The 96,607-nt window shown below is 38.4% G+C and carries 80 protein-coding genes, 3 tRNA genes and 1 riboswitch (1 of these 84 cut by a window edge); of the genes, 55 read left to right on the top strand and 28 right to left on the bottom strand.

Annotation, left to right across the window (positions count from 1 at the left end; all coding sequences use genetic code 11):
* From H5092_RS02660 to H5092_RS02550, 23 genes are all read left to right on the top strand, one after another.
* Positions 1 to 1,968 (top strand): FG-GAP-like repeat-containing protein (locus H5092_RS02660; protein ID WP_404936170.1); only part of this gene is annotated, 1,968 nt, incomplete at its 5' end.
* Positions 1,969 to 2,205: 237 nt separating this feature from the next.
* On the top strand, positions 2,206 to 9,132 hold the full coding sequence (locus tag H5092_RS02655; RefSeq protein ID WP_182732854.1) for a thrombospondin type 3 repeat-containing protein: 6,927 nt from the start codon (positions 2,206 to 2,208) through the stop codon (positions 9,130 to 9,132).
* A 103-nt stretch (positions 9,133 to 9,235) separates the two neighbouring features.
* Entirely contained in the window at positions 9,236 to 11,116 is a 1,881-nt protein-coding gene (locus H5092_RS02650; protein WP_182732853.1) for a hypothetical protein, read from the top strand.
* A gap of 42 nt (positions 11,117 to 11,158) precedes the next feature.
* Positions 11,159 to 12,139 carry a DUF563 domain-containing protein gene (locus H5092_RS02645; protein ID WP_182732852.1) on the top strand — a complete coding sequence of 327 codons (981 nt, stop codon included), beginning with the start codon at positions 11,159 to 11,161 and terminating at the stop codon, positions 12,137 to 12,139.
* A gap of 78 nt (positions 12,140 to 12,217) precedes the next feature.
* Positions 12,218 to 13,966 (top strand): glycosyltransferase, encoded by a 1,749-nt coding sequence (locus tag H5092_RS20800; protein ID WP_182732851.1) that lies wholly within the window; start codon positions 12,218 to 12,220, stop codon positions 13,964 to 13,966.
* A complete protein-coding gene (locus H5092_RS02635) occupies positions 13,959 to 15,185 on the top strand; it encodes a glycosyltransferase (protein ID WP_182732850.1) in 1,227 nt (408 codons plus the stop codon). Before H5092_RS20800 ends, H5092_RS02635 begins: the two co-directional genes overlap by 8 nt.
* A 3-nt stretch (positions 15,186 to 15,188) precedes the next feature.
* Complete coding sequence (locus tag H5092_RS02630; RefSeq protein WP_182732849.1) at positions 15,189 to 16,367, top strand: sulfotransferase; 1,179 nt, start codon at positions 15,189 to 15,191, stop codon at positions 16,365 to 16,367.
* The gene (locus H5092_RS02625) at positions 16,360 to 17,373 is read left to right on the top strand and encodes a hypothetical protein (protein WP_182732848.1); all 1,014 of its coding nucleotides are present in this window, start codon (positions 16,360 to 16,362) and stop codon (positions 17,371 to 17,373) included. Before H5092_RS02630 ends, H5092_RS02625 begins: the two co-directional genes overlap by 8 nt.
* A 151-nt stretch (positions 17,374 to 17,524) precedes the next feature.
* Positions 17,525 to 18,592 carry an HAD family hydrolase gene (locus tag H5092_RS02620; RefSeq protein ID WP_259398354.1) on the top strand — a complete coding sequence of 356 codons (1,068 nt, stop codon included), beginning with the start codon at positions 17,525 to 17,527 and terminating at the stop codon, positions 18,590 to 18,592.
* Complete coding sequence (locus tag H5092_RS02615; protein ID WP_182732847.1) at positions 18,592 to 20,610, top strand: rhamnan synthesis F family protein; 2,019 nt, start codon at positions 18,592 to 18,594, stop codon at positions 20,608 to 20,610. The genes H5092_RS02620 and H5092_RS02615 overlap by 1 nt, the downstream gene beginning before the upstream one ends.
* Before the next feature lie 3 nt (positions 20,611 to 20,613).
* The gene (locus H5092_RS02610) at positions 20,614 to 21,600 is read left to right on the top strand and encodes a hypothetical protein (protein ID WP_182732846.1); all 987 of its coding nucleotides are present in this window, start codon (positions 20,614 to 20,616) and stop codon (positions 21,598 to 21,600) included.
* Position 21,601: 1 nt separating this feature from the next.
* Positions 21,602 to 22,807, top strand: a complete 1,206-nt coding sequence (locus H5092_RS02605; protein WP_182732845.1) for a glycosyltransferase family 2 protein — start codon at positions 21,602 to 21,604, stop codon at positions 22,805 to 22,807.
* Positions 22,808 to 22,821: 14 nt separating this feature from the next.
* A complete protein-coding gene (locus H5092_RS02600) occupies positions 22,822 to 23,817 on the top strand; it encodes a hypothetical protein (protein WP_182732844.1) in 996 nt (331 codons plus the stop codon).
* Positions 23,818 to 23,860: 43 nt separating this feature from the next.
* Entirely contained in the window at positions 23,861 to 25,225 is a 1,365-nt protein-coding gene (locus tag H5092_RS02595; protein WP_182732843.1) for a hypothetical protein, read from the top strand.
* Entirely contained in the window at positions 25,222 to 26,994 is a 1,773-nt protein-coding gene (locus H5092_RS02590) for a glycosyltransferase (protein ID WP_182732842.1), read from the top strand. The genes H5092_RS02595 and H5092_RS02590 overlap by 4 nt, the downstream gene beginning before the upstream one ends.
* A 130-nt stretch (positions 26,995 to 27,124) precedes the next feature.
* Positions 27,125 to 28,030, top strand: coding sequence for a glycosyltransferase (locus H5092_RS02585; protein WP_182732841.1), 906 nt, complete (start codon positions 27,125 to 27,127; stop codon positions 28,028 to 28,030).
* A gap of 2 nt (positions 28,031 to 28,032) precedes the next feature.
* Entirely contained in the window at positions 28,033 to 28,902 is an 870-nt protein-coding gene (locus H5092_RS02580; protein ID WP_182732840.1) for a glycosyltransferase family 2 protein, read from the top strand.
* Positions 28,903 to 30,259: 1,357 nt separating this feature from the next.
* Positions 30,260 to 31,168: a sulfate adenylyltransferase subunit CysD gene (gene cysD / locus H5092_RS02575; protein ID WP_182732839.1), complete on the top strand. Its 909-nt coding sequence runs from the start codon at positions 30,260 to 30,262 to the stop codon at positions 31,166 to 31,168.
* 93 nt (positions 31,169 to 31,261) lie between these two features.
* On the top strand, positions 31,262 to 32,668 hold the full coding sequence (gene cysN / locus H5092_RS02570; RefSeq protein ID WP_182732838.1) for a sulfate adenylyltransferase subunit CysN: 1,407 nt from the start codon (positions 31,262 to 31,264) through the stop codon (positions 32,666 to 32,668).
* A 75-nt stretch (positions 32,669 to 32,743) separates the two neighbouring features.
* On the top strand, positions 32,744 to 34,474 hold the full coding sequence (locus H5092_RS02565) for an SLC13 family permease (protein ID WP_182732837.1): 1,731 nt from the start codon (positions 32,744 to 32,746) through the stop codon (positions 34,472 to 34,474).
* A gap of 93 nt (positions 34,475 to 34,567) precedes the next feature.
* A complete protein-coding gene (cysC, locus tag H5092_RS02560) occupies positions 34,568 to 35,173 on the top strand; it encodes an adenylyl-sulfate kinase (protein WP_024596724.1) in 606 nt (201 codons plus the stop codon).
* A gap of 84 nt (positions 35,174 to 35,257) precedes the next feature.
* Positions 35,258 to 36,214 (top strand): DHH family phosphoesterase, encoded by a 957-nt coding sequence (locus tag H5092_RS02555; RefSeq protein WP_182732836.1) that lies wholly within the window; start codon positions 35,258 to 35,260, stop codon positions 36,212 to 36,214.
* A gap of 990 nt (positions 36,215 to 37,204) precedes the next feature.
* Positions 37,205 to 38,371, top strand: a complete 1,167-nt coding sequence (locus H5092_RS02550; RefSeq protein WP_182719919.1) for a nucleotide sugar dehydrogenase — start codon at positions 37,205 to 37,207, stop codon at positions 38,369 to 38,371.
* A 311-nt stretch (positions 38,372 to 38,682) separates the two neighbouring features.
* Here the strand turns inward: H5092_RS02550 and H5092_RS02545 are convergent, their stop codons facing one another.
* The 8 genes from H5092_RS02545 to lptD form a co-directional block, all read right to left on the bottom strand.
* Positions 38,683 to 40,125 carry a capsule assembly Wzi family protein gene (locus H5092_RS02545; RefSeq protein WP_182732835.1) on the bottom strand — a complete coding sequence of 481 codons (1,443 nt, stop codon included), beginning with the start codon at positions 40,123 to 40,125 and terminating at the stop codon, positions 38,683 to 38,685.
* A gap of 681 nt (positions 40,126 to 40,806) precedes the next feature.
* On the bottom strand, positions 40,807 to 42,822 hold the full coding sequence (locus H5092_RS02540) for a methyl-accepting chemotaxis protein (RefSeq protein WP_182732834.1): 2,016 nt from the start codon (positions 42,820 to 42,822) through the stop codon (positions 40,807 to 40,809).
* A gap of 137 nt (positions 42,823 to 42,959) precedes the next feature.
* Positions 42,960 to 43,778, bottom strand: coding sequence for a symmetrical bis(5'-nucleosyl)-tetraphosphatase (locus tag H5092_RS02535; RefSeq protein WP_182732833.1), 819 nt, complete (start codon positions 43,776 to 43,778; stop codon positions 42,960 to 42,962).
* 8 nt (positions 43,779 to 43,786) lie between these two features.
* Complete coding sequence (apaG, locus tag H5092_RS02530; protein ID WP_002960839.1) at positions 43,787 to 44,176, bottom strand: Co2+/Mg2+ efflux protein ApaG; 390 nt, start codon at positions 44,174 to 44,176, stop codon at positions 43,787 to 43,789.
* Positions 44,160 to 44,966, bottom strand: coding sequence for a 16S rRNA (adenine(1518)-N(6)/adenine(1519)-N(6))-dimethyltransferase RsmA (rsmA, locus tag H5092_RS02525; protein WP_002960838.1), 807 nt, complete (start codon positions 44,964 to 44,966; stop codon positions 44,160 to 44,162). The genes apaG and rsmA overlap by 17 nt, the downstream gene beginning before the upstream one ends.
* A complete protein-coding gene (pdxA, locus tag H5092_RS02520; protein ID WP_024589800.1) occupies positions 44,963 to 45,955 on the bottom strand; it encodes a 4-hydroxythreonine-4-phosphate dehydrogenase PdxA in 993 nt (330 codons plus the stop codon). Before pdxA ends, rsmA begins: the two co-directional genes overlap by 4 nt.
* Before the next feature lie 2 nt (positions 45,956 to 45,957).
* On the bottom strand, positions 45,958 to 47,253 hold the full coding sequence (gene surA / locus H5092_RS02515; RefSeq protein WP_002960833.1) for a peptidylprolyl isomerase SurA: 1,296 nt from the start codon (positions 47,251 to 47,253) through the stop codon (positions 45,958 to 45,960).
* A gap of 30 nt (positions 47,254 to 47,283) precedes the next feature.
* A complete protein-coding gene (lptD, locus tag H5092_RS02510; RefSeq protein WP_039485527.1) occupies positions 47,284 to 49,536 on the bottom strand; it encodes an LPS assembly protein LptD in 2,253 nt (750 codons plus the stop codon).
* Positions 49,537 to 49,636: 100 nt separating this feature from the next.
* Between lptD and H5092_RS02505 the strand changes: the two genes are divergently transcribed.
* The 3 genes from H5092_RS02505 to djlA are packed head-to-tail and all read left to right on the top strand — an operon-like array spanning position 49,637 to position 52,189.
* Positions 49,637 to 50,638: an aminoglycoside phosphotransferase family protein gene (locus H5092_RS02505; RefSeq protein ID WP_182732832.1), complete on the top strand. Its 1,002-nt coding sequence runs from the start codon at positions 49,637 to 49,639 to the stop codon at positions 50,636 to 50,638.
* Entirely contained in the window at positions 50,635 to 51,291 is a 657-nt protein-coding gene (gene murU / locus H5092_RS02500) for an N-acetylmuramate alpha-1-phosphate uridylyltransferase MurU (RefSeq protein WP_039485522.1), read from the top strand. The genes H5092_RS02505 and murU overlap by 4 nt, the downstream gene beginning before the upstream one ends.
* A 31-nt stretch (positions 51,292 to 51,322) precedes the next feature.
* The gene (gene djlA / locus H5092_RS02495) at positions 51,323 to 52,189 is read left to right on the top strand and encodes a co-chaperone DjlA (protein ID WP_002960826.1); all 867 of its coding nucleotides are present in this window, start codon (positions 51,323 to 51,325) and stop codon (positions 52,187 to 52,189) included.
* Here djlA and H5092_RS02490 read toward each other — a convergent pair.
* The 3 genes from H5092_RS02490 to rsuA all read right to left on the bottom strand — a co-directional run bounded on the left by H5092_RS02490 (position 52,172) and on the right by rsuA (position 54,942).
* A complete protein-coding gene (locus tag H5092_RS02490) occupies positions 52,172 to 53,122 on the bottom strand; it encodes a DUF3530 family protein (RefSeq protein ID WP_182732831.1) in 951 nt (316 codons plus the stop codon). The two genes, djlA and H5092_RS02490, sit on opposite strands and share 18 nt — an antisense overlap.
* 81 nt (positions 53,123 to 53,203) lie before the next feature.
* The gene (rluA, locus tag H5092_RS02485) at positions 53,204 to 53,857 is read right to left on the bottom strand and encodes a bifunctional tRNA pseudouridine(32) synthase/23S rRNA pseudouridine(746) synthase RluA (protein WP_182732830.1); all 654 of its coding nucleotides are present in this window, start codon (positions 53,855 to 53,857) and stop codon (positions 53,204 to 53,206) included.
* Positions 53,858 to 54,243: 386 nt separating this feature from the next.
* Positions 54,244 to 54,942 carry a 16S rRNA pseudouridine(516) synthase RsuA gene (gene rsuA, locus H5092_RS02480; protein ID WP_182732829.1) on the bottom strand — a complete coding sequence of 233 codons (699 nt, stop codon included), beginning with the start codon at positions 54,940 to 54,942 and terminating at the stop codon, positions 54,244 to 54,246.
* 59 nt (positions 54,943 to 55,001) lie between these two features.
* Between rsuA and zapE the strand changes: the two genes are divergently transcribed.
* Complete coding sequence (zapE, locus tag H5092_RS02475) at positions 55,002 to 56,111, top strand: cell division protein ZapE (RefSeq protein ID WP_182732828.1); 1,110 nt, start codon at positions 55,002 to 55,004, stop codon at positions 56,109 to 56,111.
* Between the two features lie 450 nt (positions 56,112 to 56,561).
* On the opposite strand, the gene H5092_RS02470 is transcribed toward zapE, so the two are convergent.
* From H5092_RS02470 to H5092_RS02445, 6 genes are read right to left on the bottom strand one after another with little or no spacing between them, the layout of a single operon-like run.
* Entirely contained in the window at positions 56,562 to 57,989 is a 1,428-nt protein-coding gene (locus tag H5092_RS02470) for a lipopolysaccharide assembly protein LapB (RefSeq protein WP_182732827.1), read from the bottom strand.
* A gap of 19 nt (positions 57,990 to 58,008) precedes the next feature.
* On the bottom strand, positions 58,009 to 58,665 hold the full coding sequence (locus tag H5092_RS02465; RefSeq protein ID WP_154904278.1) for an energy transducer TonB: 657 nt from the start codon (positions 58,663 to 58,665) through the stop codon (positions 58,009 to 58,011).
* 1 nt (position 58,666) lies between these two features.
* The gene (locus tag H5092_RS02460; RefSeq protein WP_182732826.1) at positions 58,667 to 59,071 is read right to left on the bottom strand and encodes a biopolymer transporter ExbD; all 405 of its coding nucleotides are present in this window, start codon (positions 59,069 to 59,071) and stop codon (positions 58,667 to 58,669) included.
* 4 nt (positions 59,072 to 59,075) lie between these two features.
* Complete coding sequence (locus H5092_RS02455) at positions 59,076 to 59,456, bottom strand: MotA/TolQ/ExbB proton channel family protein (RefSeq protein ID WP_002960812.1); 381 nt, start codon at positions 59,454 to 59,456, stop codon at positions 59,076 to 59,078.
* Entirely contained in the window at positions 59,449 to 60,774 is a 1,326-nt protein-coding gene (locus H5092_RS02450) for a MotA/TolQ/ExbB proton channel family protein (RefSeq protein WP_154904277.1), read from the bottom strand. Before H5092_RS02450 ends, H5092_RS02455 begins: the two co-directional genes overlap by 8 nt.
* Entirely contained in the window at positions 60,774 to 61,547 is a 774-nt protein-coding gene (locus H5092_RS02445; RefSeq protein WP_154904276.1) for a DUF3450 family protein, read from the bottom strand. The genes H5092_RS02450 and H5092_RS02445 overlap by 1 nt, the downstream gene beginning before the upstream one ends.
* A gap of 217 nt (positions 61,548 to 61,764) precedes the next feature.
* Here H5092_RS02445 and H5092_RS02440 point away from each other — a divergent pair, with 217 nt between their 5' ends.
* Together H5092_RS02440 and H5092_RS02435 are read left to right on the top strand one after the other, a co-directional pair.
* The gene (locus H5092_RS02440) at positions 61,765 to 63,945 is read left to right on the top strand and encodes a TonB-dependent siderophore receptor (protein ID WP_182732825.1); all 2,181 of its coding nucleotides are present in this window, start codon (positions 61,765 to 61,767) and stop codon (positions 63,943 to 63,945) included.
* 89 nt (positions 63,946 to 64,034) lie between these two features.
* Positions 64,035 to 64,715: a Fe2+-dependent dioxygenase gene (locus H5092_RS02435; RefSeq protein WP_002960803.1), complete on the top strand. Its 681-nt coding sequence runs from the start codon at positions 64,035 to 64,037 to the stop codon at positions 64,713 to 64,715.
* A gap of 692 nt (positions 64,716 to 65,407) precedes the next feature.
* Here the strand turns inward: H5092_RS02435 and galE are convergent.
* A complete protein-coding gene (gene galE, locus H5092_RS02430; protein ID WP_182694742.1) occupies positions 65,408 to 66,424 on the bottom strand; it encodes a UDP-glucose 4-epimerase GalE in 1,017 nt (338 codons plus the stop codon).
* Positions 66,425 to 66,700: 276 nt separating this feature from the next.
* Between galE and H5092_RS02425 the strand changes: the two genes are divergently transcribed.
* Positions 66,701 to 67,192 carry a DUF3016 domain-containing protein gene (locus H5092_RS02425; protein WP_024606381.1) on the top strand — a complete coding sequence of 164 codons (492 nt, stop codon included), beginning with the start codon at positions 66,701 to 66,703 and terminating at the stop codon, positions 67,190 to 67,192.
* A 49-nt stretch (positions 67,193 to 67,241) separates the two neighbouring features.
* Here the strand turns inward: H5092_RS02425 and H5092_RS02420 are convergent, their stop codons facing one another.
* Positions 67,242 to 67,532, bottom strand: a complete 291-nt coding sequence (locus H5092_RS02420; RefSeq protein WP_002960798.1) for a hypothetical protein — start codon at positions 67,530 to 67,532, stop codon at positions 67,242 to 67,244.
* Between the two features lie 71 nt (positions 67,533 to 67,603).
* On the opposite strand from H5092_RS02420, the gene H5092_RS02415 reads away from it, so the two are divergent.
* A complete protein-coding gene (locus H5092_RS02415; RefSeq protein WP_002960797.1) occupies positions 67,604 to 67,813 on the top strand; it encodes a hypothetical protein in 210 nt (69 codons plus the stop codon).
* Positions 67,814 to 67,821: 8 nt separating this feature from the next.
* Here H5092_RS02415 and epmB read toward each other — a convergent pair whose 3' ends face one another.
* The gene (gene epmB / locus H5092_RS02410; protein WP_182694026.1) at positions 67,822 to 68,835 is read right to left on the bottom strand and encodes an EF-P beta-lysylation protein EpmB; all 1,014 of its coding nucleotides are present in this window, start codon (positions 68,833 to 68,835) and stop codon (positions 67,822 to 67,824) included.
* Between the two features lie 41 nt (positions 68,836 to 68,876).
* Between epmB and efp the strand changes: the two genes are divergently transcribed.
* Both efp and epmA read left to right on the top strand, forming a co-directional pair.
* Positions 68,877 to 69,443: an elongation factor P gene (gene efp / locus H5092_RS02405; protein ID WP_024596699.1), complete on the top strand. Its 567-nt coding sequence runs from the start codon at positions 68,877 to 68,879 to the stop codon at positions 69,441 to 69,443.
* Positions 69,444 to 69,499: 56 nt separating this feature from the next.
* The gene (gene epmA, locus H5092_RS02400) at positions 69,500 to 70,474 is read left to right on the top strand and encodes an elongation factor P--(R)-beta-lysine ligase (protein WP_182732824.1); all 975 of its coding nucleotides are present in this window, start codon (positions 69,500 to 69,502) and stop codon (positions 70,472 to 70,474) included.
* Between the two features lie 291 nt (positions 70,475 to 70,765).
* Here the strand turns inward: epmA and H5092_RS02395 are convergent, their stop codons facing one another.
* Positions 70,766 to 72,904, bottom strand: coding sequence for a TonB-dependent receptor (locus tag H5092_RS02395; RefSeq protein ID WP_182732823.1), 2,139 nt, complete (start codon positions 72,902 to 72,904; stop codon positions 70,766 to 70,768).
* A gap of 84 nt (positions 72,905 to 72,988) precedes the next feature.
* Here H5092_RS02395 and H5092_RS02390 point away from each other — a divergent pair, with 84 nt between their 5' ends.
* From H5092_RS02390 to H5092_RS02355, 8 genes are all read left to right on the top strand, one after another.
* Positions 72,989 to 73,387 carry a thioesterase family protein gene (locus H5092_RS02390; protein ID WP_024592343.1) on the top strand — a complete coding sequence of 133 codons (399 nt, stop codon included), beginning with the start codon at positions 72,989 to 72,991 and terminating at the stop codon, positions 73,385 to 73,387.
* 126 nt (positions 73,388 to 73,513) lie between these two features.
* The gene (locus H5092_RS02385; RefSeq protein ID WP_010555269.1) at positions 73,514 to 73,912 is read left to right on the top strand and encodes an META domain-containing protein; all 399 of its coding nucleotides are present in this window, start codon (positions 73,514 to 73,516) and stop codon (positions 73,910 to 73,912) included.
* 107 nt (positions 73,913 to 74,019) lie between these two features.
* Positions 74,020 to 74,134, top strand: a riboswitch (TPP riboswitch).
* A 140-nt stretch (positions 74,135 to 74,274) separates the two neighbouring features.
* Positions 74,275 to 76,227 (top strand): phosphomethylpyrimidine synthase ThiC, encoded by a 1,953-nt coding sequence (thiC, locus tag H5092_RS02380; RefSeq protein WP_220492429.1) that lies wholly within the window; start codon positions 74,275 to 74,277, stop codon positions 76,225 to 76,227.
* A 105-nt stretch (positions 76,228 to 76,332) separates the two neighbouring features.
* Positions 76,333 to 77,343, top strand: a complete 1,011-nt coding sequence (locus H5092_RS02375) for an FAD-dependent oxidoreductase (RefSeq protein ID WP_154904267.1) — start codon at positions 76,333 to 76,335, stop codon at positions 77,341 to 77,343.
* Positions 77,344 to 77,362: 19 nt separating this feature from the next.
* Positions 77,363 to 77,557: a sulfur carrier protein ThiS gene (gene thiS, locus H5092_RS02370; RefSeq protein WP_154904268.1), complete on the top strand. Its 195-nt coding sequence runs from the start codon at positions 77,363 to 77,365 to the stop codon at positions 77,555 to 77,557.
* Positions 77,558 to 77,562: 5 nt separating this feature from the next.
* Positions 77,563 to 78,354: a thiazole synthase gene (locus H5092_RS02365; RefSeq protein ID WP_154904269.1), complete on the top strand. Its 792-nt coding sequence runs from the start codon at positions 77,563 to 77,565 to the stop codon at positions 78,352 to 78,354.
* A 10-nt stretch (positions 78,355 to 78,364) separates the two neighbouring features.
* Positions 78,365 to 79,900, top strand: a complete 1,536-nt coding sequence (thiE, locus tag H5092_RS02360) for a thiamine phosphate synthase (protein WP_182732822.1) — start codon at positions 78,365 to 78,367, stop codon at positions 79,898 to 79,900.
* A gap of 35 nt (positions 79,901 to 79,935) precedes the next feature.
* Positions 79,936 to 80,685, top strand: coding sequence for a HesA/MoeB/ThiF family protein (locus tag H5092_RS02355; protein WP_154904271.1), 750 nt, complete (start codon positions 79,936 to 79,938; stop codon positions 80,683 to 80,685).
* Between the two features lie 827 nt (positions 80,686 to 81,512).
* On the opposite strand, the gene asd is transcribed toward H5092_RS02355, so the two are convergent.
* A complete protein-coding gene (gene asd / locus H5092_RS02350) occupies positions 81,513 to 82,379 on the bottom strand; it encodes an archaetidylserine decarboxylase (RefSeq protein ID WP_182732821.1) in 867 nt (288 codons plus the stop codon).
* A gap of 15 nt (positions 82,380 to 82,394) precedes the next feature.
* A complete protein-coding gene (rsgA, locus tag H5092_RS02345; protein WP_004336055.1) occupies positions 82,395 to 83,453 on the bottom strand; it encodes a small ribosomal subunit biogenesis GTPase RsgA in 1,059 nt (352 codons plus the stop codon).
* Positions 83,454 to 83,574: 121 nt separating this feature from the next.
* Here rsgA and orn point away from each other — a divergent pair, with 121 nt between their 5' ends.
* From orn to H5092_RS02325, 4 genes are all read left to right on the top strand, one after another.
* Complete coding sequence (orn, locus tag H5092_RS02340) at positions 83,575 to 84,120, top strand: oligoribonuclease (RefSeq protein ID WP_004336052.1); 546 nt, start codon at positions 83,575 to 83,577, stop codon at positions 84,118 to 84,120.
* 183 nt (positions 84,121 to 84,303) lie between these two features.
* Positions 84,304 to 84,379, top strand: a tRNA-Gly gene (locus tag H5092_RS02335).
* Between the two features lie 43 nt (positions 84,380 to 84,422).
* Positions 84,423 to 84,498 (top strand) — tRNA-Gly (locus tag H5092_RS02330).
* A 43-nt stretch (positions 84,499 to 84,541) separates the two neighbouring features.
* Positions 84,542 to 84,617: transfer RNA gene (locus tag H5092_RS02325), tRNA-Gly, on the top strand.
* Positions 84,618 to 84,851: 234 nt separating this feature from the next.
* Here the strand turns inward: H5092_RS02325 and H5092_RS02320 are convergent.
* From H5092_RS02320 to H5092_RS02310, 3 genes are all read right to left on the bottom strand, one after another.
* Positions 84,852 to 85,280: a secondary thiamine-phosphate synthase enzyme YjbQ gene (locus H5092_RS02320; protein ID WP_024589772.1), complete on the bottom strand. Its 429-nt coding sequence runs from the start codon at positions 85,278 to 85,280 to the stop codon at positions 84,852 to 84,854.
* On the bottom strand, positions 85,277 to 85,744 hold the full coding sequence (locus H5092_RS02315) for a chemotaxis protein CheX (RefSeq protein WP_007580265.1): 468 nt from the start codon (positions 85,742 to 85,744) through the stop codon (positions 85,277 to 85,279). The genes H5092_RS02320 and H5092_RS02315 overlap by 4 nt, the downstream gene beginning before the upstream one ends.
* A 75-nt stretch (positions 85,745 to 85,819) precedes the next feature.
* Positions 85,820 to 86,257 carry a transcriptional repressor gene (locus H5092_RS02310; protein WP_002957918.1) on the bottom strand — a complete coding sequence of 146 codons (438 nt, stop codon included), beginning with the start codon at positions 86,255 to 86,257 and terminating at the stop codon, positions 85,820 to 85,822.
* Between the two features lie 95 nt (positions 86,258 to 86,352).
* Between H5092_RS02310 and H5092_RS02305 the strand changes: the two genes are divergently transcribed.
* The 8 genes from H5092_RS02305 (at position 86,353) to H5092_RS02270 (ending at position 92,028) form a co-directional block, all read left to right on the top strand.
* Positions 86,353 to 86,973, top strand: coding sequence for a MarC family protein (locus tag H5092_RS02305; protein ID WP_149602124.1), 621 nt, complete (start codon positions 86,353 to 86,355; stop codon positions 86,971 to 86,973).
* Between the two features lie 123 nt (positions 86,974 to 87,096).
* Entirely contained in the window at positions 87,097 to 88,029 is a 933-nt protein-coding gene (gene dusA / locus H5092_RS02300; RefSeq protein ID WP_039485439.1) for a tRNA dihydrouridine(20/20a) synthase DusA, read from the top strand.
* A 245-nt stretch (positions 88,030 to 88,274) separates the two neighbouring features.
* Positions 88,275 to 88,955: a PspA/IM30 family protein gene (locus H5092_RS02295; RefSeq protein ID WP_182732820.1), complete on the top strand. Its 681-nt coding sequence runs from the start codon at positions 88,275 to 88,277 to the stop codon at positions 88,953 to 88,955.
* A 9-nt stretch (positions 88,956 to 88,964) separates the two neighbouring features.
* Positions 88,965 to 89,171 (top strand): PspC domain-containing protein, encoded by a 207-nt coding sequence (locus H5092_RS02290; RefSeq protein ID WP_101163631.1) that lies wholly within the window; start codon positions 88,965 to 88,967, stop codon positions 89,169 to 89,171.
* Positions 89,172 to 89,343: 172 nt separating this feature from the next.
* Positions 89,344 to 89,670 carry a hypothetical protein gene (locus H5092_RS02285; protein WP_002957925.1) on the top strand — a complete coding sequence of 109 codons (327 nt, stop codon included), beginning with the start codon at positions 89,344 to 89,346 and terminating at the stop codon, positions 89,668 to 89,670.
* Between the two features lie 79 nt (positions 89,671 to 89,749).
* Positions 89,750 to 90,259 (top strand): copper chaperone PCu(A)C, encoded by a 510-nt coding sequence (locus tag H5092_RS02280; protein ID WP_404936171.1) that lies wholly within the window; start codon positions 89,750 to 89,752, stop codon positions 90,257 to 90,259.
* Between the two features lie 8 nt (positions 90,260 to 90,267).
* Positions 90,268 to 91,254: a DUF2333 family protein gene (locus H5092_RS02275; RefSeq protein ID WP_024603343.1), complete on the top strand. Its 987-nt coding sequence runs from the start codon at positions 90,268 to 90,270 to the stop codon at positions 91,252 to 91,254.
* A gap of 3 nt (positions 91,255 to 91,257) precedes the next feature.
* On the top strand, positions 91,258 to 92,028 hold the full coding sequence (locus H5092_RS02270; protein ID WP_002957929.1) for a TIGR04219 family outer membrane beta-barrel protein: 771 nt from the start codon (positions 91,258 to 91,260) through the stop codon (positions 92,026 to 92,028).
* Between the two features lie 33 nt (positions 92,029 to 92,061).
* Here the strand turns inward: H5092_RS02270 and H5092_RS02265 are convergent, their stop codons facing one another.
* A complete protein-coding gene (locus tag H5092_RS02265) occupies positions 92,062 to 92,949 on the bottom strand; it encodes a TIGR03899 family protein (RefSeq protein WP_182732819.1) in 888 nt (295 codons plus the stop codon).
* The gene (locus tag H5092_RS02260; protein ID WP_080945049.1) at positions 92,918 to 93,499 is read right to left on the bottom strand and encodes an SRPBCC family protein; all 582 of its coding nucleotides are present in this window, start codon (positions 93,497 to 93,499) and stop codon (positions 92,918 to 92,920) included. The genes H5092_RS02265 and H5092_RS02260 overlap by 32 nt, the downstream gene beginning before the upstream one ends.
* A gap of 111 nt (positions 93,500 to 93,610) precedes the next feature.
* On the opposite strand from H5092_RS02260, the gene H5092_RS02255 reads away from it, so the two are divergent.
* Together H5092_RS02255 and H5092_RS02250 are read left to right on the top strand one after the other, a co-directional pair.
* Positions 93,611 to 95,800: an EAL domain-containing protein gene (locus H5092_RS02255; RefSeq protein ID WP_182711419.1), complete on the top strand. Its 2,190-nt coding sequence runs from the start codon at positions 93,611 to 93,613 to the stop codon at positions 95,798 to 95,800.
* 131 nt (positions 95,801 to 95,931) lie between these two features.
* A protein-coding gene (locus tag H5092_RS02250) for a YgiQ family radical SAM protein (RefSeq protein ID WP_182694728.1) crosses the window boundary here: on the top strand, positions 95,932 to 96,607 show its start. It continues 1,502 nt past the right edge of the window; 676 of the gene's 2,178 nt are visible here — the first part of the coding sequence; its start codon is at positions 95,932 to 95,934; its stop codon lies beyond the right edge, outside the window.

Genomic DNA, 96,607 nt, shown 5'->3' with positions numbered 1-96,607 from the left:
CAAGCGCCAACTGATGATGGTTACACACATTCAAGCGGGTTGCTTCGTATGGTAAACGCCAATGACTATGTATTAGTGTATGGTGATTTTGTAATAGATACATCACATGGCTCAACCTCTGGTAGTTATTTCACGGCCGGTGTATTGGAAGTGAAAGGTAGCTTTACGCAATTATCAACATTTGATGCTGAATCTGATCGTTATAACTTCAGAACCAGTGGAACACATAAAGTATTGCTCTCAGGAGATGAAGTGCAAACAATCTCGTTTCAAGATTACAACGCCTCTTACTTTAATGAGCTTGAGCTTACTAATAGTAATAAAGGAGTGGTTTTTCAAAGCTCTGTGGTGGTCAAAGTTGTTTTTAACCATAATAGAAATAAATTTACGTTAAAAAGTACTAATAGTGTTTTTGCTGATTATGATAACGATGGCATAAAAGATAATCTAGACGCGTTTCCATTAGACGCAACTGAAACAGTTGATACTGATAACGACGGCATTGGTAACAATACCGACTTAGATGACGATGGTGACGGCGTAAATGATGTTGACGATGCCTTCCCACTGGATGCATCAGAAACCATTGACACCGATAACGATGGGCTAGGTAACAACGCTGATTTAGATGACGATAACGACGGGATATCTGATGAAGACGAACTTAAATTTGGCTTAGACCCATTAGATCCAACAGATGCTAACTTGGCACCTGCTCATACAGTGATGTTTAGCGATACGAATGGTGACAGTACAGCCGACTGGCTTAAGTACTCACTCGTTAACGGTAATGCGTTCTTTAGCATTATAGATGGGCGTGACTTTAGTGAGCTTACAACGTTTGAGCTAAGTGACGGGTTTGACTCAACAAGTATAGAGCTGCTGGGAGACCGCAATAACGACGGTATAAAAGAGCTAGGCTTATTTGGCTTTAACAGTGCAGTAGGGCGCTACCAGTTAGCGGTTTACAACGGTTACACAGGGCAAGGCATGGGTACATGGAACTGGTCTGAAACGTTAAAAGATGTAGAGTTTAAACTGCTTGATGATTTAACTTTAGATGGTGTGCAAGAGTACGCGATAACGGGTATTCATTTAACTAACGGCACAAAGCAGCTGTTTGTAAAAGGCGGAGTGAGTAAACAAACCTATAAAACGTTTAAATGGACAAACCAGTGGTTAGACGCGCAAATAGTACAAATGAGCGATGTAACTAACGATGGTGTACCAGAAGTTGCGTTATATGGTCGTCATGAGCGTTTAGATAAAGGCCAGCTGTTTGTGTTTGATGGTGCAAATAGCAACAACAAGCTAGACGTGTATAACTGGAACAAACTGTGGAATGACATAAGCCTACATAAAATGGACGACCTAGATGGCGACGGCACGATTGACTGGGGTCAATTTGGTCAACGAAAAGACGACGGTCGTTACCAATGGGTTGTTAAAAAAGGACACGATAAGCGCGGTGTAATACGCACGTTTAGCTGGCCAAACGACTTAACTGATGCACAGCCATTACTACTGAGTGACCGCACAGGGGATGATGTAAAAGAAGTGGCCCTGTATGGTAAAAACGGCAGTGGCAAACTGTTTTTACGTGTAAACGACGGACGCTTAGCCAATACCCGCATAGCGAACTACAGCTGGCCAGCGGTATGGACAAACGAGCAAGTCATGGAGCTAGGTGACTTAAACAACGATGGCACACAAGAAGTAGCGCTGTTAGGTATTAATGTAAACTCAGGCAAATACCAGCTAGTTATAAAAGACGGGCAAGCGCTTAGTGAGTACGGACGTTTAACGCTGGAAGGCGACTGGGCTGATTTAGCCATTACCTCATACGATGTAAATAGCGACGGGCAAGCAGACGTTATAGTTAACGGTGTTGATGCAAGCACATTAACGCGCACAATAAGTGTATACAGCGGCAATGACTTAGGGTTACTAAGTACTACCGTTCGCTAAGCGGATATTTAAATAGGTACAAAAAAGCCACGGTGTTAATAGCACTGTGGCTTTTTTGTAAGTAGTACATTTATCGTTTTTAGTATTCAAAACCCTCTTTTGTGATGAGAAAACTTTTGAATAAAAAGACTAAAGGATTGTTTGTATGTACCCTAATGTATTATAATTTGATTACATATGTAAATTGCAGTCAATAAAAGGTTGTGATTTAGTTACAAAAAACAAAGGAGTGTTTTTATGCACTTAAAGCTGTTATTAATTATTTTTTGCTTGTTTTCTTCAGAAATATACGCAAATTTAGTTCAAGAAAATGAAGTATCCTCAGGCTATTCTCTTAGCTCTACAAAAATACTAGAAAAACACTATGCGTCCTGCGGGGGCACATCACGTGTTAATATTGGTGAATTTAAACCTTCAGGTGTGGAATGTACCTACAAAGATAGTGATAATAATACTCATACCACCTATATTGCTAAGCTTCCCTCTAAAATCGAACAAAATTTAATTCTTCAAGACGGCACGCTTGATTTACAAGGTACTACGCTTGTTATCGAAGGCGATTTTATACAAGCCGGTGGAACAGTTGCTCTAAATGGTGGTTCTTTGATCGTTAAAGGGGACTATCGAATTCAAAAGCCAACCGATGAGGTTGGTTTATACACCTATTCGTTTGGTGAATTATTAATGCAAAGTGATGATGAATCAGTTTTGGTGTATGGGGACTTTGTAAATGACTCAACTATTAACTCATCAAATAATCTAATTGCTGGCACCTTAGAAGTAAAAGGGCATTTTAATCAGTTATCAACTTACTCTCGAGCAAGTGGTAATTACAGCTTTAAAACAAGTGGAACACACAAGGTTATTTTATCAGGCACAGAACAGCAAACCGTGTACTTTGATAATCCAGGAAATAGCTATTCGCTCTTTAATCAGTTATTGATAGAAAATAGCAGTTCAGCTGGTGTTGATTTTAAAACTAAGGCATATGTCTCTTCAATTTTGTATAAAACTAGTACCCCTATACATAACTCAGAAAATTTAACCTTATCTGGCCAAGCTATTATTGAAGGCGGGGTTTGGGAGAGTGATCTTAGTATTGATACTTATAGTAGCTCTTGGGTTTTATCGCGTGATCAGCTAATTAAAGGTAACTTTTATATTGCTGGGGCAGGCGTAAACTTGACTGATTTTAAGCTGACAGTTGAAGGTGATTTAATTCACTCAGATGGTAATTTAAATATAAATAAAGGTAGTTTAATTGTTAAAGGTAATTACCGAGTTCAAAAGCCTGTTAATGCTGTTTTAGGAGAATATACTTACTCTAGCGGCATATTATTAATGCAAGACGTTAACGCAAGTGTTTTGGTCTATGGTAGTTTTACTATGGATTCACGAGAAGGCTCACGCGATGGTTTGTATTTAAGTGCGGGTACTTTAGAGGTTAAAGGGGATTTTACCCAGCTGTCTTCTTACTCAGGTGTTTATAACTTTAAAGCAAGTGGTACTCATAAAGTTATATTATCGGGTGATAAACAACAAACAGTACACTTTGACGATACATATAATAACTCTTCATTATTTAGTCAGTTAGAAATTAAAAATACAAGCTTAGAAGGTGTGAATTTTGATACCTTGATTGCTGTTTCATCAGTTCTTTTTAATACGACTACTCCTATCGTTAACTCTAAAAATATAGCGTTAGTTGGAAGTGCTATTATTAATGGTGGGGTGTGGAATAATGATATAACAATAAGCAATAACGATGCTACTTGGCTACTATCCGCAGACCAAACTATTAATGGTAACTTTTACGTGAATGGTTCTGAAGTTAATTTAAATGGCTTTGCACTTACTGTTGAAGGTAACTTGATACAATCAGATGGTGCATTAAACATAGCGCAAGGTAGTTTAGTTGTGAAGGGCGATTATCGCTTACAGAAACTAACAGCTATACCGGGTGAGTATACGTATTCAAACGGTAGTTTATTAATGAAAAATGATAGTGATAGAGTCTTAGTTAATGGCGATTTTGTAACCGACGCCAGAAGCTCTTCTAATAATAGTAATCTTAGTGCCGGTATATTAGAAATTAAGGGCGATTTTAGCCAATTAAGTACCAACTCTGGTCAGTATAATTTTAGAGCGACAGGAACGCACAAGGTTATATTGTCTGGTAATGAACAACAAATTGTTCACTTTGATGACCCTTCTTATAAATACTCTCAGTTTAATCAGTTAGAAATTGCTAATAATAGTGATGCTGGTGTTGTTTTTGAATCAGAAGCACTTGTTGGCTCAGCTCTTTTACCCACTACGTCGGCTATTACCCATAGTGAAAATATTGTGCTATCAGGCCCTGCTGTTATTGATGGAGGAGTATGGGGTGGCAATATTACCGTAAACGCTAACAGTAGCGCATGGGTACTTAATGCGGATCAAACAATTAAAGGTAATCTCTATTTAAGTGGCTCAGATATTAATCTTAATGGTTTTACTCTTACTGTTGAGGGGCAAATTACTCAAGCAGGGGGGGAGCTAACGGTTGCAGAAGGTCATTTAATCGTTAAGGGTGACTATCGAATTCAAAAACCGACAGATATTCCAAGTGAATATGTTGCTTCTTCAGGCGCTCTAGTAATGAAAACGACTGAAGATAGCGTACTAGTTGGCGGCGATTTTATTACTTTTTCTAACCCTAGTAATTCATATAATAAAGATTTAGTTGCAGGAACGTTAGAAGTTAAAGGTGATTTTATCTCTTTAGGGCGTTATAGCTTTATAGCTAGTGGTACGCATAAAGTGGTTTTATCAGGAACTGAGCTGCAAAAAATTTCTCTTGAAAGAACAAAGTACAATGAATCAGTATTAAATGAGCTTCTTGTTACTAATACAAGCGTTCTTGGCATTAATGTTCAGACAGATGTTCTTGTAGCGTCTAAACTTTACTCAACGACAACACCTATTATTAATTCAGAAAATATAGTGTTGAGTGGGCAAGCTGTTATTGAGGGAAATACTTGGCCAAATAATTTAACTGTAAATACAAGCAGTAGCCCTTGGGTACTTACAAACGACCAAGTAATAAAAGGAAACTTATTTGTTAGTGGTTCTGAAGTAAATTTGAATGGCAAAAAGCTTACCGTTGAGGGGAATTTAGTCCATAGCGATGGTGAAATGGACATTGCTCAGGGAAGCTTAGTTGTTAATGGTGATTACTTAATTCAAAAACCTACAGATGTGCCCGGCGAGTATACCTACTCATCGGGAATACTATTAATGCAAAACGCTGAAGATAGTGTGTTTGTTGGTGGCAATTTTGTTATGGACTCTTACAAAGGGGCTCAGGATGGAAGCTATTTAAGCGCTGGTACTTTAGAGCTTAAAGGTGATTTTACTCAATTATCAACTTCTTCTGGTTATTATAACTTTAGAGCAAGTGGCACCCACAAGGTTATTTTATCTGGGAATACACCACAATCTGTGCATTTTGATGACCCAAAATCTAACTTCTCACAATTTAATCAACTTCAAATTACTAATAGCAGTATGCAAGGGATTAACTTTGAAACAGCAACTTTAATTGCTGCAACGCTATACAGTACTAATACGCCTATTTCTAACTCTTCAAATATCGTACTGACAGGAAGAGCTGTAGTTGATGGTGGTATTTGGCGCCATAATTTGACTATAAATGATGATAGTAGTCCATGGTTTTTGAGCAATGATTTAGTTATTCAGGGTAATTTAAATATTACTGGGTCTGAGGTTAGTTTGAATACCCATACTCTGACTGTTAAAGGGAGTTTAATTCACTCAGATGGTGACTTAAATATTAACCAAGGTACATTAATTATTGAAGCTGATTATCGTATTCAAACACCAGATAATATTGTAGGAGAATACAAAGGTTCAAGTGGTGTACTTTTAATGCAAAGTACTGAAGATAGAGTTTTAGTAAATGGTAACTTTTATATAAATTCAAATTACAATGTAAGTAATGATAGTGACTTAAGTGCAGGTATATTAGAGGTCAAAGGTGACTTTATGTCATTAGGCAGCTATAGCTTTAAAACGAGCGGTACACATAAAGTAACTCTATCAGGTAGTAAGTATCAAACAGTACATTTTGATGATACCAAATTTGATAGCTCTAGATTTAATGAATTACTAATTACAAATAGTAGTGAATCAGGTGTAAGTTTTGATGCACCTGCGATAGTTTCTTCAAAGCTTTATGCTACAACTACCGCAGTTATTAACTCAGAAAATATTGTGTTAAGCGGTCAGGCTGTTATTGAAGGAAATACATGGCCGTATAACCTTTCTGTTAATAGTGATAGTAATGCGTGGGTATTATCATCAGATACATTAATAAAGGGTGACTTTTATATTAAGGGCTCTGAGGTTAATTTAAACACTAAAGAACTTAAGATTGAAGGAAGCTTAACTCACTCGGACGGAGAGCTAAATGTCGCGAAAGGGAGTTTAATTGTAGGCGGTGCTTATCGTGTACAGACACCTACGACTATTCCTAATCAATACACTTACTCTAGGGGAGCATTGTTAATGCAAAATCCTACAGACAAAGTATTGGTAAGTGGTGATTTTGTTATTGATACAAATAATTACTCATCTAGCGAAAGCTACTTAAGTGCAGGTGTGTTGGAAGTTAAAGGCGACTTTAGGCAGCTATCTAGCTATAGCAATTACAGCTTTAAAGCCACTGGAGCTCATAAAGTTATTTTATCTGGCTCTGAGCAACAAATCGTTCATTTTGAAGACCCTAGTTACAGAAACTCTCATTTTAGCGAACTGCAAATTTTAAATAGTAGCTTGGAAGGTGTTGAATTCGAAACGCAGTCTGTTGTTTCATCATTACTTTATAGTACAGAAACGCCTATTTTAAACTCTTCAAATATTGTCCTAAGTGGGTTAGCGGCTATTGAAGGTGATTTTTGGAAAGATAGCCTAACGGTTAATAATGCAAGTAGTACATGGGTCCTTTCGCGTGATCAAGTTATTAAAGGTGATTTTAATTTAACAGGTGCAGAAGTTAATTTGAATGGGCACACGCTTAGTGTTGAAGGAAACCTTACTCAATCAGCCGGTGATTTATACGTTGCTGAAGGTAGCCTTATGGTAGGAGAAAATTACCGAATTCAAACACCTACCAATACACCAAACGAGTATACTAACTCATATGGTATTTTAATTATGCAAAGTGCTGAAGATAGCGTAGTTGTTGCTGGTGATTTTTTTACAGACTCTAGCCAGTACTCTTCTTCAGATACTTTAGATGAAGGTACCCTCGAAATTAAAGGTAACTTATCAGTTTTAAGACGCTACAACTTAGTCCCTTCAGACGATTTTAAAGTGATACTATCGGGAGATGACCAGCAAACAGTTTTCTTTACTGATTATAGCTATTCTTACTTTTCTGAACTTGAGTTAAATAATACGGTAGAAACTTTATTTTCGAGCAACGTTCAGGTCACTTCATTATTTAATCACAATCAGAATCCATTTGTACTTCAAGGCGATGAAAATGTTTTTGTTGATTATGATGGTGACCAGGTACTTGATAATGAAGATTACTTTCCTCTTGATGCATCAGAATCAGCCGATACAGACTTAGATGGTATTGGCGATAATTCAGACCCTGATACTGATGTTGATGGAGATGGTTTGTCGAATTTTATAGAGATTGCTAATGGCTTAGACCCATTAAATCCTAATGACGCTAATGATGATTTTGACAATGATGGTTTAACTAATGCAGAAGAAATAGCACTAGGCACGAACTTAAATGCTGCAGATTCTGATGGTGATGGTGTAAACGATAATATTGAAATAGCCAATGGTAGCGATCCATTAGACTCAAATAGTATTATAGGCCCATTGGGTGTACTGTCGCTGTTTAATGATACTAACGCTGATGGTGTACTTGATTGGATTAGCTATAAAGAAGATGAGCAACATACCATAGTTAAACTCTACAGTGGCGATAACTTTGATTTACTCAATGAGTTCACTATTACTTACCCATTTAATAGCGTTTTCTTTTATACCCTACAAGATAGAGACTTTGATGACGTAGAGGAACTTGGTGTATTTGGGTTCGATAGCAGTAAAAATCGTTACCAATTATTAGTTCATTCTGGGTCAAATGGCGCTAAGTTAGGCGCTTGGAATTGGCCAGCTACACTAAGTGATGTATCTTTTGAAGTGTTGTCTGATTTAACAGGCGATGGCGTAGAAGAATATGCAATTAGCGGTGTCCATTTAAGTAATGGTACAAGGCAACTGGTTGTAAAAGACGGTATGACACGTGGTAATTACCAAACCTTTAAATGGCCTAATCAATGGGATTCACCTAAATTTGTTGTAATGACAGATATTACGTCAGATGGAATCCCTGAAGTTGCTATGCATGGTAAACATGAGCGTTTAGATAAAGGTCAATTGTTTATGTACGACGGTGCAAACGCGAATAGCAAACTTGATGTATATAACTGGAATCCACTTTGGGATGATATTAGTTTGCATCAAATGGACGACCTTGATGGTGATGGTACAACGGATTGGGGCCAGTTTGGTAAGCGTAAAGATGATGGTCGTTACCAATGGTTAGTTAAGAAAGGTAATGACAAGCGTGGCGTTATACGTACGTTTAGTTGGCCAAATGACCTTATAAATGTAAAACCTTTGCTAGTAAATGATAGAACCAATGATGGCATACGAGATGTTGCTATTGTTGGAACCCATCCAACAACAGATAAGGTGTTTTTACGTATAAACGATGGCCGCTTAGCTAATCAGCGTATTACTAATTTTAGCTGGCCAGGTAATTGGGAAGATACGCAAGTAGTTGAGCTAGGTGATTTAAACAACGACGGGTTTAACGAGTTTGCTTTATTAGGTTATACAAAAACAAATAGAGCGGTTCAGGTTGTTGTTAAAGATGGCAGATTAACAACTGAGTATGGCCGTTATACATTACCAGGTAAGTGGGAGGGTATTTCATTGTCGCATTACGATACAAACAACGATGGTGTTGAAGATATTGTAATTAGTGGTATAAGCCAAACACAACAAGCGCTAGTTTTAACAAGCTTGAATGGTAAAGATTTAACTTTGCTTGACAGTCAGATAATAAATTAAAAATGTTATAAGATAGACAGCCTCAATTTATTGAGGCTTTTTTTTATTCGTTGATTGGGTTTTGGAGAGTTTTATTAAGACTTTATTCGTTATGGTTATAAGCTTGGCGCTTTATAGTGGTCAATCAACTTGCACTGAATTAAGTGATTTAAAGATATTTGATGAACAATACCCTAAAGCAATCTATTTTCGTAATGTTGAAAATAGCGCAGCAAATACCTCTATTAGTTACGAGAAGTGGGCTAAGCGGTGGTCTAAGTTAGATGGAATGGTGGTTAAAGCATTAGATGAGGAGATCCCTGGTAGATCTAAAGAAGCGCAAAAAAAGTTTATCCAATATAAAAAAGATAATCCTTCTAAGCTTATGTTGCTTCATTTTAATGGAAATGCGCGAGATCCTAATTTTGACTTTGATGCATTTCACGGCGAAGACTGGACTTATTTTGTTGGCACTTATTCAGAGGGGGCAATCGATCCTTCAGATACTGTTATTACCGTCAACGACACTCAGGTTTTCAAAAACTCAGATGATATTGTAATTGTGCCGGTTAATAATATGGGAGAGTTGGACTGGCATAAATCAGAACAGGTTAAGTTATTAAGCATAACAAACGAAAGTACTATTATAGTAAAAAGAGGTGTATTTAGTACTAAAGCTAGAGCATATAAAAAAAATAAAGCGTATTTAGCTGCCCATGTATCACAACCAGCAATTGCTCCGGGTAGTAGTCAGGCGTTATGGCGATATAATTTTAGTAACATTATAGCTCAAGGTGGGATGCCTTTAAGGCTTACACATAACCTTATGGGGTATCTTGGCAGCGATAAAGCATTAAGTAGTTTTGATGGTGTTGAGTTTGATGTACTAGCTGATACTCGAGGTTTAAAACACCCATCTCGCAAAACACCGATAGATTATAATTATGATGGTAAAGCATCTAAATTGGATGTCCTTTATCAGCAAAAATATAGCCAAGGTGTTCATTTGTTTTTAAGCTCTTTACGCAGTGAGTTAGGTAAGAGCAAGTTGATTTTAGCTGATGGTAATGAGGCTAATCAACAACGTGAATTTTCGGTTTTAAATGGGATTGAAAGCGAAACTTGGCCAAGTCACTGGGATAACCAAGTGGAGCAGTGGTCATCGGGGATTAATCGTCACCTATTTTGGAAGTCACGAAGTTATTCTCCTTCTTTAAATTACATTAAACTTGGCAAAGTACCAAGAAAAAAAGGGCCTGCGCAGTCACCTACTGAAAATTTACGCAGATTACGAATGGCAGGGGCACTATTTACTGACACAATAATAGCTCCAGCGTATAGGCCAAGAGGCAAAGGTATTGATAATTGGTCAGAGTTTGTAGGTGATGAAAAAAACTATAATACTTGGCTTGGAAAGCCATTGTCTGAAATGCAATATTTAAAACCAGAGCATGATGATACTGTTGAATTTGAGGTTAAGTCTAAAGAGCTGCATCTCAATAAGAATGCGAGTTTATTTGGACTCAGTAAAAGAAATGATAAAGAAATAAATATAGTGTTAAAATTTAAACTTAGTAATCCTGGTGATATAACCGTCATCGCTGCCGTAAGCTCGAGTTCAAATATTAAGCACAAAGATAGAGTGAATTATATAACCATTAGTCCGAATGAAGATAGTGAACAAAAAAATATGACGTGGTCTGATAGCCTTTCTTTTGATAGTCGTTTTTACTTTAAAAACCTTAAAAAAGGACAAAACACTTTAACTTTGACATCTGATGCTGATTCTGTCGAATTAGCTAATTTAGAAATACGATACGGTATTGAGATACCCTATCGTATTTTTGAAAATGGCGTAGTGATTGCTAATCCGTCCAGAAAAGTGGTTAAAGTAAACACCAGCAAACTCTCTTCGTTTCAAGCGAGTCTTAAAGGGGAAGGGCTAAAAGCTAAAGAGTTAACTATTAATGCCAAAGATGCTGTATTTTTAAGTTTTGAACAGTAATTTTAGTGTGCATGTAATTACTTGGTTTATTAGGAACTGGAATTGAAAAGTTATTCATTATCTATAAAGAAATGTAGCAATGCTTATATTTGTGCCACACAGGTTAACCGAGAGAAAAGACAGTTTAAAGCTGGGGTTTATGATCAATCCGGAAACCTTATAAGTGAAGCCCTAAGGCAAGATTCTGATTACTTAGAGCAGGAACACTTTACTCAAATTGATAAAGAGAAGAGCACTCACTTAGCTAATAAAAATGTAAATAAACTAAGTGGTCACTATATCTATTTAGGTTTTTATACCGAGCATTATGGTCATTTCTTGTTAGAGACTTTATCTAGGATTTGGGCCGTCAAAGGTTCTACTCAATACGACGGATTTATATTTAGTAATTTTGTTCTCCCTAGGAAAAGTGATGAGCTGACAAGTTTCGCGTCATTTTGCTTTAAAAAGCTTGGCTTAAATCCAGATAAAGTAATAATTTTAAAAGAAGATACACTAGTAGAAACATTAACAGTCCCGAATGCTCAATGTTATATTTTGAATAAGGTACACCCTAATTATATTAATATATTTGAACGTTTACGTCAGAATGTCTTAGATTTACAAGTTAGCAATCTAAAGTTTTATTTATCTCGCTCAAGATTACAAAAAAGAAAACGCAAGGTTGTAAACGAGCATAAAATAGAAGAGGTATTTACTGAGCATGGCTTTAAGGTTGTTTATATGGAAGATTTAACAATAGATATGCAACTTTCGCTTTTAGTTAATGCGAGTGTTATTGCTGGTCTTGAAGGTTCTGCGTTACATAATTGTCTATTTATGAAGCCTCGAACTAAAGTTATAAGTATCTGTAGTGTTAGGCAGCCAAATCAGATAAAACCAAACCAAATTATGTGTAATGAGCTTAATAATATAGAGCCTATATGCATTCCTTTTTCAGGTCACATTATAAATGAAGATAAATTAGTTACTCGTTTTGATATTCCTCATTTAAAGCGCTGTTTAAGGGAATTAAATTTTTAATATTATGTTTTCAACTACTTAATTTGATAAAGTATACATGTTACAACCTAATTAGGTTTATAAAGAAAGGAATTTTTTGTGTCCAGTGCGTTAGATAATAATTATAAAGTTATCCATATTGATTACGCATCATATTTAGATGGTGCTTGGTATATGTCAGGTTGGCTTGTTAGTGAAGCCGATATGCCTGTTATCTCTGTATCTATTGAAGATGAAGATAATGCACTAGTTAAAGTGTTTTATGAATTTTTTGAAAGAGATGATTTAATAACAGCACTTAATTTACCCGATACTGTTAATGCATATGGATTTACTCTTGTGGCAGAGCGCAGTGAATCAGATTTTACTAAATTAGTGTTTAAAATTGATAATAAAGAGATTGTAGCTTCTTCATTAGAGCCTGTAATTATAGATTCTCCAGACGTTATTTTAGCCGCTCTTGGCGCTAAAAAAGCATCTTTTTTGCGCCAAGTACAAGAAGGGCTCAATAGTACCCTTGATACCAGCGATAAACCAACAGAGCCCACATCAATTCGTCATTACTTCGACTTATGTATTATTACTGATTCAAATCTACTTTACTTTAATGGCTGGGCCTTAACTGATGGCGCTATAAGCGATATTATAGTTGAAGACGAAGAGGGTAAAGGTTATCAGGTTACGGAATGTTTTCGTTACTTACGTACAGATATAAATACCAAATTCGGCTTAGCCGATAATTACAATGCAGGTATGGTTTGTGCATGTAGATTACCAACTGACTTTTTACCAGAAAAGTTAATTATTAAAGCGTCTGAAAATCGCATTATGACTTCAGGTGTTGATAGTAGTGGCAGTAGTCAGTTATCAAAAACAAAAATACTAAAAGATTACTTATCATTTGTTAACGTACATAAAGCTCGTTTTTTTGATAATGGCCAGCCTGCGATATTGAGACATTTAGCTGATATTTGGCAAGGTGAATCTATTATGGATAATTTGTTGCCAGAAGTTGGTATGTTTGGCGAGGTTAATGTTCAGCCCACTGTATCTGTGATTATTCCTATATACGGTCGCTATGATTTTTTACAGCACCAACTACTCGCGTTTTCGAATGATGCTGATATGCAAAATCATGAGATTATTTATGTTTTGGATGATCCGCGCATTGAGCGAGAATTTAATATTATGTGCCATGGGGTATTTAATACTTTTGATCACCCATTCAAAACTATACACGCAGGTAAAAACTTAGGGTTTGCAGGTGCAAATAATTTAGGTGCGAGTATAGCCACTGGCAAATATATACTTGCACTAAATTCAGATGTAATGCCAAGCAATAAAGGATGGCTAGGCCGATTAGCTGAAAAATTTTCTTCTCTTGATTCTCCTGGTATTTTAGGAACTAAGCTAGTTTACGAAGATGAAACTATTCAGCATATAGGTATGGTTTTTCAAGATGATGCCTATTACCCTGGCATCTGGATGAACTATCACCCTCATAAGGGAATGCCATCGCATTTAATAAATAAAAAAGAAACTGAATTAACAGAGCTAGTCACTGGTGCGTGCATGTTAATGGAAAAAGAGTTTTTTATAAGTGTCGGAGGGTTTGATACTCGCTATATTTTAGGTGATTTTGAAGATTCAGATTTGTGCTTAAAGGCCTATCAACACAATAAAAAAATATATATTGATACTAAAGAGTCGTTGTATCACTTAGAGAGGCTTTCTCAAAATCTAGTTGACAGTGGTGATTGGAAATACAAATTAACTCTCCTCAATGGTTTATATCAAAAAGATAAATGGGGCGATGCAATTGAAGAGGTTAAACAACAAAATGTCTAAAAAAGTACTCATAATTGCTCACGGTCATCCTGAGTTTAACAAAGGCGGTGGGGAACAAGCTGCTTATCAGTTTTACAAAGAATGCTTAAAACAGGGTGACGATGCTTACTTTTTAGCGCGAACCTTTGTAACCCCACATGGTGGAGCTGCTTTTTCTAGTATAAAAAATAAGCGTGAAATTTTATTTCATACTACGCATGACGATTTCTTTTTGTTTTCTAATATTAAAACTCGCCACTTATGGGGCGATTTCGCTGACCTACTAGAGAAAATAGCACCTGATATCATTTACTGTCACCATTACTTTTTACTTGGTGTAGAAATGATGAAAATCATTAAACAAAAGTTACCGAATTCGAAGTTAGTACTTACTTTGCATGAGTATTATGCAATATGTAACAACTCAGGTTTGATGATTAAAACAGGCGGACAAAATAAGCTTTGCTTTGAATCTGGTACGCGCGAGTGTAATGGATGTTTTCCAGATAAGTCACCGGGTGATTTCTTTTTGCGAAAAGAATATATTATGAGCTGTTTTGAGATGGTTGACACATTTATTGCTCCATCGGCTTTTTTAAGGCAGCGTTATATCGACTGGGGCATCTCTTCTGAAGCTATACACGTTGTTGAAAACGGGCAGTTAGAAAATGTCGCTCCAACCGTAAAGCTAAATAACACTGATAAAGTAAGTATTGTTTATATAGGGCAAATTAATCTCTTTAAGGGCGTTGATGTGCTACTTGACGCGTTACTATTAATACCTAAAGAGTTAAGGCAGCAACTTTGTATTGATATACATGGCGCAAACTTTGATTCGCAACCAACAGACTTTCAAGAAAAAGTACATGCTCAACTAAAAAGGTTGAAGGGTGTTGTAAGAATGCACGGCTCTTATGAACCTTCAGAGCTTACTAATATTTTAGGAGCTACTAGCTGGGTTGTGGTGCCATCAATTTGGTGGGAAAATTCACCTATGGTAATACAAGAGGCTTTAAATCATCAAAAGCCAGTGATCGTTAGTGATATTGGTGGTATGGCTGAAAAAATAAAGCACAATAAAACAGGTTTGCATTTTAGGGCTGGTAGCCCGGTATCGTTAGCTGATGCATTACAAAAAATATTAAATGACCCTGATTTAGGTAGCGCTTTAGCTAAAAATATAACCGCACCTCTAACTCTTTCTGAGAGCTATATAAAAATAAATAAGATTATTAGCTAATATATGCACAGTTATTATATTGAAGAATGCAACCCTGAAGTTGGTCATATAAGAGGTTCTAAAGTTGGTATTTTAGAGCATGCAAGTTTGGCCTTTGGTGGGCGCATAGTTGTAGACGAAAATTTTGATGCTTTAGTTGTTAGAAACTTACAGGGAGAGCTTGAGAGCGAAGTAGAGATATTATCTACCTTGGCACCTAAGTTACATGAAGAGTTAGGTTTGGCTGCTTATAAAAGCGTATTTAGATTTGATATTAACCTAATCAATAAAGCTATAACAACAGATTATCACTTTAGTGTGCATGTAAGTAATAACTCAAAAGAGACTCTGATATTTCGTGGTTTTATACAACCAATAGAACTGCCTGATAAGGTTTTACTTATTGTAGGTTCACCTCGTTCAGGTACCTCTGCATTAGGTAAGGCATGCCGTAAAGCATTGAAAGCCCATGCACATGGGGAATCACATGTAATAGAGGGTATTTCTAAAGCCTTACAAGGAACGGATGTGTTTTTTGAGCAGTCAATTACAGCAGGTATTAATGGCAATTTGGTAAACGCTGTGCCTAAAACCGTATTGCTTGCAGAGCATTTGAATATGCTCCGAAGAATATATAAGCTGTATTACGGTAATAGTATTCATTTAGATAAAACTCCAGGAATACCAATGCTGCAAAGTTTACCTTTTGCGTTAATGGCTTGGCCTAATGCCAAAGTTATTTTTTGTAAAAGAAGAGCAATGGAAAATATTCAGTCTCGAATTATTAAATTCCCCAAAGTTAGTTTTTTACAGCATGTAAAACAGTGGCGTCAAACATTTGTAGCATGGCGGCAATCTCGTCAAATAATAAACCAATTATTAAAACGTAATGACTGGTTTATTGAAGTAGATCAGTTTGATATGGCCAATAGCCCTGAGCAAGTAGTAGGTAAGCTGCGTAATTTTTTAATATTGACAGAGGGCGAGAAAAAACGCCTTTTTACCCAGCTAGCTTCTTCAGATAGGCCAGAGAAAACGTCGATATCTACTTCGAAAGTAAAGTCTTTAGAAGAATTTAATTGGAGTCACACACAGTTGCTAGAGCTTAAAGAGTATTGCGATACAGAAATGACATTACAAAACTATAGTTACAGTAATTCATATTATAAAAATCGCAGTCAGCAGGAAGAGTTTAATGAGTAAAGTAGTTTTACATATAGGTACTGAAAAAACAGGCACAACCAGTATTCAGCACTTTATGTCACAAAATAGACAGGCCTTACTTGCCAAGGGTATCGTATATCCTAACTTAGGCTCTAGGAAAGATGCTCATTTTGACCTGGTTAATTCAGTACATCCTCTTGATAATGGAGGGCGTCATATGGAGTTTTTAGGGCCCGTAACTCAACCGGTTGACTTTTTATGGAATAAACTAGAAGAGTGCATTAATGAGCACCCAAATAAAACTATCGTTTTGAGTGCTGAGCACTTTAGTTCAAGGCTAAGAGAGCATGCACTAAAATACATAAGAGATTTTTTTGAAAAGTTAAGTATTACGCCACAGATAATAATATATCTTAGGCCCCAAGCTGACTATATAGAATCATCATATTCAACTGAAATTAAAGCAGGTAGCCCCAAGGTTTTTAAAAAGGTTATGGAGCAGTATCAGTCACAGTCTCTGCGATATGACTATGAACAGCTTATTGATCTTTGGTCAAGCTTTTTTAATAAAGACTCAATTAACATTATTCCCTACGAAAAATCATCCATTGGTGACGATATAAGGCTAAATTTTCTATCGGCTATTGGAGTTACAGATCTTTCTGGGCTTGACCTAGCTAAGGCAAAGCTTAATAAAAAATGGAGCAATCCAATGTTAGAGTTCGCTCGATTAGCTAATGCAAGAATGACGCATATTACTGGTCAACAGAGGCTAGATTTTTTAACATTTGCCCAAGAGATAATTGATATTGAGTTAAAGCCGCAGCCATCACATTTAATGACTATCGAGCAATACAACGAAGTTATGGCTTATTACGAAAGTTCTAATGCTAGAATGTGCAAGAAATATATGCCTAATAGGCAAGTGTTATTTATGGACGAAGTAAAGTTAAATCCATTTAGAGAAACTGTATCAACACCTTTTTTAACACAGTTTGATTTTATTAAAATTATTTATACATTATTTTTAAAAGGGTATAAGTAAACCGTTGGCTGGTTTAAGTTGTGGTTTACTATTTTTAGTACACAACATAAACTTGCTCTCTCGACTCAAGGATGAAAAGCGGCTGTAATTAAAGTGGCTATTGAATTCCGATGAATATATTTTAGTTTTAACTATCATGGTATTAATCAAAATGGAAAGTATTGCAGACCTGCAAATTTCACAAGCTCGTTTTTCGTCTTTTGGAACTTCGTTTATGGGCCCTACGCTGAGCTTTTTTTCGCATAACTTAGCAACAGACACACCTAAAAACACCCCACTTTTCTTTCTTGCTAGGGAAGGGTATTGGCTCGAAAAAGCTTACCAACAGTATTTATCGGGTAGTGACAAACAAGGTAATAGTTGTTATTTACTAGCATCACGCGCCTTCTTATTTAAATTACTTTTGAGTGATAGCAGAAGCTATGAGTATTCTTTAAAAGGTGACTTTAATGGCTCTTTTTTCGACTTGATGCGCACGCGTTTTTTACTTTCAAATGCAGAAATACTGCAAGTATTTAGTAAAGATATCATCCAGGAACTTGTATATTTACCTCACGACAGAAAAAAAATAATAGCTGTTTTAAATCAGCACCAAGAGTTACTAGATAATGTTATCTCTTATATTAAAAAACCCTATTTAGCCTATTTAGCATCATTAGGTGTTACTGCTCAAAGTACACTTCATTTAGTCGATTTAGGTTACTCAGGTACTATTCAGTCATTACTGACTATTTTATTGAATAAAGACACGGTTGGTCATTATCTAATATCTTCTAAACCTGGAGAACATCGCATAGCCGATAACACAGCAACAATGAAAGGCTATTTAAAAGAAGGCGTGAAGTTAGGCGAGGGATACCTGCCATTGGATCGTTCTATGTTTTTGGAATCTTTGTTAACAGCGCCTTTCGGGCAGTTTAGAAGTATTAGGTTTAATACATTTGATAAAAATACGTTTGATTTTTACTATGGGCGTAAAGTTGCGTCACAGCGCTATTTTTATGAATTAGAGCAAGTTATGGCTGGAGCACTTGAGTATTGTCACCATACAGGTAAGCATCAAATAGAGTTTAATAGTGATGAGTTAGAGCTGCTACTAAATAATTATTTAAGCAAACCTAATATGATTCCCAGAAGCACTAAGCATATATTTGATATTGACGATGACGTGACAGGTAATGGTACCGTCAATGCACTACAATTTTTTGGTTTAGCATAATGATAAATAAACAACTTATAAAAAAAACGATGCCGGGTGTATTTAGCTATGTTAAAAGCCAGCCACAACTATTTAAATTAGCAAAGCGAATAGATGAGCGTATACAAACACGTGAGTATGCTAAGTTAAACGCTAATGATAAAGGGTACACAACTAAAGATATTTCATATTTGCTAAGTAGAGCTAAGCAGGCCGGTTTATTTGATTACGCTTGGTATAGCGCGCAGCAGTGTCGTACATTTAGCTGTGAGCTTGAAGCGTTTGAAGATTACTTGCATAAAGGAAAATTTAGCTGTGTAAACCCAAGCCCAAATTTTGATACAGAGCTTTATTACAAATGTAATACAGACATTTATTTACAAGGCGAACATGCTTTAGTCCATTATTTAAATCACGGCCAGCAAGAAGGGCGCACATCGCTACCTGCCACTCAAAAATGGCATCCAAAAGCAATACAAAGCACTGCAGATGGTGGTGCTACCTCATTAAAAATAGCAATGTGCTTTCATGTTTTTTATGATGAGTTTATTGACTACTACTGTGATGCTTTGGCTAAATTTCCACAATCAGTAGATGTTTTTGTGAGTGTAGCTAATGATGAGCTTGCTAAAAAAGCAACAAACGATTTCGAAGCTTGTGCAAAAGTAAATAACGTGACGGTAAAAGTAGTGCCTAACCATGGTCGAAATTTTGGACCTATGCTTGTTGAGTTTGCAAGCGAGCTACAAAGCTATGATTTGTTTTGCCATATGCACTCTAAAAAGTCTCTGTACTCGGGCCGAGCTCAAACACAATGGGCAGATTACTTAGGTGAGTATTTGTTAAAAGACCAGCATGTTATTAAGCAAGTACTTAATCATTTTAACGATAACCCTAAAAGTGGAATATATTACCCCACTTCATTTTGGATGATGCCTGATTGGGTTAATCATTGGCTAAAAAACAAGCCTCATGCACAAAAAATAGCAAAAGAGTGGGGCATAGAGTTAAGTGATGACTTTTTATCTTACCCTGCCGGTGGCATGTTTTGGGCAAGGCCTGATGCATTAAAGCAGCTTTTAGATAAAAGTTATCAGTATGATGACTTCCCTGCAGAGCCGCTCCCAAATGATGGTTCAGAACTGCATGCGCTTGAGCGAATGCTTGGTCTACTGGTAGAGAAAAACGGCTTTAAACAACTATATTACTATCCAAAATCGGGGCAGTTAACGTTTGACAATAGCTTTATTTTAGCCCAATACGTTAACACTCAAGAGAATTTACGCCATCAACTTGGTGCATTTGATCATATTAGCTTTGACGTATTTGATACGTTAGTGAGGCGCAAGTATCAAGCGCCAGATTATGCTAAGTTATTGCTCGGTAAGTCTTTGGTGAAAAGTAAAATAGTAAGTGATGCCCATAGCTTTGTTAAAACACGTAATGACGCTGAGTTTGAAGTTAGAAAAGAGAAAAACTTTATTGGCGACGTTGATATTTTTGAAACGTATAAATACTTGGCAAACCAATTAGGCTGGACGAAAGAGCAAGCTGAACAGTATGCCGAACAAGAATTTGCCTATGATTTAGATATGATTGAACCTAAAGACGAAATGGTTGATCTATTTAATGAGCTTATAATAGTTAACAAACGCGTGACTGTTGCCTCTGATACTTACTATACGCAAGAGCAAGTGTCGCTTATGCTTGCTAAAGTGGGAGTCAGTGTTGGATTTGAGTTATTGGTGTCAAGTAACTTGGGTAAGCGTAAAGACAACGGCACTCTCTGGCAGCATATAAAAGAAAGCCTACCTGCAAAACAAAGTTTTATTCATGTTGGAGATAATGCTGTTGCTGATGCACAAATTCCGGGAGATTATGGCTTGCAAAATTTGCATATTCTTAATCCATTAGATAAATGGCATGCAGGCGGGTTTAATAACCCTTTCGTCGGCGATTTAAATTTAAATGAAGCGCAGATCCTCAAGTGGGGACCGCTGGTCAGTGATTTTGGCCGTTTTCCGTTTTTAGGTGAGTAGTTAATGAAGCGTAAGTTGTTTTTACATGTTGGACCACATAAAACGGGTACAACTTTAATCCAAAAAGTGTGCTTAGATAACCAACAGGCGTTGTTAAGTGGTGGTGTGTTTTACCCAAAGAACTACGTTCGTATTTTTGGACATCATCTGATTCGCGATCTTATTAAAGGGAGACAATTATCTGAGTCTGACTCTAATTTTTTCAAAGAGATCGACTCAGATATTCTATTGTCTAGTGAAGATTTTATTTCTTTCTCAATCAAAGATTTTGAGTATATAAAAACATTTTTTAGCGATTTTGATGTCCATGTTATATACAGTTGGCGAAGAGCTAGTTTGAAAATGTATTCAATTTGGCAAGAGCTAATTAAACATGGTCAGTCTGTATCTTTTTTCGAGTTTTATCATAACCATTTAGCTAGGCCTGCTCAGAGCTATATGCTTTCTGCAGATTTGCAGGTAGAACGCTTTGTTAAGGTTTTCGGAATTAAAAAAGTACATTTGATTGATTATGACAAAGCGGCTAAAGATAAAAATTTATTAGAATTGTTTTTTTCTATAATTAACTGTAAATACTCAAAAGAATATCTAGAAAAGTCAGAGAGTAAAGTATCTAATAATCGTTCTTTAAACCCTTTTGATACTGAGACTATCCGGATCTTAAACAAAATAATGTCATCGAAGTATGGAATGCATGGTAATGATGTGAGAGAAGCATACCTAGACCATTATTCTGAGCTGGATATCACTGAACTGCATCAAATAATGCAGACGCAAGTAACTAGCTTACCTGTTGGTAACTATTTCATAGATAAAAAAACTGAAAGGGTAATGTATAGCAAGTTTAAGGAAAATTTCATAAATTTTGAGCAAGCACAATACACAAGCTCGATAACATTGATACAAGATAGCTGGCTTATGAACTCTGAAGCAATCACATTGATAAATAATCTTGCAGATAGAATTCATGAGAAGGTTAAAAGTGACTAATATGGGATCCCAGCCTGAACTAAAAATAAAATTAGTAGCTATAGCTAAAGATGAAGCTGCCTATATTCCTGAATGGGTTCACCATCACTTGTTCGTTGGCTTTGATAAAATTGAAATCTTTATAAATCGGACTTCTGATAATAGCGAACAGGTATTAAATGCAATTAATGCACAATACCCAAATGTTACATGGGATTATGCTGATTGGATTGATAGCTGCCCGTTAGAAGCTCATAAACATATTCAGTTTATTACTTATGCTAATGCTAAGTACCAGTGCCAAAAAGAAGGTAAATATAGTCATATTTTCTTTTTAGACATTGATGAATTTTTAATACTTGATGAATTAACCACATCTATACACGATTTGATTAAACGATTTCCTGCGGATACTCCTATTGCATTTGAGTGGCTGAATGATTGTACACCAACGGCTGAAGCTTTTAGCAAAATACCACCTACGTTAACAGGTAACCTATCGCCTTTAGTTAAGACCTTATTACCCGTGGATATAGTGATAAAAGAGTTTCGTCATCATTTGCCCTTGTTTAAAGAGCAGATCAACACGATGTTGGTTGACCATTCTTTGTTTAAATCGCAGGAGAAGGTTAAACAAGCTTTAGATTCAAGTGTTAATTCGTTGAAATCAAGCTTTATTTATCATAGAGCTCATCGCTCTCAATACGAGTATGTCTCGTTGCTTTATCGAGGACGTCCTGGTGATACATTTGCGTATAAAAGTAATCGAAGAGGCTACCCTCAACTTACAAGCAAATCCAGTTCTGTACTGCTAAATGAAAAAGTTTATACAGAGTATCAGGCTAGCTTTGAAGTGTTTGTTGATGCCATGGCGATTGGTAAGTTAAGTAAAGTCGCTGAGCAGTTTGTTAGTGAGCGCTATAAAGCGTCAATTGATAATTTGCATAAACATTTATTACAAGATTACCCATTAATGGTCAGGCTGTTTTCGGGGGTTTTTAATGAGCAAGTAACGAGTACTTTTAAAAGCCATAGAGCTGAGCTTATTAAGGCAGACCCTAAAAATGTTGATTTACTTATTAACTTATCGAATGATGCGCAAAAGCAAGATATTGATGAAGCAATTGAAATTATTCTATTAGCTAAAAAAGTAAGGCCTAAGGGACCGCTAATTAATAAAAAATTAGAGCAACTTTTACAGATTAAGCAACAGTCAACGAATAAGTAGTTGTAGGGAAGAAGATGAGTAATTTGATTGTATCGTTAACCTCTTATGGGGAGCGTATTAATAGTGTTCATCATGTTGTTGAATCATTAAAGAGCCAAACGTGCCAAGTTGATAAAATTATATTGTGGTTGGACGAAACTGAGTTATCTCGTGCTGAATTACCAAAAGAATTACTTAACTTAGAAGATGAGCTATTTGAGGTCCAATTTTGCCCAAATTATAAAAGTTATAAAAAATTAGTACCTACATTATTAGCTTATCCTAATACAAACGTAATAACCTTTGATGATGATATAGTTATTCCTCATAACACTGTTGAGGCGTTGGTTGAGGCTAATGTGCGTTACCAAAATACAATTATTGCTACTAGAGGACGATTGATGTCTGCTAGTGACGAAGGGGAATTTGACAGCTACGATACGTGGAGTTTGATCAACAACTCATCGGAAGTATTTGCTAACTACTGTATTTTACCAGTGGGCTACGGTGGAGTTTTTTATCCTTCAGGAAGTTTAAGTAGTGAAGTATGTAATGTAGCTGAATTTACAGCACGAGCCGATAACGCAGATGATATTTGGTTTAAATGTATGTCATTATTAAATCACACGCCTACTTTAATTTTACCTCGTGATGTTTCTAAAAATTACAAAGTGATTGAAAATAGCCAAGAAACAGCTCTTTATTTAACGGTGAATACGCAAGATAGAAATAGGGAATGTTTATACGCAGTTGCTGAGCAATACTCAGATTTAAAAAATTTTTTTAGTCATACTGGATTTAATCAGGTAACTATAAAGAGTGATTTACTGAAGGGGCTGTTAGCAAAGCCTGATTTATTTGAAAATAAAGAAAACGGGGCAAGTTTTTTTCGTGACTCAGCTATTAAAGTTGAAAGAGTGAACATACATTTAGCTCTACAGTTGATGAAATTAGCAAGAAAGTATCGGCCAAAGGGCCCACTTATCATAAAAAAAATAAAAGAATATCAAGCAAAAATAAAAAATAGTTAAGAGCTAACTCATTTGGTTTTTAATTTATGTTTAAGGTTTATTAATGTCAGTTAAGGTAGTTATACATATAGGTCCTCCTAAAACAGGGACCTCTGCAATACAGTATTGTTTAAAGCATGATAGGCAACGCTTAGCTGAAAATGGGATTTATTATCCAAAGCATACTACTGATGTAAATGGGATCAGTTCAGGTAATTTAAATAGTATATATGACGCTAAAGCTAGTTTAGGCCGCTCTATTAATAAAGGTAAAGTTGATAAGCTAATCAACCTTTGTGAAAAGCTGAGCATGCATACCTTACTTTTAAGTTCAGAGTTTTTCTTTGAAAATATGAAAGAGGTTAGTTGTGCGTTCCCTAATGCGATATTTATAGCTTATATTCGTAACCCACTAGATAGTTTTGAATCTTTATATAACCAGTCGGTAAAAAGGCATCATAAAGTCGATCCTATTAAAAACCTCCCCAAGTTGCCTAAATTTTATTTAACTAAACTTGAGGCTATTTTAGATGAAATTGGCGCTAGCCATTTTATTTTACGTGCATATAGCAAAAGTGCATTTGTAGGAGGGAGTATTATTGATGATTTTTATAGTATTTTAAATGTTACTCCACCACTGATAACGAGTAAAAGTATTAATCCTTCTTATAGCTTTGAAGCTTTAGAGTTTAAGCGATGGATAAACCAGTTTTGCTCTCATAGCTTAGCATTAAAAGCTGATAAAATTTTACAAAACTTTAAAAGTGATTTAGGGCCTTTTTCTCTTATTGAGCCAAAAACATATGAGCTATATAAAGAGCAAGCTGTGTGTTTTTTAAATAAGCTGCAAAGTAAGTACTGTATTTTTGGGTTTGAAGGCTTATTAGATGATGTCCATAATGCGAAGCAAAAATTATACAAAAATCAAAAGCTAAGCGAAGAAGATTTTAATCGGGTGGCGAACTATATAGATCACAAAGCACCAGAGGTTTATAAATCTATTTGTAATGCACTTTACCTTTCTAGTTATCGTTCTTGTTACACTGGCACATATGGGCAGGCTTTTATTAAAAAATATAAGCTGTCTGATATTTCGGATAAATATATGTATAAAACACAAGTGATAAATTTTATAAAGCGCTTACTAGGTAAAACTACGAATGCTGAAGAGCTTCCTTTTATGCTTCCAAATTCAGGTGATATTAGTAGACTAAGAAATACACTTCGATTAAGTGATGATGTTAGTGATGTAGATATATTAAGAGAGCTGGCCTTTGTTGCAGAAAAAAATCATGATATTGGGTTAGCTTATATGTTTATGAAAAGAGCACAAAAGTTAAGGCCTAATGGGCCGTTAATTAACAAAAAAATTAAATTGTACGAGCGCAAGATAGATAGCGCCAATACAGAAAAGCAGATCCCCAAGTGAAAATATTAAGAAAAGCTTTAGTAAAAACGCTAAAAGCATTCATCGGTATTTTACCTCTTAGTATTATCGATAAAGCAAAGCAACACCCGAGCTTAGTAGCTGCTTATAGTCGCAATTTGCACAAAAGTGGTTTGCTCTATCAATTACAAACTTTAGATGAGCTGGAGCGTTCTTACGCTGATTATATTCATCAACATAGTAGCTATCTTACAAAGCAAGTTGATTGCTTTTCCAATGTAAATAATAGTGGTTGCTCGTTAATAGTTTGCGTAACCGATTACAGTCCTAGTAAATTACTTGATACCTTTAACAGTATAAATGAGCAGCATACCCCATTTGTAAATATCGTTGTGTATTGCCACAATAATAATAAAAGCGATATTAGTGATTTTTTAAACTTAAATAGCAAATTAAATTTAAATGTTGTTTGTTCATTAAGTGAACAGGGGGGGGCTAGTAAAATAATTAACGAACCGTGCTTTTTTGTATATGCTGGTGATGTATTACACCCGTATTTAGGGTTTGTACTTGCTACAGAGTTGTCGCAATCAACCGAGCTGACTTATGTTGATACTGATTTATTAAGTATCAAGGGTAAAAAAAGAGAGTTTGCTGATTTTAAACCTAGTTGGAATCCAGATTTACAGCTGACTAACGGTTATATTAGTTCGGGTATTTGGGTTAAACAATTAAGAGGTTTTGATGCTGAAAAGTTTCCTCTCAATAAATTTATGCTGAGTATATATGTATGTACTCGCCATCTTAAAAATCCTAGTTTAAAGGTTGGGCATATAGCTCAGGTATTACTTTCAAGAGAGCCTACACTACCTGATTTTAGTGATGCTAAAAGCCAATTAAGCGTTTTATATGATTCATTTGCGAGTGTTGTACCATCAGGGTTACCAAGTGTTTATTTACGATGGCATTTAGATAAAAAACCATTAGTGTCGATTATTATTCCTACGCGTAATGGTTTGGATTTAGTAAAAAACTGCATTGACTCTATTTTAAGTAAAACTACTTATGATAACTATGAAGTTTTGCTTATTGATAATGCTTCAGATGATCCTGACTGCATTAAATATTTCAATGAGTTAAGCAAGCATTCAAAAATTAAGGTGTTTAATTACGCCGCCGAATTTAATTACTCGGCTATAAATAATTTTGCAGCTAAAAAAGCCTCGGGCGAGGTATTGGCATTAGTAAATAACGATGTTGAAGTTATTGAACCTGATTGGCTGTTAAACATGGTTAGCCATGTTATGCGAGATGATATAGGTTGTGTGGGTGCAAAGCTTTTGTATTCAGATAATCGTATTCAGCACGCGGGAGTTGTATTGGGCTATGGTGGCGGTGCAGGGCACGGGCATAAGTACTTTCCTGATGATCATTTTGGTTATATGAATCGCTTAGTTGCTACTCAAAATTATAGTGCGGTAACTGCTGCGTGTTTACTTATAAAAGCAGATGATTTCTGGGCCGTTGGGGGCCTTAACGCTGAGAAGCTGGCCATTGCGTTTAACGATGTTGATTTATGTTTAAAAGTATTGCAGTTAGGTAAACGAAACTTATATTGTGCAGAAGCTATTTTGTACCATCATGAGTCTGTATCGCGCGGACACGAAGATACGCCTGAAAAAGTGCGGCGCTTTAATGCTGAGCTTAATTATTTGCAAACTACGTGGTGTGACTTTATTGCTAACGACCCTGCATATAATCCTAATTTAACCCGTAGACGTGAAAATTTTGCGATTAAGCCTTTTAGGTAGTTAATAAAAAGTAAAACTAGCGTTATTATTCGTTATGTTTTTTTGTGTGCTTAATTAAAGTAAGCTAGAATTGCTTCTAGTTTGTAAATGACTGTTTGTTTGAGTTGTTTTATCTTTTTATAGAGAGAGTATGATCCCAATTTCGGCAACTAATAATCAGTTTATATTGCAGTCTACTTACCCAATTGCAAGTAGCGTAAGTGTTGTTTGTGGTATGTCTGTTTATATCAACGACCGGCTAGAGTGGGTAAAACAAGCAGTTGAAAGTGTTTTAAACCAAACTTTACCTGCTGATTTATTTATGATCGTGCTCGATGGTGAAGTAGCAGACGATATTGCTATTTACTTAACTAAAATAGAAAAACAACACCCAAATTTAGCGCTAGTGCATGGCCTAAAAAATAAAGGGTTAAGCACATGCATGAACTACATTATCGACTCAACCTTACCACTAAATCCAGAATACTTTTTTAGAATGGATGCCGATGATATTTGCGTACCTCACCGTTTTGAAAAACAAGTTACTTTACTAAATAAGCATCAAGATGTTGATGTGCTTGGCTCTGCTTTGTGGGAAGTAGACGAACAAGGTAACAGAGCGGGTATACGTAGGTTACCCCTTACTCATTCTAAATTAATTTGCGCTTTTTCGCGTCGTTGCCCTATAAACCATCCTACGGTTGCTATTAGGTATAGTGTATTTACACGTGGGCATAGGTATTTAACTAATATGCTTAACACTCAAGACTATTTTTTATGGATAGCACTGGCAAAAGATGGCTGCAAATTTGCGAATGTAAAAGAGCCATTACTTCATTTTAGGCGCATAAATGGTTTTTATAAGCGCCGTGGTAGAGGTAAGTCGGTAAATGAATTTAAAGCTAGGCTTTTAGCTATGGATTCCCTTAAGCAAAAGTCGTTACAAAATTATTGTTATGCGTTATTTGTATTAGTATTACGAATGATGCCTTCATGGATTATAAAAGTTGCATATAAAGCCGACCGCTTTATATTGGGCTTAAATAAACACAATTAATTATGATTGGTGCAGTTTTAGTTGTTTATAAGCCCGACCTAGCGTTAACAGAACGATTATTAACGCGTTTATATGGGCAAACAGAAGAAGTGGTTATAGTTGATAATAGCCCAACCCCTCACGATTTCACAAAAGTAATTAGTCATTACCATTATATTCATCTTGCTGATAACTCGGGTATTGCGCATGCGCATAATGCTGGGCTTATTTATCTTTTAAAAGCAGGGTGTGAGTATGCCATTTTACTTGACCAAGACAGCTTAATACCTACTGATATGGTTTTCAATTTAAGCAGTTTGCTTAAGGCATCTACTAAAGTGAAGCAAAATGTAGTTGCTATTGGCCCTAGAATTCGTTGTAGTTTTTCAGATAAAAAAGTAAACCCTATGGTTCAAAAAGAGGTGTTTGAATACGACGACCTAGTCGGTGTTACTCAAATTATTGCTTCAGGGATGATGATAGATTTAAGCGCTCTTGATCATATAGGTTTAAAAGACGAATCTTTATTTATTGATGGGGTTGACCATGAATGGTGCTGGCGTGCTCGAAGTATGGGGTTTGATATTGCTAAAGCCAAAAATATAGAAATGGTTCATCGTTTAGGAGACTCACGTAGTAAGTTTGTGGGTATAACTTATAAAGTTGGTGCCCCAATTAGGCTGTATTATCAGTTTAGAAATATTTTATTGTTGAGCCGCAGGGCTTACGTTCCAAATTATTGGAAAGTAAGGTGTTTGTTTTTTATGCCGATTCGCTTTTTTTTAAATTCTGTTATGCAAAAAAATAGGCGTAAGCGCCTTGGGTTTATGCTTAAAGGTATTTACGATGGATTGCTAGGAAAAAAAGGCTCTTATGATGAACATTGGAAATAGTATAAAAAGAGCGACTATATAGGTTTTGTAATCACTCATAAAATGAGTAACTACCACCACTGAGAAGAGAGGGAGAAGTGAAAGAGAAGATCTAATAACTTCTCTGTGTAGCGCGAAGTGCTTCTGTGCTCTCGGTGGTAAAAATGTTTTGTAGGTGAGGTTTTATACCTCGCTTATGGTGTAAGTGATTAAGACATTATTATCACCACCGAGAAGACAAGGAGAAGTGAAAGAGAAGATCTAATAACTTCTCTGTGTAGCGCGAAGCGCCTCGGTGCCCTCGGTGGTAAAATTGTTTTGGGCTAAATGCTCATAAAGTGATTAAGACATTATTATCACCACAGAGAACACAGAGAAGTGAAAGAGAAGATCTAATAACTTCTCAGTGTAGCGCGAAGCGCCTCAGTGTTCTCGGTGGTAAAAATGTTTTGTAGGTGAAGTTTTATACCTCGCTTATAGAGTAAGTGATTAAGACATTATTATCACCACAGAGAACACAGAGAAGTGAAAGAGAAGATCTAATAACTTCTCTGTGTAGCGCGAAGCGCCTCGGTGTTCTCGGTGGTAAAATTGTTTTGGGCTAAATGCTCATAAAGTGATTAAGACATTATTATCACCACCGAGAAGACAAGGAGAAGTGAAAGAGAGGATCTAATAACTTCTCAGTGTAGCGCGAAGTGCTTCTGTGCTCTCGGTGGTAAAAATGTTTTGTAGGTGAGGTTTTATACCTCGCTTATAGAGTAAGTAATTAAGACATTATTATCACCACCGAGAAGACAAGGAGAAGTGAAGGAGAAGATCAAATAACTTCTCCGTGTAGCGCGAAGCGCCTCGGTGCCCTCGGTGGTAAAATTGTTTTGGGCTAAATGCTCATAAAGTGATTAAGACATTATTATCACCACAGAGAACACAGAGAAGTGAAAGAGAAGAGCTAATAACTTCTCTGTGTAGCGCGAAGCGCATCTGTGTTCTCGGTGGTAAAAATGTTTTGTAGGTGAGGTTTTATACCTCGCTTATAGAGTAAGTGATTAAGACATTATTATCACCACAGAGAAGTGAAAGAGAAGAGCTAATAACTTCTCTGTGTAGCGCGAAGCGCCTCTGTGTTCTCGGTGGTAAAATTGTTTTGTAGGTGAGGTTTTATACCTCGCTTATAGAGTAAATAAGGATTATTTACTCTCTTGATGATGCACGCAGCACCTTAGTGAAGAATATAGTACTATGAACGCATACTTGCGCATTGAATGCGGTGTTTATAATATTTAAACTAGTACGCATAATAGTTTTAGTTTAGCCAAATAATATTTTAATAATTGGCTTGGATGGATTTTGATAATTTAGGATATAAACAAACGTTATGAATGAAGAAAAGTTAACTCACCTTAAGGCGCTCGAAGCCGAATCAATTCATATAATGCGTGAAGTAGCCGCAGAATTTGATAATCCAGTAATGCTTTACTCTGTTGGTAAAGACTCTTCGGTATTACTACATTTAGCACGTAAAGCTTTTTATCCAGGTAAAATACCTTTTCCGTTAATGCACGTAGATACAAACTGGAAATTTAAAGAAATGATTCAGTTTAGAGATCAAATGGCTGAAAAGCATGATTTCGATTTAATTGTTCATAAAAATCCTGAAGGTTTAGAAATGGGGATTAGCCCATTTGTTCATGGTAGTGCTAAACATACTGACATTATGAAAACTCAAGGTTTAAAGCAAGCCCTTGATATGAATGGTTTTGATGCTGCATTTGGTGGTGCTCGTCGCGATGAAGAAAAATCTCGTGCTAAAGAGCGTGTTTATTCATTCCGTGATAAAAACCACCGTTGGGATCCTAAAAACCAACGCCCAGAACTTTGGAATGTTTATAACAGCAAAGTCGATAAAGGTGAAAGCATTCGCGTATTCCCACTTAGCAATTGGACTGAGTTAGATATTTGGCAATATATTTACCTTGAAGGTATTGAAATTCCGTCATTATATTTTGCACAAGAGCGTCCGGTTGTTGAGCGTGATGGCACATTAATTATGGTTGATGATGAACGAATGGAGCTTGAAAAAGGCGAAGAAGTTCAGCAAAAAATGGTTCGCTTTAGAACATTGGGTTGTTATCCATTAACTGGTGCTGTTGAGTCTGTGGCTCAAACATTACCTGAAATTATCCAAGAAATGCTGCTTTGTACTACGTCAGAGCGCCAAGGCAGAGTAATCGATAACGATTCAGCTGGTTCTATGGAAAAGAAAAAAATGGAAGGTTATTTCTAACCATACGTTAGAAGCTTTAAGAGACAAGTTATTACTAAATTATAAATAACTACTTGTTATTAACCTATTATGAACCAAATTTCAGAGAAAATTATGACACAAGATACAAACTTACTTGCAACCGATATTGAAGCTTATTTAAAAGTACACGAAAACAAAGATATGCTGCGTATTTTAACCTGCGGCAGTGTAGATGATGGTAAATCAACGTTAATTGGCCGCTTACTTTACGACAGCAAAATGATCTTTGAAGATCAGATGGCTGCTATCGAAAAAGATTCAAAACGCTTTAACACTACAGACAACGATTTTGACTTAGCGCTTTTAGTTGATGGCCTTCAGTCGGAGCGTGAGCAAGGTATTACAATTGATGTTGCATATAGATACTTTGCAACGGACCAACGTAAATTTATTATTGCTGATACGCCAGGGCATGAGCAATATACTCGTAATATGGCAACGGGCGCTTCAACATGTGATTTAGCAATTATTTTGATTGATGCTCGCCATGGTGTGCAAGTTCAAACACGTCGCCATAGCTATATTTGTTCTTTGTTAGGAATTAAAAATGTAGTTATTGCTATTAATAAAATGGATGCAGTTGGTTACGAGCAATCTGTTTATCAAAACATTAAAAAAGATTACCGAGAGTTTGCTGAAAAACTATCTTTTGATGATATACGTTTTGTACCAATTTCGGCACTGCGTGGTGATAACGTAGTAAATGAAAGTGAAGCGATGTCTTGGTATCCTGGCTCTACGCTAATGAAGCTTTTAAACACGGTTTCAGTGACGCATGCTAAAAATGATGAATTTAGACTGCAAGTACAATATGTTAACCGCCCTAATTTAGATTTTCGTGGCTTTAGCGGCACTATAGCTGCTGGCGATATTAGAGTGGGGGATACTGTTGCGTCATTACCTTCAGGTAAAGAAAGTAAAGTTAAATCAATAGTTACTTTTGATGGCAACCTTGAAAAAGCTTCTGCGGGTATGGCTATTACATTAACGCTTGAAGATGAGATTGATGTTAGTCGTGGCGATATGCTAGTGCGCCCTCATCAAAAACCTCATTCATCTGCTAATTTAGAAGCTGATGTGGTTTGGATGACTGAAGAGGCATTACAAGTTGAGCGTGAGTATGAAATAAAAGTTGGCAGTAAGTCTGTTTTTGGCCACGTAGAAGCTGTTAACTATAAAGTTGACGTGAATACGCTAGAGCAAAAAGAAGCGTCGCAGCTAAACTTAAATGAGATTGGTAACTGTCAATTTGCTTTAACAGCACCTGTACAATTTGATGCTTATGATACTAATAAGCACACAGGAGCGTTTATTATTATTGATCGCTTAACTAACGTAACTGTTGGTGCTGGGATGATACGTAAGCCTCTGGATGCTAAAACGAATAAATCGCAAAGCCAACACTCTGTTTTTGAAGTTGAGTTTAATGCGTTGGTTCGTAAACACTTTCCTCATTGGGATGCAAAAGTAATCCGATAGATTGCTCGTGCTAAGCATTGCGGGCTTTTTTAGCCCGCACTTTTGTTTTATTAACTATGGATGGCTACTATAATTATGCCATTAGATGCTTATCTAACGCTTTTTATTTTTGCACTTACGGTTTCTGGATTAATTGTTATTCAAGGAAGGCCTGTCGCTGTTTTTGGAGCGACACTTATTGCTTTGATAGCTTGTGATTTGGTTACCAAAGAGCAATTTTTAACAAGTATTGCAAACCCTGGTTTAGTGACTTTAATTTTACTTGTATTGTGCTCTTTAGCACTTGAAAAAACACGTTTGTTAAGGGTTGTAGCATCTAAAATAATTGTGAGTAGTTACCATTCTACTTGGTTTAGGTTATTTGGAGTTACTACACTTTTTTCGTCTATTTTAAATAATACAGCTGTTGTCGCTACGTTACTTTCTCCTATACGTAATAATCCTCACCACTTTTCGAGTAAACTACTTTTACCTCTTTCCTACGCTTCTATTTTAGGTGGTACTTTAACACTTATAGGAACGTCAACTAATTTGATTGTTAACTCAATGTATATTGAGGCTTCTGGACGTTCACTGTCGTTTTTTTCGTTCACAGCAATTGGGGCTATTTTAGTTGTTTGCTGTGGTGTTGTTATGTATTTTTGCACGAATATGTTACCCAGTATTGAGCAAAAAAAGGCGACCTCTGAAGGGTATTTTATTGATGCTAAGGTTGCTGAAAACTCTGAGCTTATCGGGCGTTCCGTTGAAGCTAATGGCTTAAGGCATTTAGAGTCATTGTTTTTGGTTGAAATAGTGAGAAAGGGGCACTTAATTAGCCCCGTGTCTCCTTCGGAGGTTATACAGTGCTCTGATAGGCTTATATTTTGTGGCGAAGTTACTAAGTTACTTCAGCTTGGACAATTTACAGGCTTAGAGATTTTTGCTGAAAAAAACGGTACGTTAAATAGCAATTTAACTGAAGTAGTGGTTAGACAGGAAAGTATTATTGTTGGTAAAACCTTAAAAACAACAGGTTTTAGGGCTTTATTTGATGCCGCTGTAGTTGCAATTAGACGCGATGGTGAGCAGGTCTCTGGAAAGTTAGGGGATGTTGTAATTCGTTCTGGTGACTTTTTAGTCTTAGCGGTGGGTAAAGATTACAAAACAAGAACCAATATTAATAAAAACTTTTTAGTACTTTCTGGTGTTGAGCCTGAATCAAGAATAAATGGGTGGCGTGCTTGGCTATCTATTGGTGGGTTTATTTCAATCATTGTACTGGCCGCTTTTGGTATTCTAGATTTATTAGAAGGTTTAGTATTATTACTCGGAGCGTTATTATTCACTCATAGTTTAACTACGAATGAGCTGGTTAGACGCTTTCCAGTTGATATTTGGTTAGTTGTTTCGTCGGCAATTTTGCTTTCAAATGCTTTAGTTAATTCTGGTGTAGTAGTTACATTAGGCGATTTTATTGGTCAGTATAACGATCCGAGTTATGTATATATTGCTTTAATTTTTGTTTATATAGCAACTTGGTTAATGACTGAGTTTGTGACTAATAACGCGGCAGCTGCATTAATGTTTCCTATAGGTTATACCATTGCGCTTGGGTTTGGAGTAGATGTATTGCCGTTTGTTATGACAGTTGCTTTTGCTGCAAGTGGAAGCTTTATAAGCCCTTATGGTTATCAAACTAATTTAATGGTTTTTAATGCCGGTAACTATAGATTAAATGACTTTGTTAAAATGGGCTTACCTGTCAGTGTTGTTTATGCAGTGGTTGTTTTAGTTTGTATTCCGGTGTTTTTTCCGTTTAAGTAGACATGTAATGGACTATGGTGTCACATTTTAAATTATATTACGTCGGTGTGGGGTTACCTCGGGCCGTACAAGAATAAAAGGTAAGGTATATTAATGAGCCAGGATGAAAATATAGTATGGCACACGCAAACGGTGTCACGAGAACAAAAGCAAGGTCATAAAGGACATAAGCCGGTTTTGCTTTGGTATACGGGATTAAGTGGCTCAGGTAAATCGACTATTGCTAATGCGGTGGAATCAAAATTATTTGAATTAGGTTGTCATACTTATTTGTTAGATGGTGACAATGTTCGTATGGGTCTAAATAAAGGGCTCACATTTAGCGATGAAGACCGTATTGAAAATATTCGTCGTATTAGTGAAGTTGCTAAGTTATTTGTTGATGCTGGCTTAATAGTGTCGACAGCATTTATTTCTCCATTTGCTACAGATCGTGCCCAGGCTCGCAGTATTATGGCCAACGGTGAGTTTATTGAGGTGTTTATTGATACTCCAATAGAAGTATGCGAAAGCCGCGATCCTAAAGGTTTGTATAAAAAAGCGAGAGCTGGCGAAATACCTAACTTTACGGGGATTAGCTCTGCTTTTGATGTACCAATATCACCAGAGTTACATGTAAAAACAGCACAGCAAAGTATTGAACAAAGTGTTGAGCAAATTATTCAGTATTTAAAAGAAAAAGAAGTTATAAAATTATAGGTATTCAGACTTTGATACCTGAATAATTTAAAGATTAACCGCTTAGTTAAGCAAAGTACTTTGTTTTCTGACTTTGAGACTATTATGAAATACGATGTTTTTAATGGTGATGCTGATGGTATTATCGCATTACTTCAGTTACAACTCGCTAATCCGACAGACACAGTTAAAGTAACTGGGGTTAAGCGTGATATTCAGTTACTAAAAAAAGTAACACCACAATCAGGCGACTGTATTCGTGTGCTTGATATTTCAATGGAAAAAAATATGCCAGCTCTTCATGATGCTTTAACGGCTGGCGCTAAAGTTATGTATGTTGACCATCACAAAGCAGGTGACATTCCTAATCACGCAAATTTATTTCCTCATATAGATCTGGATGCAAATATGTGCACCAGTTTAATTGTGAATGATTTACTTAATAATCAATTCCACCTGTGGGCAATTACTGCTGCATATGGGGATAATTTATTTGCAAAGGCTGATGCTGAAGCTGATAAGTTAAAACTGACTGAATTACAAAAATCGCAGCTAAAAGCATTCGGTACGTATATTAATTATAATGGTTATGGTAGTGAAGTTGCTGATTTACATTTTTCTCCAGAAGATCTTTACGAGCAACTTTTGCAATATAAATCGCCGCTTGATGCCATAAACGATGAAAACTCTGCTTACTATACTTTAGAGCGTGCTTATAAAGCTGATATGAAAAAAGCTGCAGGGGCCAAAGTTCTGCATGATTGTGATACTGCCAAAGTTATTTTATTAGATGATGAGCCTTGGGCGCGTCGCGTTAGTGGTGTATTAGGTAATGATTTAGCTAACCAAGCTCCGACTAAAGCGCATGGTGTTGTTACAAGCAATAATAAGGGAAGTTATACTGTTAGTGTACGCGCTCCACTTAGTAATAAGCAGGGAGCTGTTGATATATGTAGTAAGTTTGCAACAGGTGGTGGGCGAGCCGCTGCTGCTGGAATTAATGAGCTGCCTGAGTTGCAACTTTCAAATTTTATAACTGAACTAGTAGGTTACTATAAGTAATGTATTTAGATGAGTTCTAAATCTTATTTATTAAGTGAATAAGTAATAGTTATCAACACAGAGGGTACAGAGAAGTGAAGGAGAGGAGCTAATAACTTCTCCGTGTAGCGCGAAGTGCCTCGGTACTCTCGGTGGTAAAATTGTTTTGTAGGTGAGGTTTTATACCTCGCTCATAGAATAAATAAGTGATTATCACCACAGAGAAGACAAGGATAAGTGAAAGAGAAGATCTAATAACTTCTTTTTGTAGCGCGCAGCGCCTCTGTGCTCTCGGTGGTAAAATTGTTTTGGGCTAAATGCTCATAAAGTAATTAAGACATTATTATCACCACCGAGAAGACAAGGTGAAGTGAAAGAGAAGATCTAAGAACTTCTCCGTGTAGCGCGAAGCGCCTCTGTGCTCTCGGTGGTAAAATTGTTTTGGGCTAAATGCTCATTAAGTGATTAAGACATTATTATCACCACCGAGAAGACAAGGAGAAGTGAAGGAGAAGATCAAATAACTTCTCGATGTAGTTCCTCTGTGTTATGGGTGATAAAATTGTTTTTAAGTGAACGCTCATAAAGTGATTAAGACATTATTATCACCCCCGAGAAGACAAGGAGAAGTGAAGGAGAAGATCAAATAACTTCTCTGTGTAGCGCGAAGCGCCTCTGTGCTCTCGGTGGTAAAATTGTTTTGGGCTAAATGCTCATAAAGTAATTAAGACATTATTATCACCACCGAGAAGACAAGGTGAAGTGAAAGAGAAGATCTAATAACTTCTCTGTGTAGCGCGAAGCGCCTCTGTGTTCTCGGTGGTAAAATTGTTTTGGGCTAAATGCTCATAAAGTAATTAAGACATTATTATCACCACCTAGAAGACAAGGAGAAGATCTAATAACTTCTCGATGTAGTACCTCTGTGTTATGGGTGATAAAATTGTTTTTAAGTGAACGCTCATAAAGTAAAATTAGAATGATTAACACTATAAATATTAAGGGAATAAAATGAAAATTGCCGTTGTAGGTACAGGCTATGTAGGCCTTTCTAATGCTATGTTGTTAGCACAACACAATGAAGTGGTTGCATTAGATATAGACGAACACAAAATTGCGCTTTTAAACAATAAGCAATCGCCTATTGTTGATACTGAAATTAGTGATTTTTTAACACGCAGTGATTTAAATTTTACAGCCACAACTGATAAAGTAGCCGCATACAAAAATGCCGATTTTGTAATTATTGCGACTCCAACCGATTACGATGTTGAAAATAACTACTTTAATACAAGCTCTGTAGAGGCTGTAATTAAAGATGCGATAGCGCATAACCCAAATGCAGTTATGGTGATTAAGTCGACTATACCGGTTGGTTTTACGCAAAATATTAAAGAGACGTTGGGTATTAGTAATTTAATATTTTCACCGGAGTTTTTACGTGAAGGTAAAGCGCTACACGATAACCTATACCCATCGCGTATTGTTGTTGGTGAGCAAACTGAGCGTGCAAGTGTATTTGCTAACTTACTTAAGCAAGGCGCTATCAAAGAAGATATTGAAGTACTTTTTACTGACTCAACTGAAGCCGAAGCTATTAAGTTGTTCTCAAACACTTATTTAGCAATGCGTGTAGCTTACTTTAATGAGCTTGATAGCTACGCTGAAGCGCATGGCTTAAACTCAAAGCAAATTATACAGGGTGTTAGTTTAGACCCACGTATTGGTGATCATTACAATAATCCATCGTTTGGATATGGCGGTTACTGCTTACCAAAAGATACTAAGCAATTACGTGCAAATTATGCAAATGTACCAAACAACATTATTGGTGCGATTGTTGATGCTAATACGACACGTAAAGACTTTATTGCGGACTCAATAATTAAGCGTAGCCCTAAAGTGGTTGGCGTGTATCGTTTAGTAATGAAAACAGGGTCTGATAACTTCAGAGCTTCTGCTATACAAGGTATTATGAAGCGCATTAAAGCTAAAGGTATTGAGGTAGTAGTTTACGAACCAGTACTTGAAGAAAGCGAATTTTACCACTCTCGCGTAATTAAAGACTTAAATGAGTTTAAGCAAATATCTGACGTTGTTGTGTCTAACCGTATGGTTGAAGAACTCAGTGATATTGCAGACAAAGTTTATACACGCGATTTATTTGGTAGTGATTAAACTACTAACAAGCTATTAGCTTCTTATTGTTTAATACGTATGTAACCCCGTGGTAATCACGGGGTTTTTTATATCTATATAGTGTGAAGGTCTATAGCATTAAGTGCTATACATTTTATTTGGCTTAATAACAATAATACTTAATAAATTTGAGGGGTTAAATCTGACGCTAACTGTGTTAAAAATTCCGATATATAACAAATAAATAACGAAATTTTTGTCTTGTTACCAACACGATTTTATTACCTCAAAATAGATCACCTAATTAAGCGAATTGATATAATTTAAATGTAAGCACAAAACAGCTATTACTAATTAAAATTGGCCGTAACACCTAATTTAGCAAATGAGTCACCGTATACATCCTCACCGCCATAAAAATCTACACCCCAGCTTTTAACTCCCCAAGCTGCTCTAGAAAGCTTTCTATTATAAGTTATTTGTAACTCATAGCTGGTCGTATAAACATCACTTTTGTTTTTTAAACTGCTGAATGTAGTTTGCAGGCTCTCTTTTCGATTCAATTGCCAGTTCCAATTTAAGCTAACGGCCTTAGCAGCAACATAGTCGTCGTAGATATGCTCATCACCAGCCCAGTGGCCAATTACATTGCCGTTATTTCTATTTCCATCTAGATATATACCATTGGCATACCAAAGCTCTTGCCAGTTACTGTGTTCGATGCGTAAGCTGTGTTTGTCGCTGATAAATGGAAGAAATAAACCAAAGCTATATGCATTATTACGATCCCCTCCAAGGGTGTCTTCTAATGCTATTTCTGCATATAGTTCATAAGGTGTATCATAGAGTGTGTTCGAATACTCAAAAGCAATAGCACCTAGTTGATCACCTAATTCAAAGTTAACGTCGTTTGTGTCATCTTCGCCAACATTATCTTTGCTTCCGGGGCTAAAAAAACCTTCAGCAAAATCTTTTAATGATACATCTCTTGGTCCCCCACCGAACTGCATGAGACGGCTTAAACTGACAGTCAGATTGTCAGTTATTGCTAAGCTAGTATGTAGGCCGAATAAGTAAGGTTTTCCGGGTTCATACTCTCGATCTTCTGCGTTTTCGACTCTTTTGTTTTTTAAGATACCTCTTTGCTCAGAGAGTTGAGTAATAAACATATCGTATCGAATATTAAAGCTAGTTATGGGGGTTACATTACTTATGGATATAGACGGAGTTGTTTCGGCTTGTGTGCTGAGTAACATTGCGCTGTTGCTCAAAGGTGAATACCAATGCTCTCTATAACCGATATCAAGTTGTGCATATTTGAAGCCTAAATACATGATACTTTGCGTTAGTAATATTTCATCCTCGTTGGCTATACCCACAGCACTCATACCGAAGTAATCACCAAAATTAGAATAAGCACCACCTTCAACTATTAGGTTTGTTTTTGTTGTTTGGCCGCGTTGATTTGGTATGTTCTTTTCATTCGTGCCTGCTGATAAAGTTACTTTAGCAAGAGTGGTTGCGCTTGATTGTATATAAGGATTAATTTGATAAGTAAGTGTGTGATAAAGCTCAGGGTAGTCATACCTTATGGTTTGTAATATTCGATAAATATCGTGAGATTTATAAGGTTTACTCATAATGTGTGTGTTTTTACTTACAGCTAAAAGTTGTTGTACTAAGTGCTCAAGTTCTGGGGCTTGATTTAAAGGTAAGTAGGGTGATACGCCACCTTTAGCAACAGCATTTGCACTGATTGCCATCCCGATAAACAGTGATATTTTTTTGAGCATAATTATTCCGTTAGCAAAAATTTGTTTAAGTAAAAACGTTAACGCGAGGTTAGCAATAAACGCCTAAGTAAGGAAGAAAAAAGCGATATATTAGTGGGGATATATAGGAGTAGGCTATCATTCGCAGGTGATAGGCTATCCGTTAAATTCGAGCGCGTTTTTGCATGTAGTGTTTTGCTATAAAGCAGGTGACGAATGCATTTAATAAGTTATACCTACAAAAAATAGATTTATAAGTTATTTATTCACAAAGAGGTTAAGAAGGCGCTTCGCTTTAGAGAAGTAAAAATACATAATTACTATTACTTTAATGTCTTCTCATTTACTCCTCTTTTGCTTCTCTTTGTGCAATAAGGTTTTAAGTAATTTATTCACAAAGAGGTTAAGAGGGCGCTGCGCTTTAGAGAAGTAAAAATACATAATTACTATTATTTTAATGTCTTCTCATTTACTTCTCTTTGTGCAGTAGGGTTTTAAGTAATTTATTCACAAAGAGGTTAAGAGGGCGCTGCACTTTAGTGAAGGCAAAAGTAGGTAATATAAATGTTTAAAATTGCGTTTTTACGTGAGTAAGAGCGGCGCTTACCGGTAAGGTTTTACATCTCACTTTTAAAGTCCTGATAAACAAAAGCCCCGATGGTGCATAGTACCATCGGGGTTTTTTTAATCGTTTTAGTAAACTTAAACTTTAAATTCGTCTACCGACAAGCGAAGTTCTTCAGCAAGTTTTGCTACTTCTGAACTTGAGATATTAGTTTGGTTTGCGCCTTCGGCTGTTTGCTCTGCGATGGCTACAATCGACTCAAGGCGTTCGCTAATTTCTTGTGCTACTTGTTGTTGCTCAAGTGCGGCAGTCGAAATTTCTTCACTTACGTCGTGAGCTTGCGAAACCGCAAATGTAATCGAATCAAGTGCGCTACTTGCTAGGTCTGTTTGTTCAACACACGATACCGCACGTTGTTTACCTTTACTCATTGCGGATACGGCAGCTTCTGCGCCTGTTTGTAGAGACTCAATCATTGATTGTATCTCTTGGGTCGACTCTTGAGTTTTACTTGCTAGAGAGCGTACTTCGTCAGCTACAACAGCAAAGCCTCGGCCGTATTCACCTGCACGTGCAGCTTCAATTGCGGCATTTAGTGCAAGCAGGTTAGTTTGATCCGCTATTCCGCGTATTACATCTAAAATGCTGCCTATTGATGCGCTATCTTGATGCAGTTTATTAATGACTTGTGAGGCGTCGTCTACTTCACGCGCTAGCTGTTCAATCGTTGCTTTATTGTTATTCGAAATACCTTTAACGCGTTCAGCTTCTTTATCAGCATTTTTAATTTCGCTAAGCGCTTGTTGAGCGCTGTTACTAACTGTTTGCGATGTACTGCTCATTTCGGTTGTTGCAGTAGCTGCTTGTTCAACTTGTGCTTGTTGGTTACGAATTGCTTGGCTTGATTCTGAGGTAATGGCCGATGTTTGCTCTGATGCTGCTGCAAGCTGAGTAGAGCGCGAAATAATACCTTTAATTAGGCTGCGTAGGCTGTCAATTAGTGTATTACAACTTTTAGATAGTTCGCCAAACTCGTCTTGAGCACTGTCGTCTAAACGTTGTGTCATGTCGCCACTGGCAACAATATCTAAAATGCGATTAACTTCGGCAAGTGGTTTAGTAATGCGGCTAACAGTAATAATGGCAATCACAATTGCTAAAAGAGTGGCTATAACCATGCCAACCCACGTCCATAAATTAGCTGAGTCAACGTCGCTGCGCACACCTTGTTGTAATTTAAACGCAACGTCACTCGCTTGATTAACTAGTTCGTCAATTTGGTTAAGTGCCATTTTGGTGGCTTGCTCTGACTGCGCAAGCTCTGATTGCGTAAGCGTAATCGAATCAATTAAACGTTTTTTGTTTGCTGCTAAGCTGTTACTGCCCTTTATGTTATTTTCTAAAATATCAACATATTCTTTTAGGCTTGAATATAAGTCGCTATGCGTTTGCTCTATTGCTGGCTTAATTAAATCAACGGTGCGTACTACTTCTTCAAGGTAATACGTTTGCTCGTTTTTAACAATATCGAGAGTGTTAAGCGTTTTAACAGTTAGCATGTCGGTGCTGTTACTAACTACCGACATAAAGTTGTTTTCTAAATTATTTGCAGCTTGATAAGCGCGAGGGTGGTTTTGTTCAAATCCGTCAATGTCGGTAATGTCGAGTACAACAGAGTTAGCATCTTCTGCACTTAGTTCTATGTTTTCTAATTGTGCTTTTAATGCTTTATTTAATGCTAGTTGCTTGCCTTTATCTGCTAATAAATTTTCAACGGTGCTTAAAAAGCTTAAATAGGTTTTTTCTACGTTTTGGCTGCTTTGATTAAGTGCAGCATCGTTTTTTACTACGTCTTGAAGCTCACGGTGCAGCGTGTTGAATTGCTGTTTTTGCTCAAAGACCTGTGCTTTTATTGGTGCAAGCTCATTGGCTGATGTAGTGTAAAAGCTCGCTTGTGCGGCTTTACTCATTAAAATAAATTCGGCTTGTAGCTCAGAGCTTTTATTTAATGCTGGGAGTGATAGTTGGTTCACTTTTTGAGTGGAACGGTCAATATTTGCAATTTTTATTAAGGAATTACCACCAATTATTAATAATAATAGTGTGATAAATATAAAACCACCCCAAATACGCTGGCTTACTGTCAGGTTCATAAGATTTCCACTCAAAAAGTACTTCAATTAAGACTTATCGGCGTTTGTACCAATAAGTTAAGTAATTAAAATCAATTACTTTAATTAATTTTAACTATTAATTGATAAATCTAACAGATGTATTGTTTTTTTTCAGTTTATTTAGACGAAAGGTGGGAATTTTCTACAATTACTTTTTTAGTACTCAGCTCCATTAGGCTCATGGTGTTACCCCATACGCAGCCTGTATCTAGGGCGTGAACCCGTGAATTACCTGTTCTACCTTCAAGTGCGGCCCAGTGGCCAAAAATAATATCGTGTTTAGATTTAGCTATATTGGGGTGGTTAAACCAAGGAGTGAGAGTTTCGCTGTCGGTTATTGCACCCTTTGCATTAAGCTCGAGTTTGTTATCACTTGTTAAAAAACGCATGCGGGTAAAGTAATTAACTATGTATCTAAACTTTGCAAAGTCATCAAGGGTGTTAGACCACCTAGCGGGGTGAGCCTGGTACATGTGTTCAAAAAACGCTTTTGCGTTACTTGATTGATAACAGCTTTGTGCAAATTGAGCTTGTTTTAGCGCATCTTCAATAGACCAATCGGGATTTAACCCCGCGTGAGATATAAAGCAGTTATGTTTTTTAAGCTCTAAAGCCAAAGGCTGGGTTTGTAAAAAAGCGATGTAGTTAGCCAATTTAGGGCTTTCAAATATTGAGTTTAATTTATCTTTTGGATTAGTGGGTTTGTTAAGAAAGTAGCAGGCAACCATGTGAAGGTCGTGATTGCCTAAAGTGATGGTCATGCTATTTTGATGTTGGTAAATATAGTGTAAGCAGGCTAGGGAGTCAGGCCCGCGAGCAACTATGTCGCCAACTAAATATAGGTGATCTTTACTTGGGTTAAAATCAACCCGTTGTAAAAGGGTGTTAAATTCACTAAAACACCCTTGTAAATCACCTATCGCATAATCTGCCATCTAAGTGCTTAATGCAAAATGTTAGGGCAAGCCAAACGAAAGACATTAATAGGCGCCTGAAACTCAGAGCCAAATTCGTTGCGTAACGTGTAATGGCCTTGCATAGTGCCTACAGGTGTATCTAAAATTGCACCGCTGGTGTATTTATAGCTTTCGCCTGGGCCAATATCTGGCATTTCGCCAACAACGCCTTCGCCTTCAACTTCTACTTGTTTGCCATTTGCATCGGTAATTAACCAATAGCGGCTCAGTAATTTTGCACTGCATAAACTATGGTTTTTAATTGTTACCGAGTAAGCAAATACGTATTTTTCAAGCTCAGGTTGAGATTGACCTTCTACGTAAAATGTTTCTACAGATACCTTTACAGGCGATCCAATGTTACTGCTTGTTGTCATAAATCCAGTTAGCTATATCAATAAATTGTTGTAAAGATAAGCGCTCAGCACGCAGCGTTATATCAATGCCAATGCTAGTTAGTTCTTCTGCGGTAAGTAAGTTACCTAAACTATTTCGTAGCGTTTTACGGCGCTGGTTAAATGCTTCTAAACACACGGTGTTTAAAATTTTAACGCTTTTTGCTGTACGTTGCTCTGGCTTTTTAGGTATTAAACGAATAACAGCAGAGTCAACTTTTGGCGCTGGTTTAAAGCACTCAGGTGGTACTTCAACAACCGGCATTGCATTACAGTAGTATTGAGTCATTACGCTTAAGCGACCAAATGTTTTACTACCTGGGCCTGCTACCATGCGTTTTACTACTTCTTTTTGAAGCATAAAGTGCATGTGCTCAATATGATCTGAAAATTCAAAAAGGTGAAACAATAACGGTGTCGAAATATTGTAAGGTAAGTTACCAAACACTTTTAATTTTTTGTCATCGCGAACCAAGCTTGCAAAGTCAAACGTCATTGCATCGCCTTGGTTAACGGTTAATTTAGGACCCAAAAATGGGTGTTCAATTAATCGTTGTGCTAAGTCTTTATCTAATTCAACAACCGTTAAATGGCCGCTTAAGTCGGCTACTGGCTCAGTAATTGCGCCAAGGCCGGGGCCAATTTCTACTAAGTTGTCTTCTGGTTTAGGATCAATCGCAGAGACTATTTTATCGATGATAGATTCATCAAATAAAAAGTTTTGCCCAAAACGCTTACGAGCGCGGTGTCCTAAATGTACTTTATCGGTCATTGATTTTGTGCTTTTTCTTGGGCGAGCTTAATTGCTTCGCGGATCGCTAATTCAAAACTGCCAACGTCAGCTGTACCAGTCCCTGCTAAATCGAGAGCAGTACCGTGGTCAACTGAGGTGCGGATAAATGGTAAGCCAAGGGTAATATTTACCGATTTACCAAATCCTTTGTATTTTAGCACAGGTAATCCCTGATCGTGATACATAGCAAGTACTGCATCTGCTTCAGATAGGTATTTATGTTGAAATAAGGTATCGGCCGGTAGTGGGCCAATTAAATTCATCCCTTCGCTTCTAAGTATTTCAAGCGTTGGGGTGATTGTTTCTATTTCTTCACGGCCTAAATGGCCATCTTCACCTGCATGTGGGTTTAAGCCACACACTAAAATACGTGGTTTTTCTATCCCAAACTTAGTTTGTAAGTCGTGATTTAAAATACCCGCTACTTTAGTTAAGCGCTCAGGAGTAATGGCACGCGACACATACGCAAGTGGAATATGCGTGGTTACAAGTGCAACGCGTAAACCTTCAGTTGCAAGCATCATAACCACATCTGCAGTATTTGATTGCTGCGCAAAATACTCAGTGTGTCCGCTAAATGAAATGCCCGCTTTGTTAATAATGCCTTTGTGAACAGGGCCTGTAACAACCGCATCGAACGTGCCATCCATGTTTTTTTCGCTTGCTATACGCAAGGTATCTAACACGTATTGGCCGTTACCGTCGTTTAGTACGCCAAGCTCTACATCCGCACCTAAATCAACCTGATGAATATACAAACTGCCCGCAGGTGCTGCTATGGCGGGGGCATTATCATCAAATTCAATTAAATTTATTGTTAAGCCTAAATGCTTTGCACGCTCTTTTAATAGTTTGCCATCAGCAATCGCTATAAGTTGAGCGTCCCACGCTTGCTGAGCAAGCGTGAGTAGCAGATCTGGGCCAATACCGGCTGGTTCACCCGGTGTAATAGCAATTCTTAGAGTCATATTTATTGGTCTATAGGGAAAATTTCAACGTGAGCTTGCTCGCGCATTTCTTGCTGCCAGTTAAAACTTTCTTCCTTAAATTTACGGTTAAACAACATGCCATGAGCACGGTTACGTTTAGCTAGTTCAGTTTTATCAGCTACACGTTTGCCAAGTAACTGCACAATATGCCAACCAAACTGTGTTCTAAACGGTTCGCTTATTTCATTTTCTTTAAGAGAAAGTAATGTATCTTTAAACGCAGGTACGTAGGTAGTTGGATCTGTCCAATCGTACTCGCCACCTTTAAGTGCAGAGCCAGGATCTTCTGAGTACTCTTTAGCAAGTTCACCAAAGTCGGCTGTTCCTGCGCGTAAGTCTTTTGCAAAGCCTGCAAGCATTGAGCGTGCTTTTTCTTCACTTAAAATAATTGAAGGTTTAATAAGTATATGGCGTGAACGTACTTCAGTTGTTTCTACAACTTGTAGACCACGAACGTCTTGTACTTTAATGATATGAAAACCAGCACCAGAGCGAAGTGGGCCAACAATAGCGCCTTTCTTTTGGCCTTTTACTGCTTCAGCAAAAAGCGATGGCATTTCGTTAATGCCCATGTAACCAAGTTGCCCACCTTCAAGTGCTTTTGAGCCGCTTGATGATGAAATAGCAATACGCTTAAATTCTTGGCCATCGTTTAATAGCTCAATAACTTTATCTGCACGTGTTTTTGCATCAGCAATTTCGTCAGCTGTCGCATCGTTAGGGATATCTATTAAAATATGACCAATGTCGTACTCTTCAGCACTTTGACCTTGGGTTTCCATAATTTTTAGAAGGTTATCAACTTCTTGTTCGCTAATATAAATACGACGATCAACGCTTGCACGTGTTACTTGCTGCGTTGTGATTTCTTTACGAATTTCTTCACGGTAAGCTTGAAAGCTTTCGCCCGAACCTTCGATAGTGCGGCGTAAGTCGGCGATTGTTCCGCCTTGCTCTTTTGCCATGTTAGCGAGAGTTTGATCGAGTTGGCTGTCTGAGATTTGTAACCCCATACGCTCAGCCATTTGCATCATAAGCGCTTGATTAACTAAACGCTCTACAGCTTGTACACGAAGTGTTTCATCTTTTGGTAATTGCTGGCCTTGTTCTTGTGCTTGCTTTTTAACACGATCAATTATGGTGTCTACTTCGCTTTTTAAAATTACGCCTTGGTTTACAACGCCAATAACTTTATCTATTTCTACTGGTGCAGCCATTACACTTTGACAAAGGCTGGCACTTAAAACTGCTGATGTTAATAATTTTTTTAAATTCATATTCTTTTTACTACTCTTGCTGATAGTACTCTAGTTACTAAGAAAATACGGTCTACGATAGCCAAAAATACCTTGTTGTAATAATTTTTGTGCATCATAACGGCTTTTACTGCCAAGTCCTTTTAATACAAAATTCAAACTAATACCTGAATCAAAAGTTGCTTGTTCTTGTCCTATTGACTGATTTAAATCAGTTTCAATTTGGCGATGGCCAGTAATTTGGATAGCCCAACAGCATGATTCATACTGTAATCCGCTCAATACTTCGATACTTCTGTTGTTTTCAAGATCTCGATGATAGCTCGCAATAAATTGCCATTCGTCGCTAATAGGAATACTTGTAAATACACCTGCTTGCTCGATTGTATTTCCTGAGACATCATTTGCATAGCGATGGTTCAATTGTACTAGCTGATTATTATCACCTTTATAATCAAGCGTTACATTTGACTGTACCATTTGCTTGCCATCTGTATCATATTGAATACCTCCAGCGAGGTACCAACGGCGGTGCCAATGTAACATGGTTTGAGCTGCAAATAGTGCATTATAATTAGTGTCTGAGTTTAAGCCTTGCTCTGTTGGCTTGGCATCGTCACTTAAATAAAATATTTGGCCCGCACTAAAGTTAAACACTTCTTCTTGTTTTTTATCAAATAAGCGCGTTGTCGCACCTAAAGTAAACTGATTAGCAGCTGCTATACGGTCAACACCCGAAAAGCGCACGTCTCTAAATAAACCATAATAATCATCTTGCAGTTTGGTTGTATCAAACAAGCCAATGTCTGACTGATCTTTATTAGGTGTATATAAATACTGAATTTGCGGCTCTAGTGTTTGTATACCATCTTCAAAAAAGTAAGATGCGTCACGCTCAAAATTAAGCTGAGAGTACAAACGTACTTTTGGGATAGTACGCGATACAGTATCGCTGTATTGCGTGCCGGTTAAGTTTCCGCTTTGCTTATAATTAGTTTGTAATAAGCTCACTTCAGATAAAAATGACCACGCATGCGTAGCGTAGTTGTAGCGTGCTTTTGGCTCTACGTGTACACGAGTTGCGCTGTCTATGGCCACTTCTGATGAATCATTAGTAAAATGGCTAATCTCGCCCGACACACTAAAGTCAAAATTATCAAAACGCCAAGGCGCTGTTTGCGTAAAATTAACTTGTGGTATTGCAGTGTATGACTCTAAGTGATCGCCGAGTACTTCAAAGTTTTGCACTTTAATATCAGTGCGCCATGTATCACCTAAATGGGTAAGTGAACCAGTACGATACAATTGAGTATCGGTTTTACTTGCGTAGTTTGAAGTTAAGTCGGTGATGTAGTTATCATCGCTCACATTGGTTACATCAACGTTTGCGCGCCAGTTTTCACCTAGGTAGCTTTGCTGTTGCCAATGAAACATGTAGCGTTCATTCAAATCAGGCTCAGAATCATCACTATCTAAGTATTCAATCCCTACTAAGCCTTCGTGTTGCTCTGTTAGGTATCTAAATTCTGTTTGTAACTGCAGCCCTTTGTTAGACATATAACGAGGCGTAATAGTGGCATCAAAATTAGGTGCAATATTTAAATAATAAGGCGTAATTGTTTCAAGGCCGTATTTGTCAGAGCTTGAAATAGTCGGGGTAAGTAATCCCGATTTACGGCGTTCATCTAGCGGGAATGTAAAATAGGGTAAATATAGAACTGGTGTATCTAAAATACGCAATACGGCGTTATATGTTTCGCCCCAGCCTTCTTCGCGTGAAAGGTTTATTTCGTCAGCTTCAATTTCCCATGCTGGGGTGTCACTTGGGCAAGTAGTAAAGCTTGCATTCATGAGTAATAGGCCAGACTGATTAACAGTGAGCTTTTCAGCGCCGCCTTTACCTTGTTGTTCGGTTAGGCTGTAGTCGGCGCCTAACAAACTGACTTCTGAATTATTTAAATCGGCATTTAATCCGGTGCTGTTTACTTTACTTACGTAGTCTTGATAAGTAATTGGCCCCGTTGCATTTAATAAACCACGCTGTTTGTCTATCAACGCAGTTTGTGCGGACAAACTCATCTTAAGGGTGTTAATATCAACATTGCCGGTAAATTCAGCGCTTTGAGTGCCAAGTAGCTCAACATCATCAGCTTGGATATCAACTTCACCAAGGTTAAGGCCTTCAAGTGGTTGCCAAGCTCTGGTTTGCATTGAAATGCCACAAAGGTTGTGTGCCAGTTCAGTTTCGGCAAGCGATGGTGCGCTAACTACGCTTAGCATCAATATGCCCCAGGTTTTGCTCATTTATCGACCTTAATACTTTGTGTTTAATATAATATACACATAATAAAGGAAAATAATGGCAATTACAGTAATTGACCTATAAAAATAGATATCTAATAAAATGACACGCTTTGAGAATTTACAACAATTTATAAACACACACCTTAATGCCAAGTCGCATACTTTAAACGCGATCACGGGGGATGCTAGCTTTCGCCGTTATTATCGTTTAAATCACGATAATAAACATTTAATAGTGATGGACTCAGATCCAAAAAAAGTGAATAACGAACCTTACATTTTGCTAAACCAGGTGTTTGTTGAGCAAGGTTTTTTACTTCCCACTATTATTGCAAGTGATGAGAAACAGGGCTTTTTTATCCTCAGTGATTTAGGCAGTACGCACCTAGCTGACATGCTTGATGATGCAAACCGCACCGAGCATTACCAAGCATTAATTAGTTTAAGTGCTCAGTGGGCAAAAACGCCCACAGCTTCTGCTATGCAAGCGTATAACGAAGATTTTATAAAGCTAGAGCTTGATATATTTAGCCAGTGGTTAGTAAGCGACTTTATTAATGAGCCACTCAGTGCCGAACAAAAAATAATGTGGCAAACAAGTTCAGAGCTATTAATAAAGGCCATGCTTGAGCAACCAACGGTTACCGTTCATCGTGATTACCATAGCCGTAATATTATGAATAGTGACGGCCAGTGGGCCATTATAGATTATCAAGATGCTGTACGCGGGCCGCTTTGCTACGATTTAGTATCGCTACTGCGCGATTGCTACTTTAAATTGCCAGAGCAAGAATTAACAAGTTTACTTGATTTTGCTTATCAAGAATTTACAGTTCAAAATTTACTGACTAACACTTCATTCGATGAGTTTAAATATTGGTTTGATTTAACCGGATTACAGCGCCACTTAAAGGCTGCGGGTATATTTTGTCGATTGTATTTACGCGATGGTAAAACAGGTTATTTAGATAATATTTTACCGACGCTTGATTACATTATTGAAGTAGCAGCAAATTACCCAGAGCTTAAAGCATTGAGTGAGTGGACAAAAAATACCATAGTGCCAAAAGTGACTGAAAAGTTAGCAAAGGAGCACTCATGAAAGCGATGATTTTAGCTGCAGGGCGCGGGCAAAGAATGATGCCGCTTACGCAAAATATGCCAAAGCCAATGTTAAAAGTGGCAGAAAAACCACTTATTGAGCACCATATAAATAACCTTAAAGCAGCCGGCATTACCGATATTGTAATAAACCTTGCGTGGCAGGGTGATAAAATTAAAGACTATTTTAAAGATGGCAGCCAATTTGGCGTAAATATACTTTATAGCCAAGAAGTTGAAGGTGGCCTTGAAACAGCCGGCGGTATTATTGAAGCGTTACCGTTGTTGGGCGACTCGTTCATTGTAATAAATGGCGATGTATACACCGACTACGATGTAAGTGCGCTAATGCAACTTCATTTACAACCCGGTGAGGCGCACATAGTGCTTATAGAAAATCCGCCACATAACCCAGATGGCGACTTTGCATTAAGCCATTTGTCGGCCGAGAGTCAAAAATATACCTTTTCGGGGATTGGCCGCTATCAGGCTGATTTTTTTAAAGGATTAACGCAAGGTATTCGCCCTTTAGGACCTATTTTACGTGAAAAGCTAAATGAACATTTAGTCTCTACTGAGCTCTATATAGGGCAATGGGATGACATTGGTACACCAGAGCGTTTAAACCAATTAAACACGCGCCTTGAGGCGTAACAACTCAATTTTTAAGAAGGCAGTATTATAGATGTGGGGAAAAATTCTCGGTTTTTGTTTTGGCTTTATGTTTGGCAAAATATTTGGTGCTATTTTAGGTTTATACCTAGGTCATTTATTTGATAAAAGCTTAAAAAATAACTTTGATAAAGCAGGCGGTTTTTCTAGCTTATTTAGTGGTGACGATGTTCACGAGCGCCAAGCTTTATTCTTTTCAAGTTGCTTTGCTGTCATGGGGCACATTGCAAAATCGAATGGCCGAGTGAGCGAAATACACATAAAAGCGGCTAACTTGTTCATGGACGAAATGGGCTTAAAGGGCGAAGAACGCCGCGAAGCACAACATGCATTTCAGTCAGGTAAAGAGAGCGACTTTTCACTTAAAGAAACCGTACACGATTTTAAAGAACGCTTTGCTAAACGAAACGATCTAATACAGTTGTTTTTAGAAATACAAATACAAATGGCGTTTTCTGACGGGGTATTAGCCGAACAAGAAAAGCAATTATTAGCAGAAGTAAGTAAACAGCTAGGCATTTCTAAAACACACTTTGCATTTGTATTAAAACGTTATCAAGCTGAGTTTAACTTTAGAAAGCAACAACAGCGCTTTAACCAGCAGCAACAAAGCCAAGGTCAAAGTAGTAGTTACCGTGAGGGTTCTGGCCATCATGTACCGCCAAATAATAATATGAATCGTGCGCAAGCATTGGCGTTATTAGGCTTAAATAGCGATGCAACGCAGCGTGATATAAAAGTAGCTTACCGTAAACTTATGTCGCAACATCATCCAGATAAATTAGTATCGCAAGGTTTACCAAAGCACATGATGGAATTGGCTGTTAAAAAGAGCCAAGATATTCAAGCCGCTTATGAGTATTTAAAAAAGTCGGCGTAAAAAACCGTCTATTTCTTTTGTTAGGCGTGCGTGTTGACCAGGTTGATCGCGCAGGCCAAACAATTGGCGTTGGCGGTAATCAAACTTTGCATTTCGCTCAACCCAGCGCTGACGATTTTTAAGGCTCATTAAAATGTCTGTGCTGTCATTTGCGTAGTAAATATCAAGCAAGGCGGGTGTAACAAGTGACGCTGTTTGGCTCAAACTTTCGTTACGCTTAGTATTAGGTAAGTAACTGCTTAAACTTATAAACGCATCTAGTTTCTCATCTGGAAAATCTGCATAGTACTCCAACAACACACCCGCACTTGTACCTTGTGCAATAACCACTATATTACTCGAATCTTCCATAGCGGTTTGATACAGCGCATTAAACCGAGAAATGAGATTTATTTTATAGTCATCAAGTATGTCGTCAGTTACTTTTTCAATTGCATTAACGTAATGAGGTTCTTCTTTTATTTTTGCAGGCTGTGATTGTGAGTTTGTTGCTGTGTCGGGTGATGCAGGTTCATCGGCTTTACTAGGCGCTGTATCTTCTTCGTTAGGCGTAGCTTTGGCCATTTTACTTGCTTGCCAATCAATGTCGGGCACTGTCATTGCGTAGGTGCTGTAGCCTAAATTATTAAGCTCTTTACGCAAGTAGCCCATACCTGAATTATTGGTAGGTGAAGAATGCCAGTCGGGTATAAGTATTACGATACCTCTAAAATTACTACTCATATATTCGCTGTAAAGGCTTAAAAATTCTGTTTCACCCGCTAATATTGGCTTTATTTCATCACTTGGAAGTAGTCGCTCAATGTCGCTATTTTCAATGCTTGATAAACTAGGTGGGGCAATATGTTCAGCCGCGCAGGCAGGGTTAGCTAAAAGTAGCGCACAGCTGAGCTGTATATAAAAAGCTGCCTTTAAAAACCGTGAAAATAGCATAACGCACCTAACTAATGACAATTAGTTAGGTATCGGCAAGGTTATCTAAAAGTTTAATAATTTACGAAGTATTTGCGCCGGTTAAAATTCTGGCTCAGCTTCAAAAGTAAGTACTTGCTCAGTTACGGGGTGCTTTAATTGCAGTATTTGTGCATGTAACTGTAAGCGAGGAGCCGCAGCAAGTGCCTCTTTATGGGCGTAAAGTCTATCACCTAAAATAGGATGACCAAGGCTTAACATATGCACACGTAGTTGATGCGAGCGACCAGTGATGGGGGTTAGTTCTACACGGGTTGCATCTTCTTCACGCTCAAGTATTTTAAAATGCGTAAGTGAAGGTTTACCTCTGTCGTGATCAACCATTTGTTTAGGGCGATTAGGCCAATCACAAATAAGGGGTAAATCTACTGATCCTGTTTCAGCTTCAAGGTGTCCGTATATACGTGCTATGTAACGTTTCGCTGTTTCGCGCTCTTGAAACTGCATACTTAAATGTCTGTGCGCTGCTTTATTCATGGCAAGGCACAGTATGCCAGAAGTCGCCATATCTAAGCGGTGCACTATTCTCGCTGTTGGAAAAACACGATTAACACGATTAATTAAGCTGTCGGCATGTTTAGGATCTTTACCTGGGACAGTTAATAACTCACTTGGTTTATTAACTATCAGTAAATCGTCATCCTGAAAAAGTATCGTTAAATACGGACTCATAGGGGGATTGTAGTTAACTAACACGGCCGACCTTAGTAATTTTGAAGGGCGCTATTTTAGTAGAGCAAGCCAACAGGCTCAAGTAAAAGTTTGGCTATATTGTTTTAGTTAGGGCGTGTTGAACGTTGGTGGTTGAATTTGCAGTAGTATGTTTGGTTTTTAGGCAAGGCAGAGCCTATGTAGTGTGGTTATTCCCCATAATTAGGCGATAACGCAGCATAAATGCCAAACATGCTCTGCCCTTTGGGTTCTTTCTAGGGGCGATTAACTCTTTGTTGCTCGATTTTTACTTAGCCCACTAGGTTACAAACCTCGCGCCGCGATTAAATCGCCCCTAGATTGAACAAATTTCAATCCACAAAGCTCAACACGCCCTAGTATATCCAAACTTAGGCTCCTTTAAAGCGCTTTTATAACTTAATTTCTTCGGGTGTTAATAATCGATATTCACCACTGGCCAAGTTTTCATCTAGGGTAATCCCCGCAATCTGCTCGCGATGTAACTCAACCACTTTGTTATCTACCGCGTAAAGCATACGCTTAACTTGATGATACTTACCTTCACTTATTGATAAACGCAGTCCGTAATTAGCAAGTCGCTCGGCAATAGCTGGGCGGGTTAAATCTTTTTCGTTATGCAGCATGACACCTGTACGTAATTGCTCAAGTGCTTCATCGGTAATCGGCTCTTGAGTTTCTACTAGGTAGGTTTTAAATTTATTGCTTTTAGGCGACGTAATTTTATGTGACCAATCGCCATCATTAGTAATAATAACTAACCCTGTGGTATCTATATCAAGGCGACCTGCTACGTGAAAGTCGCTCATATTTGGCTCATCAAGTAAGTCAAAAACAGTTTTATGAAGCTCGTCACTGTTGGCACATACATAGCCAACAGGTTTATTTAGCATGTAATAGCGCTTACCTAAAAATACCAAAGGCGTACCTTGGTGCAGTACTTCATCGTGCTGGGCTAGCTGAAAATTATGTGATGTGATTACTTCGCCATTAACGCTTACTTCTTTTCGCTTAATACTGGCGCGAGCTTGCGTGCGCGGTATTTCAGCTAAGTGGCTAATAAATTTATCTAAGCGGCAAGGGAATTTCATTTTGGTTCACATTTTTAGTCGGCTACAATGGGCGCGATTATAGCCGATAGTGAAATACCATGACAGTGCACAGCACACAAATTTTAAGCCTTTACCAAGCAAAAATAGACACAGGTGAACTGTGTTTTGATGCTGCGCAGCAAAATGCGGTGGAAGCTTTAAATACGCTAAGCGAGCAACTTCAAGCTCACACATCATGGTGGCAAAAAGCGCCCTTAATAAAAGGCATTTATTTATATGGACCCGTAGGGCGCGGTAAATCCATGTTAATGGATTTATTTTATAAAAACCTACCTATTGAGCAAAAGCAGCGACTGCATTTTCATCATTTTATAGCACAAGTGCATACCCAACTTTCGCAGCTACAAGGTCAAAAAAATCCACTCATTCTAATTGCAAAACAGTGGGCTAAAAATATTCGAGTACTGTGTTTTGACGAATTTTTTGTGAGCGACATTGGCGATGCCATGATTATGGTCAGATTGTTCAATGCGTTGTTTGAACAAGGTGTTGTGCTGGTGGCCACATCGAACGCAAAGCCAGAGCAGCTTTATTACAACGGCCTACAACGAGCGCGGTTTTTACCTACTATTGATTTAATTAATAACCATTGTCATATAATTAACGTGGCAGGGGAGGACGATCACCGCTTTAGATATGGTAAAAACAGCCGTCACTATTTTATTAATTTATCAAATCATGATTTTAAAAATGAGTTTTTAGCTTCGTATCCAGTAGTAACATGCAACAATACAATTACTGTGCATGGGCGCAATTTACCTTATTTATTAAGAGCCGATAATGCCTTGATGATTGATTTTATGGCGCTATGTTCAGGCCCACGCAGTGCTAACGATTATATGTATTTAGCAACGCAATTTAATGTGTTATATGTATCGAACGTGCCGCAAATGGGCGTTAAAGCAACGGGTAAAGTTATTGTTCACGGTATAGAAGATAGCTACCAACGCGAAAAACAAACGCTTGATGAGCACACATTTGACGACGAAGCACGGCGCTTCATTGCCTTAGTCGATGAATTTTACGATTGCCATAAGTTGCTAGTAATAAATGCGCAAACCGACATTGAACATTTATATAAAGGTAAAAAGTTGAGCTTTGAATATGCACGCACGCAATCACGCATAGTCGAAATGCAAAATTGGTAACGCTTTAATATATATTGTAAACGAGCTTGCTCACGCGAAAAGCGCAGCGCCTTCTCAACCTCTTTGTGAATAAATCACTTAAGATCTTATTGCACAAAGAGAAGCAAAAGAGGAGTAAATGAGAAGACATAAAACAATAGTAATTATGTATTTTTACTTCTCTAAAGCGCAGCGCCTTCTCAACCTCTTTGTGAATAAATCACTTAAGATCTTATTGCACAAAGAGAAGCAAAAGAGGAGTAAATGAGAAGACATAAAACAATAGTAATTATGTATTTTTACTTCTCTAAAGCGCAGCGCCCTCTAAACCTCTTTGTGAATAAATTACTTAAAACCTTATTGCACAAAGAGGGGTAAATGAGAAAACATCAAAGCATAGAAATTACGAGCTTTGCTCGTCACAGCCAGCAAGCTGTGCTTATACAAGTAAATTTAACCACGGCGTTAAACTTACCCTTCTTGGCGCACTATATTCTCAAGGGCGCGAATATTAGTAATTAAGTCCTGGCGTTGTGGGTTGGCTTGTAATGCTTTTCTAAGATGCTTTAGCGCGCTCGGGTAGTCTTTAGAATCAATTGCTATTTGCGATAATCCAAGCCACGCCGATAGTTGGTAATCAGGTAGAGCTTGTGCACGAACATACATAAGTTTAGCTTGGGTAAGTTGGCTCTTACTGCGATATATACTCGCTAAACTAAGTAGGGCATCACCTAAATTCGGGTTTATTTTAAGTGCGTTATTTAAGCTTTTAAGAGCACGTTTAGTATTACCTTGTTGCATAGCAATTTGTGCGTTGTATACAGAAAACTGCGCTTGTTCATCACGGGGTAGCTGCTTAGTTAATCTTTTTGCGCTGCCTATTAGCTCTTTAGCTAAATCCCATTTTTGTTGAGATACTAGCCAGCCTAAAGTTTGCATCGTGGTATTAATAACCTCAACTTTCTGCTGTTTAGTGGCGTGTTTTAAACCTTGCTTTAATAAACTCACTGCGCGTTCAGTGCTGCCTTCAGTTAAATGCAGCTGGGCTGCTAAAAGCTGGTTACTGGCATCTTTAGGGTTGAGTTTTAGGGCTACTTCAATAGCAGCAAGCGCTTGCTTTTTTTGATCAAGCTGTAATGCTATTTGTGCACGTTGCAGCCAAAGTTCAGCTTTATCAGGGCTTTTATTGAGTAATTCTTTTAATAATGCATTTGCCTGGCTTAAATCACCCGATTCAATTAACGCAAACAATAGACCTTGTTGATATTGGCTTGTTTCTGGCGCTAGCATAAGCGCTTGGCGGTAGGCCGCTACTGCGCTCCAAGGTTGGTTGTGCTGTACGTGTATATAAGCAAGTTGCGCATAACTTTGTGCATCAGCTTGGCCAAGTTCAATACTGTGAACTAGATGTGTTTGCGCTTTATCATACTTTGCTTGTTGCATGTATAAAAGGCTCAAACCTTGGTGAGCTTTTACTAAATCAGGTGATGCTTTTAAACACGCTAGGTAAGCTAGTTCAGCGTTATTAAAGTCTTTTGTTGAAAGCAGAACTTGTGCACGTAATAAGTTTAAAGCAGTGCTATCTTGGCTTATATCTCGGCCTTTAAATAGCGCCGCAACTTCACTGTAATTACCGGCTTGTAATAGTGGTTGTACTTGGCGAGCAAAACCGCGCTCGGTAGGCTCAATAAGAACCTCTGTAGGGCCTAGTAATTTATTATTTATAGCCAACTGCCATGTTGGATCGCTAGGCGATAACGTTACTTTTAGTGGCGCACTTTTTAATGTCGTACTAGCAGCGCTTGCATGCACGCTACTTACACCTAATAAAGGGAGTGAGCACATTAAAGTAGTGATAACTGCGCGAGTTAATGGTTTTAGCGTTTTAAATATATTCATATTTTTCATTTTAATAGGCTTAAGGTTTAAATTCGATTGGCCAAATAAAGCGAGCGCGTACGGTTTCACCTTCTTTTTTAGGTGCACTAAAGCGGCTTTGTTTAATAATTTTGTCGATAGCTGGTTTAAGTTCAGGGTATGGGTTTTGTACTACCTCAATTAAACTTAACTTGCCACTTTCATCAATAAATACATCGAGTTTTACAGTAAATACATCAACACCTCGGCGGGTTAAGCTTTTTGGTAAAACGGCCTTGACGGGAGTAAGTAAAGTGGGGAGACCATCGAGTTGATTTAAGCTAAATGCATCCCAATTTACACTCATTGATTGCCATTGTGGCGCGCTTACTTTTACGTTGGGTGTATCGGGTTTTACAATACTTAAATCACTCTTTATCTTAATTTTTACGGCTTGAATTGACGCGCCTGCACCTTCTACCGCTAAGCTTTGCATTGGCTCACTTGTTTGCTGTTGTGATATTGATGGAGGTGGCGGAGGTGGCAGTGCCACCATGGCAATCTCACGTACAACCACTTTGTCTTGTATATGGTGTTCAGCAAGTTGCCCAAGCCATAAAAGCAGTAATGCAGCACTAAGCACAATGAGGCTAAGGCCAAATGCAAACAGCGGATGGCGATTGTTTTTTGTTTTTTGAAGCGAGTTAATCGTGTGCATACTATTGCTTGGTCGCTAAGTTAACTTGCGCCGCGCCTGCCAGCTTTGCTTCGTCAATTACTTGAACAAGTAACTCAGTAGGTACTGTTTTATCAGCTTGAATAACCACAGGACGTTGTTGCTGTTTTAACATTTGCTCGACACTACTACGCACACCAGCAACACCAATTTGGCTGCCATCAAAAAATACTTGTTGGTTGTCGGTTATTGCTAAAAATATAACTTGCTGCTCAAGACGACTAGCCGATACGGCTTGTGGTTTATCAACCTTAACGCCGCTTTCGCGTACAAATACGGTTGTAACAATAAAAAATATTAGCAATATAAATACCACATCAAGTAGCGGCGACATATCGATATGTTGCCCCGCTTCTTGCTCTAGCTTGTGCTTTAAACGTGATTGCATAGTGTTACCCTAACTGCTTACTTAACGTATGTAATTTAGGATTACGCTGTGAATACGCTAAATACGCTTGCATTAACCACGCAGGAATAGCGCACACAAGACCCAATTGAGTTGTTAGTAATGCGTCACCAATGGCGTCACTCATTAACTCGTTATGGCCCAGCGCCATTACTTTAAATGTATCAAGCAAACCAACAATGGTGCCTAATAAACCAAGTAGCGGAAGCGCTGCAGTTAAAATAGAGCTAACTTCTTGCCAATAACCTTTGCGCTGCGCTTGGTATTGTTTAAGGTGCAGTAAGTCATGAAAAATCAGCTGGTATACAAATAAAGCGAGTAAAAGAATACACCAGCAAATAGGGTTACTAACGATTTTCTCAAACATTGGTTTCTCCTTTCTCTAGTTGACTTAGCTGTAATGCAAAGCCTTCTAGTTGGCTGTAATACGCTTTTGCTTTACGCGATAACAGTGCATTTAAAACGAGTGCAGGTATAGCAACAACTAAACCTAACTCGGTAGTTATAAGTGCTTGTGCAATACCGCCCGATACAACTTCTGGGTCGCCTGAGCCAAACAAGGTCATCATTTTAAATGTTTCGATCATGCCGCTAACAGTGCCTAATAACCCAAGTAGTGGGGCTACTGCTGCAGTAACGGCAATAGCGCCAATAAAGTTATCGAGTTTATGCTTATCATGAATTAACTGATTAAATAATTGATCGTCTCGTACTTGTCCTTTTTCGCTTTGCAGCGTTAAGTTAAATAGCTGCTGCTGCATGCCTGCAAATTCACTGCTATTTTCAGCTTTAAAAAGTTGCTGTAATTGCATTTGAGAGTGCATTTTAATTTTACTTAAACGTAGTAGCTGTGCGGCTTTTAATAGCGCAATGGTAAGTGCAAAGCAGGCAAATAAAATAATAGGGATAGCCCATAAACCGCCTTTTTCTAGGTGTTCAAGCGGACTTTCTTGTTGGGCTTGGCTAGTTACTAAGTGCGTTAAACTAGGATCAAAAGTAAGTAATGTAGAGCCTACACCGTTTTGCTTTAAAGTATTATCGAGTGGGTTGTCGTCACTTGTTGATTGTACTAACGCTACTTTTAATGCATTAGATTCATCATCTAAATTTAATAAACCCATAAGTTTAGGTGTTTGCGTACTAAACCATGCAACAGGCCCTACTTGAAGGGTATTAGCTTGGCTTAATTCGCCATTACTTAGCACAACCGATTGTTTTTTTAACTGTGGATAAAGTGCCTGCTCTTGATTATTAATTAGCGATACAACACGGCTTAATAACTCGTTTTGGCTATTAGCCGACTCGTTACTGCTAGCACTATTGCTGATATTTTGGCGTACAAAACGGCTAAGTAAGTTTAATTGATATTGCTGCTGCTGTTGCCAAGTGTCTAATCGGGTTTGTAACTGATCAAGGCTTAATGTGTTTTCGTCAGCTAGGCGGCGATTAACGGCTGCTTGTTCGCGTAATTTACTGAGCGATTGCTGCTTGGTAAAAATTTGCTTTGCAAGGATTGCTTGCTCTTTTGAAATGCTATTTTGAGTTTTATTTAGAGTACGCTGCGCTGTTTTAATATCACTTAAAATACTTTGCTTAGCATCATCACTGCTAGCTGCAAAAGATATGTTTGCACTAAAAAGTAAAACTGTGGCGCTAAATACTTTAATTATGCTGTTATTCGCCATTATTTAGCCCCTTGCTGGTTTTTATTTACATAACTTAATATAGGGAGTGTTACCCAATCAGCAGCGCGCTTTTTTTGCTGTACAGCAATACCCAGTGCAACTTGTTCTGCATTAATGCTTGAATCAAATTCCCACTGCCAACCTAAGTCACTTGGAAAACCAATACCTACATAACTTAAGTCTTCGCTTACAAACCATGCTTGAGCAGCACCTAAATAAAGCTGCTTAACCCATACTTCTTGCCCGTCAGGATGCTTAATAGCCATTTCGTGAATAGAAATACGTTGTTGAAAATCATTAAGTAGAGTCAGCATTTTTAGTGCTGTTTGTAATTTGTCAGTTGTACTGAGTTTTGAATCGCTTAAATCACCGGCGTTTTTCCAACTACTCAAAAGGGGCGGGGGGAGTTGCACTTGTAATGAAAGTAATTGCCCAGAAATATGTGCTAGTTGATCATTTAATTGCTGTTGATCATTTTCAAGTTCTGATTGCTGAGTTACAAGCTGTTCGCGTTTTTGGGCAAGCTCACTGGTGCTTTTTTTTCTACGCTGATTAAGCTCGCTAAGTTGCTGCTGCTCGGCATTAAGAAGCGTTAAGGTTTGCTCCATACTGCTTTTTTGTTCAAGCCAATGAGTATTTAATTCTGTGTTTTGATTTTCTATTTGTAGCCATTTATTAACGAGTTGTTCTAGCTCACTAACAGTGTCGGCTTTTACTGCCATAGTGCTACAAAGCGCGATAACTACGCTAATTGGTTTAATTAAGCTTCGCATTACTTAACAACAATCCTGAAAGTTACGACAAGCAATTACAAGGACGTAATTACTGTTAATTTTTAAGTGTGTATACAATATAGGAATTCACATAACAATGCAATTGATAACAGTTATCGTTTACATTGCTTTGTTTGAGTGGTAGGATTTCGCCGAAATTAAATATGTACCTTAAATTAACAATAGTTAAGTGCTTAATAAAAACTACGGAGTAACCATGAGTAAGCCATCGAATAAAGGAAATGCGTACGTGAAGCCAATTGCAGCGGTTGTTACAGCTACGCTTTCAACTTGGGCAAGTGCACAGGATGTTCAAGAACTATCGGTAACCAAAGCAGAAACTAAAACTGAGTCTAGTTATGTTGTAGAAAAATCAACGTCGCATAAATACACTCAACCGCTACTCGATACAGCTAAAACGGTAACAGTAATCAACCAAGCGGTAATGAAAGACAGAAACGTAGATAGCCTACGTGATGCTTTGCGTAATGTTTCAGGTATTTCTTTAGCAGCAGGTGAGGGTGGCTCACCTACTGGCGATAGCATGTCGATTCGTGGTTTTAGTGCAACAAATGATATTTTTGTTGATGGTATTCGCGATGTTGCAGGTTACACACGTGATATTTACAACATTGAAGCCGTTGAAGTTGCAAAAGGCCCAGGCTCTGCAGTTTCTGGTCGTGGCGCAACAGGTGGTAGTGTTAATTTAGAAAGTAAAAAGGCGAAGTTAGACAACTTTAACGACGTTTCGCTACGTTTAGGTACAGAAAACGATTACCGTGGTCGTTTTGATACTAACATTCAAGTAAACGACACAAGCGCACTACGTATTAATCTTCTTACTGATAAAGGTGATGTTGCAGGTCGCGACCATGTTGAAAACGAAACAAATGCTGTTGCGTTTGCATTTGCAACAGGGCTTGGTACAAACAGCCGTTTTGATTTAAACCTAGAGTATCAACGCCAAGACAATTTACCAGATTATGGTATTCCTTGGGTTTACAGTGATACGCCAGTAGCTGAACTTGCAGATAGTGCACGCTCACCTTCTCCTGTCGACTTTGATAACTTTTACGGTAATATTTACCGTGATTACGAAGATATTGAAGCCTACTCAACAACAGCTCGTTATGAGTATGATTTTTCTCAAAATACTACGTTACGTGTGCAAGGTCGTTTAGGTAAAGTTAAGCGTGAATCAGTAACAACTGCACCGCGTTATTTCTCGGTTACAACAGACACTGACATTACCTTTGCAGATGAAAAAACACGTGATACTGAAAATTCACTTGCTGCACTTCAAGTTGATTTAATTGGTAACTATGAATTTGCTGGCTTTACTCACGACGTAGTAGTGGGTGTTGAACTTGCAAATGAAACGTTTACACGCCATAACTTTGTTGCAACTACGCTTGATAACCTGATTGAAGATGGAATACGCAATGACTTATACAACCCTGATGCAACAATTGCATTTACGGGTGTGTACGGCCGTGACGGTACAAGCATTGAAGCTAAAGCTAAAAACCAAGCTATTTATGCATTTGATACAGTGACGCTTAACAAGCAATGGGAAGTTACAGGTGGAATTCGCTTTGATAGCTTCACTACGGATTATCACAACGATTACAATGATCCAAGCGCTTTAATTTCTACAAGTGACGACTTATTTAGCTGGAATGCAGCTGTAGTTTATAAACCTACAGAAAACGGCAGTGTATATTTAGGCGCGGGGAATTCATTTAATCCATCGGCTGAAAGCCTAACGGTATCTACGCGTTCAAATGCAGCTGATTTAGACGCAGAAGAAAGCCGCAGTTATGAATTAGGAACTAAATGGAGCCTAATGGATGGTCGCCTGCAAACTAATGCTGCACTTTTCCGTACTGAAAAAACCAATGCCCGTACTGATGACCCATTTGCAGATAGCTCAAGTGACGAAATACTCGGTGGTGAGCAGCGCGTTCAAGGTTTAGAGCTTTCAGCAACGGGCCTAATTACTAAAGAGTGGACTGTAATTGCTTCATACACTTACCAAGATAGCGAAGTAACAGAAGCATTAGGCGACGACGCAACTCAAGTTGGTAACGAGCTTGCGCGTACGCCTAAAAATAGCGCAAGTGTTTGGACTACGTACGATATGTCGGATAAGTTATCGTTTGGTTTAGGTGCGCAGTATGTAGGTGAGCGTTACAACGGCACTACGTCAACACGCTCTCGTGCGCCAGGTTATACTATTTTTGACCTGATGGTTGCGTATGACATATCAAAAGATTTGAGCCTGCAGCTTAATGGTGAAAACCTAGGTGATAAAGATTACGTTGATCAGTTAGGTGGTGGACACTTTGTACCAGGTGATGGTCGTAAGTTTAGTTTAACAGCGAGCTACTCTTTTTAATTTTAAAACAAATTAAAAAATAAAAGTAAGCATAAGGGCAGGCCTATTACCTGCCCTTAATTATTTGATGAAAATGTGAGAGGGCGCACATGATAGTTAAAATTCCAGAGCTATTAACGAAAGAAGAAGTGGCGTATTGCCATGAGGTTTTGCTTAAAGCACAGTGGGCCGATGGCAGTATTACCGCAGGCCATCAATCAACCAAAGCAAAAAATAACTTACAGCTACCTGAAAATAGTCCTGAATGCCAAGAGCTTGGCGATATTATTATGGCAGCACTTGCGCGTAGTAATTTGTTTATGTCGGCAGCGCTTCCTGCAAAAATTTTTCCTCCGTTATTTAATTGCTATCAAGGCGGGCAATCGTTTGGTGTGCATGTAGATAATGCAATTAGACAAGTGCCGGGTACGCCAGTAAAAATTCGTACAGATGTATCAATGACGTTATTTATTAATGACCCTGAAGACTATGAGGGCGGTGAACTTGTTATTGAAGACACTTATGGCTCACACAGTGTAAAGCTGCCCGCAGGCAGTATGGTGTTATACCCTTCAACGAGTTTACATCGTGTAATGCCTGTAACGAGTGGGCGCAGATTAGCCTCATTTTTTTGGCTGCAAAGCATGGTAAACAGCGACGAAAAACGTGGTTTGTTATTTGATTTAGATATGTCGATTCAAAGTTTGCGCAGCAAAGTAGAAGATAGCCCAGAGATTATTCAATTAACAGGTGTGTACCATAACTTACTAAGACAGTGGGCACAGACATAACGAAGATACTCGTTATTAAATACTGGATATAAGTATTTAAATATAAGTAATTAAAAGCTGCGCTTTTCGCGTGGTAAGCGCTACGCTTACAGCCAAAACTTAACGCTGTAGTTAAATTACCTGTAGACGCGCAGCTTGCTGGCGTGACGAGCGAAGCTCGTAATTTCTAGGTTTTGGTTTCTTCTCATTTATTCCTCTTTTACTTCTCTTTGTGCAATAAGGTTTTAAGTGATTTATTCACAAAGAGGCTAAGAGGTCGCTGCGCTTTAGAGAAGTAAAAATACATAATTACTATGTTTTATGTCTTCTCATTTACTCCTCTTTTACTTCTCTTTGTGCAATAAGATTTTAAGTGATTTATTCACTAAGAGGCTAAGAGGGCGCTGCGCTTTAGAGAAGCCAAAATACATAATTACTATTGTTTTATGTTTTCTCATTTGCTCCTCTTTTTCTTCTCTTTGTGCAATAAGGTTTTAAGTGATTTATTCACTAAGAGGCTAAGAGGGCGCTGCGCTTTAGAGAAGCCAAAATACATAATTACTATTGTTTTATGTCTTCTCATTTACTCCTCTTTTACTTCTCTTTGTGCAATAAGATTTTAAGTGATTTATTCACAAAGAGGCTAAGAGGACGCTGCGCTTTAGATAAGCAAAACTACATAATTTCTATGTTTTCTCACTTGCCGTTTTTACTTAACCCTTATAACCGTTAGGGTTATTTGACTGCCAGCGCCAGGTATCTTGCATCATTTCATCAATACCGCGCACTGCTTCCCAACCTAGCTCTTTAAGTGCTTTTTCTGGCGCTGCATAACACGCTGCAATATCACCAGGACGGCGAGGTGAAACCTGATAGGGTACAGCCTGATCGCTTGCTTTAATAAATGCATTAACCATTTGTAGTACAGAGTAACCATTACCAGTACCTAGGTTATAAACTAATGCCCCCGTGCTGCTGGCAATTTTATCAAGCGCTTTTAAATGACCAATCGCTAAATCTACAACGTGTATATAGTCGCGCACACCAGTGCCATCAACTGTGTCGTAGTCATCACCAAATACAGCGAGTTGCTTTAATTTACCTACCGCAACTTGTGCGATAAAAGGTAAAAGGTTGTTTGGAATACCATTAGGATCTTCACCAATTAAGCCCGACTCATGTGCACCCACTGGGTTAAAGTAACGCAAAATAGCAAACGCAAAGCGCTCATCGGATTTAGCGATATCTTGTAGCATCATTTCAACCATTAACTTAGATGTGCCGTAAGGGTTGGTAGTACCGCCTACAGGAAAGTCTTCTTTGATTGGTAAGCTTGCTGGGTCACCGTAAACCGTGGCTGACGAGCTAAATACTAATTTAAATACACCCGCGTCGCGCATCGCATCAACAAGCGTAAGCGTACCTTGAACGTTGTTTTGATAGTACTCAACTGGCTTTGCGACCGACTCGCCCACTGATTTTAAACCCGCAAAATGTATAACACTATCAACCGTATGCTTTGCAAATACAGAATCTAAAAAGGGTTTATCGAGAATATCACCTTGGTAAAAAGTGGCTTCTTTACCTGTTATATTTTTTACGCGCGCAAGTGATTCTTGTGATGAGTTACTTAAATTATCAATAACAACAACATCGTTACCTTGCTGTAAAAGTTCTAAAACAGTGTGCGAGCCAATATAGCCTGCGCCACCGGTTACTAAAATAGTCATGAAAGCTCCGTGGGTACCTTTTATCAATTAAGTTAATTTCACCATAAATAGAGGTGATTTACATGTTTTATCTGTAATTTATATGATTTTAATCGTATTTTTTTGATATCAGCACATTAAATACTTTTGATTACATTTTGTGCAAAACAAGTAACACTTGATTCGTAAGATTAAGTTATAGTTAATAAACAAGTGCTAATATAGCTTTAGTAATAGCTAATGCTAGGTTTACTCCAATCCACACTTTTGTGATTGGTTACCTCTTTGGAGAAAGATATGAATTTAGTTAAAAAAATAGCAACAACAATGTGTATCGCATTACCTGCGCTTGCCCATGCTGGTGAGTCTGTTGTTAAATGGAATGACTTTAATGATTATCGTGATGTGCGAGCGTCTAACCAAGCTAAGGGCTCGTATCACAAAAGTATTGCGGCAAGTTTTGAAAAACATATGTCTAAATTAGCTGAGCAACTACCAAAAGATTATAAGTTAAACGTAGAGTTTACTGATTTAGATTTAGCGGGAGATGTGCGTTATGGTGGTATGGAGGAAATTCGTGTAGTAAAACCAATATACTTTCCACGCATTAAGCTTAATTATTCGTTAACCGATAACGACGGTACAGTGCTTAGTAAAGATACTGATGTGGAGCTCAAAGATATGGGCTTTATGGATAAAATTAAAATGGGCCGCGACGAATCACTATATTACGAAAAACGCTTATTAACAGAATGGTTTGGTGAGCAAATATTACCAAGTTTAGATTAACTTAAAATAAAAATGCCGCTAAATAGCGGCATTTTTGCTTTTTAAATCTTTACTTAAAAGTAGCTAACAGCGTGAGTATTTGTTGTAACTTAATAACGGTTGTTTTAAGTTTTTCTTCATCAAAACCATCGTTAGATAAGCTTTCAACGTCAGCGGCTACGTCAAGAACATACGGCTTAAAGCGTTTAGCTTCAAAGCTAAAACCAGCATCTTGTGCAAATAAGGCTTTAAATTTGCCATGGCCTTGCTGTTGTAGTTCATCGAGTTTTTTGTCGGCATCAAGCGCCTGACGATAAACAATTTTTAAATTAGTATTGAGTTGTTCAATAATTGAATCCATGGTTTTCCTAAAGCTTTGTACTGCATGGCCGACATAATACTTGGATTACATTTAAAAGTCAGGTTTGTTATATGAATATATCAGGCACAAGTTTACCCGCTGTTTCTGGCTCAGGCCAAGGCAGTGAGCTTTATAGCGCTGCTTTATCTAAAAAGCAGCAACTAGCAGATGGCGCAGCAGCACTTGCACTTATTGAAGGTGCTGCACAATCGTCAAGTGCGCAAACACCGGCTAAATCGGTAACAGCATCATTGGGTAACAACGTAAATATATACGTTTAAATGCTGTTTTAAATTAGCTTAAGATCGATAGGTGTTTTACTTTTTTGACCACCTATTTCTCTAACTAATTTAGGCACTAAAAATCCAGGCAGGGCTTTTAATAGCTCTGCCATTATTTTTATAGCGTCTTCTTCGTTAATATCAAAGTGGCTGGCCCCTTCAACTTTATCGAGCAAATACAAATAATACGGCAATACGTCTGCGTCAAATAACGCTTCGCTTAAATTTATTTGCGCATCGAGCGTATCGTTCACATCTTTTAAAATTACAGCTTGGTTTAAAAGCGTTACGTTTGCTTGTTTAAGCTTTTGCATAGCTGCTTTAAAATCAGCGTCTATTTCATTGGCGTGGTTTATGTGATTAATAAAAATAATTTTTAATGGCGATTTTGCTAATCGCTCACATAACTCATCGGTAACTCGCGTCGGTATAACTACTGGTAAACGGCTATGAATTCGCATTCGTTTAATTTGTGGTAATTGCTCAAGCTCATCTAAAAACCAACTTATTGCATCGTCTTTGGCCATCAGCGGATCGCCACCACTTAAAATCACTTCGTTTATATTGGCATCAGATTTTATGTAGCTTAGTGTTTCAAGCAGGCTTTTTTTATTAAGTTGGTTTTCTTGATACGGAAAATGCCTTCTAAAGCAGTAACGACAATTGACTGCACAGCCGGTTTTAAACATTACTAAAACACGCGATTTATACTTATGTAAAAGGCCGGGTTGTTCGTTATCTTGCTCAAGTAGGGGATCTTTATTAAAACCCGACTTACTTAAAAATTCTTGATGGCGTGGCATGACTTGCAATAAAAGAGGATCGTTTGGATCGCCTTTGCGTATTTTTTTTATAAAAGGGATAGGCACGCGTACCGGAAATAAACTGCGGGCTTTTAGGTCGTTTTCATGGACTTGGCTCGATAAACCGACCATTTCAAGCAAGGTTTTTGGGCAGGTAACTACATTTGCTAATTCTTTTTGCCAGTTTTTATGCAAATTTGCTTCATTTCTTTGTATCATTGGCATGTAGATTACTCGAAAAAATATAAATAGAGGAAACGATGGCGAATTATAGCACCAACGAGTTCAAGGGCGGCCTAAAAATTATGATGGACGGCGAGCCTTGCAGTATCTTAGAAAATGAAATGGTAAAACCTGGTAAAGGCCAGGCGTTCAACCGTGTTCGTATCCGTAAACTTATCTCTGGTAAGGTGCTTGAAAAAACCTTTAAATCGGGTGAATCAGTTGAAGGTGCTGACGTAATGGATACAGATTTAGCGTATCTATACACAGACGGCGAATTTTGGCATTTCATGAACAACGAAACATTTGAGCAAATTGCTGCTGACGAAAAAGCACTAGGCGATGCTGTTAAATGGTTAGTTGAAAATGATTTATGTACAATTACATTATGGAACGGTAGCCCTATTGCTGTTACACCACCTAACTTTGTTGAGCTTGAGATCACTGAAACAGATCCTGGCCTTAAGGGTGATACAGCGGGTACTGGTGGTAAACCAGCAACGCTTAGCACAGGCGCTGTGGTACGAGTTCCATTATTTGTACAAATTGGCGAAGTAATTAAAGTAGACACTCGTAACGGTGAATACGTAAGCCGTGTTAAGTAAGCTTTAACATTGTTTATAAAATCCCAGCTTAAGCTGGGATTTTTTTTGGAGAAAATATGTCAGCAGATCTTTGGGCCCCAAGCGCAAGCATTGAAACACTAAAACAACGTGCAGCGATATTACGTAGCATTCGTGAGTTTTTTTATACGCGTAATGTAATGGAAGTAGAAACTCCTAGCTTAAGTGCTGCCAGTGTAACCGATGTGCACTTAGCCAGTTTTAACACCACATTTGTAGGTCCAGGGCACGCAGGTGGGCTTCCTCTTTTTTTACAAACATCTCCAGAGTTTGCTATGAAACGCTTGTTAGCAGCAGGCTCAGGCGCTATTTTTCAGCTTTGTAAAGCATTTAGAAATGAAGAAGCAGGTAGTCATCACAATCCCGAATTTACAATGCTTGAATGGTATCGCCCAGGCTTTGATGAGTTTGCACTTATGGATGAAATGGATGAACTAATGCGGCTTGTTTTAGATGTTGAGCCGGCAACAAGGCATACTTATCAGCAAGCGTTTGAACAAGCACTTGGGCTCGATCCGCTAACCGCAAATATAGAGCAATTAAAGCAACTAGCGTGTGAGCAGGGATTTGCTGATATAGCCCAAAATGAAACGCATAAAGATACCTTACTGCAATTATTATTTTGTATGAAAGTGGAGCCCACAATAGGACAAGATAAGCCATGTTTTGTGTATCACTTTCCAGCTTCTCAAGCGGCACTTGCACAAATTTGTGAACACGATACACGTGTAGCAGGGCGCTTTGAGCTTTATTACAAAAATATGGAATTGGCGAATGGCTTTAACGAACTCACAAATGCCAGCGAGCAAGCTAAACGTTTTAATGAAGATAACGCATACCGCGCTGAAAACGGTTTAAAGCAAGTGCCAATGGATACGCGTTTAATTAAAGCGCTGGAGCATGGATTACCACAGTGCGCAGGGGTGGCTTTGGGTATAGATAGGCTTGTAATGCTCGCAACAAATAAAGAAAAAATTAAAGACGTAATCGCGTTTGATATGCAAAGAGCGTGATGCTTGGCTTGTAGGCGTAGGTGGAAAACCTGTAGGTGCGAATTTATTTCGCGCTCATGTAAATTAACTTTATAAATAAGCGAGGTATAAAACCTCACCTACAATAAACATCAACCCCAACAACCTACGACAAACTTGTAGGTGCGAATTTATTTCGCGCTCGTGTAATTTAACTTTATAAAAAGCGAGGTATAAAACCTCACCTACAAATAAAAAACACCGCGTTTAAATTAAACGCGGTGTTTTTTTATTGCTTGCTGTAGCTTTCATTTGAAAGCCAACGGCTATGCTTTACAGATTAAGTGTGAACGTAACACCTGCTACGCGAGGCTCACCTAATTGTGTATAGGTATGCGTTGCGTAACCATCTTGTGGGTCATTACCAAATTCAAAACCACGTGTAGGGACTGTTTCGTCAAATACATTACGAGCCCATGCGCGAACTGCCCACATGTCTGCTTCGTAGCCAAAGCTTAAATTAACTAAGTTGCTGCTTGGTGCTTGTGAGTTATGACTGTCTGAGAAGTAGTAATCGTCCTTACCTTCAACACCAATCATACCGTAAAGCTCACTTGTAAAGTTATAGCGAGCAGTAAACGCATACTGGTATTTAGGTGACTGTGCTTGCTCACGACCGTCTTGGTTTAAAGGGGCTTGATAGATATTAGATCTAGCAACAAAATCGTCTATTTCAGTATTTAAGTAACCAGCACTACCTGTTAAAAACAGGTTATCGGTTAGTTGGTAACTTCCTTCAACTTCTAGTCCGTAATTGCTGCCAGAACTTGCGTTATCAACATAACTGGTAAATTGTTGATCTTCTATTAACCATCCTTTTAACTGCATGTTGTCACGATGCATGTAAAATGCGGCTAAGCGAAGTGTAAATTTGTCATCAAGCGATGAACCTTTAACACCAAATTCGCCACTCCATAAATATTCAGGGTCGAAGCTGGTGTGCTGCTGGAGAAAATCAGCGCTTAGGTTTAAGCCTTCATCTTTTGCTGTAGCCAGTGCTTCTGAATTAATACCGCCAGCTTTGTAGCCACGCGTAATGCTGGTGTAGATCATCGTACGATCAATTACCTGATACTCTAGCGCAATTTTACCGCCAACCATTACATCGTCAGTATCTTCTATAAAGCCATTGCTATCGGTGTAGTCACCTTGGTATTGCTCTACACGTAAACCAGTAATTAATGTAGTTTTTGGACCAATTGATGTCTCTACTTGGCCATAAATCGCAGTATTACTTACTTCATATCGAGAATTAAAGGTTTGGTATTCAGAAAATTTTCTACGTTGACGGTCAAGGTCTACATCACGCACTTGGTAATATGCCCCCAAGACCCAATTTTTTAATTTTCCACTGAGCTGTAATTCAGCTGCTCTATCATCACGATCGCGATAGTAAGCGTCTTCATAGCTGTATCCATCTGGATGTAAGCCAGCAGCACATAACTGTGGTTCACTTGTATCGTTACATACCCAATCTTCGTCAAAGCTGTAAAGTAATTCGGTATCAATAGCCGACAGGTTTAGGTTTACATCAAAAGCGTCAAAACCCGTGTAAGTATTATTAACACCTATTGCGTAGCTTTGTTGATTATCTTGCCCTGGTTCATCGGCAACACTATTGCGGCTGTTATCAAGCGTAAACGCATCGTAACCATTGTTTATGTCAATATAGTGAAGGTTTAACTCAGTATTTAAATGCTTTGTAAGCTGGCTGTTTAATTTAAAGCGGGCTACTTGTTCGTCTTGATTTTGTGTTTCGTCATTTAAGTACAAGTTATCTACGTAACCGTCTGACTTTCTGCGAAAGTAGCTAACGCGTGCGCTAGTGTCATCTGTTAAGCCTGTGCTTGCTGCAATACCTGCTTCGCGGGTGTTGTATGTGCCAGCACCTACTTGTAATTTTAAGCTTGGATCGCTTGTGGCTTTAGCTGAACCCATTTGGATCATACCGGCCATACCGTCTGCGCCAAAGCGTGTACCTTGTGGGCCACGATAAATTTCTACTTGGTCTATATCAAATAATAATGAACTGCCACCAAGGCCAGAATAGTTAATACCATCAATAACTAAGCCTACAGATGGATTAATAGGGTCTACAAATTGTGAACGAAGTCCCACGCCACGAATTTGAATATAACGACCGCGCGACGCACCAGATGCAAAATTTACATTGGCGGTACTGCCTAACATTTCGTCTAAGTAACTTGCACCACGTTGATTAATTTCATCTTCGCTGAATAAGCTCGCACTTGCGCTTAAAGTTTGAATGCTTTCGCGCTGAAAATCGCCAGTTACAACAATTCTTTCTAGGTCGCTATCATCAGCGTTAGCTGCAATTGGTGCACCAAGCAGCGGTAAAAGTGCGGCAGTAATTAAAGACAAACGTAAGTTCATTGGGTTACTTAACTCCATTTTAGGGACTCGTATGGTAGCAATTATTTAAACACATGTGCTATAAACGCGGCAATTATACGTTAAATAATCAGGATTACTAATATGACCTTTAAAGTTGACTTCAAGGTACGTGATTACGAATGTGACTTACAAGGTATTGTAAACAACAGCGTCTATTTTAATTATTTAGAGCATGCTCGACATGAGTTCTTGTACGCACACGGTATTGATTTTGCTCAGTTAGCAAAAGATAAAATTAACCTAGTCGTGATGCGCAGCGAAATGGACTATAAACATTCACTATTACCAGGTGATGAATTTTATGTGGCTGTAGAGCCGCAGCGTATTAGTCGTTTAAAATTTGCCTTTAAGCAAACGGTTATACGTAAAAGGGATGAAAAAGTAATGCTCAATGCACTGGTTATAGGAACGTCTGTTAATGAAAAAGGTAGACCGTTTTTACCAGAGCAAATAGATAACGTATTTAAAACTACAACTTAGTACTTAATCGCATAACTTTTGAACTATCATAGAACAAAAATTTACATTTAAAACATGCATTTTTAACGGATAAAGGGCATAAATATTGTTACAATTACATTAATTAGACAATTAGTTAGTAGTAGCATGAAATTAGCAGCAATACCGATGCTTATAGTCGGTTTATGTGTTGGTTGCGCATCAACAGGGACGGTTACCAGTGAGCAGCTTAAATACACCCAATGGCAATTATCACGTGTTGATGGTTTAGCAATTCCACCTTCGTTTAATGCATCAATGAGCTTTATTGAAGCACTGCAAGTAAACGGTTTTGCTGGCTGTAACAAATTTTTTGGTGAAGGCTCGCTTGAAGAAAGTAACCTTACCGTAAGTAAATTAGGAATGACGCGCAAGTCATGCGGCGAAGACCTTGATGAGTTTGAGCAGCAGTTATTACAAGCCTTAAAGCAAGGTGCAGAGCTTAAAATGCAAGACCAGCAATTAGTCATGCAAGGCGAGCAAACATTTGTGTTTATCCCTAAATAATTTTAAGTTTTTGAAAAACAGCCCCTTGCGGGCAGTTTTTAACTGACGTACACTCTGCGCAGATTTGTTGAATAATATCTTCGAATCGACGAACAAAATTTATATATCAATACTTGTCGGAGTGCCAAAGCTAAGTAATTAGTTTTTGGCTGAGATCGCGAAAGCGGGATCCGTGAACCTGATCAGGTTAATACCTGCGTAGGGAACAAGCTGCCTAAAATGGGACGCTTGTGCGTCTTTTTTTATGCGCACAATAAAGTGATTTATTTTTTAGGCTGCAAAGTAGCATGTACGCTACTTTACGATCTTTCTCTATTCCTCGGAATATCTGACAAGACAACCCTTAAGCAATGAGGCAAGTCATGTCAAATACTACAAATAAAGCGTCACGCCGAGAAACTCGTGCTGCCGCGTCTGAATATATTTATAACTTAACGGGTCAACCGTTCCCAAATTCTCATAAAGTATACGTTGAAGGTACTCAACCTGGCGTGCGCGTTGGTATGCGTGAAATCACATTAAGTGATACGTTTATTGGCGGTACAGATGAAAACCCTGTTTATGAGTCAAACGATCCGCTACGTGTTTACGATACGTCGGGTCCGTATACCGATCCTAATTTTGAACTAGACGTGCGCAAAGGCTTACCAAAATTTCGTGAACAATGGATTGAAAACCGTGGTGACACCGAAATTTTAGAATCAGTGACGTCGCAGTTCTCGCAGCAACGCATGGCAGATGAAGGGCTGGATCATATTCGCTTTGATCACCTTCCAAAAATTCGCCGTGGTGTCGCTGGTAAAAACGTAACGCAAATGCACTACGCACGCCAAGGGATTATTACTCCTGAAATGGAATACGTAGCCGTTCGCGAAAATATGGGACGTGCAGAAATTCGTAAAGAATTACTAGCCGCGCAGCATAAAGGCGAGTCGTTTGGTGCGAGTATTCCTGAATTTATTACCCCAGAATTTGTACGCGACGAAATAGCCCGTGGTCGCGCTATTTTACCAAATAATATAAACCATCCAGAAACAGAGCCTATGATTGTAGGTCGTAACTTTTTAGTAAAAGTTAATGCCAACATTGGTAACTCATCGGTTAGCTCATCTATTGAAGAAGAAGTAGAAAAAATGGTGTGGTCTACCCGCTGGGGCGCAGACACCGTGATGGACTTATCAACGGGGCGTTACATTCACGAAACGCGCGAATGGGTTGTACGTAACTCGCCTGTACCTATTGGCACAGTACCGATTTATCAAGCGCTTGAAAAAGTAAATGGTGTGGCTGAGGATTTAACGTGGGAGATTTTCCGCGATACGCTTATTGAACAAGCCGAGCAGGGTGTTGATTACTTTACTATTCATGCGGGTGTACTGCTTCGTTATGTACCAATGACGGCTAAACGTGTAACCGGTATTGTGTCGCGCGGTGGCTCAATTATGGCTAAGTGGTGTTTAGCGCATCACAAAGAAAACTTTTTATACACGCACTTTGAAGACATTTGCGAAATTTTAAAACAATACGATGTGTGTTTTTCACTCGGTGATGGCCTTCGCCCAGGCTCGATTGCTGATGCCAACGATGAAGCGCAGTTTAGTGAGCTACGCACATTAGGTGAACTGACTAAAATTGCGTGGAAACACGACGTACAAGTATTTATTGAAGGCCCAGGGCATGTGCCAATGCACATGATTAAAGCCAATATGGATGAGCAATTAAAGCATTGCGACGAAGCGCCATTTTATACATTAGGCCCGCTAACGACTGATATTGCACCAGGGTATGACCATATTACCTCGGGTATTGGGGCGGCTCAAATAGCATGGTACGGCTGTGCAATGCTGTGTTATGTAACACCTAAAGAGCATTTAGGTCTGCCAAATAAAGAAGATGTTAAAGAAGGCTTAATTACCTACAAAATTGCAGCGCATGCCGCCGATTTAGCAAAAGGGCACCCTGGCGCGCAAGAGCGCGATAACGCGCTATCAAAAGCACGTTTTGAATTTAGATGGCACGACCAATTTAATATTGGTTTAGATCCAGACCGCGCTCGTGAATATCACGACGAAACCCTTCCGCAAGAATCAGGTAAAGTTGCTCACTTTTGCTCTATGTGTGGTCCTAAATTTTGCTCTATGAAAATTAGCCAAGAAGTACGCGATTACGCTAAAGATTTGGAAACACGCGGTATTGATCCAAATGATGCTGGCGAGGCTATTGAAATTAAAATGGTTGATGTAGAAGCCGAAATGAAAGCTAAATCAGCTGAGTTTAAGCAAACAGGCTCAGAGATTTACCACAAAGCGGTATAGCTAAAAGTTAGATGCAGACGTAGGTGAGGTTTTATACCTCGCTTCTTTAAAAGTTGAAGAAGTGCGAGTGAATTCGCACCTACTAATAACTGCTTTGGAGGTTTTATGTTTTATAACATTGCTGTGGTGGGTTTTGGTTTAGCAGGGCGCTTAGCTGCCCTTGAGCTAAGTAAGTTGCATCATGTAACGGTGTTTGAAGCTGACGATGAGCAAACCCCAAATAGCGCAGGTAAAGTGGCAGCAGCAATGCTCGCCCCGCTTGCTGAGTCGGTGTTATGCGAGGCTGACTTAGCATTAATGGGGCTTGACTCAATGAAGCGTTGGCCGGGTATTATTGCTGAACTTGAAAGTGATGTTTTTTTTCAGCAGCAAGGCACTTTGGTCATTGCGCACCAACAGGACAAAGGCGATTTACAAAGCTTTGCACAGCGTATAAAACCGCTAGCTGATCACACTGCCGAACATATAAATGCTCAACAAATTACAAAGCTTGAACCTGAACTTGCAGGGCGCTTTAATCAAGGCTTATTTTTACCCTGCGAGGGGCAAATAGATAACCAAGCATTTTATAAAGCCAGCTTTGCACAGCTCAACAAACGCAAAGTAAAGTTTGTATTTAATCAGCGCGTAACCATTAACGACAACAAAATAAATAATCGACCATTTGACTACATTATTGATTGCCGTGGGCTTGGTGCTAAAAATACTCAAGTTGATAAACCGCTTAGAGGTGTGCGCGGCGAAGTAGCAAGGTTATACGCACCAGAGGTAAGTTTAATCAGGCCCGTGCGTTTAATGCACCCGCGTTATCCAATTTATATAGCGCCTAAACCCAATAATGAATATGTAATTGGTGCGACCGAAATCGAATCGCAAGACAGCGGCGCGGCAACAGTGCGCTCAACCCTTGAATTACTTTCAGCCGCTTATACCGTACATAGCGGGTTTGCCGAAGCACGACTACTTAATATTCAAACCGGATTACGCCCCGCATTTAGCGATAACCGCCCAGAAGTATCACAAGCTGGTAATGTAATTAGCATTAACGGCTTATATCGACATGGTTATATGTTGGCGCCGGCATTAGTGGCGCAAGCAGTTTCACGAATAGAGTGAGAGTGAAGGTGAGAATAAAATGAACATTACAATTAATGGCGAGCTACTTAATGTTAATAGCAAAGCACTCGTTGAGGTACTTCAAAGTTTTGGTGCAGTTGCGCCTTTTGCTGTGGCTGTTAATGGCGAATTTATTCCACAAAGTTGGCACAGTAACTATGTACTTAATGAGGGCGACAGTGTTGAGTTGCTGTCACCCATTCAAGGCGGATAAAGCTCATGCAAGCTAAAGACTGTTTAACTATTTATGGTGAGCAAATAAAGAGTCGTTTATTAATCGGCTCTGCGCTTTATCCGTCGCCCGATATTATGACCCAATCGATAGTCGCCTCAGGGGCTGAAATTGTTACCGTGTCGCTTAGGCGTCAGCAAAGTGCAGCAGCAGGTGATGACTTTTGGCAGTTAATAAAAAATACAGGCTTAAATATACTGCCTAATACCGCAGGGTGCCACAGTGTTAAAGAGGCCATAACGCTTGCAAAAATGTGCCGAGAGGTATTTGCCACCGACTGGATTAAGCTAGAGCTGATTGGCGATGATTACAATTTACAGCCTGACCCTTTTGCGTTACTTGAAGCGACAAAAATATTGATTGATGATGGCTTTAAAGTATTGCCTTATTGTACCGATGACTTAGTACTTTGCCAGCGCTTAAATGAGCTAGGGTGTGAGGTGCTTATGCCGTGGGGGGCGCCAATCGGCACCGGTAAAGGCTTGTTAAATAGTTATAATTTAAAAACTATTCGAGAGCGTTTACCCAATACCACATTAATAGTAGATGCTGGTTTAGGTTTGCCATCGCATGCCTGCCAAGCACTCGAAATGGGGTATGATGCGGTATTATTAAATTCAGCCATTGCAGGGGCGGGCTGCCCAATTACTATGAGCCGCGCATTTAAAGCCGCAGTTGAAGCAGGGCGCTTTGCATATCAAGCAAAAGCAATGCCTGAAAAAGACGTTGCAGCCCCATCAACCCCAACAATGGGTATGCCATTTTGGCATCAGCAGTGAAGGAAAGAATATGAATAACGTAGTGTGGACAATTGCCGGATCTGATTCGGGCGGCGGTGCAGGTATTCAAGCAGATATAAAAGCAATGCAAAGTTTTGGTGTACATGGCTGCACGGCAATTACGGCGCTTACTGCACAAAATAGTTTAGGCGTAGAAGCTATTAATGCAGTGTCTACCGATATTATTGAATCGCAGTTACTTGCGCTTGAAAAAGACATGAAAGCCAAAGTAATAAAAATTGGCATGTTAGCCAATGTGCAGCAAATTCAGTTGATCAGCGAGCATATAAGCCACTATAAAGCTAAGTGGTCTGTGCCTCCCGTTATTGTATATGACCCTGTTGCTATTGCCTCAAGCGGTGACTTACTAACAGAAGAGGACACGGTAAGTGCAATAAAAGAATGTTTACTGCCGCTAGTGGATGTAATAACTCCAAACACCCACGAAACACAGTTATTAACTGGTGTGTATTTAATTGGCCCAGCTGCAATAAAAGAAGCGGCTAATAAGCTATTAAGCTGGGGGGCAAAAGCTGTTGTTATTAAAGGCGGACATTGGGATTACCCAAGTGGCTACTGCATTGATTATTGTATTGATAGTAATACACAAAATGGTGAAGAATACTGGTTAGGCAATCAAAAAATACAAACCCCGCATAACCACGGCACCGGATGTAGCATGGCTTCGGTAATTGCAGCGTGTTTAGCTAAAGACTACCCATTAAAAGACGCCTTTATTTTAGCTAAAGCATATATAAACCAAGGGCTAAAACAGTCGGTACGTTACGGCGAAGGGATTGGACCGGTTGCTCATACATCGTTCCCTACTAATTTAGCTGACTACCCACAAGTGATTGAGCCGGGGAGTTGGCTGGGTGATGAATTAGATTTTGATGTGCCGCTTGATTTTAATATGGCTGCTGATTTTGCTCCATGTGAAAGTAAATCGCTTGGCTTATATGCAGTTGTAGATAGTACCGATTGGTTAGAAAAGTGCTTACAACAAGGTATTAAAACAGCGCAGTTACGCGTTAAAAATAAAACGCAAGACGAGCTTGATGAGCTCATTAAGCATGCTGTTGAGCTGGGCAAGCAATACAACGCACAGGTATTTATAAATGACTACTGGCAGTTAGCTATTAAGCACGGTGCATATGGCGTGCATTTAGGGCAAGAGGATTTAGACATTGCTAATTTAGCGGCAATTAAAGACGCTGGGTTAAGGCTTGGGCTTTCTACTCATGGTTTTTATGAAATGCTGCGTGCGCATAATTATCGCCCTAGTTATATGGCATTTGGCGCTATTTACCCAACCACAACAAAAGATATGACAGGTCAAATACAAGGCCTTGAAAAGCTGATTAAGTTTGTACCACTTATGCAAAGCTACCCAAAAGTAGCAATAGGCGGTATTGATTTAAGCCGTGCTGAGCAGGTAGCGAAAACAGGCGTGGGCAGTGTTGCCGTAGTGCGTGCGATTACCGAAGCTGATAATTACGTAGAGGCTATAAGCGCTCTGCAAGTGGCCATAAGCAGTGCCAATTAAAACTAACAAGGGTAATACTAATAAGGCTGATAAACGTGAGTGAGCTAAGCGATAAAGAAACTCTGCGTTACAGCCGCCATTTATTGCTTGAAGAAGTTGGGCTTGAAGGGCAATTAGCACTTAAATCCTCAACGGTTGCAGTAGTGGGGGCTGGTGGTCTAGGTAGCCCAGCGCTTTTATATTTAGCCGCTGCAGGTATTGGAACGCTTATTTTAATTGACGATGATGAGGTGGAGCTTTCAAACTTACAACGCCAAGTGCTTTATAAAATAAATCACTTAGGACAAAGCAAGGTCGCCGCAGCGGGTAAAGTATTAGCGAGTCTTAATAATCAAATAAACATAGTAACGCATTGTCAAAAGCTAGATGAGAGTAACGCAGCTAACATGCTCAAAGGTGCTGATATAGTACTTGATTGCTCTGATAACTTTAGTACTCGCTATTGCGTTAATCGTTATTGTATTAGTAATAAAACACCGTTAATTTCGGGTGCTGCACTCGCAACCAAAGGGCAACTAATGGGCTTTGATTTTAGGCAAAGTGATAGCCCATGTTATGGCTGTGTTTTTCCACAAAGCGAAGCTATACCAGTTATAAATTGCAGTAACGCAGGGGTGATTAGCCCGCTACTTGGTGTAATAGGCTCTATGCAGGCGCAACTTACGCTCAACTTATTGCTGGGGCATGCAGAGAGGTGTGAATTTATAACCTTTGATGCGCTCACTTTAAAACAACAGCACTTTAAAGTGATTAAAGATTCAGAGTGTAAAGAGTGTGGTAAATAAGTTTTTGAGGGGCTTGTGCCTTTTATTAAATGTAGCGTTAAAGAATTAAAAGCTGCGCTTTTCGCGTGAGCAAGCTTCACGCCTACAACATATCAAACTTTTGCACCAAGCTTGTTGACGCACAGCTTGCTGGCGTGACGAGCAAAGCTCGTAATTTCTATGCTTTGGTGTCTTCTCATTTACTCCTATTTGTGCAATAAGATCTTAAGTGATTTATTCACAAAGAGGTTAAGAGGGCGCTTCGCTTTAGAGAAGTAAAAATAAATAATTACTATGTTTTATGTCTTCTCATTTACTCCTCTTTTACTTCTCTTTGTGCAATAAGGTTTTAAGTGATTTATTCACAAAGAGGTTGAGAGGGCGCTTCGCTTTAGAGAAGTAAAAATAAATAATTACTATGTTTTATGTCTTCTCATTTACTCCTCTTTTACTTCTCTTTGTGCAATAAGGTTTTAAGTGATTTATTCACAAAGAGGCTAAGAGGGCGCTGCGCTTTAGAGAAGTAAAAATAAATAATTACTATGTTTTATGTCTTCTCATTTACTCCTCTTTTGCTTCTCTTTGTGCAATAAGGTTTTAAGTGATTTATTCACAAAGAGGTTGAGAGCGCTTCGCTTTAGAGAAGTAAAAATAAATAATTACTATGTTTTATGTCTTCTCATTTACTCCTCTTTTGCTTCTCTTTGTGTAATAAGATTTTAAGTAATTTATTCACAAAGAGGCTAAGAGGGCGCTGCGCTTTTCGCGTGAGCAGGCTTTACGCCTACAAAAATAAAAAACCGCGTTTAAATAAACGCGGTTTTTTGATTTCTAATTAACGATTGATTTTAGTCGTTAATTTTTGCAAACGCAGTACCTAAGCGAGTAACCCCTTCAGGTAATTGATCGTCCAGTATTTCAGCTTTATCAGCACCCCATGCTAGTACCACAGTAGAGCCTAATTTAAATCGCCCCATTTCTTCACCCTTTTTAAGCGTGATAGCGTTATCGCCAGTGGTTGGGTATTTCCAACTAAATACATCGCTACCAGCTGGTGGCGTGACAGTACCGGCCCAAATCGTTTCTATGCTGGCTACAATTGTTGCGCCAACAAGTACCATTGCAAGCGGACCAATCTCAGTTTCAAAAATTGCTACTACTCGTTCATTACGCGCAAACAAGTTAGGCACGTTTTGCGCGGTAAGTGGGTTTACTGAAAATAAATCACCTGGCACGTAAATCATTTTGCTTAGTGTGCCATCAATTGGCATATGAATACGGTGGTAATCTTTAGGTGCTAAATAAATCGTTGCAAACTTACCGCCTAAAAATGGTGTTGTATCATCTTGTGAGCCGCCTAGTAGCGCTTGTAAGCTGTAATCGTGACCTTTAGCTTGTATTAGCTGTCCGTCAACAATATCGCCTAGCTGGCTGATTGCGCCATCCACTGGATGAATGATGATATTGCTATCTTCTACCATTGGGCGCATGCCGTCTTTTAAAGGGCGAGTAAAAAATTCATTAAAGCTTTTATAATGAGTCGGATCTGGGTATTGGGCTTCGCTCATATCTACTTTATATTGCTTAATAAATAGTTTAATTAAAGTCGTTGTTAAAGCACCTGCTTTAGCTGCGGCTAATTTACCCACTACGCGTGAAATAAAATGTTTTGGCATTGCGTACTGCATTGCGATTTTAAATTTGTCTAAACTCACAGTATTTATCCTAAATTATACGCGAGGCGCACGGGCGCCTGCACGGCCATCGGCCATTGTTTCTAAAATTCGGTGGTAGCTGTCAAAGCGCAATTGAGAAATTTTGCCATCTGCTACAGCTTCTTTAACTATACAGCCCGGATCGTTTAAATGTTTACAGTCTCTAAAGCGGCATCCGCCTATAAATTCTCTAAACTCTTTAAAGCACCAGGTTACACGCTCAACATCTAAATGCCATAAACCAAATTCGCGAATTCCTGGCGAGTCGATTAGGTTACCGCCACTTGGTAAATGGTGAAGGCGTGAAACAGTTGTTGTGTGCTGGCCTAGGCCGCTGTTTTCAGATACTTCTTTAGTTAATATTTCAGCGTTAGGTAATACAGTATTAACGAGGGTTGATTTACCCACACCACTTTGACCAACAAAAATGTTATTTTTACCAACAAGTACTTCTTTTAATTCATCAATACCATTACCCGATATATTACTAACAAGGAGTACTTGGTAATCAAGTTTACGATAGATATCGAGAACTTTTTGTATTTCGCTAAGACCTGCGTCATCAATTAAATCTATTTTATTGAGTACTAAAATTGGCTCAATACCCATATCTTCACAGGCTATTAAATAGCGGTCGATAATACTTGGGGTAAACTCAGGTAATACCGCCGATACCATGAGTATTTGATCAATGTTAGCCGCAATAACTTTTACGCCGTCGTAAAAGTCAGGGCGGGTAAGTTGCGAGCGACGCTCTTGCGTGGCTTCAATTACTCCGGCTAAATCACCTTCACTTACTTTGGCACGGCGAAACAATACCTCATCACCACACACTAAATTTGACACGGTACGTCGTATATTACAACGAAGTACATCGCCATTTTCAGTTTCGACATCGGCGTGTTGGCCAAAACGACTGATCACAATTGCGCTCTCGACCTGACCTAAATTATCGGTTTGCCACTCTTGCGCGCCTTTTTTAGCTGGTCTTGAGTCTGCGCTATTAATGCGCTTTTGGTGGTTGGCCTTGATCTGACGCGATTGGCCTTTACTTAATTTTTTCTGTTTTGCCACTGGAGGCCTATAACCTTAGTTAAATGTCGCTTTTCCTAAAAAAAGCTTTAGCTCGACGGTTGATGCTAATATGATATATCGAAATGCGTTGGATCTAAAGGAAAGCACCGCTTAGGTAATTATGACTATTAATAAATCAAATTTAATTTGGCTCGATCTTGAAATGACAGGACTCGAACCAGAGACCGATAAAATACTCGAAATTGCGACGGTTGTCACTGACGCAGACCTGAATATATTAGCCGAAGGGCCAACCATAGCTATTCATCAAAGTGATGAATTACTAAATGGTATGGACGAGTGGTGTACTACGCAGCATGGTAAGTCGGGTTTAACAGCGCGCTGTAAAGCAAGTACATTCGATGAAGAGTATGCCGTGGCACAAACGTTAGATTTTTTAAAACAGTGGGTGCCTGCAGGTGTATCACCAATGTGTGGTAATTCAATTGGGCAAGACCGCCGCTTTATGAATAAATACATGCGTGAACTTGAAGATTTTTTTCATTACCGCAATCTTGACGTGAGTACTATTAAAGAATTAGCACGTCGCTGGAAACCCGAAGTGCTTGCAAAAGTGAATAAAAAAGGCTCGCACCTTGCTTTGGATGACATTAAAGATTCGATTATGGAATTAAAAGTCTATAGAGAAAATTTCTTTAATTTGTAAAAAACACTTGCAAACACATCGGATTATTGTAGAATCCTGCCCCGCTCAAGACGATAACCCACGCGGGGTTAGTGTGTTTGAGTGATTGAATTACCATCAATAAATGCGGTACTAGCTCAGTTGCTAGAATGTTGAACGCGACCTGTCGCGCTTAAGCGTAAAATAACTGAAGAAATAAAAAATGCGGTACTAGCTCAGTTGGTAGAGCGCGACCTTGCCAAGGTCGAGGTCACGAGTTCGAGCCTCGTGTACCGCTCCAATTTCTAACCAAAAGAAATTGTAGTGTTGAATGAAAATATAATGCGGTACTAGCTCAGTTGGTAGAGCGCGACCTTGCCAAGGTCGAGGTCACGAGTTCGAGCCTCGTGTACCGCTCCAATTTCTAACCAAAAGAAATTGTAGTGTTGAATGAAAATGTAATGCGGTACTAGCTCAGTTGGTAGAGCGCGACCTTGCCAAGGTCGAGGTCACGAGTTCGAGCCTCGTGTACCGCTCCAATCTTTTTATATCCTTTCAAAATCCTTTGTATTAAAAATCATAAATAAAATTATAATTTAAAATCTCTCTTATCTACTTTATTTTTTGTGCAATATTCAGCATTAAAGTTTTGGTTGTTAGAAGCTATGGTTTCTCGCGCGAGCTATGCGCCTACAATAAAGCTGTTGTACTTTGAAGTTATGAGGTATGAGTGAGGTACAGAGGAGTCAATACTTTGAAACCGAGAGCTTTTATTAAAATAGCTCCCCCTGAATAGTTGCTATAACTCGTCTAGAGCCACCAGAATCGCGATGTTCACCTAAATAAATACCTTGCCATGTACCTAACGCTAAATAACCATTTGAAATAGGAATACTTAACTCGCAGCCTAACGTACTGGTTTTTATGTGTGCAGGCATGTCGTCGTCACCTTCATAATCGTGGCGATAATAAGGTTGACGCTCAGGAACGAATTTATTGAAATGGCTCTCCATGTCCATACGAACAGTGGGGTCTGCATTTTCATTTATTGTAAGGCTCGCTGAGGTATGCTGAATAAATAAATGTAACAAGCCTATTTTGTAACTCGCCAGTTCAGGAAGCTGAGACAATATTTCGTCATCGATTATATGAAAACCTCGCGGGCGAGGCTTTAATGTAATTTGCTTTTGCTGCCAACTCATAATTTATCGAAACTAACTTCAATGTTTGCATTACCAGCATCACAGCTAAATGGCATGATGATTTTTTTACCTTGGCTTTTGTGAGTAATTGTATGACCCTTACCCGATACCACAATAGGCGTTGCCATATCAAAGTCGAAGCCTTTCTCGCCAAGTAAATTTTTAGCACCACCTGTTACCATGTTGGTTATTTCGCCAACCATATCAGTAACTTCTTCATCTATGGTATCAGGGCGTTCGCCAAGCATACGCTCCATGATGGTCAATGCTAATCCTTCATCAAATGTAATTGAAAATGATCCTCGCGTTTGCGGGCCAACCATACCAATCAAACCTGATACATCACCACAGGCTATCTCATCAGTTTTAATGCGAGGTTTACCTGGCTTCAATTGAGTTTGAGCCATAGTGCTCAAAACATTAATTAAAGAAGATAAAAAGGGATTGATGAATTCTACATTCATAGTGGCTACTCTTAAATTTGTTCTGTGAAATGACTATATAGTTTGAGTATAGTCACTAAGGATAACTTTGAAGGATTATGATGCTCTGCAAGATTCACATTTACCATGTGCTTCTATTGTCTGCCCTGATACAACAAACCCACCTTCGGCAGCTAAATTATTTAGCTCATGCGAAATTACACTCGAGTGTAATTCTTTGACAAAACCACAGGTATCGCAAATTAACAATTGTACTGGGTGTATATGATCAAAATGATGACACAGCATAAATGCATTTGTGCTTTCAATTTTATGAATAAAACCTAGCTCAGCTAAAAAGTCTAATGCACGATAAATAGTTGCAGGTTTAGCACCCGTTTCAGTTATTTTTAATTGCTCAAGCAAATCGTATGCACCAACACCACCTTGTGCGCTGGCTAATAGGCGAAATACTTTCTCGCGGATAGGCGTAAAACGCGCACCACGGTTGTCACAAACTTGTTTTGCTTTACTTACGAGTGATTCTATATTCATCATTACTCTTATCCTTATGCTACCGTGATATACTAACATACTGTGTTGTAGTTGCAGCGTTTTTATTAAGCGCTTTTTACCTAGGAAACCCAGTAATGCACGAACTATTAGCTATATTTATTTTCTTTTTTGCGGTTATTGACCCCATTGGTACTGTACCTGTATTTATTGCAGTCACACGTGGTGATGATGAGAAATTTAAACGTAAAGTTATATATAAAGCGGTAGGCGTATCTGCATTAGTGCTCTTATTTTTTGTACTTGCAGGTGAGCAATTACTTAACGCAATTGAAATTCCGCTTTCGGCTTTTCAAATAGCCGGCGGTATCATATTACTTATTTTTGCGCTCTCAATGATATTTGGTGAAAGTAAACCAGAAGCCGAAATTAAAAGTGTACGCGACAGCACTGAAACCGCTATTTTTCCGCTTGCGATTCCCTCTATCGCGAGCCCTGGCGCTATGTTAGGCGCCGTATTAATGACTCGTAATGAAGAATATACTTGGGTTGAGCAGTTACTAACGTCTTCGATGATGCTTGCTGTATTGGCTGTTGTACTGGTTTTGTTACTGCTTGCAACGCATGTACATAAATTAATTGGTGACAGTGGTGCAAGTATAGTAAGTAGAATTATGGGGCTTATTTTAAGCTCGGTTGCGGTTACCAATATTTTAAATGGCATAGCCCATTATTTTGGCTTGCAGGTTTTCTCTTAACATTGATGCTCGCTAGACTTTTGTGTAAAATGCAGCGCCTTTTAAGCTGTGCTTAATAACTTTAATACCCTGAGGTTTGCTTTGAATAAATGTACTTTGGATAGACGCTTTTCTGTGGCCCCAATGCTTGATTGGACTGATCGCCATTGTCGTACTTTTCATCGCAAAATGACTAAACATACTGTGCTTTATACTGAAATGATAACCACAGGGGCTATTTTATTTGGTCGAGGCGACTACTTACATTTTAATAAACACGAAGGCCCAGTTGCGCTGCAACTTGGTGGCTCTGATCCTAAAGCGCTTGCGCAATGTGCAAAACTTGCAGGTGAGCGTGGTTATGACGAAATAAATTTAAATGTAGGTTGCCCGTCAGACAGAGTTCAAAATGGCCGATTTGGCGCATGTTTAATGGCTGAACCTCAATTAGTTGCTGAGTGCGTAGCAGCAATGAAAAACGAAGTAAGCATTCCTGTTACCGTTAAAACGCGTATTGGTATTGATGAGCAAGATTCGTATGAGTTTTTATGTGCGCTTATTGAAGCGTCTCATAAAGTAGGGTGTGATGATTTTATTATTCATGCTCGTAAAGCATGGCTTAATGGTTTAAGCCCGAAAGAAAATCGTGAAGTTCCACCGCTTGATTATCCACGTGTTTATCAACTTAAAAAAGATTATCCGCAGCTAGACTTAAGCCTAAATGGCGGTGTTAAAACAATTGAGCAGAGCCTAGAACATTTGCAACATATTGATGGTGTAATGATTGGGCGTGAGGCTTACAGCAACCCATTTATGCTCAATGACGTTGATGAGAAAATTTATGGTGATGCTGCAAACACGCAGTCACGCCACGACGTAGTGCGTTCAATGTATGACTACATTGAAGAAGAAATGCGTTTGGGTGCTAATTTTTGGCATATTGCACGTCACATGCTCGGTATTTTTCAGGGGCAGCCTGGTGCGCGAGGTTTTAGACGCCACCTTTCTGAAAGTGGTCACGGTAAGCAAGCTGATTTATCGGTAATGGATAAAGCATTAAGCTTTGTACCAGAATAAAAACTAAGCTTTAAAAATTCTAAATTTAAGCCACTTTCGAGTGGCTTTTTTAATCCTAAAAATTAGTCAAAATCATAATTTATTGGCCAATTCCACTCTATGTTGTTCAGCTTAAAGTCACTAAAATTTAGAGTGTTTGTTATTTACCATTATGATTTTAAATGCTTTATTTTCTTTTTGATGGACTTGGCACAACTCTTGGAATCTTCTTGTTGAAATTAATTAAAAATCAACAGGAGAATACCATGGGAATATTTAACCGCGTAAATGATGTAATTCAATCAAACATTGTCGCCATGCTTGATAAAGCAGAAGATCCAGAAAAACTTTTAAACCTAATGCTTACCGAGATGCAAGATGCATTGAATGAGTGTCGTAGTACAGCAGCCGCTTTATTGTGTGAAGAGAAAGTAATTAATCGCCAAATTGATACTAAAAAAACAGAATTAGCAGCTTGGCAAATAAAAGCAGAACGTGCGGTTGAGAAGGGCAGTGATGACCTTGCTAAATCAGCTTTACTTGAGAAGCAACGCGTTAACGAAAGCATTGAAAATAAGCAAACTCAACTAGAAACATTGCAAGAGTCTATTGCAAAAATTAAGTCTGATTGTGAACGCTTGCAGCAAAAAATGGCTATGGCTAAAACTAAGCAAGCTCAGTTAATGCAACGCCATAATGTTGCTATTGCTAGAGGGCGGATCAGTACGCAACTACAAAGCGATAAAGTAGCTCATGCGTTGTCTCGTTTTGAACAAATAGAGCAGCGTGTTGAAGGTATTGAAGCTCAAGTAGAGGCTTATGAGCTGACTGATACAGCAAGTTCTACCAGTGCCCAAATTGAGTCGTTAGTTAAAAATGAAAAAGTTGATGCTGAGTTGGCTCGCTTAAAGGCGAACTTAAATACTAATTTAAAACACACTGCTTAGGAGATTGCTATGAACAGCTTTAATCGTCAACGAGGTTGGTATAAAGATACTCTGAATAAAAAAATATCGGGTGTTTGTAGTGGTTTAGCCCATAGATTGGACTTTCCGGTATGGGCAACACGCGTAGTTACTATTTTATTGTTTTTGAGTTTTCCGTTTGCAGTTGCACTTGGCTATTTTATAGCGCATTGCTGTCTTGAAAATAAAGAGTATTAATACCAACAGGCATAAATATTTGAACAATTTAACGAATTAAATCACCCTATAACGTTGTTAAAAATTTTAATTTAGAACAGCTAAGTATAAAAATTTTTGCCTAGTTATAGCGCAATTTTCTTATCGTTAAATAGACCTCATGTATAAGCCGGTTGGTATAAGGAGAATTACTATGAAAGCTTTGGCAGTATGTGTAATTATCTATTTATTACTGTTTACTGATTTAATAACGTTTGTGCAGATTGATTCTTGGCAGTTGCCGTTATGGATTGCTGACATTAGTTGGGCTGGGCTCGAGCTTGTAGGTGCTTTGGCCGCAATTATTGCTGTAGTTGCGGTAGTGGCTTTAATTACTATGGGATTAGTTGGTGCTGGTGTAGTGGCATTAGCAGGGACTGTTTTAGCGCTTTTATTCGGATCTATAATGATTGCATGGCCGTTACTATTTGTTGCAGTGTTGTGTTGGCTTGTTGCCGATAACAAAAAAGTAGCCTCTTAATCCTTAATTTGACTGACTATTATAGGTTAACTATGTTAAATTTAGCCTGTAATTTAAAGTTTTCATAAGGATAAGAATGATGACGAAACTATGTTTTTCGATGGCTTCTGCATTAATATTTAGTTTTTTTTCGTCATCGTTGGCGGCGCACTCAGGGCACGATCATGGTTCTGATGTGGCTGTGCTCGAAGTAACTAACGCGCAAGTTAGAGAGTTTTTACCTGGCAGTACTTCAACTGTAGGTTATTTAACCCTTATTAATCACAGTGGAGCCGCAGCAACTTTAACTAAGGCAACTATTGATGGCTTAGGGCGTGTTGAAATACACGAACATTCACATGTAGACGGCATGATGAAAATGCTACAAGTTGAATCGGTTGAAATTAAGGCGCACGAAAGTGTCAGCTTTCAGCCTGGCGGTTATCATTTAATGGCATTTGAACCACAAGAGCCATTAAAAGTAGGACAAGAACGTAAACTCACACTATATTTTAGTGACGGTAATCGCTTATTTACTAATGCTCAAGTCGTGTCGCTTGAAGCGCAAGCTAAGCAGTCAAAACCATCTACTCAACACGCTCATCATTAGGAGTACACATGTCGCAACATAAAGGAAAAATAGCAGGAATAATTGTTTTACTGCTTATCATTTTTTACGCAATTGCTGTTTATTGGAGCACAGAACCTTCACGTTTTGACGTTGTTGCAAACGCGAAAGAGCAAGCGCAGCTTCGTAATGAAAAAATAGTAACGGGTTATGTAACTACTTCTACATTAATTACGGTAGCCAATACCTTACTAGATAAACCGGGTGGCTACTTATCAAATGATGTAATACCACCAAGTATTATTATGGATGATATGCCAGCGTGGGAATATGGCGCACTAGAAATGGTACGTGATTTATCGCTTTCTATGCGAAAAGATTTTAGCCGTTCTCAATCACAATCAACGGAACATGAAGCCCTTAAAAAGGCGCAGCCGCAGTTTAATATAAGCTCTGAGGCATGGGCATGGCCAAGTGCCGAAGGTGAGTACCAAAAAGGTATTGACTACTTAATGGTATATCGTGGACAAATTGCTAATGAGCATGAGCGCGATAGCCAATTTTACGCACGAGCAGATAACTTACGTAGTTGGCTTAAAGAAGCTGAAAAACGTTTAGGTAGCTTAAGCCAACGTTTAAGTGCCAGTGTAGGCCAAGAAAAAGTAAACACCGATTTAGCGGGTAATTCATCTAATAAACAAGCAACTCTTGCGCCACTGCAGCAGCAAGTAAGAACACCATGGTTAGAAATTGACGATGTGTTTTACGAGTCGCGCGGTGCTACTTGGGCGTTACTGCATTTTTTACAAGCGATAGAGTATGACTTTAATGACGTGCTTGAAAAGAAAAATGCACGTGTAAGCTTACAACAAATCATACGTGAACTTGAGGCGACTCAAGAAACAGTTTGGAGCCCACTTATTTTAAACGGCAATGGTTTTGGCTATGTGGCAAACCATTCTTTAGTTATGGCAAATTATATTTCTAGAGCCAATGCGGCTTTAATCGAACTCAGCGAACTACTAGCTCAAGGATAAAAAATGAAAAAGTATTGTTTAGCAGCAGCCCTTTCAATGGCATGTTTAGCACCAGCAGCGCAAGCTGACACTCTACTAGGTTTATACGTAGGTGTTGATGGGTGGAAGTCAGATAACGATGGTCAATTTTCTTATAAAAATAATGCATCTCAAGATTTTAATTTTGAAGATGAGACTTTTGTAAGTTACTACGCGGCACTTGAGCACCCTGTACCATTAGTTCCAAATATTAAATTAAAGTATACCGAGCTTGAGTTAAATGGTTCTGCGCTACTTACAGATACATTTAGCTTTAATGGCTCTGATTATGTTGTAGGCTCTACGGTAAATACGGTAAGTGATTTAACACACATCGATTACATTTTTTATTATGAGATTTTTGATAACGATTTAATCTCAATTGACTTAGGTTTAAATGCTAAGCAGTTTGATGGTGATATTGTTGTAAATGGTACTACTCAAAATGGTGGTACTAACTTTACCGAAACAAAAGATTTCTCTGGTTTTGTGCCTCTTGCGTATGGCCGTGCCGAAGCCGGCTTACCATTTACTGGTTTAAGTGTATTTTTTGAAGGTAGCTTTTTGGCTATTGACGATAGCAAAGTACAAGATTACCAAGTAGGCGTAGCGTGGGAACTTATTGATAACCTAGCAGTAGATGTTGCTGTTAAAGCAGGTTACCGCTCTATGGTATTAGAACTTGATGATGTAGATGATATTACTACTGATATTGATGCATCTGGCCCATTTGCGGGTATTCAGGTTCACTTTTAATTAGTATTTTCTAATTAAACAAAGCGTGGCATATTATTTTATTGCGTGCCACGCTAAATCAAACTCTCCCTCCAGCGCATTATTAATCAACTGCTTATAGACCTTATTTACAGGAAAATTAATGAGTTTAGATAACTCATCACCTGTTTGCGTGAATTTATAATAGCTCAATACCAAATCACTACTTTTTGCTTTTAACGTTACTTTTTGCGATAAAAATGAAAGGGTAAGTTCTTGTCCCGCTTTAAGCACTGCAGATTCAATTTCTTTTCTATACAGTAAATTAAGATCCATAAGTGTTAAAATATCAGGAAAACTAATACCTGTTTTTCCTAAATTTAGAGACACTTTATTGCCTTTTCGTAGCAAATCAAACAATGACGGTTTTTTGTAAAAGCCGAGTAAAATAAAGTGGCTGTCGTCTTTTTCGTTATAGCCTGAGAGCGATACACATTTTTGCAAAGAGTCAGCTTCTCGCTGTGTCATATGCTTTAACGTTTGCAGGCTTTTAATTGAAAACGTACCAGGGTGGAGTGTTTCTCCCGTTAAAATTTTGGCCCATAAAGTTTGCATTGACGCATTTGAAGTATCTTCGCACAGTGCGATAAAATGCTCTACCCAGTCAGAATCAGGTTGTTTAGTACTTGCTACATCGGGGCAAAACCCCATAGCCATTGCTAAAATTGACTCTATATTTTGTTGTTGTTTTATTAGTAGTAAATCTTGGCGCTTTTGGGCACGAGCTAAAACAGAGTTTTCACTGTTGATATGATAAAGCGGCTTAACTTGGCCTTTAATATCGTAACTTTGTTCGGAGGTAGGCAGTATTCCGTTACTGCCTATTTTTGTTATAGGGTAACCAAGTAAGGATTCGATAATGTTAGCAAGGTTAATTCTCGCTTGTGCTGTCTTGACTGGCATGACTGTGCATTGTCCTTTGTGAATGACTAAGCTGAGCAACAGTTTTAAGGTTATTTAACCCCATTGAAACTGTATTACGGAGCACATATTCGCTCAAAATTGCGGTGTAACCCGATATTAAAGGGGCGGTTGTTTGTCCGTTAATCTTACATATTAAAGTGACGATACCGTTTTGCTCACTAAAATTAAAAGTCCCCCTAATAATATGCTCAGCATTTAAAAGTATATTAAAGCTGACCTTATTTTGACTCACCGAAGTTATGATCATTTCACCATACCCCCATTTTCCCTTCCAAGACTGATGAGCACCCAGGCCAGAGCTCGGTTCGCCCAAGGTAAAACGTATACTGGGGTCTACTTTTTCCCATGGAGACCATTTTTGCCATTGATTAAAGTCAGTAATTAGCGGTTTTACTGCGTCAATATTTGCATTGATTTCTATTGTTTTATTTACATTATAACTTTGGGGAAGTATCAGCCCTACCAGTACTAATACCAATAACAATAACAGTACGCCTTTGATCAATATTTTTAATGGTTTAATAAGCACACCTTTTATTAGTTTTTTGAGTTGAAATACAACAACTTTTTATTAATCGACTATAGTATGAATTAGATTATAAACCAAAAATAATTTATAAATTGCTACCTAGGAGAGCGAATGTCGTCAGATCAAAACGATTTTTTATTTTTTGAACAAGACTATGAAGATGATGCAGTAATTGAGCCGACTAAGTTTTGGGATATTTTAATTGTTGATGACGAACCTGAGATCCACTCTGTAACAAAGTTAGCTTTGTCTGGGGTTGAGTTTTTGGGGGCAGGCTTGCGATTTCATGATGCCTATTCGGGAGCTGAAGCAATAGAGATTTTAGCTGAAAATAACGATATTTCAGTTATTTTTTTAGACGTTATTATGGAAACTGACGATGCTGGCTTGCAGGTTGTAAAAAGGGTGCGTGACGAATTAAATAATCAACATGTGAGAATTATTTTAAGAACAGGGCAAGCTGGTAATATACCAGAAGAAAAAGTAATACGTGAATACGATATAAATGATTATAAAACTAAAACAGAACTCACTCGCTCTAAATTAGTAACATCGCTCATAACCGCTATTCGCTCTTACGAGCAGGTATGCCAGCTTGAATATCAAAGTGATGCAATGAACACGATTGTTTCTGCATCAAAGTCTATTTTAGGGCTTACTGATATTAAGCAACTATGCAAAGAAATCATCAAGCACATGAGTATTATTTTAAAGTGTTCACCTCGAGGGCTTGTGTGCAGCAAATTAGACGGCGATGACTTTATTCAAGTATTAGGTGGTTGTGGGCATTACGAAGACTACTTTGGTGAAAAATTAATTAATGTTGATAGCAAAGTATTTAAACAAGTTGAGTTGTGTTTTGATTTATTAAAGCATCAACATACAGGCTCAAGTGCAACATTTGTATTAAAAAGTAAGCATAGAAAAGCGGCTTTATATATAGAATGTGACCATGTTCCTTTGCAAGCACAATTGCAGTTTGCTGAAATCTTCTTAACAAATGTGAGTGTTGCCCTGGATAATATAAGGCTGTTTGTAAAGTTAAGAGATGCAGCTTATAAAGATGTGCTTACAGGTATTTCAAATCGTACCAATTTTATTGAACGGGTAGAGCGTTATCAAAAGCCGCACGTGAATGATTATGTATTTGTACTACTTGATATAGTTAATTTTGCAGATATTAATAATGGCTTAGGGCAAGAGGTCGGCAATAAAGTATTAATTGGCATTGTGCAAAGGTTAAAAGAAAACTACCCAACAGCTAAGTTACTATCTCGTATTGGTGCTGATGTTTTTGGTTTTATTATTCGCCGTGATGAACTCGACTTAAAAAAATTGAATGAGCAGTTAGGTGTTCCATTTTGCGCAGAAGAGCATACATTGCCTATCGATTTTAGATTGGGTTTATGCCAACAGCAAGACTTTCAAAGTAGCGGGATTGATACACTTAAAGTTGCTTATATTGCACTTAATCAAGCTAAAAAAACAAAACACAAAGAGGGAATTTATTACAGTGTAGACATGCAAGATAAAATGGCTTGGCGCATAGGAATTATTAGGCAATTACGCCATGATTTTGCTCGAAACAAGTTAGAGGTATGGTACCAACCTCAACTTTCATTAGGAGACTTGTCTCTAATTGGGTGTGAGGCATTACTTAGGTGGCCCACCGGTAATGGATCATATATATCGCCAGCGGTATTTGTTCCACTTGCAGAAGATGCGGGCTTGATTGTTGATATAGGGCAGTGGGTTTTAGAGCAAGCTTGCCAACAACAAAAGCGCCTAGAAAATATGGGTACCGAAATTTGTATTGCGGTTAATGTGTCTGTTCCACAGTTTAAAGTAAAAGGCTATGCTCAAAACGTTAAAAATACATTATTAAAATATGGCGTTAAGCCAAAAAACATAGAATTAGAAGTCACTGAAAGCGTAGTAATGGATGAACTCGAAACTGTTATTAATACACTTAGAGAGCTTCAAGAGCTAGGGATGGAAGTTGCTATTGATGACTTTGGGACTGGCTTTTCATCGCTTAGTTATATACAAAGTTTACCCTTGGATAGATTGAAAATAGATCGTGCATTTATTAAGGATCTGCCAAATGATGACACTGGCGCTATTGCTGCCTTAGTTATTTCTCTTGGTGCTAAGTTGGGTTTAAAAACGATTGCTGAAGGCGTTGAAACACAAGAACAAGCTCAGTTCTTAAAAAACTTAGGCTGTGATGAGGTACAAGGTTTTATGTATGCTAAACCAATGCCTGAGCATGAATTGATAGAATTTATAAATAAACGCTAAAAAAGATTAACTTATTATTTAAGCTAATGAACGATTTAGAATTTAAAGCGCGATATGCTTTGACTACTTTGTATATATAAAGAATTTAGTAGGGTATAATTCGCGCCTTTTGTTATTCTACGGCCACAATTATGAGCACACTCAAAGCTAAGCGCGCCTTATTTTCATACCCTAAATACTGGGCTGAATGTTATGGCACCGCGCCATTTTTACCAACTACACGTGAAGAAATGGATGCACTTGGCTGGGATAGTTGCGACATAATAATAATTAGTGGCGATGCGTACGTTGATCATCCTAGTTTTGGTATGGCTGTAATTGGCCGTGTACTTGAAGCGCAAGGCTTTAGAGTGGGGATTATTGCCCAACCTGCATGGGACTCTAAAGATGCATTTATGGAGCTCGGCAGACCGAATTTATTTTTTGGTGTAACAGCCGGCAACATGGATTCGATGATCAACCGCTATACAGCGGAAAAACGCATGCGCCACGATGATGCTTACACGCCTAATAACGTTGGCGGTAAGCGCCCAGATCGCGCCGTGATGATTTACTCGCAAAAATGCCGTGAAGCATACAAAGGTATCCCAATTGTTATTGGCGGTATTGAAGCCAGCCTTCGCCGTATTGCTCATTACGACTATTGGCAGGAAAAAGTACGTCGTAGTATTTTGTTTGATGCAAAAGCCGATATTTTAATTTACGGTAACGCAGAGCGCCCGCTAGTTGAAGTTGCACACCGTATTGCGGCGGGTGAAACGATGGATACGATTCAGGATATTCGCGGCACGGCTGTTATTCGAAAAG

It is taken from the genome of Pseudoalteromonas sp. SR41-7 (genome assembly GCF_014163935.1).
GTDB classification, from domain to species: Bacteria; Pseudomonadota; Gammaproteobacteria; order Enterobacterales; family Alteromonadaceae; genus Pseudoalteromonas; species Pseudoalteromonas distincta.
Note: the sequence above shows the minus strand (reverse complement) of the source record. Positions and strands in the feature narration are given on the sequence as shown.

Excerpts from the sequence above, each read along its gene's own strand:
- H5092_RS02655 (WP_182732854.1), top strand. The coding sequence starts at position 2,206 with ATGCACTTAAAGCTGTTATTAATTATTTTTTGCTTGTTTTCTTCAGAA.
- H5092_RS02635 (WP_182732850.1), top strand. The coding sequence starts at position 13,959 with ATGTCTAAAAAAGTACTCATAATTGCTCACGGTCATCCTGAGTTTAAC.
- H5092_RS02630 (WP_182732849.1), top strand. The coding sequence starts at position 15,189 with ATGCACAGTTATTATATTGAAGAATGCAACCCTGAAGTTGGTCATATA.
- H5092_RS02625 (WP_182732848.1), top strand. The coding sequence starts at position 16,360 with ATGAGTAAAGTAGTTTTACATATAGGTACTGAAAAAACAGGCACAACC.
- H5092_RS02620 (WP_259398354.1), top strand. The coding sequence starts at position 17,525 with ATGGAAAGTATTGCAGACCTGCAAATTTCACAAGCTCGTTTTTCGTCT.
- H5092_RS02615 (WP_182732847.1), top strand. The coding sequence starts at position 18,592 with ATGATAAATAAACAACTTATAAAAAAAACGATGCCGGGTGTATTTAGC.
- H5092_RS02610 (WP_182732846.1), top strand. The coding sequence starts at position 20,614 with ATGAAGCGTAAGTTGTTTTTACATGTTGGACCACATAAAACGGGTACA.
- H5092_RS02605 (WP_182732845.1), top strand. The coding sequence starts at position 21,602 with ATGGGATCCCAGCCTGAACTAAAAATAAAATTAGTAGCTATAGCTAAA.
- H5092_RS02600 (WP_182732844.1), top strand. The coding sequence starts at position 22,822 with ATGAGTAATTTGATTGTATCGTTAACCTCTTATGGGGAGCGTATTAAT.
- H5092_RS02595 (WP_182732843.1), top strand. The coding sequence starts at position 23,861 with ATGTCAGTTAAGGTAGTTATACATATAGGTCCTCCTAAAACAGGGACC.
- H5092_RS02585 (WP_182732841.1), top strand. The coding sequence starts at position 27,125 with ATGATCCCAATTTCGGCAACTAATAATCAGTTTATATTGCAGTCTACT.
- H5092_RS02580 (WP_182732840.1), top strand. The coding sequence starts at position 28,033 with ATGATTGGTGCAGTTTTAGTTGTTTATAAGCCCGACCTAGCGTTAACA.
- cysD (WP_182732839.1), top strand. The coding sequence starts at position 30,260 with ATGAATGAAGAAAAGTTAACTCACCTTAAGGCGCTCGAAGCCGAATCA.
- cysN (WP_182732838.1), top strand. The coding sequence starts at position 31,262 with ATGACACAAGATACAAACTTACTTGCAACCGATATTGAAGCTTATTTA.
- H5092_RS02565 (WP_182732837.1), top strand. The coding sequence starts at position 32,744 with ATGCCATTAGATGCTTATCTAACGCTTTTTATTTTTGCACTTACGGTT.
- cysC (WP_024596724.1), top strand. The coding sequence starts at position 34,568 with ATGAGCCAGGATGAAAATATAGTATGGCACACGCAAACGGTGTCACGA.
- H5092_RS02555 (WP_182732836.1), top strand. The coding sequence starts at position 35,258 with ATGAAATACGATGTTTTTAATGGTGATGCTGATGGTATTATCGCATTA.
- H5092_RS02550 (WP_182719919.1), top strand. The coding sequence starts at position 37,205 with ATGAAAATTGCCGTTGTAGGTACAGGCTATGTAGGCCTTTCTAATGCT.
- H5092_RS02545 (WP_182732835.1), bottom strand. The coding sequence starts at position 40,125 with ATGCTCAAAAAAATATCACTGTTTATCGGGATGGCAATCAGTGCAAAT.
- H5092_RS02540 (WP_182732834.1), bottom strand. The coding sequence starts at position 42,822 with ATGAACCTGACAGTAAGCCAGCGTATTTGGGGTGGTTTTATATTTATC.
- H5092_RS02535 (WP_182732833.1), bottom strand. The coding sequence starts at position 43,778 with ATGGCAGATTATGCGATAGGTGATTTACAAGGGTGTTTTAGTGAATTT.
- apaG (WP_002960839.1), bottom strand. The coding sequence starts at position 44,176 with ATGACAACAAGCAGTAACATTGGATCGCCTGTAAAGGTATCTGTAGAA.
- rsmA (WP_002960838.1), bottom strand. The coding sequence starts at position 44,966 with ATGACCGATAAAGTACATTTAGGACACCGCGCTCGTAAGCGTTTTGGG.
- pdxA (WP_024589800.1), bottom strand. The coding sequence starts at position 45,955 with ATGACTCTAAGAATTGCTATTACACCGGGTGAACCAGCCGGTATTGGC.
- surA (WP_002960833.1), bottom strand. The coding sequence starts at position 47,253 with ATGAATTTAAAAAAATTATTAACATCAGCAGTTTTAAGTGCCAGCCTT.
- lptD (WP_039485527.1), bottom strand. The coding sequence starts at position 49,536 with ATGAGCAAAACCTGGGGCATATTGATGCTAAGCGTAGTTAGCGCACCA.
- H5092_RS02505 (WP_182732832.1), top strand. The coding sequence starts at position 49,637 with ATGACACGCTTTGAGAATTTACAACAATTTATAAACACACACCTTAAT.
- murU (WP_039485522.1), top strand. The coding sequence starts at position 50,635 with ATGAAAGCGATGATTTTAGCTGCAGGGCGCGGGCAAAGAATGATGCCG.
- djlA (WP_002960826.1), top strand. The coding sequence starts at position 51,323 with ATGTGGGGAAAAATTCTCGGTTTTTGTTTTGGCTTTATGTTTGGCAAA.
- H5092_RS02490 (WP_182732831.1), bottom strand. The coding sequence starts at position 53,122 with ATGCTATTTTCACGGTTTTTAAAGGCAGCTTTTTATATACAGCTCAGC.
- rsuA (WP_182732829.1), bottom strand. The coding sequence starts at position 54,942 with ATGAAATTCCCTTGCCGCTTAGATAAATTTATTAGCCACTTAGCTGAA.
- zapE (WP_182732828.1), top strand. The coding sequence starts at position 55,002 with ATGACAGTGCACAGCACACAAATTTTAAGCCTTTACCAAGCAAAAATA.
- H5092_RS02470 (WP_182732827.1), bottom strand. The coding sequence starts at position 57,989 with ATGAATATATTTAAAACGCTAAAACCATTAACTCGCGCAGTTATCACT.
- H5092_RS02465 (WP_154904278.1), bottom strand. The coding sequence starts at position 58,665 with ATGCACACGATTAACTCGCTTCAAAAAACAAAAAACAATCGCCATCCG.
- H5092_RS02460 (WP_182732826.1), bottom strand. The coding sequence starts at position 59,071 with ATGCAATCACGTTTAAAGCACAAGCTAGAGCAAGAAGCGGGGCAACAT.
- H5092_RS02455 (WP_002960812.1), bottom strand. The coding sequence starts at position 59,456 with ATGTTTGAGAAAATCGTTAGTAACCCTATTTGCTGGTGTATTCTTTTA.
- H5092_RS02450 (WP_154904277.1), bottom strand. The coding sequence starts at position 60,774 with ATGGCGAATAACAGCATAATTAAAGTATTTAGCGCCACAGTTTTACTT.
- H5092_RS02445 (WP_154904276.1), bottom strand. The coding sequence starts at position 61,547 with ATGCGAAGCTTAATTAAACCAATTAGCGTAGTTATCGCGCTTTGTAGC.
- H5092_RS02440 (WP_182732825.1), top strand. The coding sequence starts at position 61,765 with ATGAGTAAGCCATCGAATAAAGGAAATGCGTACGTGAAGCCAATTGCA.
- H5092_RS02435 (WP_002960803.1), top strand. The coding sequence starts at position 64,035 with ATGATAGTTAAAATTCCAGAGCTATTAACGAAAGAAGAAGTGGCGTAT.
- galE (WP_182694742.1), bottom strand. The coding sequence starts at position 66,424 with ATGACTATTTTAGTAACCGGTGGCGCAGGCTATATTGGCTCGCACACT.
- H5092_RS02425 (WP_024606381.1), top strand. The coding sequence starts at position 66,701 with ATGAATTTAGTTAAAAAAATAGCAACAACAATGTGTATCGCATTACCT.
- H5092_RS02420 (WP_002960798.1), bottom strand. The coding sequence starts at position 67,532 with ATGGATTCAATTATTGAACAACTCAATACTAATTTAAAAATTGTTTAT.
- H5092_RS02415 (WP_002960797.1), top strand. The coding sequence starts at position 67,604 with ATGAATATATCAGGCACAAGTTTACCCGCTGTTTCTGGCTCAGGCCAA.
- epmB (WP_182694026.1), bottom strand. The coding sequence starts at position 68,835 with ATGATACAAAGAAATGAAGCAAATTTGCATAAAAACTGGCAAAAAGAA.
- efp (WP_024596699.1), top strand. The coding sequence starts at position 68,877 with ATGGCGAATTATAGCACCAACGAGTTCAAGGGCGGCCTAAAAATTATG.
- epmA (WP_182732824.1), top strand. The coding sequence starts at position 69,500 with ATGTCAGCAGATCTTTGGGCCCCAAGCGCAAGCATTGAAACACTAAAA.
- H5092_RS02395 (WP_182732823.1), bottom strand. The coding sequence starts at position 72,904 with ATGGAGTTAAGTAACCCAATGAACTTACGTTTGTCTTTAATTACTGCC.
- H5092_RS02390 (WP_024592343.1), top strand. The coding sequence starts at position 72,989 with ATGACCTTTAAAGTTGACTTCAAGGTACGTGATTACGAATGTGACTTA.
- H5092_RS02385 (WP_010555269.1), top strand. The coding sequence starts at position 73,514 with ATGAAATTAGCAGCAATACCGATGCTTATAGTCGGTTTATGTGTTGGT.
- thiC (WP_220492429.1), top strand. The coding sequence starts at position 74,275 with ATGTCAAATACTACAAATAAAGCGTCACGCCGAGAAACTCGTGCTGCC.
- H5092_RS02375 (WP_154904267.1), top strand. The coding sequence starts at position 76,333 with ATGTTTTATAACATTGCTGTGGTGGGTTTTGGTTTAGCAGGGCGCTTA.
- thiS (WP_154904268.1), top strand. The coding sequence starts at position 77,363 with ATGAACATTACAATTAATGGCGAGCTACTTAATGTTAATAGCAAAGCA.
- H5092_RS02365 (WP_154904269.1), top strand. The coding sequence starts at position 77,563 with ATGCAAGCTAAAGACTGTTTAACTATTTATGGTGAGCAAATAAAGAGT.
- thiE (WP_182732822.1), top strand. The coding sequence starts at position 78,365 with ATGAATAACGTAGTGTGGACAATTGCCGGATCTGATTCGGGCGGCGGT.
- orn (WP_004336052.1), top strand. The coding sequence starts at position 83,575 with ATGACTATTAATAAATCAAATTTAATTTGGCTCGATCTTGAAATGACA.
- H5092_RS02320 (WP_024589772.1), bottom strand. The coding sequence starts at position 85,280 with ATGAGTTGGCAGCAAAAGCAAATTACATTAAAGCCTCGCCCGCGAGGT.
- H5092_RS02315 (WP_007580265.1), bottom strand. The coding sequence starts at position 85,744 with ATGAATGTAGAATTCATCAATCCCTTTTTATCTTCTTTAATTAATGTT.
- H5092_RS02310 (WP_002957918.1), bottom strand. The coding sequence starts at position 86,257 with ATGAATATAGAATCACTCGTAAGTAAAGCAAAACAAGTTTGTGACAAC.
- H5092_RS02305 (WP_149602124.1), top strand. The coding sequence starts at position 86,353 with ATGCACGAACTATTAGCTATATTTATTTTCTTTTTTGCGGTTATTGAC.
- dusA (WP_039485439.1), top strand. The coding sequence starts at position 87,097 with ATGCTTGATTGGACTGATCGCCATTGTCGTACTTTTCATCGCAAAATG.
- H5092_RS02295 (WP_182732820.1), top strand. The coding sequence starts at position 88,275 with ATGGGAATATTTAACCGCGTAAATGATGTAATTCAATCAAACATTGTC.
- H5092_RS02290 (WP_101163631.1), top strand. The coding sequence starts at position 88,965 with ATGAACAGCTTTAATCGTCAACGAGGTTGGTATAAAGATACTCTGAAT.
- H5092_RS02285 (WP_002957925.1), top strand. The coding sequence starts at position 89,344 with ATGAAAGCTTTGGCAGTATGTGTAATTATCTATTTATTACTGTTTACT.
- H5092_RS02280 (WP_404936171.1), top strand. The coding sequence starts at position 89,750 with ATGACGAAACTATGTTTTTCGATGGCTTCTGCATTAATATTTAGTTTT.
- H5092_RS02275 (WP_024603343.1), top strand. The coding sequence starts at position 90,268 with ATGTCGCAACATAAAGGAAAAATAGCAGGAATAATTGTTTTACTGCTT.
- H5092_RS02270 (WP_002957929.1), top strand. The coding sequence starts at position 91,258 with ATGAAAAAGTATTGTTTAGCAGCAGCCCTTTCAATGGCATGTTTAGCA.
- H5092_RS02265 (WP_182732819.1), bottom strand. The coding sequence starts at position 92,949 with ATGCCAGTCAAGACAGCACAAGCGAGAATTAACCTTGCTAACATTATC.
- H5092_RS02255 (WP_182711419.1), top strand. The coding sequence starts at position 93,611 with ATGTCGTCAGATCAAAACGATTTTTTATTTTTTGAACAAGACTATGAA.